The organism is Pseudomonas sp. R1-1 (genome assembly GCF_051132135.1).
Classification (GTDB): Bacteria; Pseudomonadota; Gammaproteobacteria; order Pseudomonadales; family Pseudomonadaceae; genus Aquipseudomonas.
In genome coordinates this window covers 288,358-400,084 of the sequence record NZ_CP071663.1, presented here as the reverse complement: position 1 = coordinate 400,084, position 111,727 = coordinate 288,358, and the positions used below count along the sequence as shown (strand labels likewise).

The 111,727-nt window shown below is 61.1% G+C and carries 109 protein-coding genes, 1 other RNA gene and 1 pseudogene (2 of these 111 running past the window's edge); 43 read left to right on the top strand and 68 right to left on the bottom strand.

Annotated elements, in window-relative coordinates:
• Positions 1-81 carry the final stretch of a transporter substrate-binding domain-containing protein gene (locus J3P75_RS01835; protein WP_434709129.1) on the top strand. The gene continues 504 nt to the left of window position 1, outside the view, so 81 of the gene's 585 nt are visible here — the last part of the coding sequence; the start codon falls outside the window, past its left edge; it ends in the stop codon at positions 79-81.
• Between the two features lie 116 nt (positions 82-197).
• Here J3P75_RS01835 and J3P75_RS01830 read toward each other — a convergent pair whose 3' ends face one another.
• Together J3P75_RS01830 and J3P75_RS01825 are read right to left on the bottom strand one after the other, a co-directional pair.
• Positions 198-683: a DUF523 domain-containing protein gene (locus J3P75_RS01830; protein ID WP_434709128.1), complete on the bottom strand. Its 486-nt coding sequence runs from the start codon at positions 681-683 to the stop codon at positions 198-200.
• Between the two features lies 1 nt (position 684).
• The gene (locus tag J3P75_RS01825) at positions 685-1,317 is read right to left on the bottom strand and encodes a 2OG-Fe(II) oxygenase (RefSeq protein ID WP_434709127.1); all 633 of its coding nucleotides are present in this window, start codon (positions 1,315-1,317) and stop codon (positions 685-687) included.
• 108 nt (positions 1,318-1,425) lie between these two features.
• On the opposite strand from J3P75_RS01825, the gene J3P75_RS01820 reads away from it, so the two are divergent.
• Positions 1,426-2,157: a DUF2059 domain-containing protein gene (locus J3P75_RS01820; RefSeq protein ID WP_434709126.1), complete on the top strand. Its 732-nt coding sequence runs from the start codon at positions 1,426-1,428 to the stop codon at positions 2,155-2,157.
• Positions 2,158-2,688: 531 nt separating this feature from the next.
• On the opposite strand, the gene J3P75_RS01815 is transcribed toward J3P75_RS01820, so the two are convergent.
• On the bottom strand, positions 2,689-3,636 hold the full coding sequence (locus J3P75_RS01815; RefSeq protein WP_434709125.1) for an alpha/beta hydrolase: 948 nt from the start codon (positions 3,634-3,636) through the stop codon (positions 2,689-2,691).
• A 98-nt stretch (positions 3,637-3,734) separates the two neighbouring features.
• On the opposite strand from J3P75_RS01815, the gene J3P75_RS01810 reads away from it, so the two are divergent.
• Positions 3,735-4,310 (top strand): DUF6436 domain-containing protein, encoded by a 576-nt coding sequence (locus tag J3P75_RS01810; RefSeq protein ID WP_434709124.1) that lies wholly within the window; start codon positions 3,735-3,737, stop codon positions 4,308-4,310.
• A gap of 21 nt (positions 4,311-4,331) precedes the next feature.
• Here J3P75_RS01810 and J3P75_RS01805 read toward each other — a convergent pair whose 3' ends face one another.
• From J3P75_RS01805 to J3P75_RS01795, 3 genes are all read right to left on the bottom strand, one after another.
• Complete coding sequence (locus J3P75_RS01805) at positions 4,332-4,586, bottom strand: bacteriocin immunity protein (protein WP_434709123.1); 255 nt, start codon at positions 4,584-4,586, stop codon at positions 4,332-4,334.
• 78 nt (positions 4,587-4,664) lie between these two features.
• Positions 4,665-4,922, bottom strand: coding sequence for a bacteriocin immunity protein (locus J3P75_RS01800; RefSeq protein WP_434709122.1), 258 nt, complete (start codon positions 4,920-4,922; stop codon positions 4,665-4,667).
• 1 nt (position 4,923) lies between these two features.
• The gene (locus tag J3P75_RS01795) at positions 4,924-7,095 is read right to left on the bottom strand and encodes an S-type pyocin domain-containing protein (RefSeq protein WP_434709121.1); all 2,172 of its coding nucleotides are present in this window, start codon (positions 7,093-7,095) and stop codon (positions 4,924-4,926) included.
• A gap of 470 nt (positions 7,096-7,565) precedes the next feature.
• Here J3P75_RS01795 and J3P75_RS01790 point away from each other — a divergent pair, with 470 nt between their 5' ends.
• Positions 7,566-9,974, top strand: a complete 2,409-nt coding sequence (locus tag J3P75_RS01790) for a penicillin acylase family protein (protein ID WP_434709120.1) — start codon at positions 7,566-7,568, stop codon at positions 9,972-9,974.
• Between the two features lie 201 nt (positions 9,975-10,175).
• Here J3P75_RS01790 and J3P75_RS01785 read toward each other — a convergent pair whose 3' ends face one another.
• Positions 10,176-11,141 (bottom strand): GlxA family transcriptional regulator, encoded by a 966-nt coding sequence (locus J3P75_RS01785; protein ID WP_434709118.1) that lies wholly within the window; start codon positions 11,139-11,141, stop codon positions 10,176-10,178.
• Between the two features lie 312 nt (positions 11,142-11,453).
• On the opposite strand from J3P75_RS01785, the gene J3P75_RS01780 reads away from it, so the two are divergent.
• Positions 11,454-12,095, top strand: coding sequence for an HD domain-containing protein (locus J3P75_RS01780; RefSeq protein ID WP_434709117.1), 642 nt, complete (start codon positions 11,454-11,456; stop codon positions 12,093-12,095).
• 140 nt (positions 12,096-12,235) lie between these two features.
• Here the strand turns inward: J3P75_RS01780 and J3P75_RS01775 are convergent, their stop codons facing one another.
• The 8 genes from J3P75_RS01775 to J3P75_RS01740 all read right to left on the bottom strand — a co-directional run bounded on the left by J3P75_RS01775 (position 12,236) and on the right by J3P75_RS01740 (position 21,042).
• A complete protein-coding gene (locus J3P75_RS01775; RefSeq protein WP_090287284.1) occupies positions 12,236-13,126 on the bottom strand; it encodes an ABC transporter permease subunit in 891 nt (296 codons plus the stop codon).
• The gene (locus J3P75_RS01770) at positions 13,123-14,004 is read right to left on the bottom strand and encodes an ABC transporter permease subunit (RefSeq protein ID WP_172833310.1); all 882 of its coding nucleotides are present in this window, start codon (positions 14,002-14,004) and stop codon (positions 13,123-13,125) included. The genes J3P75_RS01775 and J3P75_RS01770 overlap by 4 nt, the downstream gene beginning before the upstream one ends.
• 35 nt (positions 14,005-14,039) lie before the next feature.
• Positions 14,040-15,182 carry an ABC transporter ATP-binding protein gene (locus tag J3P75_RS01765; protein ID WP_090287288.1) on the bottom strand — a complete coding sequence of 381 codons (1,143 nt, stop codon included), beginning with the start codon at positions 15,180-15,182 and terminating at the stop codon, positions 14,040-14,042.
• Between the two features lie 63 nt (positions 15,183-15,245).
• A complete protein-coding gene (locus J3P75_RS01760; protein ID WP_434709116.1) occupies positions 15,246-16,343 on the bottom strand; it encodes a polyamine ABC transporter substrate-binding protein in 1,098 nt (365 codons plus the stop codon).
• A 185-nt stretch (positions 16,344-16,528) separates the two neighbouring features.
• Positions 16,529-17,641, bottom strand: a complete 1,113-nt coding sequence (locus J3P75_RS01755; protein ID WP_332764371.1) for a polyamine ABC transporter substrate-binding protein — start codon at positions 17,639-17,641, stop codon at positions 16,529-16,531.
• A 171-nt stretch (positions 17,642-17,812) separates the two neighbouring features.
• A complete protein-coding gene (locus tag J3P75_RS01750) occupies positions 17,813-19,177 on the bottom strand; it encodes an aspartate aminotransferase family protein (RefSeq protein ID WP_434594537.1) in 1,365 nt (454 codons plus the stop codon).
• A gap of 56 nt (positions 19,178-19,233) precedes the next feature.
• The gene (locus J3P75_RS01745; protein WP_203419909.1) at positions 19,234-20,592 is read right to left on the bottom strand and encodes a glutamine synthetase family protein; all 1,359 of its coding nucleotides are present in this window, start codon (positions 20,590-20,592) and stop codon (positions 19,234-19,236) included.
• A gap of 93 nt (positions 20,593-20,685) precedes the next feature.
• Positions 20,686-21,042, bottom strand: coding sequence for a gamma-glutamyl-gamma-aminobutyrate hydrolase family protein (locus J3P75_RS01740; protein WP_434709114.1), 357 nt, complete (start codon positions 21,040-21,042; stop codon positions 20,686-20,688).
• A 278-nt stretch (positions 21,043-21,320) separates the two neighbouring features.
• Between J3P75_RS01740 and J3P75_RS01735 the strand changes: the two genes are divergently transcribed.
• Entirely contained in the window at positions 21,321-22,697 is a 1,377-nt protein-coding gene (locus J3P75_RS01735; RefSeq protein WP_016772657.1) for a glutamine synthetase family protein, read from the top strand.
• A 227-nt stretch (positions 22,698-22,924) separates the two neighbouring features.
• Positions 22,925-23,563: a TetR/AcrR family transcriptional regulator gene (locus J3P75_RS01730; protein ID WP_434709113.1), complete on the top strand. Its 639-nt coding sequence runs from the start codon at positions 22,925-22,927 to the stop codon at positions 23,561-23,563.
• Between the two features lie 162 nt (positions 23,564-23,725).
• On the opposite strand, the gene J3P75_RS01725 is transcribed toward J3P75_RS01730, so the two are convergent.
• From J3P75_RS01725 to J3P75_RS01690, 8 genes are all read right to left on the bottom strand, one after another.
• On the bottom strand, positions 23,726-23,941 hold the full coding sequence (locus tag J3P75_RS01725) for a TOBE domain-containing protein (RefSeq protein ID WP_003229256.1): 216 nt from the start codon (positions 23,939-23,941) through the stop codon (positions 23,726-23,728).
• A 31-nt stretch (positions 23,942-23,972) separates the two neighbouring features.
• Positions 23,973-24,779, bottom strand: a complete 807-nt coding sequence (gene ssuB, locus J3P75_RS01720; protein ID WP_434709112.1) for an aliphatic sulfonates ABC transporter ATP-binding protein — start codon at positions 24,777-24,779, stop codon at positions 23,973-23,975.
• Positions 24,776-25,558, bottom strand: a complete 783-nt coding sequence (gene ssuC / locus J3P75_RS01715; RefSeq protein WP_434709111.1) for an aliphatic sulfonate ABC transporter permease SsuC — start codon at positions 25,556-25,558, stop codon at positions 24,776-24,778. Before ssuC ends, ssuB begins: the two co-directional genes overlap by 4 nt.
• Positions 25,559-25,567: 9 nt before the next feature.
• Positions 25,568-26,716, bottom strand: coding sequence for an FMNH2-dependent alkanesulfonate monooxygenase (gene ssuD, locus J3P75_RS01710; protein WP_434709109.1), 1,149 nt, complete (start codon positions 26,714-26,716; stop codon positions 25,568-25,570).
• Positions 26,717-26,741: 25 nt separating this feature from the next.
• Positions 26,742-27,716 carry a sulfonate ABC transporter substrate-binding protein gene (locus J3P75_RS01705; protein WP_434709108.1) on the bottom strand — a complete coding sequence of 325 codons (975 nt, stop codon included), beginning with the start codon at positions 27,714-27,716 and terminating at the stop codon, positions 26,742-26,744.
• Between the two features lie 88 nt (positions 27,717-27,804).
• Complete coding sequence (gene ssuE / locus J3P75_RS01700) at positions 27,805-28,398, bottom strand: NADPH-dependent FMN reductase (protein ID WP_332764355.1); 594 nt, start codon at positions 28,396-28,398, stop codon at positions 27,805-27,807.
• Positions 28,399-28,706: 308 nt separating this feature from the next.
• Positions 28,707-29,345 carry a peroxiredoxin gene (locus J3P75_RS01695; RefSeq protein ID WP_434709107.1) on the bottom strand — a complete coding sequence of 213 codons (639 nt, stop codon included), beginning with the start codon at positions 29,343-29,345 and terminating at the stop codon, positions 28,707-28,709.
• A gap of 297 nt (positions 29,346-29,642) precedes the next feature.
• On the bottom strand, positions 29,643-30,986 hold the full coding sequence (locus J3P75_RS01690) for an OprD family porin (protein ID WP_203419917.1): 1,344 nt from the start codon (positions 30,984-30,986) through the stop codon (positions 29,643-29,645).
• A gap of 364 nt (positions 30,987-31,350) precedes the next feature.
• Here J3P75_RS01690 and tauA point away from each other — a divergent pair, with 364 nt between their 5' ends.
• Complete coding sequence (gene tauA / locus J3P75_RS01685) at positions 31,351-32,340, top strand: taurine ABC transporter substrate-binding protein (protein WP_434711194.1); 990 nt, start codon at positions 31,351-31,353, stop codon at positions 32,338-32,340.
• Between the two features lie 165 nt (positions 32,341-32,505).
• Here the strand turns inward: tauA and argA are convergent, their stop codons facing one another.
• Entirely contained in the window at positions 32,506-33,807 is a 1,302-nt protein-coding gene (gene argA / locus J3P75_RS01680) for an amino-acid N-acetyltransferase (RefSeq protein ID WP_434709106.1), read from the bottom strand.
• Positions 33,808-34,072: 265 nt separating this feature from the next.
• On the bottom strand, positions 34,073-35,242 hold the full coding sequence (argE, locus tag J3P75_RS01675) for an acetylornithine deacetylase (protein WP_434709105.1): 1,170 nt from the start codon (positions 35,240-35,242) through the stop codon (positions 34,073-34,075).
• A gap of 158 nt (positions 35,243-35,400) precedes the next feature.
• Here argE and J3P75_RS01670 point away from each other — a divergent pair, with 158 nt between their 5' ends.
• The gene (locus J3P75_RS01670) at positions 35,401-36,771 is read left to right on the top strand and encodes an inorganic triphosphatase (RefSeq protein WP_434709104.1); all 1,371 of its coding nucleotides are present in this window, start codon (positions 35,401-35,403) and stop codon (positions 36,769-36,771) included.
• A 137-nt stretch (positions 36,772-36,908) separates the two neighbouring features.
• Here J3P75_RS01670 and J3P75_RS01665 read toward each other — a convergent pair whose 3' ends face one another.
• On the bottom strand, positions 36,909-37,379 hold the full coding sequence (locus tag J3P75_RS01665; RefSeq protein WP_258451226.1) for an Lrp/AsnC family transcriptional regulator: 471 nt from the start codon (positions 37,377-37,379) through the stop codon (positions 36,909-36,911).
• A 125-nt stretch (positions 37,380-37,504) separates the two neighbouring features.
• On the opposite strand from J3P75_RS01665, the gene J3P75_RS01660 reads away from it, so the two are divergent.
• The 3 genes from J3P75_RS01660 (at position 37,505) to J3P75_RS01650 (ending at position 40,108) form a co-directional block, all read left to right on the top strand.
• Positions 37,505-37,843: a hypothetical protein gene (locus J3P75_RS01660; RefSeq protein ID WP_434709103.1), complete on the top strand. Its 339-nt coding sequence runs from the start codon at positions 37,505-37,507 to the stop codon at positions 37,841-37,843.
• Between the two features lie 93 nt (positions 37,844-37,936).
• Positions 37,937-39,721, top strand: a complete 1,785-nt coding sequence (locus J3P75_RS01655) for a GspE/PulE family protein (protein ID WP_394504352.1) — start codon at positions 37,937-37,939, stop codon at positions 39,719-39,721.
• 66 nt (positions 39,722-39,787) lie between these two features.
• A complete protein-coding gene (locus tag J3P75_RS01650) occupies positions 39,788-40,108 on the top strand; it encodes a DUF2388 domain-containing protein (protein ID WP_172833309.1) in 321 nt (106 codons plus the stop codon).
• A 179-nt stretch (positions 40,109-40,287) separates the two neighbouring features.
• On the opposite strand, the gene gcvP is transcribed toward J3P75_RS01650, so the two are convergent.
• The 10 genes and pseudogenes from gcvP to J3P75_RS01600 form a co-directional block, all read right to left on the bottom strand.
• Complete coding sequence (gcvP, locus tag J3P75_RS01645) at positions 40,288-43,161, bottom strand: aminomethyl-transferring glycine dehydrogenase (RefSeq protein WP_434709102.1); 2,874 nt, start codon at positions 43,159-43,161, stop codon at positions 40,288-40,290.
• Positions 43,162-43,410: 249 nt separating this feature from the next.
• Complete coding sequence (gene gcvH / locus J3P75_RS01640; protein ID WP_186630647.1) at positions 43,411-43,794, bottom strand: glycine cleavage system protein GcvH; 384 nt, start codon at positions 43,792-43,794, stop codon at positions 43,411-43,413.
• A 48-nt stretch (positions 43,795-43,842) separates the two neighbouring features.
• Positions 43,843-44,925 carry a glycine cleavage system aminomethyltransferase GcvT gene (gene gcvT, locus J3P75_RS01635; RefSeq protein WP_434709101.1) on the bottom strand — a complete coding sequence of 361 codons (1,083 nt, stop codon included), beginning with the start codon at positions 44,923-44,925 and terminating at the stop codon, positions 43,843-43,845.
• 155 nt (positions 44,926-45,080) lie between these two features.
• The gene (locus J3P75_RS01630) at positions 45,081-46,697 is read right to left on the bottom strand and encodes an ABC transporter permease (RefSeq protein ID WP_434709100.1); all 1,617 of its coding nucleotides are present in this window, start codon (positions 46,695-46,697) and stop codon (positions 45,081-45,083) included.
• 146 nt (positions 46,698-46,843) lie between these two features.
• Positions 46,844-47,848, bottom strand: a complete 1,005-nt coding sequence (locus J3P75_RS01625) for an extracellular solute-binding protein (RefSeq protein WP_434709099.1) — start codon at positions 47,846-47,848, stop codon at positions 46,844-46,846.
• Between the two features lie 221 nt (positions 47,849-48,069).
• Positions 48,070-49,287, bottom strand: coding sequence for a 2-octaprenyl-3-methyl-6-methoxy-1,4-benzoquinol hydroxylase (locus J3P75_RS01620; RefSeq protein WP_434711192.1), 1,218 nt, complete (start codon positions 49,285-49,287; stop codon positions 48,070-48,072).
• Positions 49,288-49,296: 9 nt separating this feature from the next.
• Positions 49,297-49,470, bottom strand: a pseudogene (locus J3P75_RS01615) (tetrameric acyl-CoA thioesterase); the annotation flags it as partial.
• Between the two features lie 10 nt (positions 49,471-49,480).
• A complete protein-coding gene (gene ubiH / locus J3P75_RS01610; protein WP_434709098.1) occupies positions 49,481-50,668 on the bottom strand; it encodes a 2-octaprenyl-6-methoxyphenyl hydroxylase in 1,188 nt (395 codons plus the stop codon).
• A complete protein-coding gene (gene pepP, locus J3P75_RS01605; RefSeq protein ID WP_434594488.1) occupies positions 50,665-51,999 on the bottom strand; it encodes a Xaa-Pro aminopeptidase in 1,335 nt (444 codons plus the stop codon). The genes ubiH and pepP overlap by 4 nt, the downstream gene beginning before the upstream one ends.
• Before the next feature lie 27 nt (positions 52,000-52,026).
• The gene (locus J3P75_RS01600) at positions 52,027-52,587 is read right to left on the bottom strand and encodes a YecA family protein (RefSeq protein WP_434709097.1); all 561 of its coding nucleotides are present in this window, start codon (positions 52,585-52,587) and stop codon (positions 52,027-52,029) included.
• A 130-nt stretch (positions 52,588-52,717) separates the two neighbouring features.
• Between J3P75_RS01600 and J3P75_RS01595 the strand changes: the two genes are divergently transcribed.
• The 4 genes from J3P75_RS01595 to J3P75_RS01580 all read left to right on the top strand — a co-directional run bounded on the left by J3P75_RS01595 (position 52,718) and on the right by J3P75_RS01580 (position 54,132).
• Positions 52,718-52,927 carry a TIGR02449 family protein gene (locus J3P75_RS01595; RefSeq protein ID WP_007911197.1) on the top strand — a complete coding sequence of 70 codons (210 nt, stop codon included), beginning with the start codon at positions 52,718-52,720 and terminating at the stop codon, positions 52,925-52,927.
• Complete coding sequence (locus tag J3P75_RS01590; protein ID WP_016772632.1) at positions 52,924-53,241, top strand: cell division protein ZapA; 318 nt, start codon at positions 52,924-52,926, stop codon at positions 53,239-53,241. The genes J3P75_RS01595 and J3P75_RS01590 overlap by 4 nt, the downstream gene beginning before the upstream one ends.
• A gap of 30 nt (positions 53,242-53,271) precedes the next feature.
• A non-coding RNA gene (gene ssrS / locus J3P75_RS01585) (6S RNA) lies at positions 53,272-53,450 on the top strand.
• Between the two features lie 79 nt (positions 53,451-53,529).
• Complete coding sequence (locus J3P75_RS01580; protein WP_434709096.1) at positions 53,530-54,132, top strand: 5-formyltetrahydrofolate cyclo-ligase; 603 nt, start codon at positions 53,530-53,532, stop codon at positions 54,130-54,132.
• 39 nt (positions 54,133-54,171) lie between these two features.
• Here J3P75_RS01580 and J3P75_RS01575 read toward each other — a convergent pair whose 3' ends face one another.
• Positions 54,172-54,327 (bottom strand): hypothetical protein, encoded by a 156-nt coding sequence (locus J3P75_RS01575; protein WP_090287349.1) that lies wholly within the window; start codon positions 54,325-54,327, stop codon positions 54,172-54,174.
• A 197-nt stretch (positions 54,328-54,524) separates the two neighbouring features.
• Here J3P75_RS01575 and J3P75_RS01570 point away from each other — a divergent pair, with 197 nt between their 5' ends.
• Positions 54,525-54,977 carry an EVE domain-containing protein gene (locus tag J3P75_RS01570; RefSeq protein WP_434709095.1) on the top strand — a complete coding sequence of 151 codons (453 nt, stop codon included), beginning with the start codon at positions 54,525-54,527 and terminating at the stop codon, positions 54,975-54,977.
• A gap of 113 nt (positions 54,978-55,090) precedes the next feature.
• Here the strand turns inward: J3P75_RS01570 and J3P75_RS01565 are convergent, their stop codons facing one another.
• A complete protein-coding gene (locus tag J3P75_RS01565; protein ID WP_434709094.1) occupies positions 55,091-55,498 on the bottom strand; it encodes a flagellar basal body-associated protein FliL in 408 nt (135 codons plus the stop codon).
• A gap of 150 nt (positions 55,499-55,648) precedes the next feature.
• On the opposite strand from J3P75_RS01565, the gene J3P75_RS01560 reads away from it, so the two are divergent.
• Positions 55,649-56,626, top strand: coding sequence for an NADPH:quinone oxidoreductase family protein (locus J3P75_RS01560; protein ID WP_434709093.1), 978 nt, complete (start codon positions 55,649-55,651; stop codon positions 56,624-56,626).
• A gap of 57 nt (positions 56,627-56,683) precedes the next feature.
• Here J3P75_RS01560 and J3P75_RS01555 read toward each other — a convergent pair whose 3' ends face one another.
• Complete coding sequence (locus J3P75_RS01555; protein ID WP_434709092.1) at positions 56,684-57,292, bottom strand: energy transducer TonB; 609 nt, start codon at positions 57,290-57,292, stop codon at positions 56,684-56,686.
• Between the two features lie 320 nt (positions 57,293-57,612).
• Between J3P75_RS01555 and glpT the strand changes: the two genes are divergently transcribed.
• Positions 57,613-58,962 (top strand): glycerol-3-phosphate transporter, encoded by a 1,350-nt coding sequence (gene glpT / locus J3P75_RS01550; RefSeq protein ID WP_434709091.1) that lies wholly within the window; start codon positions 57,613-57,615, stop codon positions 58,960-58,962.
• Here the strand turns inward: glpT and J3P75_RS01545 are convergent.
• The 7 genes from J3P75_RS01545 to J3P75_RS01515 all read right to left on the bottom strand — a co-directional run bounded on the left by J3P75_RS01545 (position 58,938) and on the right by J3P75_RS01515 (position 67,082).
• Positions 58,938-59,606, bottom strand: a complete 669-nt coding sequence (locus J3P75_RS01545) for a gamma-glutamylcyclotransferase (RefSeq protein WP_434709090.1) — start codon at positions 59,604-59,606, stop codon at positions 58,938-58,940. The two genes, glpT and J3P75_RS01545, sit on opposite strands and share 25 nt — an antisense overlap.
• A gap of 194 nt (positions 59,607-59,800) precedes the next feature.
• Positions 59,801-60,769, bottom strand: a complete 969-nt coding sequence (locus J3P75_RS01540; protein WP_434709089.1) for a CDP-6-deoxy-delta-3,4-glucoseen reductase — start codon at positions 60,767-60,769, stop codon at positions 59,801-59,803.
• Positions 60,769-62,235: a 4-hydroxy-3-polyprenylbenzoate decarboxylase gene (ubiD, locus tag J3P75_RS01535; protein WP_008081413.1), complete on the bottom strand. Its 1,467-nt coding sequence runs from the start codon at positions 62,233-62,235 to the stop codon at positions 60,769-60,771. The genes J3P75_RS01540 and ubiD overlap by 1 nt, the downstream gene beginning before the upstream one ends.
• 80 nt (positions 62,236-62,315) lie before the next feature.
• Positions 62,316-64,277, bottom strand: a complete 1,962-nt coding sequence (locus J3P75_RS01530; protein ID WP_434709088.1) for an acyltransferase family protein — start codon at positions 64,275-64,277, stop codon at positions 62,316-62,318.
• A gap of 140 nt (positions 64,278-64,417) precedes the next feature.
• Complete coding sequence (gene rho / locus J3P75_RS01525) at positions 64,418-65,677, bottom strand: transcription termination factor Rho (protein WP_003229334.1); 1,260 nt, start codon at positions 65,675-65,677, stop codon at positions 64,418-64,420.
• Between the two features lie 247 nt (positions 65,678-65,924).
• Positions 65,925-66,254, bottom strand: coding sequence for a thioredoxin TrxA (gene trxA, locus J3P75_RS01520; RefSeq protein ID WP_003206727.1), 330 nt, complete (start codon positions 66,252-66,254; stop codon positions 65,925-65,927).
• Between the two features lie 120 nt (positions 66,255-66,374).
• Positions 66,375-67,082, bottom strand: coding sequence for a FadR/GntR family transcriptional regulator (locus J3P75_RS01515; RefSeq protein ID WP_434709087.1), 708 nt, complete (start codon positions 67,080-67,082; stop codon positions 66,375-66,377).
• Positions 67,083-67,339: 257 nt separating this feature from the next.
• Between J3P75_RS01515 and J3P75_RS01510 the strand changes: the two genes are divergently transcribed.
• The 5 genes from J3P75_RS01510 to ppx all read left to right on the top strand — a co-directional run bounded on the left by J3P75_RS01510 (position 67,340) and on the right by ppx (position 71,937).
• Entirely contained in the window at positions 67,340-68,125 is a 786-nt protein-coding gene (locus J3P75_RS01510) for a transporter substrate-binding domain-containing protein (protein ID WP_434709086.1), read from the top strand.
• Between the two features lie 21 nt (positions 68,126-68,146).
• Entirely contained in the window at positions 68,147-68,815 is a 669-nt protein-coding gene (locus J3P75_RS01505) for an amino acid ABC transporter permease (RefSeq protein ID WP_090287369.1), read from the top strand.
• On the top strand, positions 68,812-69,462 hold the full coding sequence (locus J3P75_RS01500; protein WP_090287373.1) for an amino acid ABC transporter permease: 651 nt from the start codon (positions 68,812-68,814) through the stop codon (positions 69,460-69,462). Before J3P75_RS01505 ends, J3P75_RS01500 begins: the two co-directional genes overlap by 4 nt.
• Positions 69,449-70,186 (top strand): amino acid ABC transporter ATP-binding protein, encoded by a 738-nt coding sequence (locus J3P75_RS01495; protein WP_434709085.1) that lies wholly within the window; start codon positions 69,449-69,451, stop codon positions 70,184-70,186. The genes J3P75_RS01500 and J3P75_RS01495 overlap by 14 nt, the downstream gene beginning before the upstream one ends.
• 248 nt (positions 70,187-70,434) lie before the next feature.
• Positions 70,435-71,937 carry an exopolyphosphatase gene (ppx, locus tag J3P75_RS01490; RefSeq protein WP_434709084.1) on the top strand — a complete coding sequence of 501 codons (1,503 nt, stop codon included), beginning with the start codon at positions 70,435-70,437 and terminating at the stop codon, positions 71,935-71,937.
• A gap of 232 nt (positions 71,938-72,169) precedes the next feature.
• On the opposite strand, the gene ppk1 is transcribed toward ppx, so the two are convergent.
• Together ppk1 and hemB are read right to left on the bottom strand one after the other, a co-directional pair.
• On the bottom strand, positions 72,170-74,395 hold the full coding sequence (gene ppk1 / locus J3P75_RS01485) for a polyphosphate kinase 1 (RefSeq protein WP_434709083.1): 2,226 nt from the start codon (positions 74,393-74,395) through the stop codon (positions 72,170-72,172).
• Between the two features lie 18 nt (positions 74,396-74,413).
• Positions 74,414-75,427, bottom strand: a complete 1,014-nt coding sequence (gene hemB / locus J3P75_RS01480) for a porphobilinogen synthase (protein WP_434709082.1) — start codon at positions 75,425-75,427, stop codon at positions 74,414-74,416.
• A 207-nt stretch (positions 75,428-75,634) separates the two neighbouring features.
• Here hemB and J3P75_RS01475 point away from each other — a divergent pair, with 207 nt between their 5' ends.
• Positions 75,635-76,294 carry a DedA family protein gene (locus tag J3P75_RS01475; RefSeq protein WP_434709081.1) on the top strand — a complete coding sequence of 220 codons (660 nt, stop codon included), beginning with the start codon at positions 75,635-75,637 and terminating at the stop codon, positions 76,292-76,294.
• Positions 76,295-76,519: 225 nt separating this feature from the next.
• Entirely contained in the window at positions 76,520-77,188 is a 669-nt protein-coding gene (gene elbB / locus J3P75_RS01470; RefSeq protein WP_090287386.1) for an isoprenoid biosynthesis glyoxalase ElbB, read from the top strand.
• Positions 77,189-77,336: 148 nt separating this feature from the next.
• On the opposite strand, the gene J3P75_RS01465 is transcribed toward elbB, so the two are convergent.
• Both J3P75_RS01465 and J3P75_RS01460 read right to left on the bottom strand, forming a co-directional pair.
• Complete coding sequence (locus J3P75_RS01465; RefSeq protein ID WP_090287388.1) at positions 77,337-77,795, bottom strand: YaiI/YqxD family protein; 459 nt, start codon at positions 77,793-77,795, stop codon at positions 77,337-77,339.
• 92 nt (positions 77,796-77,887) lie between these two features.
• A complete protein-coding gene (locus J3P75_RS01460; RefSeq protein ID WP_434709080.1) occupies positions 77,888-79,783 on the bottom strand; it encodes an FTR1 family protein in 1,896 nt (631 codons plus the stop codon).
• A 165-nt stretch (positions 79,784-79,948) separates the two neighbouring features.
• Between J3P75_RS01460 and J3P75_RS01455 the strand changes: the two genes are divergently transcribed.
• The 5 genes from J3P75_RS01455 to J3P75_RS01435 all read left to right on the top strand — a co-directional run bounded on the left by J3P75_RS01455 (position 79,949) and on the right by J3P75_RS01435 (position 84,700).
• On the top strand, positions 79,949-81,337 hold the full coding sequence (locus J3P75_RS01455; protein WP_434709079.1) for a COG3014 family protein: 1,389 nt from the start codon (positions 79,949-79,951) through the stop codon (positions 81,335-81,337).
• Between the two features lie 207 nt (positions 81,338-81,544).
• Positions 81,545-82,939 carry a COG3014 family protein gene (locus tag J3P75_RS01450; RefSeq protein WP_434709078.1) on the top strand — a complete coding sequence of 465 codons (1,395 nt, stop codon included), beginning with the start codon at positions 81,545-81,547 and terminating at the stop codon, positions 82,937-82,939.
• Between the two features lie 15 nt (positions 82,940-82,954).
• The gene (locus J3P75_RS01445) at positions 82,955-83,329 is read left to right on the top strand and encodes a YcfL family protein (protein WP_090287397.1); all 375 of its coding nucleotides are present in this window, start codon (positions 82,955-82,957) and stop codon (positions 83,327-83,329) included.
• Positions 83,330-83,365: 36 nt separating this feature from the next.
• The gene (gene lpoB, locus J3P75_RS01440; RefSeq protein WP_039757415.1) at positions 83,366-83,953 is read left to right on the top strand and encodes a penicillin-binding protein activator LpoB; all 588 of its coding nucleotides are present in this window, start codon (positions 83,366-83,368) and stop codon (positions 83,951-83,953) included.
• A 3-nt stretch (positions 83,954-83,956) separates the two neighbouring features.
• Complete coding sequence (locus tag J3P75_RS01435) at positions 83,957-84,700, top strand: penicillin-binding protein activator LpoB (RefSeq protein WP_434709077.1); 744 nt, start codon at positions 83,957-83,959, stop codon at positions 84,698-84,700.
• 119 nt (positions 84,701-84,819) lie between these two features.
• Here the strand turns inward: J3P75_RS01435 and J3P75_RS01430 are convergent, their stop codons facing one another.
• From J3P75_RS01430 to J3P75_RS01420, 3 genes are all read right to left on the bottom strand, one after another.
• Positions 84,820-85,452 (bottom strand): LysE family transporter, encoded by a 633-nt coding sequence (locus tag J3P75_RS01430; protein ID WP_434709076.1) that lies wholly within the window; start codon positions 85,450-85,452, stop codon positions 84,820-84,822.
• A gap of 207 nt (positions 85,453-85,659) precedes the next feature.
• The gene (locus tag J3P75_RS01425; RefSeq protein WP_093097147.1) at positions 85,660-86,241 is read right to left on the bottom strand and encodes a mechanosensitive ion channel family protein; all 582 of its coding nucleotides are present in this window, start codon (positions 86,239-86,241) and stop codon (positions 85,660-85,662) included.
• Positions 86,241-88,151, bottom strand: a complete 1,911-nt coding sequence (locus tag J3P75_RS01420) for an ATP-binding cassette domain-containing protein (RefSeq protein ID WP_434709075.1) — start codon at positions 88,149-88,151, stop codon at positions 86,241-86,243. The genes J3P75_RS01425 and J3P75_RS01420 overlap by 1 nt, the downstream gene beginning before the upstream one ends.
• Before the next feature lie 50 nt (positions 88,152-88,201).
• Here J3P75_RS01420 and J3P75_RS01415 point away from each other — a divergent pair, with 50 nt between their 5' ends.
• Positions 88,202-88,663 carry a TIGR02444 family protein gene (locus tag J3P75_RS01415; RefSeq protein WP_434709074.1) on the top strand — a complete coding sequence of 154 codons (462 nt, stop codon included), beginning with the start codon at positions 88,202-88,204 and terminating at the stop codon, positions 88,661-88,663.
• Here J3P75_RS01415 and J3P75_RS01410 read toward each other — a convergent pair.
• Positions 88,660-89,832, bottom strand: coding sequence for an AlgP family protein (locus J3P75_RS01410; RefSeq protein ID WP_434709073.1), 1,173 nt, complete (start codon positions 89,830-89,832; stop codon positions 88,660-88,662). The two genes, J3P75_RS01415 and J3P75_RS01410, sit on opposite strands and share 4 nt — an antisense overlap.
• 192 nt (positions 89,833-90,024) lie before the next feature.
• Here J3P75_RS01410 and J3P75_RS01405 point away from each other — a divergent pair, with 192 nt between their 5' ends.
• A complete protein-coding gene (locus J3P75_RS01405; RefSeq protein WP_434709072.1) occupies positions 90,025-90,690 on the top strand; it encodes an FKBP-type peptidyl-prolyl cis-trans isomerase in 666 nt (221 codons plus the stop codon).
• 57 nt (positions 90,691-90,747) lie between these two features.
• Here J3P75_RS01405 and rsd read toward each other — a convergent pair whose 3' ends face one another.
• The 7 genes from rsd to J3P75_RS01370 form a co-directional block, all read right to left on the bottom strand.
• Complete coding sequence (gene rsd, locus J3P75_RS01400; protein ID WP_203419956.1) at positions 90,748-91,206, bottom strand: sigma D regulator; 459 nt, start codon at positions 91,204-91,206, stop codon at positions 90,748-90,750.
• Between the two features lie 183 nt (positions 91,207-91,389).
• On the bottom strand, positions 91,390-91,941 hold the full coding sequence (locus tag J3P75_RS01395) for a disulfide bond formation protein B (protein WP_434594448.1): 552 nt from the start codon (positions 91,939-91,941) through the stop codon (positions 91,390-91,392).
• A gap of 217 nt (positions 91,942-92,158) precedes the next feature.
• Positions 92,159-93,397, bottom strand: a complete 1,239-nt coding sequence (locus J3P75_RS01390) for a heme biosynthesis protein HemY (RefSeq protein ID WP_434594447.1) — start codon at positions 93,395-93,397, stop codon at positions 92,159-92,161.
• Entirely contained in the window at positions 93,394-94,536 is a 1,143-nt protein-coding gene (locus J3P75_RS01385) for a uroporphyrinogen-III C-methyltransferase (protein ID WP_434709071.1), read from the bottom strand. The genes J3P75_RS01390 and J3P75_RS01385 overlap by 4 nt, the downstream gene beginning before the upstream one ends.
• Positions 94,537-94,552: 16 nt before the next feature.
• Positions 94,553-95,320: a uroporphyrinogen-III synthase gene (locus tag J3P75_RS01380; RefSeq protein WP_434709070.1), complete on the bottom strand. Its 768-nt coding sequence runs from the start codon at positions 95,318-95,320 to the stop codon at positions 94,553-94,555.
• Entirely contained in the window at positions 95,317-96,258 is a 942-nt protein-coding gene (gene hemC / locus J3P75_RS01375; RefSeq protein ID WP_434709069.1) for a hydroxymethylbilane synthase, read from the bottom strand. Before hemC ends, J3P75_RS01380 begins: the two co-directional genes overlap by 4 nt.
• A 138-nt stretch (positions 96,259-96,396) precedes the next feature.
• A complete protein-coding gene (locus J3P75_RS01370) occupies positions 96,397-97,143 on the bottom strand; it encodes a LytR/AlgR family response regulator transcription factor (RefSeq protein WP_090287428.1) in 747 nt (248 codons plus the stop codon).
• 470 nt (positions 97,144-97,613) lie between these two features.
• Between J3P75_RS01370 and argH the strand changes: the two genes are divergently transcribed.
• Positions 97,614-99,008, top strand: coding sequence for an argininosuccinate lyase (gene argH, locus J3P75_RS01365; RefSeq protein WP_434709068.1), 1,395 nt, complete (start codon positions 97,614-97,616; stop codon positions 99,006-99,008).
• Positions 99,009-99,103: 95 nt separating this feature from the next.
• Here the strand turns inward: argH and J3P75_RS01360 are convergent, their stop codons facing one another.
• The gene (locus J3P75_RS01360; protein ID WP_434709067.1) at positions 99,104-99,763 is read right to left on the bottom strand and encodes a glutathione S-transferase family protein; all 660 of its coding nucleotides are present in this window, start codon (positions 99,761-99,763) and stop codon (positions 99,104-99,106) included.
• Positions 99,764-99,887: 124 nt separating this feature from the next.
• Between J3P75_RS01360 and J3P75_RS01355 the strand changes: the two genes are divergently transcribed.
• The 3 genes from J3P75_RS01355 (at position 99,888) to J3P75_RS01345 (ending at position 103,702) form a co-directional block, all read left to right on the top strand.
• Positions 99,888-100,178, top strand: coding sequence for a hypothetical protein (locus tag J3P75_RS01355; protein WP_434709066.1), 291 nt, complete (start codon positions 99,888-99,890; stop codon positions 100,176-100,178).
• Between the two features lie 254 nt (positions 100,179-100,432).
• Positions 100,433-100,678 carry a TIGR02647 family protein gene (locus J3P75_RS01350; protein WP_126367578.1) on the top strand — a complete coding sequence of 82 codons (246 nt, stop codon included), beginning with the start codon at positions 100,433-100,435 and terminating at the stop codon, positions 100,676-100,678.
• A gap of 180 nt (positions 100,679-100,858) precedes the next feature.
• Complete coding sequence (locus J3P75_RS01345) at positions 100,859-103,702, top strand: class I adenylate cyclase (RefSeq protein WP_434709065.1); 2,844 nt, start codon at positions 100,859-100,861, stop codon at positions 103,700-103,702.
• Here the strand turns inward: J3P75_RS01345 and rnk are convergent.
• The 3 genes from rnk to cyaY all read right to left on the bottom strand — a co-directional run bounded on the left by rnk (position 103,699) and on the right by cyaY (position 104,818).
• Positions 103,699-104,130 (bottom strand): nucleoside diphosphate kinase regulator, encoded by a 432-nt coding sequence (rnk, locus tag J3P75_RS01340; RefSeq protein WP_434709064.1) that lies wholly within the window; start codon positions 104,128-104,130, stop codon positions 103,699-103,701. The genes J3P75_RS01345 and rnk overlap by 4 nt on opposite strands.
• Before the next feature lie 126 nt (positions 104,131-104,256).
• Positions 104,257-104,481, bottom strand: a complete 225-nt coding sequence (locus J3P75_RS01335) for a DUF1289 domain-containing protein (protein ID WP_434709062.1) — start codon at positions 104,479-104,481, stop codon at positions 104,257-104,259.
• Between the two features lie 4 nt (positions 104,482-104,485).
• The gene (gene cyaY, locus J3P75_RS01330) at positions 104,486-104,818 is read right to left on the bottom strand and encodes an iron donor protein CyaY (RefSeq protein WP_203419969.1); all 333 of its coding nucleotides are present in this window, start codon (positions 104,816-104,818) and stop codon (positions 104,486-104,488) included.
• 306 nt (positions 104,819-105,124) lie between these two features.
• Between cyaY and lptM the strand changes: the two genes are divergently transcribed.
• Genes lptM through J3P75_RS01300 form a run of 6 tightly spaced genes read left to right on the top strand, consistent with a single transcriptional unit; the run spans position 105,125 to position 109,731 of the window.
• Positions 105,125-105,295, top strand: coding sequence for an LPS translocon maturation chaperone LptM (lptM, locus tag J3P75_RS01325; RefSeq protein WP_016772589.1), 171 nt, complete (start codon positions 105,125-105,127; stop codon positions 105,293-105,295).
• A gap of 9 nt (positions 105,296-105,304) precedes the next feature.
• Positions 105,305-106,552: a diaminopimelate decarboxylase gene (gene lysA, locus J3P75_RS01320; RefSeq protein ID WP_434709061.1), complete on the top strand. Its 1,248-nt coding sequence runs from the start codon at positions 105,305-105,307 to the stop codon at positions 106,550-106,552.
• A 3-nt stretch (positions 106,553-106,555) separates the two neighbouring features.
• Positions 106,556-107,386, top strand: a complete 831-nt coding sequence (gene dapF, locus J3P75_RS01315; protein ID WP_434709060.1) for a diaminopimelate epimerase — start codon at positions 106,556-106,558, stop codon at positions 107,384-107,386.
• A 13-nt stretch (positions 107,387-107,399) separates the two neighbouring features.
• Complete coding sequence (locus tag J3P75_RS01310) at positions 107,400-108,125, top strand: DUF484 family protein (protein ID WP_434709059.1); 726 nt, start codon at positions 107,400-107,402, stop codon at positions 108,123-108,125.
• A gap of 2 nt (positions 108,126-108,127) precedes the next feature.
• Complete coding sequence (gene xerC, locus J3P75_RS01305; RefSeq protein WP_434709058.1) at positions 108,128-109,027, top strand: tyrosine recombinase XerC; 900 nt, start codon at positions 108,128-108,130, stop codon at positions 109,025-109,027.
• Complete coding sequence (locus J3P75_RS01300; protein WP_434709057.1) at positions 109,024-109,731, top strand: HAD family hydrolase; 708 nt, start codon at positions 109,024-109,026, stop codon at positions 109,729-109,731. The genes xerC and J3P75_RS01300 overlap by 4 nt, the downstream gene beginning before the upstream one ends.
• 182 nt (positions 109,732-109,913) lie before the next feature.
• Here J3P75_RS01300 and sutA read toward each other — a convergent pair whose 3' ends face one another.
• From sutA to J3P75_RS01285, 3 genes are all read right to left on the bottom strand, one after another.
• Positions 109,914-110,240, bottom strand: a complete 327-nt coding sequence (sutA, locus tag J3P75_RS01295) for a transcriptional regulator SutA (protein WP_016772583.1) — start codon at positions 110,238-110,240, stop codon at positions 109,914-109,916.
• A gap of 102 nt (positions 110,241-110,342) precedes the next feature.
• Positions 110,343-110,768 carry a secondary thiamine-phosphate synthase enzyme YjbQ gene (locus J3P75_RS01290; protein WP_434594414.1) on the bottom strand — a complete coding sequence of 142 codons (426 nt, stop codon included), beginning with the start codon at positions 110,766-110,768 and terminating at the stop codon, positions 110,343-110,345.
• A 216-nt stretch (positions 110,769-110,984) separates the two neighbouring features.
• Positions 110,985-111,727, bottom strand: partial view of an ammonium transporter gene (locus tag J3P75_RS01285; protein WP_093097049.1) — the 3' portion only. Its footprint extends 595 nt past the window's final position; the window shows 743 of its 1,338 coding nt (coding positions 596-1,338); its start codon lies off the right edge, out of view; it ends in the stop codon at positions 110,985-110,987.

Genomic DNA, 111,727 nt, shown 5'->3' with positions numbered 1-111,727 from the left:
GACCGGATCAAGGCGGATGGGCGTTTGGCGGCGCTTTCGCAGAAGTGGCTCACCGCAAAGGACACTGACAATCCGAAGTGAGCAAAACCTGTGGGAGCTAGCCTGCTAGCGATAGCGGTTGATCAGTTGAAAAAGATGGCGACTGATCCAACGCAATCGCTAGCAGGCTAGCTCCCACAATATTTTGTGGTGCCTGACTAATCGAGTAGCGCCAGGACCTGCGCGGCCTGCGGCAGCTCCAGCTCGCTGAATACCTGAACCCCATGACGCTTGAGCAACGCCGCCGTCACCCCTTCGCCACTGACCTTCACGCCACTGAACGTGCCGTCATACGTCAGCAGATTCCCGCACGACGGACTGTTGGCCTTGAGCACCGCCACCCGAATGTCATGCCTGCGTACCAGCTCCAGCGCCTGCCGCGCACCGTCGAGAAACTGCGCGCTGACATCCTCACCCTCAGTGGTGATCACCGCCGCCGTGCCATCCAGTACATCGCCACCCTGCCCGCCCGGGATCTCCGCCGCCGCCCGTGGCGTTGGCAGTCCGCCTGCGACCTCCGGACACAACGGTACCACTCGCCCCTCGGCAATCCACTGCTCGAGCAGATCAAACGGCCCGCTGGCGCCACCGTCATAACGCACGCGATGGCCCAACAGGCAGCGGCTGACCAGAATCCTGTGCATCTCAGAACGGCTCGTTGCCACGGCGGCGGAACCAACCGGTCAGCGACAGCCGCTCGCGGTTGGCCGGTAGCACTTCATGCGGCACTTCGCCGGAGAGGAACACCACCAGACAGCCGCCGGTAGGCTGCACGTCATGCACGCGGTCTTTCTTCAGATACATGCGCAGTTGACCGCCATCCTCCGGCAGCCAGCCGTCGTTGAGGTAGACCACCACCGAAACCATGCGTTTGTCATCGTCGCGAAAACGGTCGACATGCCGGCGATAAAACGCGCCGGGCGGATACAGCGCGAAGTGGCATTCGAAATCTTCGAGGCCGAGGAACAAGCCACGGTTGAGCGCTTCGCGCAGGCTCTCCATCAGGCTCAGATAGCGATCGCTGGCCTCGGCCTGGCCCGGGTCGATCCATTGGATATGATCGCCGCGAATCCCCTCGCGAATCTCTGAAAACGGTCCGCGCCCGACCGCCGCCGGCGCCAGCTCACCCTCGGCTTCACGTTTGCGGCACTCGGCCGCCAGCTCGCGGGTCAGACCGGCGGGCAGGAAAATGTTCTGCTGCGACCAGCCGTGCTCGGCGAGGTCGTCGACAATGCGTAACAGCAGTGGGTGTTCAGAGGATATTTGCATGGCGCGCATAGTATGCCTGCGGCAACAAATCCGACAGAGCCACGCAGCGGCTTGATACGAATTCTCGACAAGTACCGGCACCGCACGGAGAATAGTCCGCTGCTGACAGGAGTCCCTATGCGCCGTTTGCTTTTTTCACTGTTGATGTTCTGTGTGTTGCCCGCCTGGGCGGACGGCTACGACCAGTTGTACAAGGTCGCCGGCTGGCCAGATCAACGTGCGCATTTCAATGACGCCCTGAGTGCCGCCCAGCAGCGCTATCAGAACAGCCTGCCGCCAGCGGTGTTTCAAGCGCTGGTCAACAACAGCAACCAGCGCTTTGCCCCGCAGGCCGTGGATCAACGCGCCGAAGCGCAACTGCGGCAGAAGCTCGCCGACCCGAAACCGGCGCTGACCTTCTTCCAGTCGCCGCTGGGCAAGAAAATCGTCGCCGCCGAGCTGCTCGCGACCCGCCGCGATCAACTGGCGAAAAACGCCAAGGGCCTGCCGAAAATGCAGGTCAGCGACAACCGCCAACTGATCATCGGCCACCTCGCCCAGGCCTTGCCGGCGCGTGAAGCCGGGGCGGAAGTCAGCCTGGCGATCGCCGGTGTCGCGGCGGACAGTCTGAGCTCGATGATTCCGGGGCTGCTGGGTGGCGGTCAGGCCCAAGGCATGCTCAACGGCCAGCGCCAGCGGTTGATGGACCAGATCGGCGCAGATCTGAACAACACGCTGCTGTACGTCTATCGCGAGCTGTCGGATGAAGAGCTGGAAGAGTTTGCGACCTTTGCCGAGTCGGCAGAGGGCAAGGCCTATTACCAAGCGGCGCTGGCGGCGATTCGCGCGGGGCTTGCGGTCGGCCAATAATCTTCTTCGCCTGACAAACCGCCTTCGCGAGCAGGCTCGCTCCCACATTGGATCTTAGGTGGACACAAAATTGTGAACGACCTCAGTCCCCTGTGGGAGCTTGCCTGCAAGCGAAGGGGCCAGCCCAGCCCACACATTCATCGCCTGACCCACCGTCATCGCGAGCAGGCTGGCTCCCACATTGAAGGTTAGGTGGACACAAAGTGCGAACGACGTCAGTCCCCTGTGGGAGCTTGCCTGCAAGCGATGGGGCCAGCCCAGCCCACACATTCATCGTCTGACCCTCCGTCATCGCGAGCAGGCTCGCTCCCACATTGGATCTTAGGTGGACACAAAATTGTGAACGACCTCAGTCCACTGTGGGAGCTTGCCTGCAAGCGAAGGGGCCAGCCCAGCCCACACATTCATCGCCTGACCCACCGTCATCGCGAGCAGGCTGGCTCCCACATTGGGTCTTAGGTGGACACGAAATTGTGAACGACTCTGCTCCCTGTGGGAGCGAGCCTGCTCGCGAAGAGGCCCTCACAGTCACTAGAGATTCCGGCCCCTGATCCGCTTGCTCAAAAACTCGAAATACTCCTCGCGCATCTCCACCGTTTCATTGGCCAAGTGATGCCGCGCCTCGGCCAGTAGCAGGATCTGCGGCCGGTCGAACTTCCATTTCAACACTTGCAGGTTGTGCTGCCAGTCCACCGTCATGTCCGCCTGCCCTTGAATGATCAGCGGCCGTCGCGGGCTTTTTTTTGCGTGCTCGACGCGAATGATCCAGCGTGACAACGCGCCCACCCATTGTGTCGGCAAGCGCCGCGGCTGCAACGGATCGGCCTGCAGGAACGGCAGGAAATCCGGGTCATTGGAGTTCTCGCTGAAGCGCCGCGCAACGCCGCGAACAAAGGGCCTGAGCAGGTAATAGCTGAGCTGCGACCAGCCCCACGCCCGCGGTCGCACCAGCGGTGCCAGCAGAATCACCTGGCCCTGCGCCGGGCTGCCCTCGCCATGATTGAGCAGATGATCGACCACGATCGCCCCACCGGTGCTTTGCCCGCACAAGTGCCACGGCTGCGGCAGCGCGATCGACTGCGCTTCGGCGAACAACGCCTGGAGCATGTGCTGATATTCCGCGAAATCGCGAATGCTCGCCCGCGGCCCGCTCGACAGGCCATGCCCCGGCAAGTCACAGGCGATCACGGCAAAATCCTGATCCAGCGCCCACTCGATCACATGCCGATAGAGCCCGGTGTGATCGTAGTAACCGTGCAGCAGGAACAACGTTGCCTTGACCTTCTCCGGCCACCAGCAATGGCTGACCAGCTCGTAGCCATCGACTTCGAAACGGCCCATGCCGCGCCAGACATCGCGCTCGGGGAAATCGGTCTGGTAGAAGCGCTGATACGCCTTCGCCTCGTCCGACAACGGCTGCCACTCGGCCAGAGGCTTGAGGCTCGCGCGGATTTGATCGGGGTCGAAAGTGGCAGGCATGCGGCAATTCCAGAACGGTAATCAGACTTTATCGGCCTGCGATATTCATCTGTCGCGGCAAGCATGGCAAGCTAGCCCGCCTCTGAGGAAGCAAATCCATGCGTTCGCCCTACCGCACCGCACTGTTCGCCATCCTGCTCGCGCTGATCTGCGCCGGCGTGCTGTGGGCCGCGTATGACTGGTTTCAGGGCCGTTATCTGCGCGCATTCAGCGAGCACACGGCGGTGTTTTCCGGCGATCCGCTGCGCCTGCCGGATGACCTCGCTGGGCCGGGCAATATCCGCTTGGTGCATTTCTGGGACCCGGCCTGCCCGTGCAACGTCGGCAACCAACAGCACCTGAGCGAGATGGTCGAGCAGTTCGGCACCCGCGGCGTGGAATTTTTTGCAGTGCAGAAACCCGGCAGCCACGGCCAGTTGCCCGCCACCCTCGCCAGCCTGAAAACCATCGTCGTCCTGCCCGGTTCTGAACAGATCCCCGCCAGCCCCGCCGTGGCCATTTGGGACCGCAGCGGCAAACTGGCCTACTTCGGCCCGTACAGCGAAGGCCTGACCTGCAATTCCAGCAACAGTTTTATCGAACCGATCCTGCAAGCGTTGAGTGATGATCGCCCGGTCAATGCGACTCATACGTTGGCGGTCGGTTGCTACTGCCCGTGGTTGAGTGGGGAGTGAGAATTTCGCCACACTCCACAACTAAAGCACTTTAAAACCAAGCTTGCCGTTGGCCGCCCGCCACGCCTTCACTTCTTCAACCACTGCTGTTGGCCCACTTTTTCCTGGCTCCGGATAAAAGATCAGATCCGAGCCGGATGGATGCTCGCTCAAGGCCTTGAACTCTAAAACAGCATCAATATGCCGCTCCTCAGTATCGTAGTCAATATTATAAACCCTTGTAACAAAGCTCAAAAAATCTGACTCCAACATATCACTTACACGCTTATTCAACACGACAATACCCCCAAATCAAAATCCCAACACAAAAAGTGCCCTTACCATTACTCGAGTAGCAAGGGCACTACCAAAAAACTATCCCGGTTTAAATCCTGGCCTACCGCTGGAAGCCCGCCACTCCTTAACTTCTTTAACGACTCCCTCTGGACTATCTTCCCTACCATCGCGAGGATAGTAGATCAAATCCGAACCATCTGGATGCTGAGTTAAACGCTCAAACTCAAAAACAGCTTCTATTTGCTGCTCTTCAGTCGAATACGAAGAATTATAGATTTTTTTAACAAACAACAAAAAATCCTCCTCGGTGTAGTCCTCGAACCCTTTTGCGCCCATATCAATCCCCCTCCGAATGTATCGCGCCGTGCTGTTTAGGAGTAACTACTCGAACGTTATCTACATCCATAACCTCCCCTCCTCTAGATATATAGACGGGATGATGAAGCTCGAACTTCACTTGCCCTCCCACCCTATCAACTTTTCGAACAAACGGAGCTCGGCCATTTTTCATTTCAAAAGCACTACTATTATTAAATTGACTTACTAGCTCAGAATCATCGGCCACCGCCTTCCAAAACGCCTCCCGAAACGCCCGAAAATTCCTGAACTCCCGCCCTCGCAACTGATCGGCAATCTGCGCCGGCACCGGGGCGCCTTCGCCCTGCGATGCGCTCCCGAGCCAGTTGCCCGATACCGCCTGCCCCACACCTGACGCGACGCCCGGATCCTCCCGCCGATCCCGAAACATCGTGTAGTTCGGCGGCAGCCCGGAGTCCTGCGGGAACACCAGGACATAGTCATCGAATCCGGCTTCGAAAATGCCCGGGAACGAATCGAGGCGACCCTCAACCGGGATCACCGTCGCCCCAGTATAGGCAGGCACATCCGGCTGTCCGGCCGGTGAGGTCGTCGAGCTGTTTCCCGGATTGACGATCGGGGTCCACGTCAGTGTGCGTGGCGGAACATCGGTGGTGATCGCGGTGTAGACGTTGCGTTCGGCGTCGTAGGAGGCTGCCACCACCCTGACCGCCGACGGAATATTCCGCCCATCAGTCTTGACGACAAAAACCTCTGACTGCCCGTTCGCTCCGGTCTTTGAACTGACGCGGAAAGGCAGATCAACCGTCCCGCCAGCCGCCGCGATGGCGTGCAGACCTACTGCAAAATCTGGCGCAAGGTCCGACAGCGGCGTGCTGAACGCGTAACGGTCCGGCAACTCCCCGTTGCCCAGTTTCGACGAGTAGACCAACGCTGAAACACCGACGACAGCGCCAGCCCCGACACTCGCTGCAAGACTGCCCAAGCTCGCGATGGCGCTGCGAACGGCAGCTTGCAGACTGGCCGCAGCGGCCTCGGCAACTGCCACGACTCCAGCTGACGTCATGAACAACGGCCCTGTCGCCGAAGGGGCACCTGGCGCGCGGAAGGTATGGGCGTTGCGAATGGCCTCTGCCGCTATGCGCGCTTGTTCCTCGGCAAGGCGCCTTGCCTCTGCTTCAGCGGCAATTCGAGCCTGCTCCCGTATACGTGCCTGCTCCTCGGCAACACGCCTGGCTTCAGCCTGCGCGGCAATACGTGCCTGTTCCTGCAAATGCCGGGCTTCCTGCTCAAGGGCAATGCGTATCTGCTCCTGCAGACGCTCCGCCTCTTGGGCGCGGGCGATCAGACCGGCAAATGCGTCCGCCGCCGCTGCCATATGCCGCGCGCTTTCCGAGTGCAGGAGTGACCCGTGATAGTCCTGCCAGCGCTTGCCCAGTTCGGTCGTGGCCTGCAAATCCACCAGGTTCTTCAGCGCCTCGAGCTCAGGCTTGCTCAACGGGGCGTTGATCGCCGGATTGGCGATTGCATAAGGCCGGACAGCTGCCTGCTCGACAGCACGGATGTTGTGCGCTGCGATTTTATAATTCATGAGTGTTTGAGAGAGGCTACCTCCGGTTGAGCCCGCTGCAGCGGCGATTCTTTCAACCAGAAAACCTGGCAGGAAATGCAGGTGGATATTCGTTTCCAGATTCACCACGGATAGCCTTTCGGCAGAAAGAATCTGCTGGGCGTCCCTGGTGGTTGGAGTCGCGGCCTCAACCTGGCTTCTTCTTGCGGCCAGTTCCGGAAGTTGATTGGCGATAATAGCCATCACCCAGGAAAGGCGCCGGAGCTCCATTGCCGAACGGTATGCCCTATCAATCGCGGCGTAGGCAACGGACACATCCGGATTGGGCGATGCCAGACTGTCGCGTATCTTTTTGAAGGATAAATCCTTCATCAGGAAAAATGGATTATGTCCATACAACGAGTAAGCGGTCTCGGTATGAGCCCGATACTCCAACAACTTCTTATGTATAACCTGAATGGTTACTTCCTGATCGACCTTGACCTTTTGCGCCGGAGAAAGTCCTGCACTGGCTGTTTGTCTGGCCTGCTCCACTTCATTATTTGAAGCCGCCAGAATATTGCTGAATACTCCAGCATACTCAAGATCAGTATATGCCTGAGCATTCTGTTGCTCCTTCATCAAATCATTCCAGATAAAGGGAGTTAACGGATCAAGTTTCCCAGACCCTTGACCCGTCCCTCTATGCGGTCCTTCATTCAAACCCCAACTTCCCGAGAAAAACCCACCCTGCCCCAATCGAGACGGAGCCCTGTCCCGAACCGGTATGGGAGCCAGTTCATATCTGCCCGGCCCGGTCTGCCTGTGAGGTCCAAGATAATTTTCAATATCACTCATACGACTTCTCCATGTCAGTTATTCCATGTATTGAATTCGCTAACTTCGATTTCGCCCTCTGCTTTTTCTCGAGGTCTTTTATAGGCCCGCCCTGTTAAACGCCGCAACAACAAACTTGTAGTGCACTTCCCAAAAACCTGAAGGAAACTTCCTATTCAAGAAATACTGTGTTATGAAATCCCGGTTGCGATCTTCAACTAGATCAGCACCATCAATGCCTTCATATAAATAGAACGACAGGGAGCAGATTTTTCATGAAAAAAGGCCTGACCGTACTTGCGTTGCTGATCGTCATTCCCGCCATCGGGGTCGGCGGTTACCTCTACAGCAAGCAACCAACGCGTCAGGGCCAGGTCGAGCTGCGCGATCTGCAGGGCTCGGTGACCGTGCGCTACGACGAGCGCGGTGTGCCGCACATTCGCGCCGAGAACGAAACCGACCTCTATCGTGCCCTCGGCTATGTACATGCCCAGGATCGACTGTTCCAGATGGAAGCCATGCGTCGTCTCGCCCGCGGCGAGCTGGCCGAGGTGCTCGGGCCGAAACTGCTCGACACCGACAAACTGTTTCGCAGCCTGCGCATTCGTGAGCGCGCCGCCAGTTACGTCGCCAGCCTGGATAAACAGTCGCCGGCGTGGAAGGGCCTGCAAGCCTATCTGGATGGCATCAACCAATATCAGGACAGCCACGCTGCGCCAATCGAGTTCGACGTGCTGGGCATCCCCAAGCGGCCGTTCACTGCCGAAGACAGCATCAGCGTCGCCGGTTACATGGCTTACAGCTTCGCCGCGGCGTTTCGCACCGAGCCGCTGCTGACTTTCGTCCGTGATCAACTCGGCGCCGATTACCTCAACGTGTTCGACCTCGACTGGCAAGGCAAAGGCGTCCTTGCCAACGACCACAGCCACGCCGCGCCCGCCCTCGCCGCCGGTGACTGGAAAGACCTCAACGCCCTCGCCCGCCTCAGTGAGCAGGCGCTGATCGACAACGGCCTGCCGCAGTTCGAAGGCAGCAACGCCTGGGTGATTGCCGGCGGTCGCAGCCAGAGCGGCAAGCCGTTGCTGGCCGGCGATCCGCACATCCGCTTCTCAGTGCCGTCGGTGTGGTACGAGGCGCAGCTGTCGGCACCGGGTTTCGAGCTGTACGGTCATCATCAGGCGCTGGTGCCGTTCGCGTTCCTCGGCCACAACATGGAGTTCGGCTGGAGCCTGACCATGTTCCAGAACGACGATCTGGACCTGATCGCCGAGAAGGTCAACCCGAACAATCCCAACCAGATCTGGTATCGCGGCCAGTGGAGCGACCTGCTGGTCAGCGAGCAGCAGATCAAGGTGAAGGGCCAGGCACCGGTGACCCTGACCCTGCGCCAATCGCCCCACGGCCCGATCGTCAACGATGCACTGGGTGCGGCGGCCGGCAAAACCCCGATCGCCATGTGGTGGGCCTTTCTCGAAACGCCGAACCCGATCCTTGAAGGTTTTTATCAGCTCAACCGCGCCGACACCTTGGCCAAGGCCCGCGCCGCCGCCGCGAAAGTCCAGGCGCCGGGACTGAATCTGGTTTACGCCAATGCCAAGGGCGACATCGCCTGGTGGGCCTCGGCGTTGCTACCGAAGCGGCCCGCCGGGGTCAGGCCGGAATTCATTCTCGATGGCAGCACGAATCAGGCGGACAAGGACGGCTACTACCCGTTCAGCGCCAACCCGCAGGAAGAGAACCCGCCGCGCGGCTATATCGTCTCGGCCAACTTCCAGCCCGTGTCGCCGACCGGCATGCCGATTCCCGGTTACTACAACCTTGCCGATCGCGGCCAGCAGCTCAATCGTCAGCTCAGCGACAAGAACCTGAAGTGGAGCAATGAAGCCAATCAGAAGCTGCAACTGGGCACCGCGACCGGCTACGGCCCGCGTTTGCTCGCACCGCTGCTGCCGGTGTTGCGCCAGATGGTGAGCGATCCGGCGCAACTGAGACTGGTTGAGCAACTGGCGCAGTGGCCCGGCGACTATCCGCTGGATTCGGTCAGTGCGACGCTGTTCAATCAGTTCGTCTATGACCTGGCCGATGCGGCGATGCGCGATGAGTTGGGCAACGAGTTTTTCGACACGCTGCTGTCGACGCGGGTGATCGATGGAGCGTTGCCGAGGCTGGCGGCGAATGCCGATTCGCCGTGGTGGGACAACCGCAGCACGCCCGCGAAAGAGACTCGCGCCGATATCGTCCGCGCGGCATGGCAGGCGAGCCTGCACCATCTGAAGCTGACCCTTGGCGACGATGTGGCGGCGTGGCAATGGGGCGCGGCGCATACCCTGACCCATGGCCATCCATTGGGCCAGCGAAAACCGCTGGATCGTCTGTTCAACGTCGGGCCGTTCCCGGCGCCGGGCAGCCATGAAGTGCCGAACAACCTCTCAGCGAAAATCGGCCCGGCACCGTGGCCCGTTACGTATGGGCCATCAACGCGGCGACTGGTGGATTTCGCCGATCCGGCGCACGGGCTGACGATCAACCCGGTGGGCCAGAGCGGCGTGCCGTTCGACAGTCATTACGACGATCAGGCCGAGGCGTATGTGGAAGGGATCTATGTGCAGGCGCATTTCAGCGAGGAAGAAGTGACGGCGAATACGCGCAGTACCTTGAAGTTGTTGCCGGCGCGAGTACGTTAAAAGCCCCTCACCCTAGCCCTCTCCCAGAGGGAGAGGGGACCGACCGAAGTGTCTGGCGTTATACATCGCCCTGATAGCGCGGTGTCGATTATGGATTCAGCATGAGCCTTTCACGTCGGCGTACTTTTTCAATATCCCCCAATCGACTCCCTCTCCCCCTCGGAGAGGGCTGGGGTGAGGGCTTTCGAGCTCAAGCCCACATCAAACATCCAGCGCAAAATTCATCCGAAACTGCTGCGGCGTCACCCCCAGCCGCCGGTTGAACACGCTGCGCATATGCTGCGCATCGCGAAACCCGCACTGATAGGCCACGGTCTTCAGCGGCGCTGCGGTGCTTTCCAGCATCACCCGCGCCGCATCAACCCGCGCGCGCTCAACGAACTCTGCCGGCGTGACTTTCGCCTCCCGAGCAAACACCCGGGAGAAATTGCGCGCACTCATGTTCGCCGCATTGGCCAGATCGGCAATCGTCAGATCGCCGGTGAGATTGGCCAGCACATACAACTGCACCATCGCTACCGCTGACGTCGGCTCGGCGTGCGGAGTGAGGAACGGGCTGAACTGCGATTGCCCACCGGAACGCTGGGTGAACACCACCAGCCGCTTGGCCACGCTGAGCGCCACTTCGGCGCCGTGATCCCGCGCCAGCAGATACAACGACAGATCGATGCCCGCCGTGACCCCGGCCGAGGTGTAAAGCGCGCCATCCTCGACGTACAAGCGATCAGCCTCGACTTGCGTGGCCGGGCACAACTGCGCCAAGGCCTCGGCATCGTTCCAGTGAGTAGTCACCGTGCGCCCGTCCAGCAACCCCGCCCGCGCCAGCATGAACGCACCATTGCAGATAGAACCAAAGCGCTGCGCTCGCGCGCAGGCCTCACGCAGCCAGCCATCGAATGCGCTGCCGAAATCCATGAACGGCAACTGCGGCCCACCCGCGACCAGCAACAGATCATAGGGCCCAAGCGCTTCGCTGAAATGCCGATGGGCAGTGACGCTCAGCCCGTTGGAACAGGCCATCGCCCCGTGCTCGACGCCGATCACTTCCAGCCGATAGTGATCCTGCGGAGCGAGGAACCGGTTGGCCTCGGCAAACACGTCCATGGGACCGCTGACGTCCAGCGACTGCACGCCGGGAAACACCACAATGGCGACGGTTTTGTTCATGATTCAAACGTCCTCGATACCTGTGACAAACACACAAACCTGTGGGGGCGAGCCTGCTCGCGAAGAGGCCATCACACGCAACCTGGCTGTCGAATGACACACCGCTTTCGCGAGCAGGCTCGCTCCCGCATGGGCCGTGTCTGACTTGGTGATCGCGTCAACCCTAGCCAATCCATACCCAACAAGCGAGGTTGGCACGATTTGCAGGTTGATGGGCAAGGATCGCAGCCACGCTTCGATTGTTCGCCTTTCGCGCAAGGAACAGACTTTCCTCATCAGCGCCATCACGGCGTTTTCGACGAGGAAAGCGTTATGAGCACCACTATCGCCGGCATCAAGATCCCCGACAGCACCCTCGCCCGGGCCACCACCGAGTACATTCGCGACATCGAATCCGACCTGCTCTATCACCACTCGCGCCGGGTGTTTCTGTTCGGCGCGCTGAGCGGCGAGCGCCAGCAACTGGCCTACAACCCGGAGCTGTTGTACGTCGGCGCGATGTTCCACGACCTCGGTCTGGTCGAAGGTCATCGCAGTGATGAAGAACGTTTCGAAGTGGATGGCGCCAATGCCGCCGCAGCGTTTCTCAAGCCTTACGGACTGAGCGACGACGATATCGAACAGGTGTGGTTGTCGATTGCGCTGCACACGACACCGGGCGTGCCGAAACATCTGCGTCCGACCGTGGCGCTGGTCACTGCCGGGGTGGAAATGGATGTGCTGGGCATGGATTACGCGGCGTTCAGCAGCGTGCAGCGAGAGGCGGTGGTGCATGCGCATCCACGCGGTGAAGGCTTCAAGGAATGCATCATCTGCGCGTTTGCCGATGGCTTGCGTCACCGTCCGCAGACAACGTTCGGGAATGTGAAGACCGATGTGCTGAAGGATCAGGAGCCGGGGTTCAAACCGCTGAACTTCGTCGAGGTCATCCGCCGGTCTCCCTGGACTGCATAAATCCCCTGTAGGAGTGAGCCTGCTCGCGATAGCGGTGTGTCAGCCAAGTATTTCGTCACTGACACACCGCTATCGCGAGCAGGCTCACTCCTACAGTTTGAATTGGGTTGGCCTTTGGAAAGGCGCCAACCCGGTATTGCTTACGCCGCTTCCGGACTCGGTGCGCGGCGCGCGTCCGGTTGCTTCCAGGAATCGGCTGCGCTTTCTTCGATGGCTTGCTGGATGGCTTTCTTGCGCGCTTCTTCGGCGCGGCGGCTGAAGAACCAGACGAGGAAGGTCACCAGCGACACCGCCAGCAGAATCAGGCTGGCCACGGCATTGATTTCCGGCTTCACGCCCAGGCGCACCGCCGAGAACACTTCCATCGGCAGGGTCGTCGAACCCGGCCCGGAGACGAAGCTCGCCAGCACCAGATCATCCAGCGACAGGGCGAACGACATCATCCCACCCGCCGCCAGCGACGGCGCGATCATCGGGATGGTGATCAGGAAGAACACCTTCCATGGCCGCGCGCCGAGGTCCATTGCCGCCTCTTCGATGGACAGGTCCAGCTCACGCAAACGCGCCGACACCACCACCGCCACATACGCCGCACAGAACGTGGTGTGGGCGATCCAGATGGTGACGATACCGCGTTCCTGCGGCCAGCCGATCATCTGCGCCATGGCCACGAACAGCAGCAACAGCGACAGACCGGTGATCACTTCGGGCATGACCAGCGGCGCCGTCACCAGGCCGCCGAACAGCGTGCGGCCCTTGAAGTGGGTGATGCGGGTCAGCACGAACGCCGCCAGTGTACCCAGTGCCACCGCCGCCACCGCCGTGTAGCAGGCGATTTCCAGCGAGCGCAGCACCGAGCCCATCAGTTGCGAGTTGTCGAGCAGGCCGACGTACCACTTGACCGACCAGCCGCCCCACACCGTCACCAGTTTCGAGGCGTTGAACGAGTAGATCACCAGGATCAGCATCGGCAGATAGATGAAGATCAGACCCAATACCAGCATCAGGCTGGAGAAACGGAAGCGCTTCATTCTTTACCCTCCATTTCCTTGGCCTGACTGCGGTTGAACAGGATGATCGGCACGATCAGGATCGCCAGCATCACCACCGCCAGCGCGGACGCCACCGGCCAGTCACGGTTGTTGAAGAATTCCTGCCAGAGCACTTTACCGATCATCAGGGTTTCCGGACCGCCGAGCAGTTCCGGGATGACGAACTCACCGACCACCGGAATGAACACCAGCATGCAGCCGGCAATGATGCCGTTCTTGGACAGCGGAATGGTGATTTTCCAGAAGCTGTTGAAGGTGCTCGAACCGAGGTCCGAGGCCGCTTCGAGCAGACTGTTGTCGTGCTTCACCAGGTTGGCGTACAGCGGCAGGATCATGAACGGCAGGTACGAATAGACCACGCCGATGTACACCGCCAGGTTGGTGTTGAGGATCTGCAGCGGCTCGTCGATCAGGCCCATGCTCATCAGGAAGCCGTTGAGCAGGCCGTTGTTGCTGAGAATGCCCATCCACGCATAGACGCGGATCAGGATCGCCGTCCAGGTCGGCATCATGATCAGCAGCACCAGCACCGTTTGCAGTTCTTTGCGCGCACTGGCGATGGCGTAAGCCATCGGATAACCGATCAACAGGCACAGCAGCGTGCTGATGAAGGCCATCTTCAGCGAGCCGAGGTAGGCGGCGATGTAAAGTTCATCGTCACCCAGCAGCGCGTAGTTGCCCAGGTTCAGCAGCAATTGCAGCTTCTGCTCGGCAAACGTGTAGATCTCGGTGTACGGCGGGATCGCCACGTCGGCTTCGGCAAAACTGATCTTCAGGACGATGAAGAACGGCAGCATGAAGAACAGGAACAGCCAGATGAACGGCACGCCAATGACCAGTTGCCGGCCATTGGGGATGATCCGGTTGATGCGGCGTTTGAATTTGCGCATGTTCATGAGCGAAGTACCACGCCGCTGTCATCTTCCCACCACACGTAGACCTGATCGCCCCAGGTCGGACGTGCGCCGCGGCGTTCGGCGTTGGCCACGAACGACTGCACCAGTTTGCCGCTCGGCAACTCGACGTAGAACACCGAGTGACCGCCCAGATAAGCAATGTCGTGGACCTTGCCGCTCGACCAGTTGTACTCGCAGGTCGGCATCTCGGCGGTGACCAGCAGCTTCTCGGGACGAATCGCGTAGGTGACCGACTTGTCCTGCACCGAGGTGCTGATGCCATGGCCGACGTAGATCTGCCGGTCGAGGTCCTTGCAGGTGATGGTCGCGTGGCCCTCGGCATCGTCGATCACTTCGCCTTCGAAGATGTTGACGTTGCCGATGAATTCGCAGACCAGTCGGCTGGTCGGGGTTTCGTAGATGTCGATCGGGCTGCCGATCTGCGCGATCCAGCCCAGGTGCATGATCGCGATGCGCTCGGCCATGGTCATGGCCTCTTCCTGGTCGTGGGTCACCATCACGCAGGTCACGCCGACGCGCTCGATGATTTCCACCAGTTCCAGTTGCATCTGCGAACGCAGCTTCTTGTCCAGAGCGCCCATCGGCTCATCGAGCAGCAGCAGTTTTGGCCGCTTGGCCAGCGAACGCGCCAGTGCCACGCGCTGACGCTGGCCGCCCGACAACTGATGCGGCTTGCGCTTGGCGTACTGGCTCATCTGCACCAGCTTGAGCATCTCGGCCACACGGGCTTCGATCTCGGCCTTGGGAATCTTGTCCTGCTGCAGGCCGAAGGCGATGTTCTGCGCCACGGTCATGTGCGGGAACAAGGCGTACGACTGGAACATCATGTTGATCGGGCGTTCATACGGCGGCATGTCGGTGATGTCGACGCCGTCGAGGAAAATGCGCCCCTCCGTGGGCCGTTCAAACCCTGCGAGCATGCGCAGCAGGGTGGATTTGCCCGATCCCGAACCGCCGAGCAGGGCGAAGATCTCGCCTTTCTTGATTTCCAGGGACACGTCGTCCACGGCAATCGTCTCGTCGAACTTCTTCGTGACCCGGTCGATCTTGACCAGCACCTGTTTCGGTGTCTGGTCGCCCTCGAGGGCTTTCTTGTAGGCGCCGGAGGCAACTGCCATTTACGAAACTCCCAACAGAAGCAGCGGTTCGCCACGCAAGACGAACACTGGATAGTTTGTGCGTTATTTGCCCGACTTGACCTTGGTCCAGCTGCGGGTCATCAAACGCTGAATATTGGCTGGCAACTCGGTCGACACGTAAGTCTTGTCGAGGACTGCTTGCGGTGGGTAGACCGCTTCGTCGGTGCGGATGGATTGTTCCATCAGCTTGTCCGAACCCGGGTTGGGGTTGGCGTAACCGACGTAATCACTGACCTGGGCGATCACCTCAGGTTTCAGCAAATAGTTGATGAAGGCGTGGGCTTCCTTGACGTTGGACGAGTCCTTGGGGATCGCCAGCATGTCGAACCACAGCGCGCCGCCCTCTTTCGGGATCGAGTAGGCGATGTTCACGCCTTTCTTGGCTTCCTCGGCACGGTTCTTCGCCTGGAAGATGTCACCGGAGAAACCGATCGCCACGCAGATATCGCCGTTGGCCAGATCGCCGATGTATTTCGAGGAGTGGAAATAGGTCACGTAAGGACGCACTGCGAGCAGCTTGGCGGTGGCTTTTTCGTAGTCCTTGGTGTTGGTGCTGTTGGCGTTCAGGCCCAGGTAATTGAGCATGGTCGGCATCATTTCATCGGCCGAATCGAGGAACGCCACGCCGCAGCTGTGCAGTTTCTTGATGTTTTCCGGCTCGAACAGCACGGCCCAGGAATCGATCTTGTCGATGCCCAGCACAGCCCTGACCTTGTCGACGTTGTAACCGATGCCGTTGGTGCCCCACAGGTACGGCACGGCATACAGGTTGCCCGGATCGTTCTGCTGCAGACGCTTGAGCAGTACCGGATCCAGGTTGGAATAGTTCGGCAGCTGCGCCTTGTCGAGTTTCTGGAAGGCGCCGGCCTTGATCTGTTTGCCGAGGAAGTGGTTCGACGGCACGACCACGTCGTAACCGGTACGCCCGGCGAGGAGCTTGCCTTCCAGGGTTTCGTTGGAGTCGAAGACGTCGTAGACCGGTTTGATCCCGGTCTCTTTCTCGAAGTCGGCCAGGGTCGATTCGCCGATGTAATCGGACCAGTTATAAATATGCACCGTACCGGCGGCCTGGGCTCCGACAGCGATTGTCAGGCCGGCGGCGACCAGCAGGGCTTTGCGCAAAGAAGAAAATACAGGCAAGTGGAGGTCCTCTAAATTGATTGGGCCCAAGTTGCCCGCGCTGCATGATAGGCATGGCTGCCCGACAACAAAACCGGCGCGCAACTTACCCTCGAAAAACCGATCCAGCAAAACTTTCTGTCATTTAATTATCCGCTGGCCGCCGTCGCGGCGACGACGGCCAGTGGTTGTAGCGACAAACCGGCTTATTTGCCCGATTTGATCTTGGTCCAGCTGCGGGTGATCAGGCGCAGAGTCGCCGCGTCCAGGTCACTGATCGCGTAGAGCTGTTTCTTCACTTCAGCCGACGGGTAGATGCTCGGATCGCTGGTGATGTCCTTGTCCACCAGTGGTGTGGCCGCCTTGTTGCCGTTCGGGAAACGCACGGCGTTGGTGATGCCGGCCATCACTTGCGGCTCGAGCAGGTAGTTCATGAACTTGTAGGCGGCTTCGACGTTTTCGGCATCCTTGGGAATGGCGACCATGTCGTAGAACGTACCGGCGCCTTCTTTTGGAATGGTGTAGGCCAGTTTGACCTTGTCACCGGCTTCCTGGGCGCGGGTCTTGGACTGCTCCAGGTCACCCGAGTAACCGACGGCGACGCAGATGTTGCCGTTGGCCAGGTCCGAGATGTACTTGGAGGAGTGGAAGTAGGCAACCGACGGACGAATCTTCAGGAACAGGTCTTCGGCGGCTTTCAGGTCAGCCTTGTCCTTGCTGTTGGTCGGCTTGCCCAGATAGTGCAACGCCGCCGGAATCATCTCGGTCGGGGCGTCGAGGAAGCTCACGCCGCAGCTTTTGAGTTTCTCGATGTTTTCCGGCTTGAACACCACGTCCCACGAATCGATCTTGTCGATACCCAGCGCAGCCTTGACCTTGGCCGGGTTGTAACCGATGCCGATCGAGCCCCACATGTACGGGAAAGCGTGTTTGTTGCCCTGGTCGCTGGCGTCGCCAACGGCCTTGAGCAGGTCTTCGTCGAGGTTTTTCCAGTTTGGCAGCCTGGACTTGTCCAGCTCCTGGTAAACCCCGGCCTTGATCTGCTTGGCGAGGAAGTTGTTGGAAGGCACCACGATGTCATAACCGGACTTGCCGGCCAGCAGCTTGGCTTCCAGGGTTTCGTTACTGTCGAAGACGTCGTAGACGACTTTGATCCCGGTGGCTTTTTCGAAGTTGGCCACGGTGTCCGGCGCGATGTAATCGGACCAGTTGTAAACGTGCAGTACCTTGTCGTCCGCGTGAACCGCACCCGCCATCATGCCCGCCACGGACAGCGCGAGAAGTGTCTTGCCAGCAAGCTTTTTACCTAATGCCTTCATGCGTCATGCTCCAAATTTTTCTTTTTTGAACCACATTGTTCAGCGGCCGAACCCGGACAACTGGAACCGCGGCTAGTCTGGCAAGATCCGAGGCGGTCTTTCAACAGAAGACCGGCCTTTCTGACAGCTTTGATCGAGCAAGCCGCAACCTGCTCGCTCAAAGCCTAGCACTTAGCCCTGCAGCGCACCGAGGGTCAGGTCCAGACACTTGCGTGCCTTTGTAACCAGCTCGTCGATCTCGGCTTTGCTGATCACCAGCGGCGGCGCGATGATCATCGTGTCTCCCACCGCGCGCATGATCAGGCCATTGTCGAAGCAGAACTGCCGGCAGATCATGCCCACGCCCTTACCTTCGTAACGCTTGCGCGTGGCCTTGTCCTGCACCAGCTCGATCGCCCCCAGCAGACCGACGCCGCGAACTTCACCCACCAACGGATGATCGTTCAGCTCGCGCAGACGTTTCTGCAAATACGGTGCCGTTTCGTTGTGGGCGTTCTCGATAATTTTTTCATCGCGCAGGATGCGGATGTTTTCCAGGCCCACCGCCGCTGCCACCGGATGCCCGGAATAGGTAAAGCCGTGGTTGAAATCGCCGCCTTCGTTGAGCACCGCCACCACACTGTCACGAACGATCAGGCCCCCCATCGGGATGTAGCCGGAGGTCAGGCCTTTGGCGATGGTCATCATGTCGGGTTTGAGGTCGTAGAAATCGCTACCGAACCACTCACCGGTGCGACCGAAGCCGCAGATCACTTCGTCCGCCACAAACAGGATGTCGTATTTGGCGAGGATTTCCTTGATGCGTGGCCAGTAGGTGTCGGGCGGAATGATCACGCCACCGGCGCCCTGGATCGGCTCGGCAATAAAGGCACCGACGTTGTCGACGCCGACTTCGAGAATCTTCTCTTCCAGCTGATTGGCCGCCCAGACGCCGAACTCTTCCGGCGTCATGTCGCCGCCTTCGGCAAACCAGTACGGCTGCGCGATGTGCTCGATGCCCGGGATCGGCAAGTCGCCCTGTTCGTGCATGTAGGTCATGCCGCCGAGGCTCGCGCCGGCCACAGTCGAACCGTGGTAACCGTTCTTGCGGCTGATGATGACTTTCTTGTTCGGCTGACCCTTGATCGCCCAGTAATGGCGAACCATGCGCAGCATGGTGTCGTTGCCTTCGGAGCCGGAACCGGTGAAGAACACATGGTTCATGCCTTCCGGTGCAACGTCGGCAATCGCCTTGGCCAGTTGCAATGCCGGCGGGTGCGCAGTCTGGAAGAACAGGTTGTAGTACGGCAGTTCGCGCATCTGTTTGGCGGCAGCATCGGCCAGTTCATCGCGACCGTAACCGATCGCCACGCACCAGAGCCCGGCCATGCCGTCGAGGATCTTGTTGCCTTCGCTGTCCCACAGGTAAACGCCCTTGGCATTGGTGATGATCCTCGGGCCCTTCTCTTTCAGTTGCTTGAAGTCGCTGAACGGGGCCAGGTGGTGATCACTGCTGAGTGCTTGCCACTCGCGGGTTTGCGGGTTGTTGCTGGTCATGCCAATTCTCCTTGTTATCGGTGAAGGCGCGCCGCCTGAGCGACGCGCCCGGCGTATCAGACGGCGAAGAGCAGGTACTCACGCTCCCAGGAACTGATCACGCGCTTGAAATTTTCATGCTCGGCCCGCTTGACCGCCACGTAGCCTGTGATGAAAGTCTTGCCGAGGTATTTCTCGACGGTCTTGCTGTTTTCCATGCGCTCCAGCGCGTCTTCGATGGTCAGCGGCAGGCGCAGGTTGCGGCGCTCGTAGCCGCGGCCCACCACAGGCGCGCTTGGGTTGAGCCCTTCGACCATGCCGATGTAACCGCAGAGCAGGCTCGCGGCGATCGCCAGATACGGGTTGGCGTCGGCCCCCGGCAGACGGTTTTCCACGCGGCGGTTCTGCGGGCCGGCATCCGGTACGCGCAGGCCGACGGTGCGGTTTTCTTCGCCCCACTCCACGTTCACCGGCGCCGAAGTGTCCGGCAGGAAGCGGCGGAACGAGTTGACGTTGGGGGCGAACAGCGGCAGCAATTCCGGGATCAGTTTCTGCAGGCCACCGATGTGGTGCAGAAACAACTGGCTCATGGTCCCGTCTTCATTGGAGAAGACGTTCTTGCCGGTGTGGATGTCGATGATGCTCTGGTGCAAGTGCATGGCACTGCCCGGCTCGCCGGTCATCGGTTTGGCCATGAACGTCGCAGCCACGTCGTGCTTGAGCGCGGCTTCGCGCATGGTGCGCTTGAACACCAGGATCTGGTCGGCCAGCGACAGTGCGTCACCGTGACGGAAGTTGATTTCCATCTGCGCCGTGCCGTCTTCGTGGATCAGCGTGTCGAGGTCCAGCTCCTGCAATTCGCACCAGTCGTAGACGTCTTCGAACAGCGGATCGAATTCGTTGGCTGCTTCGATGGAGAACGATTGACGACCGATTTCCGGGCGACCGGAACGACCAATCGGCGGCTGCAACGGATAGTCAGGGTCGTCACTGCGCTTGGTCAGGTAGAACTCCATTTCCGGCGCGACGATCGGCTGCCAGCCCTTGTCGGCATACAGCTTGAGGACTTTCTTGAGGACGTTGCGCGGCGACAGCTCGATCGGGTTGCCTTGCTTGTCATAGGTGTCGTGGATCACCTGCGCGGTCGGCTCGATGGCCCACGGCACCAGGTAGACGGCGTTCTGGTCGGGGCGGCAGATCATGTCGATGTCGGCCGGGTCGAGCAGTTCGTAATAGATGTCGTCTTCGACGTAGTCGCCGGTCACGGTCTGCAACAAAACGCTTTCCGGCAGACGCATGCCTTTTTCGGCGATGAACTTGTTGGTCGGGGAGATCTTGCCGCGGGTGATGCCGGTCAAGTCGCCGATCATGCATTCGACTTCTGTGATCTTGCGGTCTTTCAACCAATCGGTGAGCTGGTCGAGGTTGGTACTCATAAATGCCTCTGGGCTGAGTCTCCTGACGCGATGTCAGGCAAGTTTGACGCTTGGGGCGTCGCGTTAAAGGGGGCTTGCTCGCGCAGTGCCGGCTTACGCCTGGCACCGCGCATAGACAATGAACGAGGAGCTTACCTGCCCTTGACGCTGGCGTTGCATTTCCTGTGCACACTCAGGGCGTGCAGAATCGTGAGCACGGCTGGGGAAGCGGCGCAGGTTGTGACGATGAAAGCGATCTATATTGAAAGGAGACGCCATAAACAGGATGCTGTTGTCTGCGTCCAGAATATCGGACGCTGCCGTTTGGGTGGTTGCTGCGCCGAGCAGCGACGGCAAGCTGCGAGCCTCATTGGCCGCGCTACGGACGGATGGATCGCCACTGATGTGATAAGCATGCAGACCGGACTGTTGCGAGCAGTCGGTGACGCCGATTAACGGCAGGCGAGACATGAAGCACCCCGGTATTATTGCTGTTATGGGTTTGACCGGAGCTTAGCCTTGTTCATTTTTTTACACAACACTCCCGTAAAAAATACAACACGGCCTGCTCAAGCCTGCGGGTGCCCGACACATGCAGGACGCAAAAACGCCCCGAAATGCCCCATAAATGCCCCAACGGCGCTTTTTTAGGGCAAAAAAGGCCTCGCTTGACTTCGGCAGGCTGTTCGGGTTGACTGAAACCAGAAAAGATCAATGATTGATATTTTTAACAACAAAGGTGTTGCATCATGTCGGTACCCCCGCGTGCCGTTCAGCTTAACGAAGCGAACGCGTTCCTTAAGGAACATCCTGAGGTTCTGTACGTTGACCTTCTGATTGCGGATATGAATGGTGTGGTGCGCGGCAAGCGCATCGAACGCACCAGCCTCCACAAGGTTTACGAGAAAGGCATCAACCTGCCGGCCTCTCTATTTGCTCTGGATATCAATGGTTCGACGGTGGAAAGCACCGGCCTGGGCCTGGACATCGGCGACGCCGATCGTATCTGCTATCCGATCCCCGATACCCTGTGCAACGAGCCATGGCAGAAGCGCCCGACCGCGCAACTGCTGATGACCATGCACGAACTCGAAGGCGACCCCTTCTTCGCCGACCCGCGTGAAGTGCTGCGCCAGGTGGTGACCAAGTTCGACGAACTGGGCCTGACCATCTGCGCCGCCTTCGAACTCGAGTTCTACCTGATCGACCAGGAAAACGTGAACGGCCGTCCACAGCCGCCACGCTCGCCGATCTCCGGCAAACGTCCGCACTCGACGCAGGTCTACCTGATCGACGACCTCGACGAATACGTCGACTGCCTCCAGGACATTCTGGAAGGTGCCAAAGAGCAAGGCATCCCGGCCGATGCGATCGTCAAGGAAAGTGCCCCGGCGCAGTTCGAAGTGAACCTGCACCACGTCGCCGACCCGATCAAGGCGTGCGACTACGCGGTACTGCTCAAGCGGCTGATCAAGAACATCGCCTACGACCATGAAATGGACACCACTTTCATGGCCAAGCCGTACCCAGGCCAGGCAGGCAATGGTCTGCACGTGCACATTTCGATTCTGGACAAGGCCGGCAAGAATATTTTTGCCAGCGAGGATCCCGAGCAGAACGCCGCGCTGCGTCACGCGATCGGCGGTGTGCTCGAGACCCTGCCCGCGCAGATGGCGTTCCTCTGCCCGAACGTCAACTCGTACCGTCGTTTCGGCGCGCAGTTCTACGTACCGAACTCGCCGTGCTGGGGTCTGGACAACCGCACCGTGGCGATTCGCGTACCGACCGGCTCTGCCGACGCCGTACGTATCGAACACCGCGTCGCCGGTGCCGACGCCAACCCGTACCTGCTGATGGCTTCGGTGCTGGCCGGTGTGCATCACGGTCTGGTCAACAAGATCGAGCCGGGCGCGCCTGTCGAAGGCAACAGCTACGAGCAGAACGAGCAAAGCCTGCCGAACAACTTGCGCGATGCCCTGCGCGAGCTGGACGACAGCGAGGTGATGGCCAAGTACATCGATCCGAAATACATCGATATCTTCGTCGCCTGCAAGGAAAGCGAGCTGGAGGAGTTCGAACACTCCATCTCCGACCTTGAGTACAACTGGTATCTGCATACCGTTTAAGCGGTTGTAGTGTGCAAAAGGACGCCGTTGGCTATCGCAGCCCGCGGCGTTTTTTTATGGCCGCCTGCGGCGGTTCGCGAGCAGGCTCGCTCCCACAGGGTTCTGTTGCGTACTCAGAATTAATGTTCAACACAGTACCTGTGGGAGCTGGCTTGCCAGCGATGGCGGCCGACAAGACAACATCGAACCCGGCTCGTACAATGCCCGCTGCCCCGCAGGAGACTTTCATGACGCGTCCCGCCCCCGTCCGCAAACCCCGCGCCCGCAGTCAGGCGCGGATCGATTCGATTCTCGATGCCGCGCGTACGCTGCTGGCCGCCGAGGGCGTGGCGAGCCTGTCGATCTACAGCGTGGCTGAGCGGGCGCAGATTCCGCCCTCCTCCGTTTATCACTTCTTCGCCAGCGTACCGGCCTTGCTCGAAGCGTTGACCGCGGATGTGCACGCTGCCTTTCGCGCCTGCCTGCAAGCGCCGATTGATCATGAGGCCTTGCGCGACTGGCGCGATCTGTCACGACTGGTCGAACAGCGCATGCTCGAGATCTACGGCGAAGACGCTGCGGCACGCCAGTTGATTCTCGCCCAGCACGGGCTGACCGAAGTGACCCAGGCTGACCGCCAGCACGACCTGGAGCTGGGCGAGCTGATGAACAAACTGTTCGACCAGCATTTCGAGCTGCCGAGACTGCCGGACGATGTAGATGTGTTTGCCCTGGCGATGGAGCTGGGCGACCGGGTGTACGCGCGCTCGGTGCAACAGCACGGGCAGATCACCCCGCGCATGGCCGAGGAAGGGATGCGGGTGTTTGATGCCTATATCGGGTTGTACTTGCCGCCTTATCTGCCCAAAAGATCTCTAGTGCTCTGACTGGCCTCATCGCTGGCAAGCCAGCTCCCACAAGGGATTTATGACCGACAAATAACTCTGTGGGAGCTGGCTTGCCAGCGATGGCCGCGCCGCTGATTTCAAGGCAGGCACAAAAAACCCCGAAGGGCTCACACCCTTCGGGGTTGTTGTTTATTCACTGGCTTACAACTTGGCGATCGACACCTCAGTGGATTTCACAAAGGCAATCACTTCACTGCCCACCACCAGTTCCAGCTCTTTCACCGAGCGAGTGGTGATCACCGAAGTGACGATGCCCGAAGCGGTCTGCACGTCGATTTCCGACAGCACGTCGCCGAGGACGATTTCCTTGATCGAGCCTTTGAACTGGTTGCGCACGTTGATGGCTTTGATAGTCATGGCATTGATTCCTGTCGTTGATGAAACTGAGTTATTGCGCCCAACGCAATTGCGTAGGCAAGGGTGAAACAGGTTCCGGCGCCGGCGGTTCGCCGGGCAGAGACAGAACACGGTTGAGCACTTCGGTTTCCAGTGCGGCCAGGCGATGCGAGCCACGCGCGCGTGGGCGCGGCAGTTCGACGTGCAGGTCGAGGCCAACTTCGCCGTCTTCGATCAGAATCACCCGGTCGGCAATCGCCACCGCTTCGCTGACATCGTGGGTCACCAGCAGCACGGTGAAGCCGTGTTGCTGCCACAGGCGTTCGATCAGTTGCTGCATCTCGATGCGGGTCAGGGCGTCCAGCGCGCCGAGTGGTTCGTCGAGCAACAGCAGGCGCGGTTTATGAATCAGCGCCCGGGCCAGGGCGACACGCTGTTTCTGTCCGCCCGACAATGCGGCTGGCCACTCATTGGCGCGATCGGCCAGCCCCACGGCTTCGAGTGCTTCCAGCGCTTGCGCCCGCCAGTCGCCCTTGAGGCCAAGGCCGACGTTGTCGATGATCTTTTTCCACGGCAGCAGGCGCGCTTCCTGAAACATCAAGCGGGTGTCATCGCGCGCTTCGTTGAGCGGCGCGGAACCGGCGCGCAGGTCGCCGCCAGTCGGTTGATCGAGCCCGGCGAGCAAGCGCAGCAAGGTGCTTTTACCGCAACCGCTGCGCCCGACCACGGCAACGAATTGCCCCGCCGGAATGTGCAGATCGATATCGCGCAATACCTGCCGCGAGCCAAAGGTTTTCTGCAGGTTGCGCAGCGCCAGCGGAATCCCGCGCAGCAAGCGTGGCGGCTGTTGAGCAGTCATGCCGCACCTCCCTTGGCCGCTTGATAAGCCGGGTGCCAGCGCAACCACACGCGCTCAAGCCCACGGGCAGCGAGGTCAGCCAGTTTGCCCAGCACCGCGTAAAGCAGGATCGCCAGCACCACCACGTCGGTCTGCAAGAACTCGCGGGCGTTCATCGCCAGATAGCCAATGCCAGAGCTGGCCGAAATGGTTTCGGCGACGATCAGCGTCAGCCACATGAAGCCCAGGGCAAAGCGCACGCCAACCAGAATCGACGGCAACGCGCCTGGCAGAATCACCTGACGGAACAGGCCGAAACCGCTCAGGCCATAACTGCGCGCCATCTCCACCAGCGCCGGGTCGACGTTGCGGATGCCGTGATAGGTGTTGAGATAAATCGGGAACAACGTGCCCAGCGCCACGAGAAAAATTTTCGCCGACTCGTCGATGCCGAACCACAGGATTACCAGCGGAATCAGCGCCAGATGCGGCACGTTGCGGATCATTTGCACCGAGCTGTCGAGCAAGCGTTCGCCCCATTTCGACAGGCCAGTGATAAAGCCCAGCAACAGGCCGATGCTGCCGCCGATGGTGAAGCCGAGTGCCGCGCGCCAGCCGCTGATGGCCAGGTGCGTCCAGATTTCGCCGCTGCGCACCAGACTGACGCCGGCTTCGAGCACCGCCACCGGTGCCGGCAGAATCCGCGTCGACAACCAACCGGCCGACACCGACAACTGCCACACCGCCAGGAGCGACACCGGCAACGCCCAAGGCGCGAGGCTGTGGATAAATTTCTTCATGGCCGCGCCTCAGCTCTGCGATGCGGCTTTGGGCAGGATGTCGTTGGCAACCATCTCGCCGAACGGGCTGACGTAACCGGCGCTTTTCGGCAGTTCCGGGCGCTCGACGTCGAGGTGCGGAAACAGCAGCTCGGCGACGCGATAGGATTCTTCAAGGTGTGGATAACCGGAGAAGATGAACGTATCGATGCCCAGATCGGCGTATTCCTTGACCCGCGCCGCCACGGTGGGGCCATCGCCGACCAGCGCCGTGCCGGCACCGCCACGCACCAGACCGACGCCAGCCCACAGGTTCGGGCTGACTTCGAGGTTGTCGCGGCTACCGCCGTGCAGCGCGGCCATGCGTTGCTGGCCGACCGAATCGAAGCGTGCCAGCGAAGCCTGCGCACGTTGGATGGCGTCGTCGTCCAGATGCGAAATCAGCCGATCCGCTGCTTGCCAGGCTTCGGCATTGGTTTCACGGACGATCACATGCAGGCGAATGCCGAAGCGTACGGTGCGTCCGAGCTTGGCGGCTTTGGCCCGGACTTGTGCAATCTTCTCGGCCACCGCCGCTGGCGGCTCGCCCCAGGTCAGGACCATTTCTACTTGCTCGGCGGCCAGATCCTGCGCCGCTTCCGATGAGCCGCCGAAATACAGCGGCGGACGCGGTTGCTGGATCGGCGGATAGAGCAGCTTGGCGCCTTTCACACTGATGTGCTCGCCGTCGTAATCAACGGTTTCGCCTTCCAGCACGCGGCGCCAGATACGGGTGAATTCCACCGAGGCCTGATAGCGTTCTTCGTGGTTGAGGAACAGACCGTCACCGGCCAATTCTTCAGGGTCGCCGCCAGTCACCAGGTTGAACAGCGCACGGCCGCCGGACAAGCGATCCAGTGTTGCAGCCTGACGCGCCGCCACCGTCGGGGAAATGATCCCGGGGCGCAGGGCGACCAGAAACTTCAGGCGCTGGGTCACCGGAATCAGCGACGCCGCCACCAGCCACGAGTCTTCGCAGGAGCGCCCGGTAGGAATCAGCACACCGCCGAAACCGAGGCGATCCGCCGCTTGCGCGACTTGCTGCAAATAACCGTGGTCGACCGCGCGGGCGCCTTCGGCGGTGCCAAGGTAATGGCCGTCGCCGTGGGTAGGCAGGAACCAGAAAATATTGAGGCTCATGGAGTGGTCTCCTTGTGGATTCGAATTACTGCGCCTGAGAGCTTTGGGCCACAGCGGCCGGAGGCGTCCAGATCACGTCCTTGATGCTCAGCGGCTTGGGAATCAGCTTGAGCTGGAAGAACGTGTCGGCAATTTTCTGTTGCGCGGCGACCACTTTCGGGGTCAGGAACAGCGCGCCGTAGCCTTGGCGTTTCACCGAGGTCAGGGTGATGTCTGCCGGCAGACCGAGCAACGGCGCCACCTGTTGAGTGACGTCTTGCGGATTGGCTTTGGACCATTCGCCGACCACGCGCACTTCTTCGACGAGGGTCTTGATCACCTCGGGATGTTTCTGCGCGTAAGGTTCAGTGGCGAGATAGAACTGGTGGTTATCGACGATGCCTTTACCGTCACGCAGGGTATGCGCCTGCAGCTGTTGTTCGGCGGCAGCCTGATACGGATCCCAGATCACCCAGGCGTCGACACTGCCGCGCTCGAACGCCGCGCGGGCATCGGCCGGTGGCAGGAACACGGTTTGAATGTCGCTGTACTGGAGGCCGGCGTCTTCCAGCGCACGCACCAACAGGTAGTGGACGTTGGAGCCTTTGTTCAGCGCGATTTTCTTGCCTTTGAGATCGGCCACCGACTTGATCGGCGAGTCTTTCGGCACAAGGATCGCTTCACTGTTCGGCGCTGGCGGTTCGTAAGCCACGTAGAGCAGATCGGCGCCAGCGGCCTGGGCGAACACGGGTGGGGTTTCGCCGGTCACGCCAAAGTCGATCGAGCCAACGTTAAGGCCTTCGAGCAGTTGCGGGCCGCCGGGAAATTCAGTCCATTGCACGTCGACGCCTTGGGCGGCGAGACGTTTTTCCAGCGTGCCTTTGGCCTTGAGCAGCACCAGCGTGCCGTACTTCTGATAACCGATCCGCAAGGTCTCGGCTTGAGCTTGAGTCATGGCGCCGATGGACACAGCCGCAGCAAACAGAGCGACCAGACCACGACGCAAAAATACAGGGCGCATGGCGCTCTCCTTTTTGCTGTTGGGTTGTGGCTGCACCTGCTTGCCCGTTGGCGGGCGAGTAAGGCCAGTACTTCAATTTCGATGAGGCTTAAATGCTCCAGCGAGCACTCAACAAACGTTCGTTCAACAGGCCCGGCTCCAGCGGTTTCGGCCGCCGCGCCATGGCCCCGACAAACTGCTCCAGCGCTTCATGCAGGCGCAATTCCAGGGTCGGCGCCAGTTGCGCATCGGCACTGCCTTCGCCGTAAGCGATCTGGCTGTCCTCGGCAAAAATCCCCTGGAGCATTTCCTGGGCTTTCAACGCCGAGAGCACTGGCTTGAGGGCGTAATCGACGACCAGCATGTGGGCGATGCTGCCGCCGGTGGCCATCGGCAAGACGACCTTGTGGCTCAGCGCACGTTCCGGCAGCAGATCGAGCAGGGTTTTCAGTGCGCCGGAAAACGAAGCCTTGTATACCGGCGTAGCGATCAGCAGGCCGTCGGCGTTTTCGATCTGTTGCAACAGGTCGAGGACTTTCGGGCTGTCGAAGCGCGCGTGGAGCAAATCCTCGGCCGGGAAGTCCCGCACCCGATAACTCACCACTTCCACTCCGTGCTGTTGCAACCAGCGTTGCGAGCGCTCCAGCAGCACCCCGGAGCGGGAGCGCAGGCTGGGGCTGCCACCCAGTGAGACGACCAGCATTGCGACGATTCCTTAAACGTTAGCGGCGATTCGCAGGTTGCGATCTCGCTTCAATGGAATGACCTTACCAGTAGATTTATATATCCATAAATCATATTTATTCATTTGGTTATGCGTTTTAGAGATATATCAAAAACCTTTATTCGGGCGAAAAAAAAGGCCGTCGAAACGGCCTGAATTCCCCTGCTCTGTGGTTCCGTGGTGACTGGACTATCGCCATCGCGAGCAGGCTCACTCCTACAGGGGATCGCATTCCAAACGTAGGAGTGAGCCTGCTCGCGATGGCACCAGCGGCTACACCGCGGAAATCATTTGTTCGGCTGTGGCGTCAGGCGCAGGTACGGCTTCACTGCGCGATAGCCTTTGGGGAAGCGCTGCTTGATCTCGTCCTCATCCTTGAGCGAAGGCACGATCACCACTTCTTCACCGTCCTGCCAGTTGGCCGGGGTGGCCACCTTGTAGTTGTCGGTGAGCTGCAGCGAGTCGATCACCCGCAGGATCTCGTGGAAGTTACGCCCGGTGCTCGCTGGATAAGTAATGGTCAGGCGAATCTTCTTGTTCGGATCGATGACGAACAGCGAGCGCACGGTCAGGGTGTCACTGGCGTTCGGATGGATCAGGTCGTAGAGGTCGGAAACCTTGCGATCGGCATCGGCCAGGATCGGAAAATTGACCACGGTGTTTTGGGTTTCGTTGATGTCTTCGATCCACTTGTGGTGCGAATCCACCGGGTCGACCGACAGCGCAATGGCTTTGACGCCGCGCTGGCTGAATTCATCCTGGAGCTTGGCGGTGAAGCCCAGTTCGGTGGTGCACACCGGGGTGAAGTCCGCTGGATGAGAGAACAGCACGCCCCAGCTATCGCCCAGCCATTCGTGGAAACGAATCTTGCCGGCGCTGGAATCCTGTTCGAAATCGGGGGCGATGTCGCCAAGTCTGAGGCTCATGATGCGGCTCCTGTTGGAGTTGTTGGAGACCTCAACTGTAGCTCGGGATTTGCCATGATGAAAAAGAATAAATAACGAGATATTTATATCTTTAGTGAATATTAAACTTCTGTTCACTGGACGCTCGGCGCCATCGCGACGAACATCGGTTCCAAGGTTCGAGAAGGCCTTGAGTTGCAGTAAAGAGGGAAATTCGGGACAGGCTTACGGGGGTGGGCCTGACTCGAAAACGCAAAAGCCCCGTCCGGCGCGATGCCGGACGGGGCTTTTTTTACGTCTGCGAATCGAACCGCGCTATTACAAGAGCGGGATCGAGTAGCTGACGATCAGGCGGTTTTCGTCCTGCGAACGGGTGTTCGGCAGGTCGGTGCGCCATACAGCGTTTTTCCACATCAGGCCGACGTTCTTGAACGGGCCTTCCGGCACGACGTAACCGATGGTGAAGTCGCGTTCCCACTCGGAACGGTTCGAAGCGCTTTCGCGACCGTTGCTGCCAACGGTGTCGATGCTGTCGCCCTTCAGGTAAACCACACCGGCGGTCAGGCCAGGTACGCCAACCTTGGCGAAATCGTAGGAGTAGCGAGCTTGCCAGGTTTTCTCACCGGCACGGCCGAACTTCTGGATCTGCATGTCGGTGATGGTGTAGTTCGACGAACCGTCGCCCTGGTTCAGCCAAGGGAAGTCGCTGCTACCGTTGGAAACCTGATAGCCGCCGCCGAAGGTGTGGCCGGCAACGGTATACAGGAACAGGCCGCTGTACAGGTTGTTGTCGACTTCGCCACGACCGTTACGGAAACCGGTGTAGTTACCCGAGCTGTAGTAAGCCGAATCGGTGCCGTTCTTGCCGTCGTCGGAGCTGTTGAAGTAACGCAGGTCAGACTTCAACACGCCCGGGCCGATCGACCAGTTGTGTACCAGACCCAGGAAGTGCTGCTTGTAGAAGTCTTCCAGGTTGCCGTAGTAGTACTGGGCAGTCAGGTCTTTGGTGATCTTGTAGTCACCACCGGCGTAGATGAACTTGTTGCTGTCACGGAACGCCGTGCCACGGGAGTTGGCGCCGCCGATCGAGAGGTTTTCGTTGTTGCTGGAGTTACGACCTTTTACCGCTTCGATCTGACCGCCGACCAGGGTCAGGTCCTTGATCTCGCCGGAAGTGATCTGGCCGCCCTGCCAGGTTTGCGGCAGCAGACGACCGTCGTTGGTCACGATGACCGGCAGTTTTGGCTGCAGGGTGCCCAGCTTCAGTTCAGTCTGGGAAATCTTGGCTTTGGCAGTCAGGCCCAGGCTGGAGAAGTTGTCCACGGCTTTGCCGTTGGACTCGCTCGGGAACACGGTGCCGCCGTAAGCGGTGCCGCTGTTGCCGTTGGTGCCGCCGCCCGAATCCAGACGGATGCCCAGCAGGCCAATGGCGTCAAGGCCGAAACCGACGGTGCCCTGGGTGTAACCGGAGATGAAACGCAGATCGAAGCCTTGGCCCCACTCTTCGTTCTTGTTGGCGCCAGCGCCATCACGGTTGTCAGTGTTGATGTAGAAGTTACGCAGCCCCAGAGTTGCCTTGCTGTCTTCGATAAAACCGGCGGCGCCTGCCTGCTGCGCCATAACCCCAACGGCCACAGCCAGGGCCAAGGTGGACTTGTTCATGTATCGCTCCTCTCGTTCTAATTCTTGTGTTCCTGGTTCGGGGTCGATTTGCCCTGAATCCTAAGATGCGCGATTAGCGCCAGACCGTGACTGCCAAGTCAATCGTAACCTTGTGTGTCTACGACCATCGTCTAATCGCTGTGATTGGGTCCGTGCACAGTAAAGACTTCCTGATAAAGCCAAAAAGAATTTATTCATTCTTTTTAATACCATTCGGGTATATGGCCGATTAATGGCCATCCGCGCCGGGAAACAGCGTATCGGCGCCTAAGCTCATTCCTAAATGGTATTTGTTGACCTTTTTTTAGATCGATTAGCTTTGCCGTACTCCCACCTACGTCAAACCCTATCGAAAAGGCGACGCATCATGGCGAAACGCGCACTATCAAGTCAATTTGTTACAGTTTGTGTGTCGGCACTGTTTTCTTTTTCCACACATGCCGCTGGTCTGACCGTGGGTTATCAGACGGGCATCGACCCGAGCAAAGTGCCCCAGGCGGACGGCGTCTATGAAGAGGTCATCGGCGAAAAGATCGACTGGCGGCGCTTCAATAGCGGCCCGGAAGTTGTGACAGCCATTGCTTCAGGTGATGTGCAGATCGGCAATCTCGGTTCGAGCCCGCTGGCAGCAGCGGCGTCGCGCAATCTGCCGATCGTGGCGTTTATCGTGTCGGCGCAGATCAATGCCGCCGAAGCCTTGGTGGTGCGCAATGGTAGTGGCATTGATAAGCCGCAGGATCTGATCGGCAAGACCATCGCCACACCGTTCGTGTCCACTTCTCACTACAGCTTGCTCGGGGCACTGAAGCACTGGGGCCTGACGACCTCGCAAGTCAAAGTGGTCAATCTGCAACCGGCGGAGATTGCCGCCGCGTGGAAGCGTGGCGACATCGACGGGGCGTTTGTCTGGTCGCCGGCGCTGGGTGAAATCCGCAAGACCGGCAAGACGTTGACCGATGCCGCGCAGGTCGGCCAGTGGGGCGCGCCGACCTTTGAAGTGTGGGTGGCGCGCAAGGATTTTGCCGAGAAGCACCCGGACGTCGTGGCGAAATTCGCCAAGGTCACGCTGGACTCGTTCGCCGATTACGCCGCGCACAAAGACAGTTGGACGGCCGACTCGGTGCCGGTACAGAAAATCGCCAAACTGACCGGTGCCAATGCCGCCGATGTACCGGAACTGCTCGCTGGCTCGACATTCCCGGATGCCCAAGCGCAGCAGACCCCTGCGCTGCTGGACGGCGGCACGGCGAAGGCGATCGGCGAGACAGCGAAGTTCCTCAAGGAACAGGGCAAGGTCGAAACGGTGCTGACGGATTATTCGCCGTATGTCAGTGCGAAGTTCATCGCGCACTAAAAAGCTTCGCGAGCAGGCTCGCTCCCACATCGGTTCCGCGAATTGATCGTTCCCACGCTCTGCGTGGGGATGCAGCCCGGGACGCTCCGCGTCCCATCAAAAGCCGAACGCGGAGCGTCCGTTGAGGCATTCCCACGCAGAGCGTGGGAACGATCGATGGGGAAGTTACAGGGTCTTTTCGAAGATCTTCGAATTGCGCTGGTAGTTGTACAGCGAAGCCCGCGCCGCTGGCAGGCGCTCGATGCTGCTCGGTTCGAAACCGCGCTCGCGGAACCAGTGCGCAGTCCGCGTGGTGAGCACGAACAAGGTTTTCAAACCCTGCGCCCGCGCGCGGGTTTCGATGCGCTCAAGCAATTCATCACCGCGGCCGCCATGGCGATACTCCGGATTTACTGCCAGGCAAGCCAGCTCGCCGGCGTCGGAATCGGCAATCTGATACAGCGCCGCGCAGGCGATGATCATGCCTTCACGTTCGACCACGCTGAACTGCTCGATCTCGCGCTCCAGCACTTCGCGTGAACGGCGCACCAGAATGCCCTGCTCTTCCAGCGGGCTGATCAAGTCGAGCAAGCCGCCGACATCTTCAATCGCCGCCTCGCGCACCAGTTCGAATTGCTCCTGCGCGACCAGCGTACCGCCGCCGTCACGGGTGAACAGTTCGGTCAGCAGCGCGCCGTCTTCGGCGTAGCTGACGATATGGCTGCGCGCCACGCCGCCACGGCAGGCTTCAGCGGCGGCATCGAGCAGTTCCGCCTGATAGTTGCTGCTGCCCAGACGCTGCAAGTGCGCCGGGACTTGTTGCGGACGCAGCTCTCGCACCAGTTTGCCGTTCTCGTCGATCAGACCGAGGTCGGCGCCAAACAGCAGCAGTTTGTCCGCGCCCAGATCGATGGCGGCGCGGGTGGCGACGTCTTCGCAGGCGAGGTTGAAGATTTCACCGGTCGGCGAATAGCCCAGCGGCGACAGCAGCACGATCGAGCGCTCGTCGAGCAGGCGGTTGATGCCCTTGCGATCGACCCGGCGCACTTCGCCGGTGTGGTGATAATCAACGCCTTCGAGCACGCCGATCGGCCGCGCGGTAACGAGGTTGCCGCTGGCCACGCGCAGGCGTGAGCCCTGCATGGGCGAGGAAGCCATGTCCATCGACAGCCGCGCTTCGATGGCGATGCGCAACTGGCCGACCGCATCGATTACACACTCCAGCGTCGCCGCGTCGGTGATGCGCATGCCGTGATGGTAATGCGGGGTCAGGCCGCGCGCGGCGAGGCGGGTTTCGATCTGTGGGCGCGAGCCATGCACCAGCACCAGGCGCACGCCGAGGCTGTGCAACAGGACCAGGTCATGGACGATGTTGCCGAAATTCGGATGCTCCACGCCGTCGCCGGGCAGCATGACGACGAAGGTGCAATCGCGGTGAGCATTGATGTAAGGGGACGCGTGACGAAGCCAATTAACGTATTCGGGCATGAACCTGGGCCTGTAATAAAGAGCAGCCGAAAAAAGGGGCGAAACGAAAAAACGCACAGCGGGCTGATGGTTATCGTCGGAACAGGCTTGGCGACACGCGCGCTCTCCTCATGAATACGGGTTGGGGTGTTGGCAATTTACAGTCTTTGTGCGGATAAAACACAGTCCCCTTGTGGGAGCGAGCCTGCTCGCGATAGCGGAGTGTCAGTCAATATCTCCGGGAATGTCTCACCGCTATCGCGAGCAGGCTCACTCCTACAAAGGGTCACTTGAAATCCTGTGACGTTGGGGCACTTGTCAGGCAGTAATGTTCAATCAACTGCCGCAATAGCTGCACGGTAGGCTGCAAACGTGACATTTCAAGGTATTCGCCGGGCTGGTGGGCACAGGCGATGTCGCCGGGGCCGAGCACGACGGTTTCGCAGCCGAGGCGCTGAAGATAAGGCGCTTCGGTGCCGAACGCCACTGCTCCGGCGCGATGGCCGGTGAGCTTTTCGGCAATGCGCACCAATTCTGCATCTTCGCTCTGCTCGAACGGTGGCACTTCCGGGAACAGCGGTTTGTAGTCGATCCTCACCTGATGCCGCTCGGCCACCGGGTTGAGCTTGCGCAGGATTTCCGCGCGCAGGACCTTCGGGTCCATGCCCGGCAGCGGGCGCAGGTCGAATTCCAGCGAACACTGGCCGCAAATACGATTGGGATTATCGCCGCCGTGGATGCAGCCGAAATTCAGGGTCGGCTGCGGCACGCTGAATTGCGGGTTGTTGAATTCGCGCTGCCACAACAGGCGCAGGCCGCGCAGCTCACCGATTGCATCGTGCATGGCTTCGAGGGCGCTGTGACCCAGGCGCGGGTCCGACGAGTGCCCGCTCTGCCCGAGAATGTCGATGCGCTCCATCATGATGCCTTTGTGCATGCGGATCGGCTTGAGCCCGGTCGGCTCGCCGATCACCGCCGCCCGGCCCAGCGGTTGCCCGGCCTCGGCCAACGCGCGGGCGCCGGACATCGAGCTTTCTTCATCGCAGGTGGCGAGGATCAGCAGCGGTTGCCTGAACGGCTGATCGAGCAGTGGCTGCACCGCCTCGATGATCAGCGCGAAGAAGCCTTTCATGTCGCAGCTGCCGAGACCGACCCAGCGGCCATCGACTTCGGTGAGTTTCAGCGGATCGGTCTGCCACAACGCGTCGTCATACGGCACCGTGTCGCTATGCCCGGCCAGCACCAGCCCGCCGGGGCCGCTGCCGATGCTGGCGAGCAGATTGAATTTGCCCGGGCTGATTTGCTGGATATCGCAGCTGAAGCCTAGGTCACCCAGCCAACCCGCCAGCAGATCGATAACGGCGCGGTTGGATTGATCGAGGCTGGGTTGGGTACAGCTGACCGATGGCGCGGCAATCAGCGCAGCGAACTGGTCTTGCATGGATGGCAAAGGCATCGCTGACTCCAACTCCCGGATTGAGGTCCATCATAGAACCATCCGGCGCTCGGAATAAACCGCCGCAGGGCGTAGGAAGTTTGACTCCTGTACACTGCACGGCCTTGGCAGCCACACATTCCCCCGGCTGCGCTCCCGATACTCTGGATTTTCCGGCCATGCAGAAAGAAACCGAAATCAAACTCCGCGTCAGCCGCGAAACCCTCGCCGCGCTGCGCGAGCACCCGCTCCTGAAGAAACGCAACAAAAGTGGCTGGGAACGCCGTGAGTTGATGAACCAGTACTTCGACACCCCGGAGCGCGATCTGGCCCAGGCCAAGGTCGCCCTGCGGCTGCGCAAGGATGGCGACGAGGTCATCCAGACCCTGAAGACACGCGGCCAGAGCGTCGCCGGTCTGTCCGAACGTAACGAGTACGACTGGAAACTGCCGAAAGCCAAGCTCGATGTGAAGAAACTCGACGGCGAATGCTGGCCCGAGTCGCTGGCCGAGCTGGACAAGAAAACCCTCAAGCCGATCTTCACCACCGACTTCGTCCGCGAGCGCGCCGAAATCGCCTGGGGCCGTGGCAAGACCAAAGTGGTCATCGAAGCCGCACTGGACCTCGGTCACGTCGTGGTCGGCAAGCAGAAAGAAGAAATCTGCGAGCTGGAACTGGAACTGCGCGAAGGCGAGCCTGCCGCGCTGCTGGAACTCGCAGCTGAGCTGGCCGAAACCCTGGCGTTGATGCCGTGCGACATCAGCAAGGCCGAGCGCGGTTACCGTCTGTACGACGCCAACAGCTATTCCCTGAGCCTGCCGGCGCCGCAACTGACCCCGGAAACCCAACTCGACGACGCCTTCGCCGCGCTGAGCTGGCACTTGCTCGGCAGCAGCCAGCGTCTGGCCGAGCAGTATCGTTTCAACGGCCACTGGCGCCTGCTGCAGGACTGGGTCGAGAACCTCGCAGAAATGCGCGCCCTGCTCAGCAGCCTCGGCCAGGCCGCGCCGCGTCAGTCGACCCACGACCTGCGTGTGGCACTGGATGCATTGCTCGAAGACTGGCGCCCGCTGGTGCAGGTCGGCATCGAAGACGAAGATGTGCGCAAAGCCGCGCCGGAGCAGTTCCTCGAAGAACTCGAAGATCCGCGCTGGGGCCTGTTCTCGCTGAGCACTTCGCGCTGGTTGCTGGCCCGCACCTGGACCGCCGACCGCAACGTGCGTGGCAACCGTCAGGGCGGCGCGCAGCTGCACAGCTGGTTGCCGCGCCTGCTCGGCGAAGAAGCCACGGCCCTGCAACTGCAGCGCTATCAGCAGCAGCCGGAAGACCTTGCTGAACAACTGCCGCGCATCGAGCGCATTCAGGTCTGGCTGCACCACGCGCGCAACGTGCTGGAGATCTCGGAAATGGATCGCCTCTACGGCGAGCTGAACAAGTTGGCGCAACTGGCCAACGAGCCGACCATCACCGACGAACTTCTCGACGCGCGCAAGCAACAGGCGATTGCGGTTTACCAGAATCGCGCGTGGAAAATGCTCCTGCGCATGTAATACCGCCATCGCCAGCAGGCTGGTAGTGGATTGATCGTTCCCACGCTCCGCGTGGGAATGCAGCCCGGGACGCTCCGCGTCCCAAAGCGGACGCAGAGCGTCCGTTGAGGCATTCCCACGCGGGAGCGTGGGAACGATCAGGGTAGAACCGGCAGGCTGGTAGTGGATTTGATTTCCGACAACGCCACTATCGAATTCACTTCCTGAATCCCCGGCACCAGCGACAGCTTTTCAAAGAAAAACCGCTCATACGCCTCAATGTCCGCGGCGACAATGCGCAACAGAAAATCCACCGCGCCCATCAGCACATAACATTCCAGCACTTCCGGGAAGCCGCGAATCGCCTCGGTGAATTCGGTGAAGTTCGAACGCCCGTGGGCGTTGAGTTTGATCTCGGCAAAAATCTGCGTGTTCAGGCCGATCTTCTTGCGGTCGAGCAAGGTCACCTGCCCCCGAATGATGCCCTCCTCCTTCATCCGCTGAATCCGCCGCCAGCACGGCGATTGCGACAGCCCGACCTGCTCGGCGATCTGTGCGCTGGACAGTGACGCATCCTCTTGCAGCAGGGCGAGTATCTTGCGGTCGTAGGCGTCCAGCTCGCTGTGCATAGAAAAACCTCAGAAGCTAAATAATACGAATTGATTGCGTCGATCAATCGCCAATATCACCGATCTTAGCCAAGAAATACCCGGCAGCGAATGTAAAACTTTCTTCAGTGATCTGGAGACTTGCCATGCCGCACCTTGAAGCCGTAAACAACGCCCCGACCCGCGCCGACGTCTGGAACGTCAGCAATGCCCATTGCCTGGCGCAGTATCAGATTCTTGCCGAGGCCGAGCCGGATCTGCTGGTGCGGGTGCTGAACCTGTTCGCCTTGCAGTTTCTTACGCCCGAGCAGGTCAACGTGCAGCGCATGGATGATCTGCTGTCGATCGATCTGGTCATGGGCGGCCTGAGCTGGCACCGCGCACAAGTGATCGCGGAAAAACTTCGTAACCTGATCAGCGTCTGCTCGGTCAACCTGCAGACCGCCGACAGCGCTTGGGATGCTCCGGCACAGGCAGCCGGCTGACAAATCCGGCAACGGCTTCGTCGGGTAGTGGCCCAACGGTCAGCAGGGCCACGGCTATTCTTTTGCGCAATGTCGCTTGAAAAGGAAGCCCGCATGTCCGTTCAACTCGCTCTTCAGGACCGCTGGCTGGACCTCAATGAAGTCCTGCGCGAGCTGGTCGCGCAAGGCTTCATCTGCCAGGACGCCGCCGAGCAGGCGTTGAATGCGCGTCGCCGTCACGCGGCGCACGCGCAGAAGCATCCGCTGGAATTCATTGCCAGCCAGCAACTCGACGACCTCAGCCGCCCGGGTAAGCACCTGGATCTGGAAAGCCTGACCCTGTGGCTGGCGCAACAGGCTGGCCAGCCCTACCTGCGCATCGATCCGCTGAAAATCAACGTCGCCGCGATCACGCCGTTGATGTCCTACGCCTTCGCCCAGCGGCACAAGATTCTCGCCGTGGCCGTGGACCGCGACTCGGTGACGGTCGCCAGCGCTCAGCCGTACGTCACCGGTTGGGAGGCCGACCTGACCCATGTGCTGAAGTTGCCGATCAAGCGGGTGGTAGCCAACCCGGCGGACATCCAGCGTTTCAGCGTCGAGTTCTTTCGGCTGGCGAAATCGGTCAGCGGCGCCAGCAATGCCGATGCACAGGGCGGCAACCTCGGCAACTTCGAACAACTGCTCAACCTCGGCGCCAGCGATCAGGAACCGGACGCCAACGATGCGCACATCGTCAACATCGTCGACTGGCTGTTCCAGTACGCCTTTCAGCAGCGCGCCAGCGATATCCACATCGAACCGCGCCGCGAGCAAGGCACCGTGCGTTTTCGCATCGACGGCGTGTTGCACAACGTCTATCAATTCCCGCCGCAGGTGACCATGGCGATTGTCAGTCGCCTGAAAAGCCTCGGCCGCATGAACGTTGCGGAAAAGCGCAAGCCCCAGGACGGCCGGGTCAAGACCAAGACCCCGGACGGCGGCGAGGTGGAGCTGCGCCTGTCGACGCTGCCCACGGCGTTCGGCGAGAAAATGGTCATGCGCATCTTCGACCCGGAAGTGCTGCTCAAGGATTTCGATCAACTGGGCTTCAGCGCCGACGACCTGCGCCGCTGGCAGGATATGACCCGCCAGCCCAACGGCATCATTCTGGTCACCGGGCCGACCGGTTCGGGCAAGACCACCACGCTGTACACCACGTTGAAAAAACTGGCGACCCCGGAGGTCAACCTCTGCACCATCGAAGACCCGATCGAGATGGTCGAGCCGGCCTTCAACCAGATGCAGGTACAGCACAACATCGAGCTGAGTTTTGCCGCCGGCGTGCGCGCATTGATGCGACAAGACCCGGACATCATCATGATCGGCGAGATCCGCGACCTCGAAACCGCGGAAATGGCGATTCAGGCTGCGCTCACCGGGCACTTGGTGCTGTCGACCCTGCACACCAACGACGCGCCGAGCGCGATCAGCCGTCTGCTCGAACTCGGCGTGCCGCATTACCTGATCAAGGCCACGGTGCTCGGGGTCATGGCCCAGCGTCTGGTGCGCACCCTGTGCCCGCACTGCAAGGCGCCGCAGACACTGGACGAGGACGACTGGCAGACACTGACCCGCCCCTGGCAGGCGCCGTTGCCGGGTCATGCGCAACGGGCGATCGGCTGCGTCGAATGCCGCGATACCGGCTATCGCGGCCGCGCCGGGGTTTACGAAATCATGCAATTGAGCGACAGCCTCAAGGCGTTCATTACCCCGGACACCGACCTCACGGCGATCCGCCGTCAGGCCTTCAAGGAAGGCATGCGCAGCCTGCGCCTGTCCGGCGCGCAGAAAGTCGCGGCGGGGCTGACCACGGTTGAGGAAGTGTTGCGGGTGACACCGCAAAGCGAGCAGAGATAATCCGCCACGGAACCGGATCCGGGAACGACGATCCAACGCCGTAGTTAATCCCCCAGGAGTCACCTCATCATGCGTCTCAAACTTGCTGTCGCCACCATGGCCCTGTTGTCCCTTCCCGTCGGTTCGGCCATGGCGGACAGCTTTTGGCGTAACGTCATCTCGTCCGGCGCCACCACCGGCTCCACTTATCTGACCTTCAAGGATCACAAGCTGATCGTTGCCGCCCAGGACGACGCCGGCAGCTTCGTTGCCAGCGACGGCGGTATTCGTGGCCCGTACCTGGAAGCAGCAATGCAGAAAGTCCGCGCCGACAATCCGGGCCTGCAAGCGTCGGACATGGACTTGGCGAACGCGATCCTCGCGAAGAATGCCGTGGCTTCTGAGTAAGCCTTTCGCGTATGAAAATGCCGCTCGATTGAGCGGCATTTTTTTGCTCGAATTTCCCAACCGCCACCGCCTCCTGTAGGCCTTCGCCTGCTCGCGATAGCGGTCTGCCAGTCAGCCTTTTCAGAGACTGATACACCGCTATCGCGAGCAGGCTCACCCCTACAAGGGACCGGTGTGAATCAGCGGTAATCATCCACCGGGACACAGGCGCAATACAGATTGCGATCGCCGTAAACGTTATCCACCCGATTCACCGCCGGCCAATATTTGTGCAACCGGGTGTGGGCATCCGGGGTAATCGCCCGATCGATGCTGTAGGGCCGTTCCCAGGCGCCGGTGACATCGGCCAGGGTATGCGGCGCGCGTTTGAGCGGGTTGTCTTCCGCCGGCCAGTTACCGTTCTGTACTTCGTTGATCTCGGCGCGGATGCTCAGCATGGCGCCAATAAAGCGGTCCAGTTCGGCCTTGGATTCGCTCTCGGTCGGCTCGACCATCAACGTGCCCGGCACCGGAAAGGACATGGTCGGGGCGTGGAAACCGTAATCCATCAGGCGCTTGGCCACGTCTTCTTCGCTGATGCCGGTCTGCGCTTTCAGCGGGCGTAGATCAAGAATGCACTCATGCGCCACCCGCCCGTTACGCCCGGTGTACAGCACCGGGAACGCGCCGGATAAATGCTGCGCCAGATAGTTCGCCGCCAGAATTGCCACTTCACTGGCATCGGCCAGTTGCGGGCCCATCATGGCGATGTACATCCAGCTGATCGGCAAAATGCTCGCACTGCCCCAAGGCGCGGCGCTGACGGCGCCGTTCTGCGCCAGCGGCCCGTCGATCGGCACCACCGGATGGTTGGCCACGAACGGCGCCAGGTGCGCGCGAATACCAATCGGCCCCATGCCCGGCCCGCCACCACCGTGCGGGATGCAGAAGGTCTTGTGCAGATTCATGTGCGAGACATCGGCACCGATGTCCGCCGGCCGCGCCAGGCCGACCTGCGCATTGAGGTTGGCACCGTCCATGTACACCTGGCCGCCATGCTGATGGATTACTTGGCAGATCTCGCTGATGCCCTCTTCGTACACCCCGTGGGTCGACGGATAGGTCGCCATCAGACACGACAGTTTGTTTCCCGCTTCAGCGGCTTTGGCTTTCAGATCATCGAGGTCGACGTTGCCGGCCTCGTCGCATTCGACGATGACCACGCGCATGCCGGCCATCTGCGCCGACGCCGGATTGGTGCCATGGGCTGACGCCGGAATCAGGCAGATGTCGCGCGCGCCCTGCTGGCGACTCTCGTGATATTTGCGGATCGCCAGCAACCCGGCGTATTCACCCTGCGCGCCGGAATTGGGCTGCATGCAGATCGCATCGAAGCCGGTGATCGCGCACAGCCAACGCTCCAGCTCTTCGATCATCAACGTATAACCCAGCGCCTGCTCGCGCGGTACGAATGGGTGCAGGTTGGCGAACTGCGGCCAGGTGATCGGGATCATTTCGCTGGTGGCGTTGAGTTTCATCGTGCAGGAGCCCAGCGGGATCATCGACTGGTTGAGTGCCAGATCCTTGTTTTCCAGTTGCTTGAGATAGCGCAGCATCTCGGTTTCGCTGTGATGGGCGTTGAACACCGGATGACGCAGGTACGGCGTGGTGCGTTGCAGGTCGTCGGGAATTCCCGAGGCGATGGCTTCGCCATCCAGCGCGTCGACGTCCAAGCCATGATCGGCGCCGAGCAGCACATCGAACAGCCGCGCCACGGTGCTTTCATCGCAGGTTTCGTCGAGACTCAGGCCGAGGTGGCCACGGCCCAGAATGCGCAGATTGATCTGCGCGGCCCTGGCGCTTTCGATGATCGCGGTCTGTGCCCCGCCGACGTCGAGCGTCAGCGTGTCGAAGAACTGCGCGTTGACCCGCTTGATCCCATGGCGCTCAAGCCCTGCGGCGAGAAGGCAGGTCAGCCGATGCACACGCTGGGCGATTCGCCGCAGACCTTCCGGGCCGTGATACACCGCATAGAAACTGGCGATGTTGGCCAGCAGCACCTGCGCGGTGCAGATGTTCGAATTGGCTTTTTCGCGGCGGATATGTTGTTCGCGGGTTTGCAGGGCCATGCGCAACGCGACGTTGCCCCGGGCATCTTTCGACACGCCGATGATCCGCCCCGGGATCGCTCGTTTGTATTCTTCGCGACTGGCGAAAAACGCCGCGTGCGGGCCGCCATAACCCATCGGCACGCCAAATCGCTGGGACGAACCGAACACCACGTCCGCGCCCAGTTCGCCCGGCGGCGTCAGCAGCAACAGGCTCAACAGATCGGTGGCGACGCAGGCCAGCGCTTGCTGCGCATGCAAGTGGTCGATCAATGGCCGCAGATCGCGAATCTCGCCATGGCTGTCGGGGTACTGCAGCAGCGCGCCGAACGCTTCGTGTTGTTTCAAGTTATCCACAGCGTCGACGATCAGTTCGAAGCCGAAACCTTCCGCGCGGGTCTGCACCACGGAAAGGGTTTGCGGATGGCAGTTTTCATCGACGAAAAACACGTTGCTCTTCGATTTCGCGACGCGCTTGGCCAGCGCCATGGCCTCAGCCGCCGCCGTGGCTTCATCGAGCAGCGAGGCGTTGGCCAGTTCGAGGCCGGTGAGGTCAATGGTCAGTTGTTGGAAATTCAACAGCGCTTCGAGCCGGCCCTGCGCGATCTCCGGTTGGTACGGCGTGTACGCAGTGTACCAGCCGGGATTTTCCAGCACGTTACGCAGGATCACCGTCGGCGTCAGGGTGCCGTGATAGCCCATACCGATGAGGCTGGTCCAGAGCTGATTCTGCTCAGCATAACCGCGCAGTTTCGCCAACGCCGCCGGTTCATCGAGGGCCGCTGGCAACTCCAGCGCACGGTTGAAGCGAATGGCCGGCGGCACGGTCTGCTCGATCAGTTCGACCCGACTGCCGAGGCCGAGGCTGTCGAGCATCGCCTGCTGCTCAGCGGCATCCGGGCCAAGGTGACGGCGGGCAAAGGCATCGGGATCGCATAACTGGCGCAGGGACGGCAACTGGGACATGACGGGCTCTCCTGGCGGGTGCTGGGCGTCAAGGCGACACGGTCAAACCAGCATAGCAGTCTGTGTGACAAGCTATTTTCAAGTGCTCCGCATAACCCCTGTAGGAGTGAGCCTGCTCGCGATAGCGGTGTGTCAGTCAGTATAAGGCGTCTGAAAGAACGCTATCGCGAGCAGGCTCACTCCTACAGGGGATTTGTCGCGGGCATAAAAAAGCCCCGACGAATCGGGGCTTTGGGTATGGCTGACGACTTACTCGCCGATGGCAGCCTTGTACGCGCCAGCATCCAGCAGCTTGTCCAGCTCGGCCTTGTCGCTTGGCTTGAGCTTGAAGATCCACGCGCCATATGGGTCGGAGTTGAGCAGCTCGGGCGAGCCGCCCAGCTCTTCGTTGATCGCGATGACTTCACCGCTGACCGGGGCGTAGATGTCGGAAGCGGCTTTCACCGACTCGACCACGCCGGACTGATCGCCCGCAGCGAACACCTTGCCCACTTCGGTCAGTTCAACGAACACCACATCACCCAGCGCTTCCTGCGCGTGATCGCTGATGCCTACGGTGACGGTGCCGTCGGCTTCCAGACGCGCCCATTCGTGACTTTCGGCAAAACGCAGTTCGGCAGGGATATCGCTCATCTTCAGTGTCCTCAGAAATTGGTCAGCGGTCGGTCCGCCGGAAAAAGGTTAGATCAAAGTCTTGCCATGGCGCACGAAGGTCGGTCTCACCACTCGCACCGGGTACCACTTGCCACGGATTTCCACTTCGGCGCGGTCGGCAGTTGCCATCGGTACACGCGCCAGGGCAATCGATTTGCTTAACGTAGGAGAGAAACTACCACTGGTGATCTCTCCTTCGCCAACATCAGCGATACGAACCACCTGATGAGCACGCAAAACACCGCGTTCTTCCAGTACCAGGCCGACCAGTTTGTGCGCCACCCCGGCGGTTTTTTCCGCGTCCAGCGCCGCACGACCGATGAACTGGCGCGAGGCCGGTTCCCAGGCGATGCTCCACGCCATGTTCGAGGCCAGTGGCGAAACGTCCTGATGAATGTCTTGCCCGTAGAGGTTCATTCCGGCCTCGACCCGCAAGGTGTCGCGGGCGCCGAGGCCGATCGGGGAAATTCCGGCGCCGACCAGATCGTTGAAGAAGCCCGGCGCCTGATCGGCCGGCAGGCAGATTTCCAGGCCATCCTCGCCGGTATAACCGGTGCGAGCGATAAACCAGTCGCCGTCGCAATAGCCTTCGAAGGGTTTGAGCTGCTGGATCAGGGTTGCGCGGGACTGCGTCACCAGCTCGGCAATCTTGTGCCGGGCCTGCGGGCCCTGGATGGCGAGCATCGCCAGCTCGCTGCGTTCGTGCAGCTGCACGTCGTAACCTCCCAGTTGCGCGTTCATCCACGCCAGATCCTGATCGCGGGTGGAGGCGTTGAACACCAGCCGGTACGCGTCGTCGAGGCGGTAAACGATCATGTCATCGACGATGCCGCCACGCTCATTGAGCATGGTGCTGTACAACGCCCGGCCGGGGCGGTGCAGGCGGTCGACGTCGTTGGCCAGCAAATGCTGGAGCCAGGCCCTGGCCTGGGCGCCGCTGACATCGATCACGGTCATGTGGGAAACATCGAACACCCCGCAATCGCGGCGCACTTCGTGGTGCTCCTCGACCTGCGAGCCGTAATGCAGTGGCATGTCCCAACCGCCAAAATCGACCATCTTCGCGCCGAGGGCGAGGTGCAGGTCATACAGAGGCGTACGCTGTCCCATGGGTTTCTCCTTCCGGGCGTGGCGAGGGTGCGGACCGCCGCTAAGCGGAAGAGAGCCCTGATGAACAGGGCTTTCAGCCGATTCCAGCGTACGGGTCTGTCAGACGGACCGCACCGAATGCCGCGCATTGTAGCCGCATGATGTAGGACTCACTACTAAGTGTTTCGGTGCGCGGAACGACGGATCAGGCCGATGACCGGCAACAATCCGACCAGAACCAGGGTCAGCGCCGGCAACGACGCCCGCGCCCACTCGCCTTCGCTGGTCATTTCAAAGATGCGCACCGCCAGCGTGTCCCAGCCAAACGGCCGCATCAGCAGGGTCGCGGGCATTTCCTTGAGCACGTCGACGAATACCAGCAGTGCCGCGCTCAGCGTGCCGGGCAGCAGCAACGGCAGATACACTTTGAAAAACAGTCGCGGCCCACTGACACCCAGGCTACGTGCCGCTTCGGGCAAAGACGGCCGTATACGCGCCAGACTGCTTTCCAGGGGCCCGTACGCCACGGCAACAAACCGCACCAGATAGGCCATCAGCAACGCTGCCAGGCTGCCGAGCAGCAAGGGTTTGCCCGCGCCACCGAGCCAGGCGGAGAGCGGAATCACCAGCTCGCGATCCAGATAACTGAAGGCAAGCATGATCGACACGGCCAGCACCGACCCCGGCAGCGCGTAACCAAGGTTGGCCAGGCCGACGCCGCTGTTGATTGCCGGCGTCGGCGCCAGCCGCCGGGCGAAAGCCAGCAGCAAGGCGACACTGACAGTGATCAACGCGGCCATACCGCCCAGGTACAAGGTATGCAAAATCAGCCCGGCGTAACGCTCATCCAGATCGAAACGCCCGCGCTGCCAGAACCATAAGGCCAGCTGGAATACCGGAATCACAAAGGCACAGGCGAACACCAGCCCGCACCAGCTCATCGCCGCGAAGGCCTTGAGCCCGCGCAAGTGATACAGCGCCTTGACCCGCGGCCGCTCGTTGCCCGCCCGATTCGCCCCGCGCGCGCGACGCTCGCCGTACAGCACCAACATCACCACCAGCAGTAGCAAGCTGGCCAGTTGCGCGGCGCTCGAAAGGCTGAAGAAGCCGTACCAGGTCTTGTAGATCGCCGTGGTGAAGGTGTCGAAATTGAACACCGACACCGCACCGAAATCCGCCAGGGTTTCCATCAATGCCAGCGCCACCCCCGCGCCGATCGCCGGCCGCGCCATCGGCAGTGCGACGCGCCAGAATGCCTGCCACGGCGACTGGCCCAGTACTCGCGCGGCTTCCATCAGGCCCTTGCCCTGTGCCAAAAATGCAGTGCGCGCCAACAGGTAAACGTAGGGATAGAAGACCAGCACCAGCACGATGATCACCCCGCCGGTGGAGCGCACCCTCGGCAGACGCAGGCCGCTGCCGAACCATTCACGCAGCAGGGTCTGCACCGGGCCGGCGAAGTCGAGCAGGCCGACGAACACGAACGCCAGCACATAAGCGGGAATAGCAAAAGGCAACATCAACGCCCAGTCGAGCCAGCGCCGACCGGGGAATTCACAGAGGCTGGTGAGCCACGCGAGGCTGACACCGAGCAGCGTCACGCCAACCCCGACGCCGAGCACCAGCGTCAGCGTGTTGCCGAGCAGGCGCGGCATCTGGGTTTGCCACAGGTGCGACCAGATCTGCTGATCGATGGTTTGCCACGAGAGCAACAGAACGCTCAGGGGCAACAGCACCAGCGCGGCGATGGTGAAGACGATGGGGTACCAGCGGCGTTGGGCGGGGTGGGCCAAGAAGACAATCTCGTTTAAATGATTGTGCCCACGCTCTGCGTGGGCACACATCCTGTGACGCTCTGCGTCACGCTTTCAGCGGCACGACGCAGAGCGTCGAGGGCTGCATTCCCACGCGGAGCGTGGGAACGATCAAGACACCAGAATCAGTTCCAACCCGCCCGATCCATCATCCGGATCGCCTCGGCCTGGCGCTTGCCCGCCACTTCCACCGGCAGGGTATCGGCAACAAACTTGCCCCACGCCGCCACTTCCTCGGAGGGCGCCACCGCCGGGTTGGCCGGGAATTCCTGGTTAACGTCAGCAAAAATCTTCTGCGCCTCTGGCGTGGTCATCCATTCAACCAGAGCCTTGGCCGCTTCCGGGTGTGGTGCATGCTTGGTCAGGCCGATGCCCGACAGATTCACGTGCACGCCACGATCGGCCTGATTCGGCCAGAACAGTTTCACCGGCAACTCCGGCTTCTGCTTGTGCAGGCGCCCGTAGTAGTAGGTGTTGACGATGCCGACATCGCATTGCCCGGCGTTGATCGCTTCGAGCACGGCAACGTCATCGGAGAACACGTCGGTGGACAGGTTGTTGACCCAGCCCTTGAGGATCTTCTCGGTCTTCTCGGCGCCATGCACTTCGATCATGGTGGCGGTCAGCGACTGGTTGTAGACCTTCTTCGCCGTGCGCAGGCACAGGCGACCTTCCCAGTTCTTGTCGGCCAAGGCTTCGTAGGTGGTCAGTTCGCCCGGTTTCACCCGCTCGGTGGAGTAGGCGATGGTCCGTGCGCGCAGGCTCAGGCCGGTCCAGGCGTGCGTGGACGAGCGGTATTGCAACGGGATATAAGCGTCGATGGTTTTCGAGGTGAACGGCTGCAGGATGCCCATTTGCTCGGCTTGCCAGAGGTTACCGGCGTCGACGGTGAGCAGCAGGTCGGCGGTGGCGTTCTCGCCTTCGGCCTTGATGCGCTGCATCAGCGGCGCTTCCTTGTCAGTGATGAACTTGATCTTCACCCCGGTCTTGGCGGTGTAGGCATCGAACACCGGTTTGATCAGCTCATCGATGCGCGACGAGTAAACCACCACTTCGTCGGCGGCCTGGGCAGTGGTGCTGCCGATCAGGGTCAGGGCCAGTGCGGTCAGAAGACGCTTGGGTGCCAACATGGGAGTGGTCTCTCGGTCGGGAAATGTGGGCCAAATGATAAGGACTCACATTTACCATCACAATCGAACACTTGGGGAAGGCGTTACCAGATGTTGCACAGCCGGAATGCGGTGGTGAATCGACTGGCGCCATCGCGAGCAGGCTCACTCCTACAATTGGAACGCGTTCCCCTGTAGGAGTGAGCCCGCTCGCGAAGAGGCCATCAGATTCAATGAAGATGTCAGGGCTTGGCGAGCGCCGGCAGATCACCAGTCAACCCGAGGGCTTCACGCACAAACACAGCCTTGGCCTCCGGCATCCGCTCCACCAGTTTCAACCCGGCATTGCGCAACCAGCGCACTGGCAGCGGATCGGCCTGGAACAACCGCTCGAAGCCTTCCATCGCCACCATCAGCGCGAGGTTGTGTGGCATGCGCCGACGCTCGTAGCGGCTCAGCACTTTCACATCCGCCAGGCGCTCGCCGCGTTGGTGGGCTTGCAACAACACTTCTGCCAGCACCGCCGCATCGAGGAAGCCCAGATTCACCCCCTGCCCCGCCAGCGGATGAATGGTGTGCGCCGCGTCGCCAATCAGCGCCAGACCTTCGGCCACGTAGCGCTTGGCATGACGCTGACGCAGCGGCACGCAGACGCGCGGGTCGGCACTGACGACGTCGCCAAGACGCCCTTCGAAAGCCCGCTCCAGCTCAGCACAGAACGCCACTTCATCCAGCGCCATCAAGCGCTCGGCTTCGCTCGGTGTGGTCGACCAGACGATCGAGCACCAGTCCTGCTGGCCGTCACGCTCCAGCGGCAGAAACGCCAGCGGCCCGTGATCGGTGAAGCGCTGCCACGCGGTCAACTGATGCGGCTGGCTGCTGCGCACGCTGGTGACGATGGCGTGATGCAGGTAATCCCACTCGCGGGTCGCGACGCCAGTGAGGCGGCGTACCGCCGAGTTGGCGCCGTCCGCGGCGATCACCAGCGGCGCGCGCAACTTGCGCCCATCTGCCAGGGTCAGCAACCAGTCGTCGCCGGAGCGGCGCATCTGCTCCAGCCGTGCATTGGCCAGCAGGCCCATATCACAGTCATGCAGGCGCTCGAGCAAGGCATCCTGAACCACACGGTTTTCGACGATGTGGCCGAGCACATCGGCATGCACACTGCTCGCCGAAAAGTGAATCTGCCCGGTGCCGCTGCCGTCCCACACGTGCATGTCGGTGTACGGGCTGGTGCGCCGTCCGACAATGCCGTCCCACACGCCAAGGCGTTCGAGAATGCGTTGACTGGCCGCCGACAGCGCGCTCACCCGCGGCTCGAACGGCGCCTCGGCCGCGAACGGTTTGACGCTCAACGGGCTGCCGTCGAGCAGCAGCACTTCCAGGCCGCTGTCCTGCAACGCCAGCGCCAGGGCGCTGCCGACCATTCCGGCTCCGACAATCAGCAGATCTGCGCGCATTTCCATGCTTTAGGCCTGTCTCGCTGGCGGCTTGAGCCGCACGTAAAGGGTTCTACCGACCCGCGCCACCAGATGGCCGGCGCCGTCATGAATATCGACCTGCAACTGCGGCAGGTATTTTTCGCCATCGGCGGTCTGCCGGCGGATGTCGGCGAGCAACGTCTCGTCGAGGGTGAACCTGGCGATCAACCGCTTAAGCATCCGGACGCGTTCCCAGGCCCATGGCCTGACGGGCGAACCAGCGCTTGGCCGGCGGCAGCAGCTCGAGGCCGAGCAGGCCGATGTTGCGCCCCAGCGAGACCAGCGGCTGGGTGCTGCCGAACAGGCGCGTGACCTGATCGGAAAAACCGACGGTGAGGTCCTGATCCAGCCGTTGACGCTCGCGATAGGCCTGCAACGTGGCGAAGTCGCCGAGTGGTTTATCGCTGCCCAGCAACGCGGCGGCCAGGGCATCGGCGTCGCGCAGCGACAGGTTGAAACCCTGGCCGGCGATCGGATGCAGACTGTGCGCGGCGTTGCCGAGCACGGCCAGATGCGAACGCACCTGCTCTTCGGCTTCAACCAGCGAAAGCGGATACAGGTGCCGCGCGCCGACCTGTTTCAGCGTGCCGAGGCGGTAACCAAACACACCCTGCAATTCACTGAGGAAATCCCGTACGCTCAACTCGGCCAGACGCTGCGCGTCCATGCCCAGCCGCGTCCAGACCAGTGCGCAACGGTTGTCCGGCAACGGTAGCAAAGCCATCGGCCCTTCGTCGGTGAAGCGCTCGAACGCCATGCCGTTGTGCGCTTCGCTCGGGGTGATATTAGCGATCAGCGCGCTCTGGTTGTATGGACGCGTGCGCACGTTGATGCCCAACTGCTCGCGCAGCCCGGAGCGCCCGCCATCGGCGAGCACCGCGAGGTCGCATTCAAGAGTGGTTTCATCATTGAGCATCAGGCGATAGCCGTCGGGCAACGGCTCCATGCGCGAGACTTCGGCCGGGCAGCGCCAGGTGATCACATCTTTGTCGAGGTGCTGCCACAGGCACTGGCCGAGCCATGCGTTTTCAACGACGTAGCCGAGCGCCGGCACGCCCTCTTCCATCGCCGACAAGCGTGCGGTGGAGAAGCGGCCACGATCGGAGACATGAATCTGCTTGATCGGCTCGGCGCGGCGGGAGATTTCTTGCCACACGCCCAACCGTTGATAAATCTGCCGCGAGCCGAAGGACAGCGCCGATGAACGTGCGTCGTAGCTCGGCTGCCAGCTGTCGCCCGGGGCAAACGGTTCGATCAGGACGATTTTCCAGCCACGGGCCTTGGCCCCGGCCTGCAGGGCCAACGCCAGACTGGCGCCGACCAGACCGCCACCGATGATTGCCAGATTGACTCGACTCATGCCGCGTGTGTCCTTGCCTGTGCCATCAACGCTTCGATGTCGGCGACGGTCTTGGGCACGCCGCCGGTGAGGATTTCACAACCGTTTCGGGTCACCACCACGTCATCCTCAATGCGCACGCCTATGCCGCGCCATTTCTTCGCGACGTTCTGATTGTCCGGGGCGATGTAGATGCCCGGTTCCACGGTCAGCGCCATGCCGACCTCCAGCACCCGCCATTCGCCGCCGACCTTGTATTCGCCAACGTCGTGCACATCCATGCCCAGCCAGTGGCCGGCGCGGTGCATGTAAAACGCTTTATAGGCTTCGCTGGCGATCAGTTCGTCAACGTTGCCCTGCAGCAAACCGAGCTTTACCAGCCCCGTGGTGATCACTCGAACCGTGGCTTCGTGCGCCTGGTTCCAGTGTTTGTTCGGGGCGATTTCGGCAAACGCCGCTTCCTGCGAAGCAAGCACCAATTCGTAAATCGCCTTCTGCTCCGGCGAAAACCTGCCGTTGACCGGCCAGGTGCGGGTGATATCGCTGGCGTAGCAGTCGATCTCGCACCCGGCGTCGATCAACACCAGATCACCGTCCTTGAGCAGCGCATCGTTCTGCTGGTAATGCAGGATGCAGCTATTGCGCCCGGCGGCGACAATCGAGCCGTAAGCCGGCATCTTCGCCCCGCCCTTGCGGAATTCGTAATCCAGTTCGGCTTCGAGGCTGTATTCGTAAAGCCCCGGACGACTGGCCTGCATCGCGCGGATATGCGCTTGCGCCGAGATCCGCGCGGCTTCGCGCATCACCTTCACTTCTGCCGCCGATTTATACAGGCGCATGTCGTGCAGCAGGTGATCCAGGGCAACGAATTCGTTCGGCGGCTGGGCGCCGAGGTGGGCCTTGGAACGGATCACGTTGATCCAGTCCATCAGGTGCCGGTCGAATTCAGGATTGCTGCCCATCGCCGAATACACCCGGTCGCGGCCTTCGATCAGGCCCGGCAGGATGTCGTCGATGTCAGTAATCGGGAATGCATCGTCAGCGCCGTAATCACGGATTGCGCCTTCCTGCCCTGCGCGCAGGCCGTCCCACAATTCGCGTTCGGCGTTGCGCTCGCGGCAGAACAGAATGTATTCGCCGTGCTCACGGCCGGGCATCAGCACGATCACCGCTTGTGGCTCGGGAAACCCGCTGAGGTATTGAAAGTCGCTGTCCTGGCGATAGACGTGCTCGACATCGCGGTTGCGGATGGCTACCGCGGCGGCGGGCAGGATCGCGATGCTGTTGGGTTCCATCTGCGCCATCAGCGCCTTGCGGCGCCGGCTGTATTCCGCTTTGGGGATATGGGTCATGGGCAGATGGCTTTCCCTGGCACGCGATTAATGCAGCGACGGCTTGGCGGCAGGCGCCGCATCGGCTTTTTTGGTTTCCGAGAACAGCAGCAGCGGCGCGACGCGCAGGTACTCCATGACTTCCATGTAGTCGGATTCGCCGTCTTCGGATTCTTCCAGAGCGTCCTGCACCTGGGCAATGGCGGCCAGATCCTGCAGCACTTCGGTGGCTTCGGTGCTGAGCATGCTGCTGTCGCGGCAGTTCAGGCCGAAACCACTGAGGAAGCCCTGGCACCACTGGCCCAGCGCAGCGGCGCGGTCGGACAGCGGCGCGTCATCGGTCGGCAGCAGTAGAACGACGGTGACGTCCTCGCCGGTCAGTTCGCCTTTGACCATTTCCTGCAGGCCGATCAGGGCATTGCGGACGCTGTCCTGGATGTCGCCTTCGAGCAGTTCGGCGGCGTCGATCAGCCAGCCTTCGTGGTCGAAGCCGGCACCGGCGCAACTGCGTCCGAGCAGCAGGCCATGCAGTTCGGCAGGCGAGACGTTGTGGCCGCTGGCAGTCAGCAGGGTGGCAAAGGCTTGGTACGGGGAATTCGCAATGGTCATGGGCAGCTAGGCGCCAGACGGCGCTATGTCTAGAATGAAGGCCTTGTATCCTACATCGACAGACTCGCCAAGACTATTAAAGGCTGTCCGCCAGCTATCCCATCAGACAGACTCCAACCCAGTGGACACAATGGAAGACACCGACCTGCAAGCGCTGATGGCCAGACTCGAACTGCTGATTGGCCGAGTCGAGCAACTAAAGAGTCAAAACGCACTCTTACTAGCTCAGGAAAAGACCTGGCGCGAGGAACGCGCTCACCTCATTGAAAAAAACGAAATCGCCCGGCGTAAGGTCGAATCGATGATTTCGCGCCTCAAGGCCCTGGAGCAAGACTCATGAGTTCAAGCAATAGCGTCACCGTGCAGATCCTCGACAAAGAGTATTCGATCATCTGCCCGCCGGAAGAACGCAGCAATCTGGTCAGTGCCGCCCGTTACCTGGACGGCAAGATGCGCGAGATCCGCAGCAGCGGCAAAGTCATCGGCGCCGATCGCATTGCGGTGATGGCCGCGCTGAACATCACCCATGACCTGTTGCACAAAGAAGAGCGCCCGGACATCCAGGCCAGCGGCTCGACCCGCGAACAGGTGCGCGACTTGCTCGATCGTGTCGATCTGGTCCTGGCCGACGATCAGAACACCGCCAAGGGCTGATTCGACTGGCAGCTTGAGGTATACTCACGGCACTCCCTGGGGTGCTTGCCAGTTGACGATGTCCCGGAGCCGATTCGCACTACCCTGGAAGTTGCACGTTGGGCTGGTGTGCATGTCCGCTAGACGGAAAGCCTTAAAGTCTACTGCTTCTTCCACCTTGAACTTTCGGGTTCAAGGGCTGAGTTGACAGCGGTACATCCGGGGAGCCTGATTCGAATCCGATGTCGGTTTATGCCGACATCGGATTTTTTATGCGTACGTTTTCGTCCACCCTGCCGAAGCCGAACCATGACTGAACCCGCGCTGCTGCCCCGCCCGCAACTCCGCCGCCTGCTGCGCAAGGCGCGCCGCTCGCTGAGCAAAGCCGAGCAACATCAGGCTGCCAAAGGCCTGTTCCGGCAACTGGCGCAAGACCCGCATTTTCGTCGGGCGAAACACATCTCCCTGTATCTGCCCACCGATGGCGAAATCGATCCGCGGTTGCTCCTGCGCGAAGCCCAGCGCCGGGGCAAGGCGACTTATCTGCCGGTACTCAGCGCCTGGCCGCGGACCAAGATGGTTTTTCAGCGGGTTCGTCCCGGCGAAAAGCTCAAACTCAATCGCTTCCGCATCCTCGAACCGCAGGCCAGTCTGGCTCGGCAACGCAAGGTCTGGGCACTGGACCTGGTGCTGTTGCCGCTGGTGGGGTTCGACGATGTCGGCGGTCGGCTGGGCATGGGCGGCGGTTTCTACGATCGCAGCCTCGCCTATCTGGCCCGGCGCAAAAACTGGCGCAAGCCGACGCTGCTGGGCCTGGCCCATGAATGTCAGAAGGTCGAACGTTTGGCGCAGGCGAGCTGGGATGTACCGTTACAGGGCACGGTCACCGACAAGGCGTGGTATTTCGCGTGACAGGACGCCGCCAGAACAGCGGCGTCGGAGAAGACAGTTTCAGCGTTTGAAGGCCGTCGACTGTTGCACCTGTTGTGCAATCTCAATCGGTGCATCAGCCTTGTTCGCCCACAGGCTCTGCGCGTAACCGGTGGTCACAACGCCCAGGCCGAACAAAATTACCAAAGTCCATAGTAGATCCGGTTTGCGTTTCATCGATTGCCCCCCTCAAGGCACATCATCACGATGACAGCAGCGGTTTCCGTGTGTAGGCCGTGCAGCAGCGTCAAGCTTTAAAGGCCGGCATTTTGCGGCAACGTGAACCGGTGCGCAAACGCTGACGTCAACCGACTGTCGGTTTGTCATAAAATTGCCCGACAACCTGCCCAACGACCGTTTCAGGAGCACCCAACATGGCCTATTGGCTGATGAAATCCGAGCCCGACGAGCTCTCGATCAAAGGCCTGGAGAAGCTCGGCAAGGCGCGCTGGGACGGGGTTCGCAATTATCAGGCGCGCAACTTCCTGCGAGCGATGGCGGTAGGCGATGAATTCTTTTTCTACCACTCCAGCTGCCCGGAGCCGGGGATTACCGGGATTGGCAGGATCATCGAGGCGGCGTACCCGGACCCCACCGCACTGGAGCCGGAAAGTCATTACTTCGATCCGAAGGCTACGGCGGAGAAAAATGCCTGGAGCGCAATTGATGTCGAGCACGTCGAGACGTTTGCTCGAGTATTGAAACTGGATTATCTGAAGCAGCAGACCGCGCTGGCCGAGATGCCACTGGTGCAGAAGGGATCGCGGTTGTCGGTGATGCCGGTGACAGCGCAGCAGTGGGCGGCGGTGATTGCGCTCAAACCCTGATTCATTTGGCCCCTGAAAAAAGCTATCGCGAGCAGGCTCACTCCTACAGGGAACGCATTCCAATTGTAGGAGTGAGCCTGCTCGCGATGGGACCCGCCCGGACAGCAGAAGCCTTACTGAATGATCAAGTTGTTGAACAACAGGTCTTCAACCACCGGTTTGCCGGTCTCATCATTCATCACTTGCTGCGTCTGCTTCAGCGCTTCCTGACGCAGTTTTTCCTTGCCTTCGATACTGCCCATCGCTTCGGTGCTCTGCTGCGTGAACAGCGCCACCAGCTGATTGCGGATCAGCGGCTCGTTGGCCTTGACCAGTTTGGTCGCCTCCTCACCGGTCACGCGCAGGGCCACATCGGCCTTGTAGACCTTGAGCTTGGTCGTGCCGTCCAGGCCGTAATTGCCGACGAACGGCGGGCTGAGGGTAATGTAATTGACCTTCGGCGCTTCGCCTTCTTTGGCTTCTTCGGCCAGCGCTGCCACAGGCAGAGACAGGGCCAGCAACAACATGATCCACGCTTTCACAATTCGCTCCTTATCCGGTTTGCGGCCTAGCATAACGACCCGCCGCACAAGCACAAGCTTATGCCTGACTATCAGGGCCGGGCATGCTCGTTGACCCGTTGATTCATACACCTACACTTATCGGCCATCACTCCCAAAGGAATAGCCCTGATGAAAGCCGTGCTGTGCAAAGCCTTCGGCCCTGCCGAATCGCTGGTGCTGGAAGACGTCGCCAGTCCTGTCGCCAAGAAGAATGAAATCCTGCTGGAGGTGCACGCCGCCGGGGTCAACTTCCCGGACACGCTGATCATCGAGGGCAAGTACCAGTTCAAGCCGCCCTTCCCGTTCTCGCCGGGTGGTGAAGCGGCTGGCGTGGTTCGCGAAGTCGGGGAAAAGGTCAGCCATTTGAAAGTCGGCGATCGGGTCATGGCCCTGACTGGCTGGGGCAGCTTTGCCGAGCAGGTCGCGGTGCCTGGCTACAACGTGCTGCCGATTCCGCCGTCGATGGATTTCAATACGGCCGCCGCGTTCAGCATGACTTATGGCACCTCGATGCACGCGCTCAAGCAACGCGCCAACCTGCAGCCGGGTGAAACCTTACTGGTGCTCGGCGCCTCCGGAGGTGTCGGTCTGGCGGCAGTGGAAATCGGCAAGGCCATGGGCGCGCGGGTGATTGCCGCTGCCAGCAGCGCGGAAAAGCTCGAAGTGGCGAAAGCCGCTGGCGCCGATGAGCTGATCAATTACAGCGAAGCCAATCTCAAGGACGAAATCAAACGCCTCACCGACGGCCAGGGCGCCGACGTGATCTACGACCCGGTCGGCGGCGACCTGTTCGATCAGGCCATCCGCGCCATCGCCTGGAATGGCAGGCTGCTGGTGGTCGGCTTCGCCAGCGGGCGCATACCGGAGTTGCCGGTAAACCTCGCCCTGCTCAAGGGCGCGGCGGTGCTCGGCGTGTTCTGGGGCTCGTTCGCCCAGCGCCAGCCGCAGGACAACGCGGCAAACTTCCAGCAGTTGTTCGGCTGGTTTGCCGAGGGCAAGTTGAAACCGCTGGTGTCGCAGGTTTATCCGCTGAGTAATGCGGCGCAGGCGATCAATGATCTCGGGCAGCGCAAGGCTGTTGGTAAAGTCGTGGTGCAGGTGCGCTGATACCACACAGCGGTCCGGGTCACTGACCCGGATCGTTGCCGCGCCTGGAGTCATCGCTCATAAAAGCTGGCGAATGTCCTCAGGTAGAAAAGTCATGAACTTGCTCGCTGGCCGTTCCCGACAACGTACAACGACGTCCGACACCCTCCGGTTGAGCCTGGCGATCAACGCCAGACGCTGTTCGTTCGATAACTGATGCTGAAAGAAAGTATTTGAAAGATAGCTGCGCGTGTAATGGAACGGCAGGGAATCGACCCACGAGTATTCCGCCACATTCGCCAGGTGGGCATTTACCTCTCGACACGGCAACGCCTTGATCCATTGATTGATGCCTGGAGGCGCCTGCATGCGAAACGCCAAGGGTGCATGAACCTCCTGCTCGGCCGGTTTATCGCCCTCCACCGTCCACGGTTTGAATCGCCAGCGCTTGACCGCCGCCAGGGCAGACTCCGCCAGCGCCGGATGATCACTTTGCAGGACACTGACTTTGTTCACCGAACCATCGGCATGCACGGTGAATGAGACCCGCACGTCCCCGGTAATCCCGGCGCGCTGCAATACTCGCGGATAGTCTGGACCGGGATTGGACTCGGGGATCAGAAACACTTCCCCTGCCTGACTCGCAGTGGCTAACACCAACAGCAACAGCATGCCTATCCAGTTCATATCGCTCCCTTGCGCTCGGTTCGAGCTTGGAAAAGCAATCAGGTTAGGGCGTCGTCGCAGGCTTGAGCAGTTGCTGACGTCCTGTTCACGCGCAGGACATTTCCGAAAGACATGACCTTAATTGTCCCGAAATACCGCAGAAACCGGCCGCGGTAACTATTCCCACAACGCCCTGTTCTTACGTCTGAGCGACATGTTCATAAAGGAACGCTCGACTGCCCACATTTCCGCTTTTTAGCCGACATGAAGCGGTGCTATTTTCGGTAACGAAACTGTAACATTCGCATCCGCAGTCAAAACAAGAAAACTGGAGCTCTTGAATGTTTGCTTTCTTACGTCCTGCCGCACATCAGGCTCCTTTGCCTGAAGAAAAAATTGACAGCACTTACCGACGCCTGCGCTGGCAGATCTTCGCCGGTATCTTCATCGGCTATGCCGGTTACTACCTGCTGCGCAAAAACTTCTCGCTGGCCATGCCCTACCTGATCGACGAAGGCTACAGCCGCGGCGACCTCGGTCTGGCGATGTCGGCGATCGCCATCGCCTACGGTCTGTCGAAATTCCTCATGGGCCTGGTATCCGACCGTTCCAACCCGCGCTTCTTCCTGCCGTTCGGCCTGCTGGTGTCGGCCGGGGTGATGTTCATTTTCGGTTTCGCGCCGTGGGCCACGTCCAGCGTGACCATGATGTTCATCCTGTTGTTCATCAACGGCTGGGCGCAGGGCATGGGCTGGCCGCCGAGCGGACGGACCATGGTGCACTGGTGGTCGCAGAAGGAACGCGGCGGTGTGGTCTCAGTGTGGAACGTGGCGCACAACGTCGGTGGCGGCCTGATCGGCCCGCTGTTCCTGATCGGCATGGGCCTGTTCAACGACTGGCACGCGGCGTTCTACGTGCCGGCGGCGGTGGCGCTGGGCGTGGCGGTATTTGCTTTCATCACCATGCGCGACACCCCGCAATCGGTCGGCCTGCCGCCGATCGAGCAGTACAAGAACGATTACCCGGAAGGCTACGATGCCAGCCACGAAGACGAATTCAGTGCCAAGGAAATCTTCGTCAAATACGTGCTGCGCAACAAAATGCTCTGGTACATCGCCCTCGCCAACGTCTTTGTCTACCTGCTGCGCTACGGCGTGCTGGACTGGGCGCCGACCTACCTGAAGGAAGCCAAGGGCTTCACCGTGGATAAAACCTCGTGGGCGTATTTCTTCTATGAGTGGGCGGGCATCCCGGGCACGCTGCTGTGCGGCTGGATGTCGGACAAGATTTTCCGCGGCAACCGTGGCCTGACCGGCATGGTGTTCATGGCGCTGGTAACGGTCGCGACCCTGGTCTACTGGCTGAATCCGGCCGGCAACCCGATGGTCGACATGATCGCCCTGCTGTCGATCGGCTTCCTTATCTACGGCCCGGTGATGCTGATCGGTTTGCAGGCACTGGAACTGGCACCGAAGAAAGCCGCCGGTACCGCCGCAGGTTTTACCGGTTTGTTCGGTTATCTGGGCGGTTCGGTCGCGGCCAGTGCGGCGATGGGCTACACCGTCGACCATTTCGGCTGGGACGGCGGCTTCGTGTTGCTGGTCGGCGCTTGCCTGTTGGCAATGGCCTTCCTCGCCCCGACGCTATGGCACAAGCAAGTCGCTAGTCAGAGCCGTGAAGCGGTCGCCTGATCGCTGGTTGACTGACAGCGCTTGAGCCGCGCCTCCAGATTACGGTCTGGCATGGCGTGGCTGCGCAGGGCGTGTGCGGTCTGCTCGACATAATCGCGAGTGGTGCCGTAGCGCCCGCTGGCGCTGGCGAACACCTGGCTCAGCACATGGTCCGGCAGGTTGCCGGCATAGCTGGGCAGGTGCCGCTCCAGTACGAAGCCCAAGGCCTGCACCTGAGTGCCATCTTCGAGCCGGCAGTTGAGCCAGTGCGGCCGATACGACGGCACCGGCATCTCGCGTTTCCACAAGGCGTACAGCGCGGTATCGAGATTGTCTTCGGGCAGCCGATAAGCGAAGCCGCTGCATGAACCGCCCCGATCCAGACCGAACACCAGCCCGGGCAATTCCGGCGTTCCGCGGTGTTCATGCGACCATAAATACAGGCCACGATGATAACCATGTACGCGACCGCGCATTCTCTCGACCGCGGTGCATTCCGGGCGCCAGATCAACGAACCGTATGCGAACAGCCACACCGGCCCGCCCTTGTGGCGCGCCATGGTCGATTGCACGGAGGCGAGCAATTGCTCGTGGGTCAGCTGCGGCCCGAGTTCGAGCCGCGGAGGGTAAGCCAGGTTCAGAAAAGCGTTTTCAATGGCGCTCATGGCGAATAGCGTTCAGCTCCCCGCGGGTGAAGAATTACTTAATAGAACGCACCGCTGTAACAATAAGGCACATATGTTTTCAGGCAAATTAAGTGCCATGGCACAAAGATTATTTGACGGCCTGATGGATATAACCTACCGATATTCATTCAATTACATAAATACCGATCGGCTATATACGAAGTTATATGAATTCAGGAACGCGGTGCATAAGCGAATACGTCAGCGCGCATTTGATGGGCATCCATCCCCGCCTCGACCAGCGCGTCCAAGGTGCCGTAAACCATGGCCGGTGAACCGCTGGCGTAGACGTGCAAAGGCTTGAGATCCACAAAGTCTTCGCAAACCGCTTCGTGCAGCATCCCGCAGCGCCCCTCCCAGCCGCACTGATCGCTGACGACCTTGTGCAGGAACAGGTTGGGCAGTTTCAACCATTCGTCCCAATGTTCGATCTGGTAGAAATCTTCCGGTCGACGCACGCCCCAATACAGATGCACCGGGTGCTTGAAGCCATTGGCGCGGCAGTGCTCGATCAGGCTATGAATCTGGCCCATGCCGGTGCCGGCGGCGACCAGTACCAACGGGCCGTCAGGCAGTTCAGCCAGATGGGTGTCGCCGAACGGCAACTCGACGCGCACCATCGGGTTGCGTTGCAGCTGCTCGATCAGGCTCAGTGCACTGGCTTCGCGCGCCAGCACATGGATTTCCAGATCACGCCCGCCGTGCGGCGCAGAGGCCATGGAGAACGCCGATTTCTCGCCGTTCTCGCGCTCGATCATCAAATACTGCCCGGCGTGATAGCGTGGCGGCTTGCCGGCCGGCGCACGCAGACGCACACGCCAGGTGTCGCCGCCGACTTCGCGGCATTCGATGACCTGGCACGACAGGCTGCGCACCGGCAACTCGCCCAGCGCAAGGACGCCATCCCAGAGCAGCACGCAATCTTCCAGCGGCTCGGCGATGCAGGTGTAGAACTCGCCATGATCATGGACCTGGCCGTTCTGCTCGACGCGACCTTCGACCAGCAGCGCCGCACACACGTGGCAGTTACCGTTGCGGCAGCTTTGCGGGCAATCAAAGCCCAGGCGTCGCGCGCCGTCGAGAATCCGCTCACCGGGCTGTATCTCGAGCACTGCTCCGGAAGGCTGCAGGGTTACACGCATCAATCTATTCCTAACTGATTCCAGATGGCATCGATCCGTTGAGTCACGGCGTCGTCCTTGACGATCACGCGGCCCCACTCGCGGGTGGTTTCGCCCGGCCACTTGTGAGTGGCATCCAGGCCCATCTTCGAGCCCAGGCCGGAAATCGGCGAGGCGAAATCCAGATAGTCGATCGGGGTGTTATCGATCATCACCGTGTCGCGCTTGGGGTCCATGCGCGTGGTGATGGCCCAGATCACATCGTTCCAGTCACGGGCGTTGATATCGTCGTCGGTGACGATAACGAACTTGGTGTACATGAACTGTCGCAAAAACGACCAGACACCGAGCATCACGCGCTTGGCATGCCCCGGATACGACTTTTTCATGGTTACGATGGCCATGCGGTACGAGCAGCCTTCGGGCGGCAGGTAGAAGTCGGTGATCTCCGGGAACTGCTTCTGCAGGATCGGCACGAACACTTCGTTCAGCGCCACGCCAAGGATCGCCGGCTCATCCGGCGGACGGCCGGTGTAGGTGCTGTGGTAGATCGGCTTGATCCGGTGGGTAATGCGTTCGACCGTGAACACCGGAAAGCTGTCGACTTCGTTGTAGTAACCGGTGTGATCGCCATATGGACCTTCATCGGCCATTTCGCCCGGATGGATTACGCCTTCAAGGATGATCTCGGCGGTGGCCGGCACTTGCAGGTCGTTGCCACGGCATTTGACCAGTTCGGTGCGGTTACCGCGCAACAGTCCGGCGAAAGCGTATTCGGAAAGGCTGTCCGGCACCGGCGTCACTGCGCCGAGAATGGTTGCCGGGTCGGCGCCAAGGGCCACGGACACCGGGAACGGCTGGCCCGGATGCTTCTCGCACCATTCGCGGAAATCGAGAGCGCCGCCACGGTGGCTGAGCCAGCGCATGATCACCTTGTTGCGGCCGATCACTTGCTGACGATAAATACCGAGGTTCTGGCGTTCCTTGTTCGGGCCTTTGGTAACGGTCAGGCCCCAGGTGATCAGCGGGCCGACGTCGCCGGGCCAGCAGGTCTGCACCGGCAGCATCGCCAGATCGACATCATCGCCTTCGATGACCACTTCCTGGCACACCGCGTCTTTGACGACTTTCGGCGCCATCGAGATGATCTTGCGGAAAATCGGCAGTTTCGACCACGCGTCCTTCAAGCCCTTCGGCGGCTCCGGCTCCTTGAGGAAGGCCAGCAGCTTGCCGATCTCGCGCAGCTCGCTGACCGACTCGGCGCCCATGCCCATGGCTACCCGCTCAGGGGTGCCGAACAGGTTGCCGAGCACCGGAATGTCGTAGCCGGTAGGCTTTTCGAACAGCAGCGCCGGGCCCTTGGCCCGCAGCGTGCGGTCGCACACCTCAGTCATCTCCAGCACCGGCGAGACGGGAATCTGGATGCGTTTCAACTCTCCGCGCTGCTCAAGCTGCTGCACGAAATCCCGAAGATCCTTGAATTTCATTGACGATGGCACCCTCAAAATAGGCGTACATCCTACCTGCTCTGACGGGCAAACAGCAGCCCGTCAGTGCCCGGCATCGCTCAATGGCGCCTGGTGCCCAGCAACATCGGCGCAAACAAAGGGCTCAAACGCGCGCTGCCAGCGTCGGAAAGATGATCGGCATCCTTGTACTGCGAATGGCCGTCGACATCGATCATGCACAGACCGCCCTTGCACATCAGCGGCGTCGGGTCGATGACATGCACGCCGGAATCGGCAGCGCTCATCGAGCCGAACAAACCGGTGAAAAACTGCTGCCGCGCCAGATGCTCGCTTAGCGGGCGACCGAGCCCTTCGGCCGAGCGGCCGATGCGCGCCAGGCTGGTCAGGCGGCTGATGTAACTCTTGTGCTGCAAGGGCACTTCCTTGAACAGCCAGACCTGCACTCCCGCCTCACGCAGTTCGCTGACTTGCGCCTTGATCGCCGCCGCCATGCGTTGCTCCGATTGCGCCACATTGCGCGAAGGATCGAGCAGGAACTGCTTGTCGCCGTCGCCGTCCTCACGCCCGTAGACGTACAGACTCCAGTTCGCCGCCAGTACCACATCCTTGATGCCCAGATCGCGGACCCGTTGCATGTTGCGCTGGTTGAACTGCTTGCACTGTGCACGCAAGGCGTCGTCAATGATCGGTGGGCACCCGGTCAGGCTGTACAGCCAAACGGGCTGACCGTCACGCTGGCTGTTGCCTTCAATGGCCGGCAGCAGCGCGGCGGTGTGACTGTCGCCCCAGAACATCTTGGTCGGCGCGATCTGCTGGTCACCGCCCACGCGACAAGCCTTGTCCAGAGTCTTGTCCTTGCTCATGTGCATGCACTTCATTTGACCGGCGTTCCATTCCTGGGACTGCGCATACTCAAGTGCCTTGCCGCTCAGACGCTGCGGCACGCCGTCCGCCGAACGAATGGCCGAGCCAACTACCGCCAGGGCGGCGATGGAAACCAGGCCACCGACCAGCACCGAGTTACGGCTGGCGAACACACGCTTCTCGCGAAACGGCAATTCGACATAGCGCAGGCTCAGCCACGCCAGTGCCACGGCGAGGGCGATCCAGCCAAGTGCTTCGAGCGGCTGGATGCCATCGATTGAGATCGCGTTGGCATATACGTAAATCGGCCAGTGCCACAAATACAACGAGTACGACAGCAGACCGATCCACACCATCGGCCGCAGGCTCAGCAACTGGCCGGCCAGTGTCGGACCGCGCGCGCCCGACCAGATCAATGCCGTCGTACCAAGCACCGGCAGCAAGGCGGCCCAGCCCGGGAACAGCGTGGACTTGTCAAAGGTGAAGACCGCCAGCAGCACCGCCGCCAGTCCCGCCAGGCCGACCGTCTGCCGGACCCAGAGCCGCGGCGCATGTTTTGCTGCCGGCAGCACCGCGAGCATGGCGCCGCAGAGCAATTCCCAGGCGCGGGTCGGCAGGGAGAAAAAGGCGAATTCCGGGCGCCGCTCGATGTAGACGATGTTCAGCCCGAACGACACCAGCAGCACGGCGAACAGCATCCAGCGCCAATGCCGGACATAGCGCATCAACAGCACCATCATCAGCGGAAAGAAGATGTAGTACTGCTCTTCAACGGCCAGCGACCAGGTATGCAATAAGGGTTTGAGATCGGAGGCCGGTTCGAAGTAGCCGTCCTCGCGCATGAACAGGATGTTGGAAATGAACAGCGACTGGTAACGAATTGTCCGCCCCAGATCGGACAAGTCCTTGGCCGTCAGCAACAACCAGCCCAGCGCCAGCGTCACCACCACGACCACAGTCAATGCCGGCAGGATACGTCGGGCGCGACGGCCCCAGAAATCGAGGAAGCTGAAGCGCTGGGCGCTGATCTCGCGAAACAGGATCGAGGTGATCAGAAAACCGGAGATGACGAAAAAAACGTCGACGCCGACAAAGCCGCCGCTGAATGTACTGAATCCGAAATGAAACAGCACAACGGGAAGAACCGCGAGTGCGCGTAAACCGTCGATATCACGGCGATTGCCAAACGTGTGCATGAAAAACCTTACCTGTTCTGGATACAAAGTCCCTTGAAGGCGCGAACTTATCAGTCGGGCAAATTTCAATCCAGATACAAATAAACCACAGGCAAAAAAAAAGCGCCCCTTGCGGAGCGCTCTTTTCAACGGCTTGCGTGTTACTTGCGCTTCATCGACAAGAAGAACTCGTCGTTGGTCTTGGTCGTTTTCAGCTTGTCGACCAGGAATTCGATGGCAGCGACTTCGTCCATCGGGTGCAGCAGCTTGCGCAGGATCCACATGCGCTGCAGTTCGTCGTCGGCGGTCAGCAACTCTTCGCGGCGGGTGCCGGAGCGGTTGATGTTGATTGCCGGGAATACACGCTTTTCGGCGATCTTGCGATCCAGCGGCAGTTCCATGTTGCCGGTACCCTTGAACTCTTCGTAGATCACTTCGTCCATCTTCGAGCCGGTTTCAACCAGCGCGGTGGCGATAATGGTCAGCGAGCCGCCTTCTTCGATGTTACGCGCAGCACCAAAGAAACGCTTCGGCTTCTCCAGGGCGTGGGCATCGACACCACCGGTCAGGACCTTGCCGGAGCTCGGGATCACGGTGTTGTAGGCGCGGGCCAGACGGGTGATGGAGTCGAGCAGGATCACCACGTCTTTCTTGTGTTCGACCAGGCGCTTGGCCTTCTCGATCACCATTTCGGCAACCTGGACGTGACGGGTCGGCGGCTCGTCGAACGTCGAGGCAACCACTTCGCCGCGCACGGTGCGCTGCATTTCGGTCACTTCTTCCGGACGTTCGTCGATCAGCAGCACGATCAGGTGCACTTCAGGGTTGTTACGCGCGATGTTCGCCGCGATGTTCTGCAGCATGATCGTCTTGCCGGCTTTCGGCGGTGCAACGATCAGACCACGCTGGCCTTTGCCGATCGGCGCACACAGGTCGATCACCCGACCGGTCAGGTCTTCGGTGGAACCGTTACCGGCTTCCATCTTCATGCGCACGGTCGGGAACAGCGGGGTCAGGTTCTCGAAGAGAATCTTGTTTTTCGCGTTCTCCGGACGATCGAAGTTGATCGTGTCGACCTTGAGCAGTGCGAAATACCGCTCGCCTTCCTTCGGAGGGCGGATCTTGCCAACGATGGTGTCACCGGTGCGCAAGTTGAAGCGGCGGATCTGGCTCGGCGAGACGTAGATATCGTCCGGGCCGGCCAGGTAGGAAGCGTCTGCGGAGCGCAGGAAGCCGAAGCCGTCCTGGAGAATCTCCAGCACGCCATCACCGGAGATTTCCTCGCCGCTTTTCGCGTGTTTTTTCAGCAGGGAGAAAATCACGTCCTGCTTGCGCGAACGGGCCATATTTTCTATGCCCATCTGTTCGGCTAATTCGAGCAGTTCGGTAATCGGCTTTTGCTTGAGTTCAGTCAGATTCATATAGGAATGACGTAATCATTTATGGAGGGGGGAAATTAAGCTTTTGGCTTAATGAGGCCGCGCCGCGGAGAAGGCGACAGGATCGCGAACTAATTCGAAAAGGAGTGCGTCGGCGACGGCTAGCAGGGGGCAGTGGAGAAACCAGTGCGGGGCCGAATGTACCACCTGAGTTTCGGAGCGTCTAGCCCTGAATATGCAAAAAGCCCCGCGATTTGCGGGGCTTTTTTTCAACGTTTTACCGCGACGCTTAGATGTTGGCGTCGAGGAAAGCCGCCAACTGCGACTTCGACAGGGCGCCGACCTTGGTCGCTTCAACGTTGCCGTTCTTGAACAGCATCAGCGTCGGGATACCACGCACGCCGTGCTTGGCCGGGGTTTCCTGGTTTTCGTCGATGTTCAGTTTGGCGACGGTCAGCTTGCCCTTGTAGGTCTCGGCAATCTCGTCCAGAACCGGTGCGATCATTTTGCAAGGGCCGCACCATTCAGCCCAGTAGTCGACCAGGACAGCGCCTTCGGCCTTGAGTACGTCGGCTTCGAAGCTAGCGTCGCTAACGTGTTTGATCAGATCGCTGCTCATGGAATTCTCCAGGTTGTAAGCAAAAAAACGTGGCCCATCATAGCCGCCCTTCCCGTGTTCAGGAAGCTGCAGTTGATTGAGTCTTGCTATGGTGACTGATGAGTTTGGGTATGGTTCAAGTCAGCCGGCGGCGGGGGCGATGAACGCGATTCCAGTGCGCAGGGCCGCGTTGCGCACATGTTCCTGCATGGCTTTTTGCGCCGCGGCTGATGCGCGGCGGGCCAGGGCGCGGAGGATCTTGCGGTGTTCCTGCCAGGTTTCCATGGCCCGTTCGGCGCGGATGAACGGTAATTTCTGGCTCTCGAGAAAGATCTCGGCGCTGGCGGTGAGAATGCTCAGCATCGCCTGATTGCCGCTGGCCAGCAGGATGCTCCGGTGAAATTCGAAGTCGAGTTTTGCGGCTGCCTCGAAATCCCCGGCGCGCAATTGCTCCCGCATCGCCGCAACGTTGTCCTCGAGCGCATCCAGATCGAACGTGCTCAGCGTCACCGCCGCCAACCCCGCGGCAAACCCTTCCAGCGCATAGCGCAACTGAAAGATATCCAGCGGCGAGGCCTGCGCCGCAAAGGCCCAGCCCGGTGCGCTGTCGCCATTGGCCAGTTCCACCGGCGCCTGCACGAACACCCCTTTGCCCGGCTGAATACTGACCACGCCCAGCGCACTCAGCGAGGACAGCGCTTCACGCAATGACGCGCGGCTGACGCCCAGTTGCAGGGCCAGATCCCGTTGCGACGGCAAGGCATCGCCGGCGCCGAAGCCCTGTTCGGTGATCAGTTTGCGGATCGCTTGCAGCGCCACTTCAGGTACCGCACGGGAAATCGAGTTCATGGTTTTTCGGACGCGCCAGGGTCAATGTGCGGCTAGTTGTAAAGCTATTCGGCGGGCCCGGCAAGTCGTGCCCCAGTGGGGTTCGGTGCGCATCGCTGATGCGCCATCGGGGTGCGAAAAGCCTCCTGACTGTTCAGACCAGTAAGACCGAACGAAGCCGCTGAAACCGTGGCCTGGCGCAACGAATGCGCAGTCTTGGCACGGCCCATGCTCTGTCAGATCGCAGAAATCACTTCCCGCCGATCCGGAGATTGTCCATGACCCAGCGTTACAGCGCCCTCCTCGCTTCCCTGTTTGCCGGCCTGCTGCTGTGCCAGACACCCGCTCACGCCGACGGTCTGGACGACGTGGTCAAACGCGGCACGCTGAAAGTTGCCGTGCCCCAGGACTTCCCGCCCTTCGGCTCAGTCGGACCGGACATGAAACCCCGCGGCCTGGACATCGACACCGCGAAACTGCTGGCCGACCAGCTCAAGGTCAAGCTCGAGCTGACCCCGGTCAACAGCACCAACCGCATTCCGTTCCTGACCACCGGCAAGGTCGACCTGGTGATCTCCAGCCTCGGCAAGAACCCCGAGCGCGAGAAAGTCATCGACTTCTCCCGCGCCTACGCCCCCTTCTACCTCGCCGTGTTCGGTCCGCCAGATGCCGCGATCAGCAGCCTCGATGACCTCAAAGGCAAAACCATCAGCGTCACCCGTGGCGCCATCGAAGACATCGAACTGAGCAAGGTCGCCCCCGAAGGCGTGACCATCAAGCGCTTCGAGGACAACAACTCAACCATCGCCGCCTACCTCGCAGGGCAAGTCGATCTGATCGCCAGCGGCAACGTGGTGATGGTCGCCATCAGCGAGAAGAACCCGAAACGCGTACCCGCGCTGAAAGTGAAGCTCAAGGATTCGCCAGTGTATGTCGGCGTGAACAAGAACGAAGCCGCGCTGCTGGCCAAGGTCAACGACATCCTCACCACCGCCAAGGCTGACGGCGCGCTGGAAAAGAATGCGCAGACCTGGTTGAAAGAACCGCTGCCGGCCGATCTCTGATCGACCGCGCGGGAGACTTTCATGGCTTATCAGTTCGATTTCTTGCCGGTGGTGGAAAACACCGATCTGCTGCTGCGCGGCGCGCTATTTACCCTTGAGCTGACCGCCATTGGCGCGGTGCTCGGGGTCGGCGTCGGAATTGTCGGCGCGCTGGTGCGGGCGTGGAATATCCGCCCGTTCGCGGCAATCTTCGGCGTCTATGTCGAGTTGATCCGCAACACGCCGTTTCTGGTGCAGTTGTTTTTCATCTTCTTCGGTTTGCCGTCGCTCGGCGTGCAGATTTCCGAGTGGCAGGCTGCCGTGCTGGCGATGGTGATCAACCTTGGCGCTTACTCGACCGAAATCATCCGCGCCGGCATTCAGGCGATTCCGCGCGGCCAACTGGAAGCGGCTGCGGCGCTGGCGATGAGTCGCTTCGAAGCGTTTCGGCATGTGGTGCTGCTGCCGGCGCTGGGCAAGGTCTGGCCGGCGCTGAGCAGCCAGATCATCATCGTCATGCTCGGTTCGGCGGTGTGTTCGCAGATCGCCACCGAAGAGCTGAGCTTCGCCGCCAACTTCATTCAGTCGCGCAACTTTCGCGCCTTTGAAACCTACGCGCTGACCACGCTGATCTACCTGTGCATGGCGCTGTTGATCCGCCAACTGCTCAACTGGATCGGCCGGCGCTATATCAGCAGGAGCCGCGCATGAGCGACTTCACCTTCTGGGACATCCTGCGCAATCTGCTCACCGGCCTGCAATGGACGCTGGCGCTGTCGCTGGTGGCGTTCATTGGCGGCGGCATCGTCGGGCTGCTGATCCTGATCATGCGCATCTCGAAAAACTCGTTGCCAAGCAGTATCGCCCGCACCTGGATCGAGCTGTTTCAGGGCACGCCACTGTTGATGCAGCTGTTTCTGGTGTTTTTCGGCGTGGCGCTGGCCGGGGTCGAAATCTCGCCGTGGATGGCCGCCGCGATTGCCCTGACCTTGTTCACCAGTGCCTATCTGGCGGAGATCTGGCGCGGTTGCGTCGAGTCGATCCCCAACGGCCAATGGGAGGCCTCGGCGAGCCTGGCCCTCAATCCGCTGGAGCAATTGCGTTACGTGATCCTGCCGCAGGCGCTGCGCATCGCCGTGGCACCGACCGTGGGTTTTTCGGTGCAGGTGGTCAAAGGCACCGCGGTGACCTCGATCATCGGCTTCACCGAGCTGACCAAGACCGGCGGCATGCTCGCCAATGCCACATTCGAACCGTTCATGGTCTACGGCCTCGTCGCTCTCGGCTATTTCCTCCTCTGCTACCCCTTGTCGCTCAGTGCGCGCTATCTGGAAAGGAGACTGCATGCCTCTGCTTAGAATTTCCGCCCTGCATAAGTATTACGGCGACCATCATGTGCTCAAAGGCATCGACCTCAGCGTCGAGGAGGGCCAGGTGGTGGCGATCATCGGCCGCAGCGGCTCGGGCAAATCGACCCTGTTGCGCACGCTCAATGGGCTGGAGTCGATCAACGACGGGGTGATCGAAGTCGATGGCGAATACCTCGACGCCGCCCGCGCCGACCTGCGCAGCCTGCGGCAGAAAGTCGGCATGGTGTTTCAGCAGTTCAACCTGTTCCCGCACCTGACCGTGGGCGAAAACGTCATGCTCGCCCCGCAAGTGGTGCAGAAAGTGCCGAAGGCCAAAGCGGCCGAACTGGCGCGCGGGATGCTCGAGCGGGTCGGTCTGGGCGAGAAATTCGATGCCTTCCCGGATCGGCTGTCCGGCGGCCAGCAGCAGCGGGTGGCGATCGCCCGGGCCTTGGCGATGTCGCCAAAGGTGTTGCTGTGCGACGAGATCACCTCGGCGCTCGACCCGGAACTGGTCAACGAAGTGCTCGCCGTGGTCCGGCAACTCGCTAAAGAAGGCATGACCCTGATCATGGTCACCCACGAAATGCGCTTCGCCCGCGAAGTGGGCGACAAACTGGTGTTCATGCACCACGGCAAAGTGCATGAAGTGGGCGATCCGAAGGTGTTGTTTGCCAACCCGCAGACGGCGGAGCTGGCGAATTTCATCGGCACTGTCGAAGCTACAGCCTGAAGCCCCTCGAGCGCCTTCAAGGCCCTCATCGCCAGCAGGCTGGCTCCCACAGGGGAATGCATTCCAATCGGGGATCAAAGAAAACCCCAAGCGGTACGCATTTACCTGTGGGAGCTAGCCCTGCTAGCGATTGACCGCGCAGCGGTCACCGGTCTTTCTGCGCAGGATCAACGGTTTGAACCGTGCGCGTTGGCGTCAGCGTGTGATCGTGGCACGATGGCGGGGTTATCGACCGAGACTCCCTGATCATGCCGCAATCCCAAGCCAAGAATCTGTCCCTGATCGCCGCAATCGACCTGGGCTCCAACAGCTTTCACATGGTCGTGGCCAAGGCCCAGAACGGCGAGATCCGCATTCTCGAGCGTCTCGGCGAAAAGGTGCAACTGGCCGCCGGCATCGACGATGCGCGCCAGCTCAACGAAGAATCGATGCAGCGCGGTCTCGACTGCCTCAAGCGCTTCGCCCAACTGATCAACGGCATGCCGCTGGGCGCCGTGCGCATCGTCGGCACCAACGCCCTGCGCGAAGCACGCAACCGGATCGATTTCATCCACCGCGCCGAAGAAATCCTCGGCCATCCGGTGGAAGTCATCTCCGGTCGTGAAGAAGCGCGCCTGATCTACCTGGGCGTGTCACACACCCTCGCCGATACGCCGGGCAAACGTCTGGTCGCCGACATCGGCGGCGGCAGTACCGAATTCATCATTGGCCAGCGCTTCGAACCGCTGCTGCGCGAAAGCCTGCAGATGGGCTGCGTGAGCTTCACCCAGCGCTATTTCAAGGACGGCAAGATCACCCCGGCCCGCTACGCCCAGGCGTACACCGCGGCGCGGCTGGAGATCATGAGCATCGAGCACGCCCTGCACCGCCTGACCTGGGATGAAGCAATCGGCTCCTCGGGCACCATCCGCGCCATCGGCCTGGCGCTGAAGGCCGGCGGCCACGGCACCGGCGAAGTCAACGCCGAAGGCCTGGCCTGGCTCAAGCGCCGGCTGTTCAAGCTTGGCGATGTCGACAAGATCGATTTCGAAGGCATCAAACCCGACCGCCGCGCGATTTTCCCGGCGGGTCTGGCGATTCTCGAAGCGATCTTCGATGCCCTCGAACTGCAACGCATGGATCACTGCGAAGGCGCACTGCGCGAAGGCGTGCTCTATGACCTGCTCGGCCGCCATCACCACGAAGACGTGCGCGAGCGCACCCTGACCTCGCTGATGGAACGCTACCATGTCGACCTCGAACAAGCGGCGCGGGTCGAGCGCAAAGCCTTGCACGCGTTCGATCAGGTCGCGGCAGACTGGGAGCTGGACGACGGCATCTGGCGCGAACTGCTCGGCTGGGCGGCGAAAGTCCACGAAGTCGGCCTCGATATCGCGCACTATCACTATCACAAGCATGGCGCCTACCTGATCGAGCACTCGGACCTCGCCGGGTTCTCCCGCGAAGACCAGCAAATGCTCGCGCTGCTGGTGCGCGGCCATCGGCGCAATATTCCCAAGGACAAGTTCGCCGAATTCGGCGATGACGGCATCAAGCTGATTCGCCTGTGCGTGCTGCTGCGCTTTGCCATTCTGTTCCACCATATTCGCGGCACACAGGCGATGCCGCAGGTGGTGCTGCATGCCAATGGCGACAGCCTCGAGGTGGAATTCCCGGAGAACTGGCTGGATGAAAATCAGCTGACCCAGGCGGATTTCGGGCTTGAGGCGGAGTGGCTGACGCGGGTGGGGATTGTGCTGACGGTTCACTGATTAGCGGGCAGATGCAAAAAAGGCGATCCGTTGGGATCGCCTTTTTTATTGGGCTCGGCTTGAGAGCTGAGGTGAACCTTCCCCTCACCCCAGCCCTCTCCCAGAGGGAGAGGGAGCCGATCTCCACCGGCTTCAAATTTCAGGTTCGACTTGAAATCCCAGGTCAGCGTATAACGCAAGACACCTCGGTCAGTCCCCTCTCCCTCTGGGAGAGGGCTAGGGTGAGGGGCTTTTAGCTGCTTACCGGAAGGATGGGGCTACCCAGTCGTTCCAGCAGCGTCGCCTGCGCACTGCGCGGGTTCTGGTTGCCGGTCGGCGTGTTGCGGATGTAGCGGCCGTCCGACTGCAAGCTCCAGCTGTGGGTATTGTCGGTCAAATACAGCTCCAGCTCTTTCTTCACGCGGGTCAGCAGCTTTTTGCCTTCCACCGGGAAGCAAGTCTCGACGCGCTTGTCGAGGTTGCGCTCCATCCAGTCGGCGCTAGAGAGGAACATCTGTTCATCGCCGCCATTAAGGAAGTAGAACACCCGCGTGTGCTCGAGGAAGCGGCCGATGATCGAGCGCACATGGATGTTGTGCGAAACCCCGGCGATGCCTGGCCGCAGGCAGCACATGCCGCGCACCACCAGATCGATGCGCACGCCCGACTGGCTGGCCTTGTACAGCGCGCGGATGATCTTCGGATCGGTCAGCGAGTTGAACTTGGCGATGATGTGCGCGGGTTTGCCGTCGAGGGCAAATTGCGTCTCGCGGGCGATCATGTCGAGCATGCCTTTCTTCAGGGTGAACGGCGCATGCAGAAGCTTTTTCATGCGCAGGGTCTTACCCATGCCGATCAACTGACTGAACAGTTTTCCGACGTCTTCGCACAAGGCGTCGTCGGAGGTCAGCAGGCTGTAGTCGGTGTACAGACGAGCGTTGCCGGCGTGGTAGTTACCGGTGCCGAGGTGCGCGTAACGCACAATCTCGCCGGCCTCACGACGCAGGATCAGCATCATCTTGGCGTGGGTCTTGAAGCCGACCACACCGTAGATCACCACCGCACCGGCCGCTTGCAGACGGCTGGCCAGTTGCAGGTTGGACTCTTCGTCAAACCGCGCACGCAGTTCGATCACCGCGGTGACTTCCTTGCCGTTACGCGCGGCGTCGACCAGCGCATCGACGATCTCTGAGTTAGCCCCGGAGCGGTACAGCGTCTGGCGTACGGCGAGCACATGCGGGTCTTTCGCCGCCTGACGCAGCAAATCGACCACCGGCGTGAACGACTCGAACGGGTGCAGCAGGAGGATGTCCTGCTTGCTGACCACGCTGAAAATGTTTTCGCTGTTCTGCAGCAGTTTCGGAATCTGCGGGGTGAACGGCGTGTATTGCAGTTCCGGGTGGCTGTCGAGACCGGTGATGCTGAACAGCCGCGTCAGGTTGACCGGGCCGTTGACCTGATACAACTCGGTCTCGCTCAGGTTGAACTGCTTGAGCAGGTAGTCAGAAAGGTGTTTCGGGCAAGTGTCGGCAACTTCCAGACGCACCGCGTCGCCGTAACGCCGCGAGAACAGCTCGCCGCGCAGCGCGCGGGCCAGGTCTTCGACGTCTTCGGAATCGAGCGCCAGGTCGGCGTTTCGGGTCAGGCGGAACTGGTAGCAGCCTTTTACCTTCATGCCCTGGAACAGGTCATCGGCGTGGGCGTGGATCATCGATGACAGGAACACGTAGTTGTCGCCAGCGCCGCCGACTTCTTCCGGCACCTTGATGATCCGTGGCAGCAGGCGCGGCGCCGGGATGATCGCCAGGCCGGAGTCGCGACCGAAGGCGTCGATACCTTCGAGCTCGACGATGAAGTTCAGGCTCTTGTTCACCAGCAACGGGAACGGGTGCGTCGGATCGAGGCCGATCGGGGTGATGATCGGCGCGATCTCGTCGCGGAAGTAACGGCGCACCCAGGTTTTGAGCTTGGTGGTCCAGTTACGCCGACGGATGAAGCGCACCTGATGCTTTTCCAGCTCCGGCAGCAGGATGTCGTTGAGGATCGCGTACTGGCGGTCCACATGACCGTGGACCAGCTCGCTGATCCGCGCCAGCGCCTGATGTGGCTGCAGGCCATCGGCGCCGGCCTGTTCACGGGCGAAGGTGATCTGCTTTTTCAGCCCGGCGACGCGGATTTCGAAGAATTCGTCGAGGTTGCTGGAGAAGATCAATAGAAACTTCAGCCGCTCCAGCAACGGGTAGGACTCGTCCAGCGCCTGTTCCAGCACGCGGATGTTGAATTGCAGTTGCGAGAGCTCGCGGTGGATGTACAGGCTGCTGTCATCCAGACCGGGAATGGCGATCGCCGGCACCGCCGCGGCGGGTTCGGCGACCGGCGCAGGTGGCGCTGGCTCGAGTTCCGGCGGGGTCTCGGCGATCTGCTCGACCACCGGCTGAGCTTCTTTTACGGCAACTTCAGTGAGTCCTTCGGTATTCATCGCATGTTCCTGGGAGGGCTATTTCTGCTCTCGTAACAATTGAGCGGCACGAATGGCAAAGTAAGTCAGGATGCCATCTGCACCGGCACGTTTAAAGGCGGTCAGTGATTCGACAATCACCGCTTCGCTCAACCAGCCATTCTGAATTGCGGCCATGTGCATGGCGTACTCGCCACTGACCTGATAGACGAAGGTCGGCACCTTGAAGGCATCTTTTACCCGCAAAAGAATGTCCAGGTACGGCATGCCCGGCTTGACCATGACCATGTCCGCGCCTTCGGCCAGGTCCGCACCGACTTCGTGCAGCGCTTCGTCGCTGTTGGCCGGGTCCATCTGGTAGGACGCCTTGTTGGCTTTGCCCAGGTTGCTGGCCGACCCGACCGCATCGCGGAACGGGCCGTAATAGGCGCTGGCGTACTTGGCCGAGTAGGCCATGATCCGCACGTTGACGTGACCGGCGATTTCCAGCGCTTCACGAATGGCCTGGATGCGACCGTCCATCATGTCCGACGGCGCGACAACTTGCGCACCCGCTTCCGCGTGGGACAACGCCTGGCGGACCAATGCATCAACGGTGATGTCGTTCTGCACGTAGCCGTCTTCGTCGAGGATGCCGTCCTGGCCGTGCGTGGTGAACGGATCCAGCGCCACGTCGGTGATGATGCCCAGCTCCGGAAAACGCTGACGCAGCGCGCGGGTCGCGCGTTGGGTGATTCCTTGCGGGTTCCAGGCTTCGGCAGCGTCGAGGGATTTCAGTTCCGGTGGGGTGACCGGGAACAGCGCCAGCGCCGGAATCCCCAGTTCGACCCACTTGGCCGCTTCTTCGAGCAGCAAGTCGATCGTCAGCCGTTCAACACCCGGCATCGACGCCACCGCTTCGCGGCGGTTTTCGCCGTCGAGCACGAACACCGGCAGGATCAGGTCGTCGACCGTCAGCACATTTTCCCGCACCAGCCGACGCGAAAAATCATCACGGCGGTTGCGACGCAGACGGGTGGCAGGGAACAGGCGATTGGCGGGGGTAAAGCTCACGGCGGACTCCTGAGCCCGGGCAAACGGGCGAGCGTGACAGTTATAGACGGCCATTATGACCAACAGATGACAGTTATGTGTGCCCCGTGTCACGTAGCCGCATTCCATTGTCAGCGTAGGAAATGTTCACGTCGAGACACATTTGGACACTTTCATGAATGTGTCCGAAGGGTTAGGCTGCGCGTTCATTTCGCCAGCACCCAGACAATGCTCCAACAATTTCTGCACGACTTTGGCTACTTTGCCTTGTTTCTCGGCACGTTCTTCGAAGGCGAAACCATTCTGGTGCTCGCAGGCTTCCTCGCGTTCCGCGGATACATGGACATCAACCTGGTGGTGGTCGTGGCCTTCTGCGGCAGTTATGCCGGCGATCAACTGTGGTACTTCCTCGGCCGCAAGCACGGGCGCAAATTGCTCGCGCGCAAGCCGCGCTGGCAGCTGATGGGCGACCGTGCGCTGGAGCATATCCGCAAGCATCCGGACATCTGGGTCCTGAGTTTTCGCTTTGTCTATGGTCTGCGCACCGTGATGCCGGTGGCGATCGGCCTGTCGGGTTATCCGCCGGGACGTTACCTGCTGCTCAACGGCATTGGCGCGGCGATCTGGGCCACGGCACTGGCAGCGGCCGCGTATCATTTCGGTGCGGTGCTTGAAGGCATGCTCGGCAGCATCAAGAAATACGAGCTTTGGGTGCTCGGCGCCTTGCTGATCCTCGGCCTCGGGCTGTGGCTGCGCCGGCGCTTCAAGAACGCGCGCCTGGCCAGGCAGATTTATCAGGACGAGCAACTGGCCAAAGCCGCTGAGGACGAACAGTTGCGCAACGCCGAAGCCTCCGGCCCCGCCGAACCCAAGACCCCGACCGAATAAAGCGCCGCACGCTCTCATGCCTGCGGCCATGCCCGGTGCGCCGGGTCTTCACGCCCTACTGTTTCCCCTCCCGGCACGCTTGCGTCGCCCGCAAAAAATGAACACCCCGCCGCCGTTGCGATCCATGAAGAGAGGGTTCTGTGCCCGATACCGCCGCCCGTTGCGCCTCTGGCAACGCGCGACGATTTAGTGGACATTGAGCGCCATGAATCTGGAGAGAAACCCATGAGCAAAAAAGTTGCAGTGATCCTGTCCGGCAGTGGCGTGTATGACGGCGCCGAGATCCAGGAAAGCGTGATTACCCTGCTGCGCCTCGATCAGCGCGGCGCGCAGGTGCAGTGCTTCGCGCCGAACATCGCGCAATTGCATGTGATCAATCACCTGACCGGCGAGGAAATGCCCGAATCGCGCAATGTGCTGGTGGAGTCGGCGCGCATTGCCCGTGGCAACGTCAAGGACATCCGCGACGCCGACGTCGAGGAGTTCGACGCGCTGATCGTGCCGGGCGGTTTCGGTGCGGCGAAAAACCTCTCGAACTTCGCCATCGAAGGCGCTGGCTGCAGCGTTCAGCCTGAAGTACTGGCGCTGGCCGAGGCGTTTGCCGAAGCGGGCAAACCGGTCGGCCTGATCTGCATTTCCCCGGCGCTGGCAGCGAAAATCTACGGCCCCGGCGTGACCTGCACCATCGGCAACGATGCCGACACCGCCGCGGCCATGAGCAAAATGGGCGCGACCCACGAAGAGTGCGCAGTGACCGAGATCGTCGAAGACAAGGCGCGCAAACTCGTCACCACCCCGGCCTACATGCTGGCGCAGACCATCAGTGAAGCGGCGTCGGGCATCAACAAACTGGTCGACCGCGTGCTCGAACTGACCCACGAAAACGACGCCTGATCCGCTCTTTCACCTGATCGTTCCCACGCTCCGCGTGGGAATGCATTCAGGGACGCTCCGCGTTCCGGCCTCACCCCAGATGTAGACCAATAACAGCGGACGCAGAGCGTCCAAGGCTGCATTCCCACGCAGAGCGTGGGAACGATCATCAACCGGCGGCGCGTGTCAGTCGGGTGAGAATCCGGTCCAGCGCATTGGCAAACGCTTGCTTCTCGCGCTCGCCGAACGGCGCCGGGCCGCCACTGACCTGCCCCTGTTCACGCAAATCGGTGAACAGGTTGCGCACCGCCAGACGCTCGCCCATGTTCTGCGCATCGAACTCCTTGCCGCGCGGATCCAGCGCTGCCACGCCTTTCTTCACCAAGCGGTCGGCCAGCGGGATATCGCTGCAGATCACCAGCTCACCGGGCACCGCGTGCTCGACCAGATAATCATCCGCCGCATCCGGCCCGCTCGGCACCACGATCAGTTTGACGATCGCCAGCCCTGGCTTTGTCTGCGGTTGCCCAGCTACCAGCACCACCTCGAACTGGCGCTTGAGGGCGAACTTCACCACCAGATCCTTCGCCGCCCGCGGGCAGGCGTCGGCATCAATCCAGACACGCATTTTCTACCTCCAAAACAAAGGCTCGCCCCACAGGATACACACCGACCCTGTGGGAGCGAGCCTGCTCGCGAATATGAGCGCAGCGAATGCCTTTAAGCCGTTACCCGGCGCTTCTCCGCCACCCAACTACGCCCATACAACACAACAATCGCCAGAATCGCCACCGCCTGCGCCGCCAACGAATAGGCATCGGCATGGATACCCAGCCAGTCGAATTCAAAGAACGCCACTGGCCGCGTGCCGAAGATCCCGGCCTCTTGCAGCGCTTTCACGCCATGCCCGGCAAACACCACCGACAACGCGCACAACAGTGCCGCATTGATGCTGAAGAACAACGTCAGCGGCAATTTCGCCGAGCCGCGCAGGATCACCCACGCCAGACCGACCAGCAGCACCAGCGCCGTCGCCCCGCCTGCCAGCACCGCGTTGTGCCCGGCAGGTCCGGCCTGGAGCCACAGGGTTTCATAGAACAGGATCACTTCGAACAGCTCGCGATACACCGAGAAGAACGCGAGGATTGCGAAGCCGAAACGCCCGCCACCGCCAACCAGACTGCTCTTGATGTAGTCCTGCCAGGCGGCCGCATGCCGGCGATCGTGCATCCACACGCCCAGCCACAACACCATGACACTGGCGAACAGGGCCGTCGCGCCTTCGAGCAATTCACGCTGCGAACCGCTGACATCGATCACATACGCCGCCAGCGCCCAGGTGCCCAGGCCGGCCAGCAATGCCAGCCCCCAGCCGACGTTGACGCTGCGCACTGCCGATTGCTGCCCGGTGTTACGCAGGAACGCGAGGATGGCCGCCAGCACCAGAATCGCTTCCAGGCCTTCGCGCAGCAGAATCAGCAGCCCGGAGATGTAGCTGAGCGACCAGCTCAGGCCATCGCTGCCCAACAGACCGGCCGACTCCTTGAGTTTGCCCTTGGCCGCGTCCAGACGTTGCTCGGCCTGCTCGACCGGCAGGCCGTCCTGCAAGGATTGCCGATACGCCATCAGCGATTTTTCGGTGTCCTTGCGCACGTTGGCGTCGACGTTATCCAGCGAACTTTCGACCAGCTCGAAGCCTTCCAGATACGCCGCGACCGACAGGTCGTAAGCCTGATCGTGCTCACCGGCGCGGTAGGCCGCCAGACTCTTGTCCAGCGTCGCCGCGGTGTAGTTGAGCAACTGCGCCGGGCCACGCTTGACCTGCGGCGGCTGCGCCCGTTGCGCACGGAACGTCGCCGCAGCTTGCGGGCCTTCGTCGGCCTGCACTTCGGCCGGGGTCTGGCGGGCCAGATCAGCAATGTTGTAGGTCTTGTCGGCTTTTGCCGCCGTGGCGTCGGCACTGAAACCGGCGATGTAGGTCGCCAGATCCCAGCGCTGCCGATCGTCGAGCTGATCGGCAAACGCCGGCATATCGGTACCTTCGACGCCTTGGCCGAGGGTGTTGTAGATCGCGTACAGGCTCAGGTGATCGATCCGCGCCGCGTCGCGCAGATTCGCCGGCGCTGGGGACATGCCGAGCCCGGCCGGGCCGTCACCGGCACCGCTGTCGCCGTGGCACACCGAGCAATTCTGCGCATACAACGGTGCGCCACGGGTTGGGTCGGGGGTGATGATCGGGGCCTGACTGACTTCGTACGCCACCGCCAGTTGCGCGCCCAATTGCCGCGCCTGCCGCGCAACCTCGGCACCGTTCTGCCTGGCGCTGATCGCAGTGTGCAAGGCGCTGACGCCTTGCTCCAGTGCGGCTTTTTCCGGTTTGGCCGGCATGCCGGCAATCAACCCTTGCAGCGCCTGGGTGAATTCCAGTTGCTCGCGGTATTCAGCGTCGTCGACGACCTTTCCCGCCTCGACCGTTGGCGGGTAATCCGCGCTGAGGTAATCGAGCAGGTGCAACGCCTGCGGCGCGCCTTCCACGGTATCGGCCAGCAGCGGCAGGCTGCTCAGGGCAAACAACGGGAACAGCAGCCAGGCCAGCAATCGGGACGAGGCAGTCATGAACGAGTCTCAAATGGAAATGCGAAGTTACATATTGTTCACTTCGTAGACGTTTCACTCAAGCTTTGTCGATATCGGCAGGAATGTTTGCAACCACCAAGCACTATGCCACCATCGGCACCCGCAACGGGCAGCCGCCCGCTACCCTCAAGGACGACCTGTTCCATGCGCCACTGCCTGCTGTTTTCGCTGCTACTGACCGCCGCTGTGCAACTGGTCGGCTGCGGGGCTTATCGCAACTACGATCTGGAGCTGGAGCAGACTACCGAGCAATTGAAGCAGGGCAACGTTGACGGCTCCCTCGCCCTGATCGAGGCGCACAACCCCGACGAGCAAAAAGACCTGCTCTATTACTTCGAGAAGGGCGCGGTGTTGAGTGCGGGCGGGGCACTGCCACAGAGTCAGGCCGCCTGGCGCAGTGCCGAGCAAATGGTCATCGAGCGTCAGGACACCATTGAAACCACCGGCGACAAGCTGTTGGCAGCGATGGGTAAGGAATGGGGCGGCATCATCAATGACAAGCTGCGTCGCTATGACGGTTACGACTATGAAAAGGTCATGCTGACCACACAGATGGCCCTGAACCAGTTGGCCGTGAATGACTTCGACGGTGCCCGCGCCGACATCAAGAAAACCCACGAACGCGAAGCGTTGATCGCCCGACAGCGCGAGCTGGAATACGAACGCGTCGAAGAGGTAGCGAAAAAACAGGGCGCTCGCGTGCACTACAAAGATCTGCAGGGGTATCCGGTGGTGATGCTCGACGCGCCGGCGGTGATCGCCCTGAAGAACGGTTACCAGAGCGCCTTCAGTCATTACCTTGCTGGCTTTACCTATGAAGCGCTGGGAGAAAAGGATCTCGCTGCACCCGGCTATCGTCAGGCCATCGAATTGCGCCCGGATCTGCCATTTTTTCAACAGGCGCTGCGCGACCTCGACAGCCCCGGCCTCAAGGCCGGCGAGAGCGATGTGCTGATCATCGTGCAAAGCGGCCTCGCACCCGCGCGCAGTTCGCTGCGTGTGCCTTATCCAGTCAAACTGGAAGATGGACAGGTCATTGTCGCCAACATCTCGTTTCCGGTCATGGTGCCCGACACCTCAACGCCGTCGCTGGCCGAGATCAGCATCGATGGCCGGCAAAGGAAGCTGACCATGGTCAACAGCATCACTGACATGTCTCGGCGCACCTTGCGCGACGACATGCCCGGCATCATCCAGCGCACCACCTACCGAGCCTTCCTCGCTGCTGACGTGCAAGGCCGGGATAACCGCCGCGACCCGAGCAAAGCGTCGTATGTGACCCATTGGGACGGGTTCGAACACGCCGACACGCGCACCTGGCGGACACTGCCCAATCTGACCCAGGTAGTGCGCCTGCGCCTGAAACAAGGTGAGCACTCGATCACCTTGCCTGATGCCATCGGCAGCGCGCCGCTGAAAATCCGTATCGATCAGAATCGTCAGGTCGTCACCGTGCGCGCGCTCGGCGCCAGAGTGTTTGCCAACGGCAGCGCCTTCCAGCCCTCCCGCGCAGTGGCGGACTCGACGCGATAGTGGCATCGAAGCATAAAGCGGTATCAAAAAGGCATTACATAGCCATCACGCCACGCTTATAATGCCGCGCCCTCGCCTCCGGCGAGCCGGCATCAAAGCTCCTCTCGCAAGAGGAATTGGCAGGAGGCCAGGGCCCCTGTCGATCGGTCACATCAGCCCGACCAGCACCCGCGGCTGCAGTTATCGCTACTCAGGGAAGAAGTACCCATGGCATTCCGCGCTCCCACTCTGCTCGCGCTCAGCGCCGTCACGCTGCTGTCCGGCTGCTCGGCCTTTCGCAATTACGACTCCGAACTGGCCCAGACCAACCAGCAACTGGCCTCCGGCAACGTTGACGCCGCACTGACCCTGCTGGAAAAGAACAACAGCGGCCCGGACAAAGACCTGCTCTATTACTTCGAGAAAGGTGAACTGCTGCGCGCCAAGGGTGACCTGTCCGGCAGCCAGAATGCCTGGACCAGCGCTGATCAAGTGGTCGGTCAGTGGGAAGACGCAGTCAAGCTCGACAGCGCAAAGTACCTCGCCCAGTTCGGCAGTTTCCTGGTCAACGACAAAGTCCGTCGCTACGAAGGCTACGACTACGAGAAGGTCATGTTGACCACGCAAATGGCCCTGAACCTGCTTGCGGTCAACGATTTCGACGGCGCGCGCACCGCGATCAAGCGCACTCACGAGCGTGAGGCAGTCATCGCCGATCTGCGCGACAAGGAATACCTCAAGAGCGAAGAAGAGGCCGAGAAAGAAGGGATCAAGACCCAGTACAAGGATTTGCAGGGTTACCCGGTCGCCAGTCTCGACGCCCCGGAAGTGGTGGGCCTGAAAAACAGCTATCAGAGTGCGTTCAGCCACTACCTCGCCGGCTTCGTTTACGAAGCGTTGGGCGAGAAGGATCTGGCTGCACCGGGTTATCGCAAAGCCGCCGAGTTGCGCCCGAACACACCGTTGCTGGAGCAGGCCCTGGTCAATCTCGACAAGCCGAGCAAATCCGACGACAGCGACATCCTGATTGTGGTGCAAAGCGGTCTCGCCCCAGCCCGCGATTCGATCCGCGTGCCGCTGCCATTGCCGATCTCCAACAACGTGGTGATCACCCCGCTGTCGTTCCCGATCATCAAGCCGGACACCTCCACCGCGCCGTTTGCGCAGATTGGCGTCGACGGCCAGCAAGTCGACCTGACCGCGCTCAACAGCACCACCGCCATGTCGCGCCGTGCCCTGCGTGACGATATGCCAGGGATCATCGTGCGCACCACCGTGCGGGCGATCACCAAAGGCGTGGCACAAAAACAGATCAACGAAACCAACCCGCTGGCTGGCCTCGCCGTGGGTATTTCTTCAGCGGTGCTCGAAGGTGCCGATACCCGTACATGGCGCACGCTGCCAGACAACACTCAGGTGGTGCGTCTGCGCTTGAAGAAGGGCGAACATCAGGTCACGCTGCCGAGCGCCGTGGGCGGCTCGGTGGTCAAGGTCAGCGTCGACCAGCGTTACCAGGTGATCAGCCTGCGCGCCGTGGGCAATCACGTGTTCGCTGGGGGCCTCGCTGCCCACGTCATCCCGAATGCCGCCGCGACCAGCGTCGCCAGCCTCAAACAACCTTAAGAACGGAGTCTTTGCATGCGCTTCAAACTCATCGCCGTCGCCGCCCTCGCCTTGCTGGCGAGCGGCTGCGCCACCCCGCCACCGCCAGAGCCGGGCAGCGCCGCGAGCAAAGTCGTGGCCATGGGCCCGCAGAAACACATCGTCGTCGGCGCCATGCGCGTCGCTCGCGAGAACGGCTTCATGACGGTCAACGTGCAGTTGAGCAACACCCTCAACAGCAACAAGATTTTCTACTACCGCTTCGCCTGGCTTGGCGCAGAAGGTTTCCCGGTGGCCGAAGAAGAAGTCTGGAAAAGCCAGATGATGTACGGCGCCCAGACCAGCTTCATTCAGGCCATCGCCCCGACCCCGAAAGCGATGGATTTCCGTCTGGAAATCAAAACGCCCTAAGCCCGTCATCCTATTCCTGATTCAGAGATCACTCCCATGTTTGCACGCTTTTCCTGCATCGCTGTCATCGCCCTGCTGGCCTCCGGTTGCGCCAACACCTCGCCGACGCTGGGCAGCAAGAACATCAGCTACGGCGACACCAAAGCGGTAGAAACCGTGACCAACGAATTCGGTTCGACCGACCTGCAAATGATCGCCGAGTCGATGACCCGCTCGCTGGCTCAGTCCGGCATTCTGCAGGGCCGTCCCGTGGTTCAGGTCTACGATGTGAAGAACAAGACCAGCGAGTACATCGATACCCGCGAAATCACCACCAGCATCAAGACCCAGTTGATGAAGACCGGCGTTGCGCGTTTCGCCAGCGACAACAATGCGATGCAGAGCCAGGTTGACCAGCTCAAGCTGCAGAACCAGAGCGGTCTGTACAAAAAGAGCACCGTGGCCAAGACGGGCAACATGATCGCCGCCAAGTACCGCATCGAAGGTTCGATCAGCTCGATCGTCAAGCGCAGCAGCGACTACAAGGACGTCTTCTACAAATTCAGCCTGCAACTGATCGACGTCGAAAGCGGTCTGGCCGAGTGGATGGACGAAAAAGAGATCCGCAAAACCACGGAGCGTTAAGCAATGCGCACATGGATTGGCATGATGGCCCTGGCTTGCGCGTTCAGCGTGCAAGCGGCCCCGAAAGTCGCGGTGACGGATCTGGCGTACCAGGAACGCGTGGAGCAATACATCCACATCGTTTCGGCGCAGAGCAATCACCGCGAGGGTTACTACAGCTCCAGCGGTTCTTCGAGCTACAACGAGATCGAAGCGACCACCAGCTACATCGAGCAGGGCGAGCTGCGTAAATTCACCGGCGACATCAAGGGTGAGATCCTGCGTACCGGCATGTTCCAGCTGGTGCAGGGCACGCCGTACACCGCCTCGTCCAAGGGCGATGTGTACGACGTGATCAAACGCATCAAGGCCGGCAACTTCAAGGGCGCCGACTACGTGCTTTTCGGCACCGTGTCGGATATCGACTTCACCCAGGACATCAATGAGCTGGCGCACACCGACAGCTATTCGGCGGTACTGGGCCTGACGCTGGTGGCGGATTTCAGCCTGATCAACACCAGGACCTTCGAGATCACTTCGGCCTTCACGGCGATGGGCGAAGCGCAGGACACCAAACTGGTGAACCAGCGCGACATCAAGATCTCGCTGAACCGCCCACGGGTGGTGCGTGACGTGTCGAAGGCGCTGGGTGAAGACGTGGCCGGACAGCTGAGCATGCAGCTCGGTGGCGACGGCTACGAGCAGCCGCGCGAGGCACCACAGCGCAACAATCTGCCGCGCGACACTGCGCCGGTGATTCTGCGCTGACTGATTTCCCACGCTCAGCGTGGGAATGCATCCCGGGACGCTCTGCGTCCCACTCTGTCAGTCAACAGAAAACAAAAAAGGCGACCCGCCCGGGTCGCCTTTTTTTGTGCCTGCGCGGTTTACACCGCCGCTTTGCGCAATGTCGCCATAAACGCTGCCGCACCGATGAACAGCCCGGCAAACGTCCGGTTCATGCGGCGTTGCTGCTTCGGCGTGCGCAGCAACCGCAGCACCTTCGAAGCCAGCCCGGTGTAGCCCGCCATGACGATCAGATCGACGAAGATCATCGTCACCCCGATCACCAGATACTGAATCAGCAATGGCGCATGCGGGTTGATGAACTGCGGCAGTACCGCGAGCATGAACACCAGCGCCTTGGGATTGCTGATGTTCACCAGAAACCCACGAAATACCAGCGCCAGCGGCTTGCCGATCGGCCGCACCGCGGCGTCATCGCTCATGTCCATGGGCAGTGCGCGCCATTGCTTGATCGCCAGATAAACCAGATAGGCTACGCCGAACCATTTGATCGCATGGAACGCCGTGGCGGAAGCCGTGAGGATCGCGCCGACTCCGGCGCCGACAATCGCAATCTGCACCGCCAGGCCGAGCTGCAGGCCGAGGGCGTTCCAGTAACCGCGCCAGAAACCGTATTGCAGACCGCTGGACATCGACGCGATGGCGCCGGCACCCGGCGACAGACTGATCACCCAGCAGGCGGCGAAAAACGCCAGCCATGTTTGAAACTCCATCGCACACCTCGGCTCGTGCTTGTGACAAAGGCATAAGCTAATGCGGGTTCGTGTGGATGACTACCGATTTCTTGCTGAATGCTGCAGGTGCGGCTGACGGCCCCTTCGCGAGCAGGCTCGCTCCCACAGGGGAATGCATTCCAATGTGGGAGCGAGCCTGCTCCGGGCGGCGTTCCGACGAAGGCGTCGGAACAGACGACGTAGAAATTACTTCTCAAACCCGCTGGAAGGAAACACATCCGTCCCGCGCCAGCGCCGTACCGAACGCTGGAAGAACAGGCTGTTGGGCACCTGGACCATGGCGCTGCCGGTGCCGAGTTCTTCGGCCTCGATCAACGTGGTGTAGAGCAGGTTGATCGCCACCACGCGCCCTTTGACCCCCGGTTTGTCAGTCGTATCGACCAGCTCGACGACATCGCCCAGGCGGAACGGCCCGACGGTAAAGATCAGAATGGCGCAGAGCAGGTTCGACAACACGCTCCACATGGCAAAGAACGCCACCGCCGCCACCGCGACAAAACCGGAGAGCGCGGTCCACAGCACCGTCGCTGAGACCCCGAGCCGTTCCAGCACGAAGATCACCGCACTGCCCATGATCAGCCAGCGCAATACACCACGCAGCGGCATCAGCAATTGTGGCGGGAACGGATAGCGCTCACCCAGACGGGTCAGGCCCCTGGCGACCACGCGCTGGGTCAGGTAGCCGGCGAGCAGGATCAACAGAATCTGCACGCCGAGCCAGATCGGCTCGATCCACATTGCCGGCAGCGGCAGCTTGAACGCCTCCATCAGGACAACGCCTCCAACTCCGCCTGCATGCTTTCCAGAGTCTCCAGCGCTTCCATCCAGGCTTCTTCAAGCTCGGCTTCGCGAACCTTCAATTTGGCCTGCTCGGCGAGCAGATCGCGCAGTTCGTTCTTGCGCGCCGGCTCGTAGATGTCGCTGTCGCCGAGGCTGGCATCGATCTTGGCAAGTTTTTCGTGCAGCTTGCCCAGCTCGGCTTCGAGCTTGTCGGCCTCACGCTTGTGCGGCGCCAGTTGCTGACGCAGCGCTGCAGCCGCCTGACGCTGGGCTTTCTTGTCGGTTTTGTCCGGGTTGACCGGGGTGTTGTTCACCGGCGCGTTGCGCTGACGGTACTCGACCAGCCAGCGCGCATAGTCTTCGAGATCGCCATCGAATTCTTCGACCTTGCCATCAGCGACCAGGTAGAAATTGTCGGTGGTGCTCTTGAGCAAATGCCGATCGTGAGACACCACCAGTACCGCGCCGCTGAATTCCTGCAGGGCCATGGTCAGCGCCAGGCGCATTTCCAGATCGAGGTGGTTGGTCGGTTCGTCGAGCAGCAGCAGGTTCGGCCGTTCCCAGGCAATCAGCGCCAACGCCAGACGGGCCTTTTCACCACCGGAGAAATTCAGCACCGGCTCATCGATGCGCGCGCCGCGGAAGTCGAAACCGCCGAGAAAATCGCGCAAGGTCTGCTCGCGCTCGGTCGGTGCCAGACGCTGCAAGTGCAGCAACGGGCTGGCCTTGGCATCGAGCGAGTCGAGCTGATGCTGAGCGAAGTAGCCGACTACGGTGTTTTCGCCGCGGGTGAGGCGCCCGGCCAGCGGCTCAAGTTCGCCGGCGAGGTTCTTGATCAGGGTCGATTTACCCGCGCCGTTCGGCCCCAGCAGACCAATCCGTGCGCCCGGGGTCAGTTGCAGCTTGACCTTCTCCAGGATGGTTTTGTCGCCGTAGCCCAGACGCGCATCGGAAAGATCGATCAGCGGGCTGGAGATCTTGCTCGATTCGCGGAAAACGAAATCGAACGGCGAATCGACGTGCGCCGCCGACAGTTCTTCCATTCGCTCAAGGGCCTTGATCCGGCTCTGCGCCTGACGAGCCTTGGTCGCTTGTGCCTTGAAGCGGGCGATGTAGCTTTCCATGTGTGCACGCTGCGCCTGCTGCTTCTCGTAGGCCTGTTGCTGCTGGGCCAGACGCTCGGCACGGGCACGCTCGAACGCGGTGTAGCCGCCACGATAGAGCGTCAGCTTGCGCTGGTCGACGTGGGCCACGTGATCGACCACTTCATCGAGGAAGTCGCGGTCGTGGGAAATCAGCAGCATGGTGCCCGGATAGCTTTTCAGCCAGTCCTCGAGCCAGATGATCGCGTCGAGGTCCAGGTGGTTGGTCGGTTCGTCGAGCAGCAACAGGTCCGATGGGCACATCAAGGCCTGCGCCAGGTTCAGACGCATCCGCCAGCCACCGGAGAAATCGCCGACCTGACGATCCATCTGCTCGTTGCTGAAACCGAGACCGGCGAGCAGTTTGCGCGCCCGCGCATCGGCGGTGTAGCCGTCGGCGCTGTCGAGCTCGGCGTGCAGGCGCGCCAGCGCGGTGCCGTCGTGGGCCTCCTCGGCGGCGGCGAGCTCGCGCTGCACTTCGCGCAGGCGCAGGTCACCGTCGAGCACATAGTCGACCGCCAGGCGCTCGAGGGTGTCGACCTCCTGGCGCATGTGCGCGATGCGCCAGTCGGCCGGCAGCAGGCAATCGCCCGAATCCGGGTGCAACTCGCCGCGCAGCAAGGCAAAAAGGCTGGATTTGCCGGCGCCGTTGGCACCGATGAGGCCGGCTTTGTGGCCGGCGTGCAGAGTCAGCTCGGCGTCTTCTAGCAGACGTTGCGGGCCACGCTGTAAAGTCAGGTTCTGAAGTCGGATCATAATGGCGGCGGAGTCTACCAGCTTCGCTCACAACTGGCGCGAGTAGCACGATGTCCTCTGACCTGTGGAGCTTTGCCCTGAATGTCTACGCCCGACCGGGCGTAGAAGATGCCTGCCTGCAATTGCAAACAGCGGGTGCAAATGTGTGCCTGTTGCTGTGCGGTTTGTGGCTGGAACAACGCGCGGTAGCGTGTGATGAGCAGCGCGTGAGCCTGCTGCGCACGCTGACCGATCCTTGGGATGCCGAGATGGTGCAGCCGCTGCGAACACTGCGCATGCAATGGAAAGCCCGGGCGGTCGACGATGCCGTATTGAAAGGTATGCGCGAGCAGATCAAGTCACTCGAGCTTGAGGCTGAGCGAGCATTGCTGTCACGGCTTGAAGGTGTAGCGCAGGCGTGGGCGCGAAACGCTGCCGGCTCGACCACCTGGCTTGAAGAACTGGCCGGCACGGCGGTCAGCCCGAACCGCGACGCGCTGCAAGTGCTGCGCGTCGCGGCAACCGGCACTTAGGAAGCGCTGGTCGGGTTGTTGCTGACGCTCGATGCAGCGGCTGGCGATGGCGCAGTCGTAGGGATCGAGGTAGTAGCGGCAGGTGCAGCGGCGGCTGGCGTGGCCGCAGTGGCTGGCGCGGCAGGCTTGGCAGCTGGAGCGGTGGCCGGTTTCGCGGCGGCTGGTTTGGCAGCGGCGGGCCTTTTCACGGCAGGTTTTGCAACTGGTTTGGCGGCTGGCTTGGCAGCGGCGGTCGCTGGTTTTGCAGCAGCAGGCTTGGCAGCGGCGGTGGCTGGTTTGGCTGCCGGTTTGGCGGCGGCTTTAGCTGCTGGCTTTGCTGCTGGCTTTGCTGCTGTTTTTGCAGCTGGCTTGGCGGCAGTTTTTGCAGCTGGTTTCGCGGCAGGCTTGGCAGCAGCGGTTTTAGCAGCAGGTTTTGCAGCGGGTTTCACCGCAGGTTTAGCGGCCGGTTTGGCAACTGCGGTTTTCGCCGGAGCGGCTTTGGTCGCAGCGGGTTTGGCGGCGGCAGTTTTAGCGGCAGGCTTGGCGGCAGCTGGTTTGGCAGCGGTGGTTTTCGCCGCCGGTTTTGCAGCGCTCGCCGCAGCCGGTTTTTTCACTGCAGGTTTCGCAGCGGCTTTCACTGCCGGCTTGGCCGCGGCTTTCACCGGTGCCTTGGCAGCAGGTTTGGCTGCCGTTTTAGCCGCAGGTTTAGCCGCTGCGGTTTTCGCTGGAGTCTTGCTGGCGGCCGGTTTGGCGGCGACTTTTTTCGCCGGTACTGCGGCTGGTTTGGCAGCGCGGGTGGACAGGACTTTGCCCACGGCTTCTTGCACGCGACCGACGCCCTGCGCCAGTTTCAGGCTTTCCTGGGCATCGCGCTTGAGCTGCAGAATGTAGCTGCGCGTCTCGGACTGACGATCCTTCAGCGCATCGAGCAGGTCTTCCAGTTCTTTCACCGCGCCCTTGGCTTTGGTCTGTGCCTTGGCTTTGCCGGCGGCTGCTGCGTCCTGCAATTTGGTGCGCGATTTGTGCAGTTTTTCCTGCGCCTTGCCGCGTTGCTTTTCCAGCTTGGCGAGCAGTTTTTCAGCATCAGCCAAGGCTTGCGAGCAAGCGTTTTCCAAATGCTCGAGCAGGCTGCCCGAGAGCTGTTGGAGTAAGTGCAACGGAGTATTTACAGGCTTCTTGGTGGCCGACATGGTTTACCTCCTGGCTGACGTGAGTGCGGCTCATACTAGACCTCTGCTGATACCGCCGCTAGGGCATCTTGACAGTATCGAAACCGTTGCGTTGCACCGAAGCGAAAATGTCCTGCAGGAAAACCAAAGCAGTTCACCGTTGCAGCGCTTTGCGCTGGCATAATCCAGCGCATCTCAGGTCGGAGAGTGCCCATGTCGCGCTACGTTTTTTTATCCCTTTGCGTGTTTTTTTCAGTCGCCCATGCCGACGAAAAAAACGCTGCGAACGATGCTCATGATCTGGCTTACAGCCTTGGGGCGAGCCTCGGCGAGCGTCTGCGTCAGGAGGTTCCGCAGTTGCAGATCCAAGCGCTGATCGAGGGCTTGCAACAGGCTTATCAAGGCAAGCCATTGGCGTTGAGTGAAGCGCGTATCGAGCAGATTCTGGCTGACCATGAGTCGAAGAATGCTGAGCAGGCATCGCTGCATTCGAGCGACGCTGCGATGGAAAACGAACAGCGTTTTCTGACGGCTGAAAAAGCCAAACCCGGCGTGAAGGAGTTGGCCGATGGCATCCTGCTGACTGAACTCGTTCCGGGTAACGGTGCGAAGGCCGGACCCGATGGAAAAGTGCAGGTGCTGTATGTCGGTAAGCTACCGGACGGCACCGTGTTCGATCAGAACAGCCAACCGCAGTGGTTCAATCTCGACAGCGTGATTGCAGGTTGGCGCAGCGCGTTGCAAAACATGCCGGTGGGGGCGAAATGGCGATTGGTGATTCCATCGGATCAGGCTTATGGCGCTGATGGCGCCGGCGACTTGATCGCGCCCTTCACGCCGCTGGTGTTCGAAGTGGAATTGCGTGGCGCGACGAGCTGATCAGGCATAAAAAAAGGTGCGCTTTGGGCGCACCTTTTTTTGCTCAGGCTTCAACAATCAGGCCTGCACAGGTTCCTCAGCCTTGTGCGCTGTATGCAGCACTTCGATCAGACAGTCTTCGAGTTCAAAGCGCTCGTGCAGCAGACCGCCGAGCTCCTTGAATTTCTCGGCGACGCATTTGCCTTCATCGCACAGGTCGTTGAACGCGAGGAGCTTCTCGGTGATGACGTCGATGCGCGGGTAGATCGTCTCGGCGAGTTCCAGACCGCGTTTGTCGTTGAACGCCTTGGCTTCGCCAGTCAGCTGTTCGTAGATTTCGAAGTGGCCGGCCGACACGTAATCAACCAACACACCGCAGAATTCCTGCAAAGGCTTGCGGCTCTGCGACAAGGCTTCAGGCTGCGCACCGAGCTTGTCGTAGGCGCCGATCAGTTCTTCACGCTCCTGCAACCAGCGGTCGATCAGCAGATGAACTCCACCCCAGCGTTCCTGAGCATTCTGACAACTTTCGAGCATGGCGATCTCTCTTCCCTTGTGGGTCATGCTGCTCTACACCCGCGCCCCTGTTCTGATCTGGCTTGGGGGGACGGTCGGGCAGAGCGTCATCGAGCAACACGATTCCAATGACACGTGCGGGCCAGATTATGCCCGCGCGCTTATGGCTTCAAGGTACGCAGGAGATAAAGTTCATACAAGTGTTTAATCGCGCAGCAGCAGTGCGTGCGACGCTTCGCCGCTGAGCGGGCGTTGCAGAGCGCTCCAGACCAGCCGCAACAATTGATACACCGCCAGAATCGATACCGCGACAAAGAACAGCAGACTCCATTCCGGGATGCTCAGGTCGAACAGTGTCCAGGATATTTCTGCGCATTCGGCGCCGCCGGTAAACATCCGTTGCAGCGCGCAGATCCACGGCAGCCCCCCCATAAACGACTCGGGAGCCGCTATGCAATGGTGCAGTTGCAGCACCGGATCACTCTGAATCAGCACCTGCCGCCAGGCCGCCGTGGTGCCACCCAGAGTCGCCCCCAAGGTCAGCAGCCAGTACAACCACAGACCCACGCGCCTGGGACCGTGCACCGCCGCCACACCACTGCAAACGCACAGCAGCGTGAGAAACAGCCGCTGTACCAGGCACAGGCTGCAAGGCGTCAGGCCAACCGCGTATTCGAGATAATAGGAAGCTCCCAGAGCAAAGGCCCCCGCAATGAAAGCCATGAAGAACAAGGAGCGTGAGCAGGCCAACGACATGGCTTTTCCGTAACAGTAGAGACAGGCGGTTACGGTAGAGGAAAGCGTGTCAGCCTTTCAAGGCGAGGCCCTGCGGACAGTTCACCAGAGGTGTAGGGAAAACCCGACAGGTTCGAGAGGAATTGATGTAGCACGCTGTAGGACTTTGCCCCGCAGCCCCGCTGAAGATCGAATTTCAGCGGTAAGCGGTAGCGAGGGTGGCAACTCCCTCGCCATTTCAGACTGCCGTCGGCACCGGTAACGGTGCCGCCAGCAAGCGCTCATCCAGCAGGCCAAGGCCCTCCTGGAACAACTGATTGCTGCGCTCGGTATCGCCCAATTGCGCCAGCAGGCGCGCCAACTCGGCACAGGTCTCCGGATTACGCTGCACGCGCAGGCTGCTTTCCAGGTAATCGCGCGCCTTGCCCCACAGACTGGTTTGCAGACACAGCCGACCCAAAGTCAGCAGCAGGCTCGGATCGTTCGGGTGATCCTTCAACCAGCCTTCGGCGGTCTGCAACTGACGCGCCGGATCGCTGCCGCGCACCAAACCGTAGAGGCGGGCAAGATGGCTGTCGTATTTGCGCTTGAGCGCGGTGCGCAGCACCTCTTCCGCCTCGACCTGAGCGCCCAGCTGGCGCAGCTGTTCGGCATACGCCAGCACCAGCGATGGCTCTTGCCGTTGCGCCGAGGTCAGTTGCTGCCAGGCACGCGTCAGCGATTGCAGGCCCACGCTGCCGTCTTCTTCGCGCTGCGCGGCCAGCGACAGGTTTTCACCCCAGGCACGGCGCTCTAGCTCGGCCAACTCGGCCGGTGGCAGAACCTTGTCCTTGCGCAGTTCCGGCAGCAGACGGATCACCGCCGACCATTCGCCGCGCTGCTGATACAAACGCTGCAACTGGCGCAGCGTCTGCGCATTGTGCGGATGGCGCTCGTGCATCGCTTGCAGAGTCACCAGGGCGCCGTCGGTATCGCCACGGTCGGTCTGCAATTGCGCATGACTCAAGGCGATCGCCAGTTCCGCCTGCGGCTGACGCTCGAGTGCGCGCTCAAGCAGACGATCACATTCCTCGTAGTGCCCTTGTTCATTGGCTGCGCGTGCCGCGCCGAGGTAGTACAGCAGCGGCTGACGCTCGGCTTCGGCGGCTCGCGACAGATGCCGCTGCGCGCTGGCCCAGCGGCCTTCGGCCAGATCCAGCTGACCATGCTCGATCGCCACCTGCACGCGCCGACTGCGGTTGCGCCGTGACCACGGGTTGACCACACCGCTGGAGGTCATGATCAATTCGATCAACGCCTTGATGCCCCAGACGATCAGCCACAACACGGCGATGACTGCCAGGGTTGCCCACAGGCTCGATTCATAGCGGAAGCTCTTGTAGGCCACCAGCACGTAACCGGAATGTTCGGCAATCGCCAGCCCCAGCGCCGCCGTCGCCGCGATCACCAGAAACACGATCACATACAGGCGTTTCATGGCGTGGCCTCCTGCGCGGTGTTGGCAGCAGGCTTGGCAAACGGTTTCACCGATTCTTCAGCGTTGACGTTGCGTCGCTCAAGATAGGCCTGCACCGCGCTGAGGGTCCCGGCCAGATCCGGTGTGACGACCGTCACCGGTTCCTTGCTCAGCTCGCCGACCTGCTCGAGCATCACCTTGCTTTGCGGATTGTCCGGGTTGAAATTGCCCTTGAGCACATCACGCGCCTCGGCCAGCGCCTGGGTATACACCGACGCCTGCCCGTTGAGGGCTGCCCACTGCGCCTGCTCCAGCGCCAGGCTCAGGGCCAGACGCACCTGACTCAGGCTTTGCCCGGCGAGCAATGGCTTCACATTCTTGTCGGCGTTGAAATCGATGCGGATGTAGCGCGAGACCTTGTCCCACCACTGTGCCCAGCGACTGGCGCCGTCACCGTCGGCGGTCAGGCCCAGCAGCGATTCGCCGCGATCCTTGTACTCCGGCGCCAGCTCGGTGAGATTGATCACCTGATCGCGCAGCGCGCCCAGACGCAGGAACAACCCGGTGCGATCCGGCTGCGCGGTGCTGCGCAGCGCCACCAGGGTTTTCGCCACTTGCTCGCGCGCGGCGAACGAACCCGGATCGTTTTGCTCGCGGAGAATCTCGTCAGCGCCCTGCACCAGCGCCTGAGCGCTGCTGATGTCTTGCAGGGCTGACAGGCGCAGGCTGGCCAGACGCAGCAAATGTTCGGCTTCGGCCAGACGCCAATCCTTGCGACTAGCGCCCAGCACGGTTTCCAGACGCTGATTGAGGCGCTGCTGATCGCCCTGTAACTGCGTCACCAGACGCTGGCGTTCGGCAAGCTCATCAGCCCCTGGCAATTGCGCGAGGCGCTCGGTCAGGCGTTGCTCGTTGAGCTTCAGGCTCTGCGCCTGATCGTTCAACGCCTGCACCTGACCGGATTGTTGCTGGGTGTTGGTCTGCAGGTGGCGGACCTGCCAGACACCCCAGCCTCCGATCGCGACACCGGCGGCGCCAAGCAACAGGGCGACGATGGCCAGTCCATTGCCTCGGCGCGGCTCTGTGGCCGGCGGTGGAGTTTCAACCTGGGAATCGGTCACAGGTTGCACATCATCTTTAGGCAAGGCTGTTTCGCTCACGTATCCATCCTTTGCATCAGAGAACGGCCACGGGATGTTCCCGTAACGCCGTCAGCAAAGCCGCGGCACTCGCGCCGCGGCAATCCACAACTGTTTGAGCCCCGGCGGCACGTGCCAGCTCGGCGACTCTCGGGCTTGGTACAAACAACGGCAACTGCGCGATGCCTGCCCAGGCTTCACCGGCCATTTGGCGCAGGTGCTCGAAACCCTGTCCACTGCTGACCACCAGGCCGTTCAAGCGTTCCGCTTCGATCCGCCGTGGCAGTTCCTGCGGCGCATAGCTCGGCAACTCGCGTCGATACAACTGCAGATACTCGACACTAGCACCAGACTCGCGCAGACGCTCGGCGAGCAGCTCGCGCCCGCCCTCGCCGCGAAAGATCATCACCCGCGTGCCAGGCTGGCTGAGCACCTCACGCAGACGCGGCAATTGCAGCAAGGCTTCACTGTCATCGCCGGCGTCCGGAAAATGCACGTCCAAGCCATGCTCGCGGAGTATCTCGCCGGTCGCCGCGCCGACGCTGAACCACGGCATCGTCAGTGGCTGCGGCTCGTACGTATCAAGCAGATCCAGGGCAATGCGCGCCGCCGGTTTGCTGACCACGATCACCGCGCTGCAATCAGGCAGTCGCGCCAGCGCGCGACGGATTGTGGCAGACACCGGCAGCGGAGCAATGTCCAAAAGCGGCAGGCAACTGCTGAAGATCCCCTGCGCGGCCAAGGTTTCGGCCAGCGCCGCGCAGTCGTCTGCGGGGCGCGTCAGCAGCAGGCGCCAGCCCGTCACTCGTGACCTGCCTCGCCGTACACCGCTTTGAGGATGTCGTCGGCGCCCTGGCGCAGCAAGTCTTCGGCGACCTGCACGCCCAACGCTTCAGCGTCGGCTCGCGGCGCACGAGCTTCAGCACTGAGCAGCTTGCCGCCACTGGGCTCGCCGACCAGACCGCGCAGCCACAATTGCTCGCCTTCGAGCACGGCATAGCAGGCGATCGGCACTTGGCAGCCGCCATTCAAATGCTTGTTGAGCGCACGTTCGGCGCTGACGCGCGACGAGGTGTCGGCATGATGCAAAGGCGCGAGCAGCGCGTGGATGTGCGTATCGGCGCTGCGGCATTCGATGCCCACCGCGCCTTGGCCGCCGGCCGGCAGGCTGTCATCGACGCTGATCGCCGAGGTGATCCGGTCTTCAAAACCGAGGCGGATCAGACCGGCCGCAGCAAGAATGATCGCGTCGTACTCACCGGCATCGAGCTTGGCCAGGCGCGTATTGACGTTGCCCCGCAGGAAGCGGATCTGCAGGTCCGGGCGGCGCGTCAGCAATTGCGCCTGACGACGCAGGCTGGATGTACCGACAATGCTCCCGGCAGGCAATGCTTCGAGGCTGGCATGGGTATTGGAAACGAAGGCGTCGCGCGGGTCTTCGCGCTCGCAGATGCAGAACAGACCGAGGCCTTCGGGGAAGTCCATCGGCACGTCTTTCATCGAATGCACGGCGATGTCGGCTTCGTTTTCCAGCAGCGCGGTTTCCAGTTCCTTGACGAACAGGCCCTTGCCGCCGATTTTCGACAGTGGCGAGTCGAGCAGCTTGTCGCCGCGACTGACCATGGGCACTAGCGTTACCTGCAAGCCGGGATGGGCCGCTTCCAGCCGGGCTTTGACGTATTCGGCCTGCCAGAGGGCCAGTGCACTTTTACGGGTGGCGATGCGGATTTCGCGAGAGGACATGGATCAATCCGTACTGAATAGATACGGCGGATAATAACAGCTCAGCCAAATCCACTTTGACTTGAATCAGAAACGACGTGGCCTCCCTGGCCTGTGATGCCCGGTATCAAGGAAACGGAGCCACCCGGAGTGACCGGGTCAGAGCCCCTGCATCATTTTGCGTACGCCGGCGACATGACGGCGACTGACGATCAGCGCATCGCCATTGAGGCCTTTGAGGAACAGCTGGAAATGCCCCAGCGGCGTGCGTTGCAGACGCTCGATGCGGTCGCGGGCGACCAGCGCGTTGCGGTGGATGCGCACGAAGCGTTCGCCGAACTCGTCTTCCAGCGCCTTGAGTGGCTCGTCCAGCAGCACTTCGCCGGCCTCGTGGCGCAAGGTCACGTATTTGTGGTCGGCAATGAAATAGACCACCTGATCCAGCGGGATCAGCTCGATGCCTTTGCGGGTGCGGGCACTGATATGGCTGCGTGGACCGTTGCCGCTTTCGGCAGCGGGACGGGTCAGCGACGAGAGTTGTGCCCGGTTGGGACGGTCAGCCCGCTTCAGGGCGTCCTGCAAATGTTCGGTTCGCACGGGTTTCACCACATAGCCCACGGCGCTGGCCTGCAGGGCTTCCACGGCAAATTCATCGGGGCTGGTGCAAAACACCACGGCCGGCGGCGTTTCGCGTTCGCACAGACGGGCAGCGACCTGCAGGCCATCGAGGCCTGGCATGCGGATATCGAGCAAGACGATATCCGGTTTGTGGCTGTCGATCAGTGCCAACGCCTCCTCGCCATTGGTGGCGCTGGGCTCCAGAACTGTATAACCCTCAAGCTCGCTCACCATTCGGCTGAGGCGCTCGCGAGCCAGTGGTTCGTCATCAACGATCAGGACATTCATATTGCGCTGGATTCCTGCGTGAGTCTCGCACAAGGATAGCTAGACAGGTGAAGTGACGTCCGTCACCGCGATCCACGCTAAGACTAGCCCGAGCGCCAAAAAGTGCCGTACGTCGGCCAGCAATATTTGCCAGTGTCCGGGTCGTACTGCTCGAAGCCCGCTGTTTCTTGCGTTTTTCACGGGGTTTGCCGAAGGACAATCCACCCACCCCCTCTTCTTATAGTCGGCGCCGTGCCCTTTGCGCGAGACAAAGCCACGCCGACCCTTACGTCCAACTGTAGACGTTCGTCGGAGCGATATTGCTCAATCGAAAAATATCCTTGCGCAAATTCAAGGCGGGCAGCGCCGGCCAAGGCCGACATGTGCAGATAAAAACGTATCGACCGGTGTCAGCGACAGGATTGGCAACCCTGTTATTATCCGCGCCAGCGTTTCACGCCTTCTTTCTTCAAGCCGATACGAGCGAATTCATGAACACTGACAAGACCAATCAGTCCTGGGGCGGCCGCTTCAGTGAACCCGTCGACGCCTTCGTCGCCCGCTTCACCGCCTCCGTCACTTTCGACCAGCGCCTGTATCGCCACGACATCATGGGCTCGATCGCCCACGCCACCATGCTGGCCAAGGTCGGCGTGCTGACCGATGCCGAGCGCGACAGCATCATCGATGGCCTGAACACCATTCAGGGCGAAATCGAGGCCGGCCAGTTCGACTGGCGCGTCGACCTCGAAGACGTGCACATGAACATCGAAGCGCGCCTGACCGATCGCATCGGCGTGACCGGCAAGAAACTCCATACCGGGCGCAGCCGCAACGACCAGGTCGCCACCGACATCCGCCTGTGGCTGCGTGACGAAATCGACCTGATCCTGGCCGAGATCACGCGCCTGCAAAAAGGCCTGCTGGAGCAGGCCGAGCGCGAAGCCGAGAGCATCATGCCGGGCTTCACTCACCTGCAGACCGCGCAACCGGTAACGTTTGGTCACCACATGCTCGCCTGGTTCGAAATGCTCAGCCGCGATTACGAGCGTCTGGTCGACTGCCGCAAGCGCACCAACCGCATGCCGCTGGGCAGCGCCGCGCTGGCCGGCACCACCTACCCGATCGACCGCGAATACACCGCGCAACTGCTGGGCTTTGACGCCGTTGGCGGCAACTCGCTGGACAACGTTTCCGATCGCGATTTCGCCATCGAATTCTGCTCGGCCGCGAGCATCGCGATGATGCACCTGTCGCGCTTCTCCGAAGAGCTGGTCTTGTGGACCAGCGCGCAGTTCCAGTTCATCGATCTGCCCGACCGTTTCTGCACCGGCAGCTCGATCATGCCGCAAAAGAAAAACCCCGACGTGCCGGAACTGGTGCGCGGCAAGACCGGCCGTGTGTTCGGCGCGCTGATGGGCCTGTTGACCCTGATGAAAGGCCAGCCGCTGGCCTACAACAAGGACAACCAGGAAGACAAGGAGCCGCTGTTCGACGCCGCCGACACCCTGCGCGATTCGCTGCGTGCGTTTGCCGACATGATCCCGGCAATCAAGCCCAGGCACGCGATCATGCGTGAAGCGGCACTGCGTGGTTTCTCCACCGCGACCGATCTGGCCGACTATCTGGTACGCCGTGGCCTGCCGTTCCGCGATTGCCACGAAATCGTTGGCCACGCGGTGAAATATGGCGTGGACACCGGCAAGGATCTGGCCGAGATGAGCCTGGAAGAACTGCGCCAGTTCAGCGACCAGATCGAGCAGGACGTGTTTGCCGTGCTGACCCTGGAAGGCTCGGTGAATGCCCGCGACCATATCGGCGGCACGGCGCCGGCGCAGGTCAAGGCAGCGGTGGCGCGCGGTCAGGCCCTGCTGGCCAGCCGCTAAAAAGCATCGCGAGCAGGCTCACTCCTACACAGGAACGCATTCCAATTGTAGGAGTGAGCCTGCTCGCGATAGCTTTTTTCAGTCCCCCACAAATCTCACTTCTTGGCAGCAATCATCGCCAAAAACCCCGGCATCGCCGCATCCTTGTCCGCCGCAATCTTCTGCACATGCGGATTGCGCTCAAGCCGCTCCAGCAGCGCCTTCGCCTGTGGCATCTCTGCCAGCCAATCGATTCCGAACAGCTTCTGCCCGACCGCACACGCCAGCGGCACGCTGTAGAGGAAATACAGATCCGCGATGCTCAAACTGTCGCCCGCCACATACGGGGCGAACTTGCCGTGTCGGCCCAGCGCGGCAAAACCGAGCTGCAGCTCAGTGCGGGTCTTGTCCTTGATCGCGTCCGGCAGGGTCATGCCGAAAAAGGCTTCGCCGTAACAGGCGCGGCCCGGCAGCTCGATGTACAGCTCGATTTCCTTGGCGATCGCCAATACCTGCGCGCGCTCGAACGGGTCGCTCGGCAGCAGCGGCGTGCCTTTTTGGGTTTGTTCGAGGTATTCGAGGATGATCGCGGTTTCGTTGATGTAACCGGCGTCCACGCCGAGCACCGGAACCTTGCCGCGCGGGCTGATCGCCAGCGATTCTGCGGTTTGTGTCGGATAGAAAGTCACTTCTTCGAAAGGCAGGCCTTTTTCCAGCAGCGCCAGTTTGACCATGTTGTAGTAATTGCTGACAGAGAAACCGTAGAGCTTGAACATCACAGAGCCTCCAGGCCGTGCGGGGTGGGCAGTGCCTGTTTATAGATCGCCACGACGATTCCCGCCAGCAGCATCACGCCGCTGAATGCGGGTAAACTGGGCGCCTTTCCTTGAGGAGCCTGCCATGAGCGAGCCGACAGATATCGTCAACGATGACGACGAAGAAGCATTCACCGAGGCAACGCTGATCGAAGCCATCGAAAACCAGATCGAGAGCGGCAATCCGCCGGCGGCTAAAGCGACGTTCAACAAGCTGACGTTGGTGGGTGTCGAGCGCGAAGAGATCCTCGAACTGATGGCGCATGTGCTGGCTCACGAGATAGACGCGATGCTGGATGAAGACCGCCCGTTCGATACCCAATGGTACGAAGCGGCGTTGCGTGCATTGCCTGAGTTGCCACCAGAAACGCAGTGAACCCCACCCTGTAGGAGTGAGCCTGCTCGCGATAGCGTTCTGTCAGTGAAGAATATGCTGACAGGCACTCCGCTATCGCGAACATGCGCACTCCTACAATGTTTGTAACGTATCCATCCAGCCAACTCCCCGGCCCTGACTACACTGGAATCCGTCTCAAGACAAAATCCCTTGATCTGAGCACTGGACAGGCCGCACCCGCAGGTTCACCTTAGGGGCGCTGTCGTCCAATTCCTAGAAAGTCTGGAGTCCTTATGTCGCTTACCCCTGAGTTGGTTGCCGAACTGGAAGTCCTCGCACTCTTTCCCCTGGACAGTTCCCAGGAAGGTCTGAAAATTCATCAGACCGCTGCCCCGAAACACATCGCCGCTGCCCAGCGCCTGTTTGACAAAGACCTCACCGACCAGCCCGATGGCGGCTATCTGACCAGCCTCGGTCGCGATGCCGCGCAAAACGTGCAAACCGTGCTGACCATTCTGAGAGAGCAGGAAACCGCCTGATCCCCTGACTTTGCCCACGGAAACTCCTGCCAAGGGATTTCCGCGGGCCTGCCGTGCCGCGTCACGGTAGAAATCTGACGTCAAAAAACAAATTCAGCTAAAAGTCCCGCTGCGCTACGGCTAAACTGCCTCCCATTCCGAGACCTCTACATCCGAGCCCGCGAGCCGGTTTGAGCTGACATGACGCGCACCCACGAAATCCGCCCCGACCTGGACGAGGGCATTGACCGCAAGACGCTCAGCCAACTGCGCGCGCGTTTTCTAAAGCTTAATGAAGGCCGCCTCGGTCGCGCGCTCGAAGGCTTGTCGACCCGACAACAGAGCGTGCTGACGCTGCTGCCGCTGTTCTTCCACGTCAATCACCCGCTGCTGCCCGGCTATGTCTCAGGCAGCACGCCGGCCGGCCTGTCGAATTACGAGCCGGACGCCGACAGCCTCGCCGAAGCCCAGCGCCTGACCCGCTCGTTCTCGTACAAGCCGCGCCATGGCAGCAACCCGCCGCGACCGATTCAGGGCCTGTTCCTGATGGGCAGCCTCGGCACGCTGGCTCAGGCCGATCAGAGCGACATGGACGTGTGGGTATGCCACGCGCCGGATCTGAGCGAAAGCGAACTCGCCGAACTGCAGAGAAAATGCCAGTTGCTCGAAGCCTGGGCCGCAAGTCAGGGCGCCGAGGCGCACTTCTTTCTGATCGATCCGGTGCGCTTCGTCAAAGGCGAACGCGACTCGCAGCTCAGTTCGGAAAACTGCGGCAGCACGCAGCACTTTCTGTTGCTGGACGAGTTCTACCGCACCGCCATCTGGCTGGCCGGGCGCACGCCGATCTGGTGGCTGGTGCCGGTGTATGAAGAAAGCACCTACGACGCCTACACCCACACGCTGCTGTCCAAACGCTTCATTCGCGCTGACGAAACCCTTGATCTCGGGCCCATGGCGAGCATTCCGCCGGGCGAGTTCATCGGTGCCGGGTTGTGGCAACTGTTCAAGGGCATCGAGTCGCCGTACAAATCGGTGCTCAAGCTGTTGCTGACCGAGGTCTATGCCAGCGAACACCCGCACGTGCAGTGCCTGAGTCTGCGTTTCAAGAAAGCCGTGTTCGCCAATCAGCTGGACCTCGATGAGCTGGACCCGTACATGGTCGTGTACCGGCGCATCGAGGAATACCTGATTGCCCGCAATGAGCCGGAACGCCTCGAGCTGGTGCGTCGCGCGCTGTACCTCAAGGTCAACCGCAAGCTCACCGGCAACAGTCGCACCCAGAGCTGGCAACGCTCGCTGCTCGAGAGACTGGCCAACGAGTGGCATTGGGATCAGCGGCAACTGACCCTGCTCGACAGCCGCAGCCAGTGGAAAGTCCGCCAGGTCAGCGCCGAACGCCGCGCGCTGGTCAATGAACTGAATTACAGCTATCGCTTCCTCACCCAGTTCGCCCGCACCGAGCAGACCGTCAGCCTGATCAACAAGCGTGATTTGAACGTCCTCGGTCGTCGCCTGTACGCAGCGTTCGAGCGCAAGGCCGACAAGGTCGAGTTCATCAACCCCGGCATCGCCCCGGATCTGGCCGAAGACACCCTGACGCTGGTGCAATCGCGCAACAAAAAGGAGCCGGGGCAAACCCAGTGGGGCCTGTACAACGGCAGCCTGACCGCGCTGGAGTGGGAACACTTCGCGCCGATCAAGCGCAGCCGCGAACTGCTCGAACTGCTGACCTGGTGCCACCGCAACGGCGTGATCGACAGCAGCACGCGACTGGCCCTGCATCCGGGCAACAGCGACCTGAGCGAATTCGAACTGTTCAACCTGCTCGGCAGCCTGCAACAGTGCATCGCCCTGCCCTTGCCCACCGTGGCCGAGGAAGCGCTGCTGCGCGCCGCCGTGCCGAGCGAGGTGCTGATGCTGGTCAACGTCGGGATTGATCCGCTCAAGCATCATCGCGACCTGAACATCCTGATGACCACCGAGCGCACTGACTCGCTGAGCTACGCCGGCGTGCGCGAAAATCTGGTGCTGACGCTGGATCAGGTCACGCTCAACAGCTGGAACGAAGTGCTGGTCAACCGCTTCGACGGGCCGCACGCCTTGCTCGACTGCCTGCGCGATTACCTCAACAATCTGCCGCGCGGGCCGTTACAGCCGTCGTTGAAAGTGCGCTGCTTCTGCCACAACCGCGCGCAGTTCATTGCCCGTCGCGTCGAAGAAATCGTCGACACCGCACAGACCTTGCTGCTCAGCGAACTGAACCATCGCTACCTGATTCAGGTGCAGCAGCATTATCACGTGCTGGAGCTGGTGCCGGGCCAGGTCAACCACGTGGCGCTCGCCACCCTGCCGGCGCTGCTCGATTACCTCGGCGAAGAACAGCCGCGCTACAGCCCGCTGCACCTGGACCCGATGGCACTTGAGGAACATGACCTCGCGCTGATCCTGCCGATGGGTCAGCCGGAATGCATTCAGGTGTTCTACCGCATCAGCGAGCAACACGCCGAGCTGTACGTGCTGGATGAGTACAACGCACTGTGGCAGCAACATTTGCCCTATCACGACGAGCAAAGTCTGCTCGTGCCGTTGCAGCGTTTCCTGCAATCGATCCTGTTCCGCCGCGAAGCCGTGCTGCCGATGGAGGCCGGCTCCGACAGTCGCCTGGAAATTCTGTATTACCAGGTATTGCCTTCAGGTCCGGGACGCGCGCGCCGGGTCGAAGCGCGGCCCGCGCCGCAGACGCCGGTCAACGAGCCGTTCTACGACGTGCAGGCGATCGTCGGCAAAGCCGCACCGGGCGAAGTGCAAGTCACCTTGTATTGCAATCAGCGGGAATTCAGCGAGCTGGAGCATGGCGACCAGTTGTTCAGCGTGGTCGCCCGCGAAATTGTCGGGCAGCGCCGAGAAGCCGAGCGCTACCGCTGTTACATCACCGACCTCGACCTGTCGGGCCTGCTCGGTGACGGGCAGAGTTCAAGCAATCTGTATCTGCGCTACAAGGCAGACCTGGAGCGCGCGCTGAACGAGGCGCTCGAACAGGTTTAACGCGGGACCAATTCCGGAAAAGCGCCGCCGTTGGCCGGCTGCGACTCGACTTCCAGCAGGGTCAGCTTGAGGGTCTTGCCACCCGGGGCTGGCCAGTCGATGTGCTGACCAACCTTCAGGCCCAGCAGCGCACTGCCGACCGGGGCGAGAATGGAGACCTTGCCTTCATCGGTTTTAAAGTCCCAGGGATAGACCAGCGTCAGGTGGTAATCCTTGCCGCTGCCTTCTTCGCGGCAATGCACGCGGGAATTCATGGTCACGACGTCAGCCGGCACTTCATCGTGGCCGACCACGGTGTCGGCGCGATCCAGTTCGGTTTGCAGCGCAATCACGCCCGGCGCAGCCTGGTCTTTCTCGCTCAGGCTGTCGATCAGGCGCTCCAGACGTTGCACGTCCAGACGGGTAAGGGTGATGGAAGGTGCGGTCATGATCCGGGCAGACTCCTTTCTTCTGCACAAAAAAAGCAAAACCCCGCCAAAAAAGACGGGGTTTTTACCGAGCCTCGATGGGTTGAGGCGTGTCCGGACACTATCACAGCTCAAAAAATATACAAGTCACGCCCCATTGGACAGCTTGCGCTGTGACGCCTGGGCGACGATGACCCGGCGCCGCTGATCATCCGCCGAACGCCATTCGCGAATGTCTTCGACATGGCGAAAGCAGCCGAGACAGACTTTCTGTTCGTCCAGCCGGCACACGCCACTGCACGGCGAAGGCACGGCTGGGCTGATGTTGCTGTAGAGCGGTTTCGGCGGGCGAACCGGGGCAGTATCGGTCACGGAATCACAGGCCTTCGAAATCGAATTCAGCGCCAGCCTGCTGCTTGACGATGCGCTCGAGCATCTCGCCCAATTGCTCTTCGCTCTTGTCGCACATCCAGCGCTCGCTTTCTTCGTCGTAGTCGAAGTGGAAACCGCCGGATACTGCCGCCAGCCACAGCTGACGCAGCGGTTCCTGGCGGCTGAAGATCAGTTGACTGCCGTTTTCGAACTTGACCGTCAGCACACCGGCCGAGACTTCCAGGTCGATGTCCAGGTCGCTTTCATCAAAGATGTCTTCCAGTTTTTCCTGGGTTTCATCGACCAGATCGTGGAAACGGGCTTCGGACAAACTCATTGCGGCAACCTCAAAAATTGTCTGATCAGGCTCAAGCGCCGAAAGATACGGACGCTGCCAGCCGATTGCAAAGGATAACGACCAAGCGCCTTTCCCAGCCCAAACACTAATCCTTGCAGGAGTGAGCCTGCTCGCGAATGGCCGGTACATTCAACATCACTGCTGGCTGACATACCGCTATCGCGAGCAGGCTCACTCCTACAGAGCTTTGCGCGAGGCCCGCCGGACGGGAAGGCCATTACATAGGCAAGCTGCCGGGTGGCCGGTATACTCCGGCGCAATTAACGCATTTTCAAGGATTTCGCCATGAAGCGCCTGATCTCTTCCCTTGCTGCGCTCGTCGCGGTTGCCTGCCTCGTTTCGGCCTGCGGTCAAAAAGGCCCGCTGTACCTGCCCGATGACGATCAGGACCCGGCCGAACAAGCCCAATCGTCGCAAAAGCAGCCGTCCAAAGCACACAAGCACGACGTTTACTAAGGGATCGCCATGGACGCTTTTAACTACCGCGGCGGTGAGCTGTTCGCGGAAGGTGTGGCGCTGTCGGCCATCGCCGACCGCTTCGGCACGCCGACCTATGTTTACTCGCGCGCACACATCGAAGCCCAGTATCTGGCCTATGCCGATGCGCTGACCGGCATGCCGCATCTGGTCTGCTTTGCGGTCAAGGCCAACTCCAACCTCGGCGTATTGAATGTCCTGGCGCGTCTGGGCGCCGGTTTCGACATCGTTTCGCGCGGTGAACTGGAGCGTGTGCTGGCCGCTGGCGGCAGCGCCGACAAGATCGTTTTCTCCGGCGTCGGCAAGAGCCGTGACGACATGCGTCGCGCCCTCGAAGTCGGCGTGCACTGCTTCAACGTCGAATCCACCGACGAGCTTGAGCGTCTGCAAATGGTCGCCGCCGAGCTGGGCGTACGCGCGCCGGTTTCACTGCGCGTCAACCCGGACGTCGATGCTGGCACCCACCCGTACATTTCTACCGGTCTGAAAGAGAACAAGTTCGGCATCGCCATCGCCGACGCCGAAGACGTGTACGTGCGCGCCGCGCATCTGCCGAACCTGGAAGTGGTCGGCGTCGACTGCCACATCGGTTCGCAACTGACCACGCTGCCGCCATTCCTCGATGCCCTCGACCGTTTGCTGGATCTGGTCGACCGCCTCGGCGATTGCGGCATTCACCTGCGCCACATCGATCTCGGTGGTGGTTTGGGTGTGCGTTACCGCGATGAAGAGCCACCGTTGGCCGCCGACTACGTCAAAGCTGTCCGCGAACGCCTCGAAGGCCGTGATCTGGCGCTGGTGTTCGAGCCGGGCCGTTTCATCGTCGCCAACGCCGGCGTGCTCCTGACGCAGGTCGAATACCTCAAGCACACCGAGCACAAGGATTTCGCCATCGTCGATGCGGCGATGAACGACCTGATCCGCCCGGCGCTGTATCAGGCGTGGATGGACGTCACCGCAGTCAAGCCGCGTGATACCGCTTCCCGCACTTATGACATCGTTGGCCCGATCTGCGAAACCGGCGACTTCCTCGCCAAGGACCGTGAGCTGGCACTGGCCGAAGGCGACTTGCTGGCGGTGCATTCGGCCGGTGCCTACGGTTTCGTCATGAGCTCCAACTACAACACCCGCGGCCGTGCCGCCGAGGTGCTGGTAGACGGTGATCAGGTTTTTGAAGTGCGCCGCCGCGAAACCGTGGCTGAGCTGTTTGCCGGCGAAAGCCTGCTGCCGGAGTAACCCATGCTGCTGCGTTTTACCAAAATGCACGGCCTGGGCAATGACTTCATGGTTCTCGACCTGGTCAGCCAGCACGCGCACATTCAGCCCAAACACGCCAAGCAATGGGGCGACCGCCATACCGGCATCGGTTTCGACCAGTTGCTGATCGTCGAAGCACCGAGCAACCCGGACGTGGATTTCCGTTACCGGATCTTCAACTCCGACGGTTCCGAGGTCGAGCAGTGCGGCAACGGTGCGCGCTGCTTCGCCCGCTTCGTGCTCGACAAGCGCCTGACTGCGAAACGGCAGATCCGCGTCGAGACCAAGGGCGGCATCATCGAACTGGACGTGCGTAACGACGGCCAGATCGGCGTCAACATGGGCGCGCCGCGCCTGGTGCCGGCAGACATTCCGTTCGACGCGCCAGCGCAGGCCAGCAGCTATCAGCTGGAAGTCGATGACACCACGGTCGAACTGGCCGCCGTGTCGATGGGCAACCCGCACGCGGTGCTTCGCGTGCAGGACATCAACAATGCACCGGTGCATGAGCTGGGACCGAAGATCGAACACCATCCGCGCTTTCCGGCGCGGGTCAATGTCGGTTTTCTTCAGGTCATCGACCGCCACCGTGCGCAATTGCGCGTATGGGAACGCGGCGCCGGGGAAACCCAGGCCTGCGGCACCGGCGCCTGCGCGGCGGCCGTCGCGGCCATCAGCCAGGGGTGGATGGATTCGCCGCTGTTGATCGACCTGCCCGGTGGGCGTCTGTCCATCGAGTGGGCCGGTCCCGGCCAACCGGTGCTGATGACCGGTCCGGCAGTGCGTGTATATGAAGGACAAGTGCGTCTTTGAGTGAGCAGAAACCATGACCGATAAGCCTCAGGTACCCGCCCGACAGTCCGACGAATCCGCGTCCGCGAATCTGCAGGCGGCAGCAGTCGCCGCCTACCTGGAGGCTCATCCGGACTTCTTCGTCGAGCACGAAGAACTGCTGCCGGCCATGCGCATCCCGCACCGTCGCGGTGACACCGTGTCGCTGGTCGAGCGACAGATGACCATCCTGCGTGATCGCAACATCGAGATGCGTCACCGCCTCTCGCAACTGATGGACGTTGCTCGCGATAACGACCGTCTGTTCGACAAGACTCGCCGCCTGATCCTCGCCCTGATGGACGCTTCCAGCCTGGAAGACGTAGTGATCAGTGTCGAAGACAGCCTGCGCCAGGATTTCCAGGTGCCGTTTGTCAGCCTGATCCTGCTCGGCGACAACCCGGCCCCGGTCGGTCGCTGGGTCAGTCACGCCGACGCCCAGGTGGCCATCGGCGGCCTGCTCACCGAGGGCAAAAGTGTCAGCGGCAGCCTGCGTGAGCACGAACTGGATTTTCTTTTCGGCGAAGAGCAGCGCAAGCAGATCGGCTCGACCGCCGTGGTCGCGGTCAGCCATCAAGGCATCCACGGCATTCTGGCGATCGCCAGCCGTGATCCGCAGCACTACAAAAGCTCGGTCGGCACGCTGTTTCTCAGCTACATCGCCGAAGTCATGGGCCGCGTGCTGCCACGGGTCAACAGCTCGCTGCGCTCGGTACGCTGAACATGGAACGGCAACTGGACGCTTACTGCGAACACCTGCGCAGTGAGCGCCAGGTGTCGCCGCACACGCTGTCGGCCTACCGCCGCGACCTCGATAAAGTCCTCGGCTGGTGCATCAAGCAGAACATCGGCAGCTGGGCCGCGCTGGATATCCAGCGCCTGCGCAGTCTGATCGCGCGCCTGCATTCGCAAGGCCAGTCCTCGCGCAGCCTCGCCCGCCTGCTTTCGGCCGTACGCGGGCTCTATCACTACCTCAATCGTGAAGGCCTGTGTGATCACGACCCGGCCACGGGGCTGGCGCCACCGAAAGGCGAACGTCGGTTGCCAAAAACCCTGGATACCGACCGCGCGCTGCAACTGCTCGAAGGTGCCGTTGAGGATGATTTTCTGGCACGCCGTGATCAGGCGATTCTCGAACTGTTTTATTCCTCGGGCCTGCGCCTTTCCGAACTGACCGGGCTCAATCTCGATCAACTCGATCTGGCCGACGGCATGGTTCAGGTGCTCGGCAAGGGCAGTAAAACCCGCCTGTTGCCGGTGGGTAAAAAGGCCCGCGAAGCCATCGAACAGTGGCTGCCGCTGCGAGCGATGACCAACCCGGCGGACGATGCCGTGTTCGTCAGCCAGCAAGGCCGGCGCCTCGGCCCGCGAGCGATTCAGGTACGCGTCAAACTGGCTGGCGAGCGCGAACTGGGGCAGAACCTGCACCCGCACATGTTGCGACATTCTTTCGCCAGCCACTTGCTGGAATCCTCGCAGGACCTGCGCGCCGTGCAGGAATTGCTCGGCCATTCCGACATCAAGACCACGCAGATCTATACCCACCTGGACTTCCAGCACCTGGCCGCGGTCTACGACAGTGCCCACCCCCGGGCCAAACGCATGAAAGGCGATGATTCATGAGCATTCAGTTGATCACCTTCGACCTCGACGACACCTTGTGGGATACCGCGCCGGTGATCGCCAGCGCCGAAACCGTCCTGCGTGAGTGGCTTGCCGAGCACGCAGCGAATCTGGGCGCGGTGCCGGTCGAGCATCTGTGGTCGATTCGCGAACGCGTCCTGAGCAGCGAGCCCGGGCTGAAACATCGCATCAGCGCCTTGCGCCGGCGCGTGCTGTTCCATGCGCTGGAGGAGTCCGGTTACGCCCACGGCGAGGCCTCGGAGCTGGCCGACAAGGCGTTTGAAGTGTTCCTGCATGCGCGGCACCAGATCGAGGTGTTCCCCGAAGTCCAACCAGTGCTGGAGATCCTCGCCAATCACTATGCGCTGGGCGTGGTCACTAACGGCAACGCTGACGTGCGCCGACTGGGGCTGGCGGACTTCTTCAAGTTTGCCCTGTGCGCCGAAGACATCGGCATCGCCAAACCGGATGCGCGGCTGTTTCATGAGGCGCTGCAGCGCGGTGGTGCCACTGCCGAAACCGCCGTGCATATCGGCGATCATCCGGGCGACGACATTGCCGGGGCACAGCAGGCCGGGTTGCGGGCGATCTGGTTTAACCCGGCGGGCAAGGCCTGGGAAGCTGATCGCTTGCCGGATGCCGAGATTTGCAGCCTGACGGAATTGCCAGCCGTGCTCGCACGCTGGAATGCTCCTTCGAACTGACACAGTTCCCCTGTAGGAGTGAGCCTGCTCGCGATAGCGGTGTATCAGATACATCTAATTGAATGACACACCGCTATCGCGAGCAGGCTCACTCCTACAGGGGATTTCGGTAGCCGCTCCATTTATTCCAGACATGAAAAAGCCCGCAGCGACGGCGGGCTTTTTCAAGCGAGCGACACGCCTCAGATAGGGCGGCTGCCGTACTTGTTGTCCGGCTTCTTGGGCGGATCGGCGACCACGTTGGCCTCCACTTCCTGCACCTTGCCACCGCGCGCAAGGAACTCTTCCATGGCCTTGGCCAGGGCGTCGCGCTCCTTGTTCTTGGCTTCAATGCTCGGCAACTCATCCACCGACACCGCAGCCTTGGCTTTGCCTTTGGCAGCCGGGGCCGGCGTATCGTCACCGCCATCGTCTTCAGCAACATCTTCCGCTGCTGCTTCCAGACCTTCCTCGGCCTCGTCTTCGTCGCCTACTTCGAGGTCGTCGTTTTCCAGATCATCGTCGCTCATGTTCTACCTCATGACTTGCGAAAAGCAGATTAGTTATAGACCAGCTTTGGCGACTGTCGAAAGTCGCCGGAAAAAAATCGGTAACCATTGATGACCAACGGTTCATGCCCCTTCACCGTGCAAGGTGGCGAGGACTTTACGGGCACCGCCATGATCACGGTGCTCGCCCAGATAAACGCCTTGCCAGGTTCCCAGTGCCAAGCGACCTGCCGCAATCGGCAGACTGATCTGGCAGCCAAGCACGCTGGCCTTGAAGTGCGCCGGGAGGTCGTCCAGGCCTTCGTCGTTATGCTCATAGCCGTCTGTTCCTTGTGGGATCAGACGATTGAAAAATCGTTCGAAGTCGCGACGTACCGCCGGATCGGCGTTCTCGTTGATGGTCAACGACGCCGAGGTGTGCTGCAGCCACAAATGCAACAGACCGATCCGACACTGCCTGAGTTCAGGCAGGTTTTCGATCAGCTCATCCGTCACCAGATGAAAGCCCCGGGGCCGTGCCCGCAGGGTTATCAGAGTCTGTTGCCACATACAGTTCTCCGCACGTTCGGGGCGCATTCTAGCGCGCTCTGGGAAAAAACAAAGAGCCTAATATTCCCACTGTGATGTAAGCCATTCGCCGAGTGAAAACGCCACGGGTAAACACGACCAAAGCCGTACGAAAAATCCTTTCAGCTGCTCTCACAGTGACAAATCACGGACAAAAAAATGCCCGGCGAGCCGGGCAATTTTTTTTGCTGCGCGTACTTACAGGTTGTAGCCGCGTTCGTTGTGTTGTGCCAGATCGAGGCCGACCGATTCTTCTTCCTCGGTCACGCGCAGACCCATCACCGCGTCCAGGACCTTGAGGATGATGAAGGTGACGATCGCGGTGTAGATCACCGTGAAGCCGACGCCTTTGATCTGAATCCAGACCTGTGCGCCAATATCGGTCACAGTGCCGAAGCCGCCCAGTGCAGGCGCTGCAAACACACCGGTGAGGATCGCGCCGAGGATACCGCCGATACCGTGCACGCCGAACGCGTCCAGGGAATCGTCATAACCGAGTTTGCGCTTCAGGGTGGTGGCGCAGAAGAAGCACACCACGCCTGCCGCCAGACCGATCACCAGTGCGCCCATCGGGCCCACGGTGCCAGCGGCCGGCGTGATTGCCACCAAGCCGGCAACCACACCCGAGGCGATGCCCAGTGCGCTTGGCTTGCCGTGGGTGACCCACTCGGCGAACATCCAGCCCAGTGCCGCAGCGGCGGTGGCGATCTGAGTGACCAGCATCGCCATGCCGGCAGTGCCGTTGGCGGCCGCGGCGGAACCGGCGTTGAAGCCGAACCAGCCGACCCACAGCATGGCCGCGCCCATCAATGTGTAACCGAGGTTGTGCGGCGCCATCGGGGTGGTCGGGAAGCCTTTGCGCTTGCCCAGTACCAGGCACGCCACCAGACCGGCGATACCGGCGTTGATGTGCACCACGGTGCCGCCGGCGAAGTCGAGTA

Excerpts from the sequence above, each read along its gene's own strand:
- J3P75_RS01830 (WP_434709128.1), bottom strand. The coding sequence starts at position 683 with ATGCACAGGATTCTGGTCAGCCGCTGCCTGTTGGGCCATCGCGTGCGT.
- J3P75_RS01825 (WP_434709127.1), bottom strand. The coding sequence starts at position 1,317 with ATGCGCGCCATGCAAATATCCTCTGAACACCCACTGCTGTTACGCATT.
- J3P75_RS01820 (WP_434709126.1), top strand. The coding sequence starts at position 1,426 with ATGCGCCGTTTGCTTTTTTCACTGTTGATGTTCTGTGTGTTGCCCGCC.
- J3P75_RS01815 (WP_434709125.1), bottom strand. The coding sequence starts at position 3,636 with ATGCCTGCCACTTTCGACCCCGATCAAATCCGCGCGAGCCTCAAGCCT.
- J3P75_RS01810 (WP_434709124.1), top strand. The coding sequence starts at position 3,735 with ATGCGTTCGCCCTACCGCACCGCACTGTTCGCCATCCTGCTCGCGCTG.
- J3P75_RS01800 (WP_434709122.1), bottom strand. The coding sequence starts at position 4,922 with ATGGGCGCAAAAGGGTTCGAGGACTACACCGAGGAGGATTTTTTGTTG.
- J3P75_RS01795 (WP_434709121.1), bottom strand. The coding sequence starts at position 7,095 with ATGAAGGAGCAACAGAATGCTCAGGCATATACTGATCTTGAGTATGCT.
- J3P75_RS01790 (WP_434709120.1), top strand. The coding sequence starts at position 7,566 with ATGAAAAAAGGCCTGACCGTACTTGCGTTGCTGATCGTCATTCCCGCC.
- J3P75_RS01785 (WP_434709118.1), bottom strand. The coding sequence starts at position 11,141 with ATGAACAAAACCGTCGCCATTGTGGTGTTTCCCGGCGTGCAGTCGCTG.
- J3P75_RS01780 (WP_434709117.1), top strand. The coding sequence starts at position 11,454 with ATGAGCACCACTATCGCCGGCATCAAGATCCCCGACAGCACCCTCGCC.
- J3P75_RS01775 (WP_090287284.1), bottom strand. The coding sequence starts at position 13,126 with ATGAAGCGCTTCCGTTTCTCCAGCCTGATGCTGGTATTGGGTCTGATC.
- J3P75_RS01765 (WP_090287288.1), bottom strand. The coding sequence starts at position 15,182 with ATGGCAGTTGCCTCCGGCGCCTACAAGAAAGCCCTCGAGGGCGACCAG.
- J3P75_RS01755 (WP_332764371.1), bottom strand. The coding sequence starts at position 17,641 with ATGAAGGCATTAGGTAAAAAGCTTGCTGGCAAGACACTTCTCGCGCTG.
- J3P75_RS01750 (WP_434594537.1), bottom strand. The coding sequence starts at position 19,177 with ATGACCAGCAACAACCCGCAAACCCGCGAGTGGCAAGCACTCAGCAGT.
- J3P75_RS01745 (WP_203419909.1), bottom strand. The coding sequence starts at position 20,592 with ATGAGTACCAACCTCGACCAGCTCACCGATTGGTTGAAAGACCGCAAG.
- J3P75_RS01740 (WP_434709114.1), bottom strand. The coding sequence starts at position 21,042 with ATGTCTCGCCTGCCGTTAATCGGCGTCACCGACTGCTCGCAACAGTCC.
- J3P75_RS01735 (WP_016772657.1), top strand. The coding sequence starts at position 21,321 with ATGTCGGTACCCCCGCGTGCCGTTCAGCTTAACGAAGCGAACGCGTTC.
- J3P75_RS01730 (WP_434709113.1), top strand. The coding sequence starts at position 22,925 with ATGACGCGTCCCGCCCCCGTCCGCAAACCCCGCGCCCGCAGTCAGGCG.
- J3P75_RS01725 (WP_003229256.1), bottom strand. The coding sequence starts at position 23,941 with ATGACTATCAAAGCCATCAACGTGCGCAACCAGTTCAAAGGCTCGATC.
- ssuB (WP_434709112.1), bottom strand. The coding sequence starts at position 24,779 with ATGACTGCTCAACAGCCGCCACGCTTGCTGCGCGGGATTCCGCTGGCG.
- ssuC (WP_434709111.1), bottom strand. The coding sequence starts at position 25,558 with ATGAAGAAATTTATCCACAGCCTCGCGCCTTGGGCGTTGCCGGTGTCG.
- ssuD (WP_434709109.1), bottom strand. The coding sequence starts at position 26,716 with ATGAGCCTCAATATTTTCTGGTTCCTGCCTACCCACGGCGACGGCCAT.
- J3P75_RS01705 (WP_434709108.1), bottom strand. The coding sequence starts at position 27,716 with ATGCGCCCTGTATTTTTGCGTCGTGGTCTGGTCGCTCTGTTTGCTGCG.
- ssuE (WP_332764355.1), bottom strand. The coding sequence starts at position 28,398 with ATGCTGGTCGTCTCACTGGGTGGCAGCCCCAGCCTGCGCTCCCGCTCC.
- J3P75_RS01695 (WP_434709107.1), bottom strand. The coding sequence starts at position 29,345 with ATGAGCCTCAGACTTGGCGACATCGCCCCCGATTTCGAACAGGATTCC.
- J3P75_RS01690 (WP_203419917.1), bottom strand. The coding sequence starts at position 30,986 with ATGAACAAGTCCACCTTGGCCCTGGCTGTGGCCGTTGGGGTTATGGCG.
- argA (WP_434709106.1), bottom strand. The coding sequence starts at position 33,807 with ATGCCCGAATACGTTAATTGGCTTCGTCACGCGTCCCCTTACATCAAT.
- argE (WP_434709105.1), bottom strand. The coding sequence starts at position 35,242 with ATGCCTTTGCCATCCATGCAAGACCAGTTCGCTGCGCTGATTGCCGCG.
- J3P75_RS01670 (WP_434709104.1), top strand. The coding sequence starts at position 35,401 with ATGCAGAAAGAAACCGAAATCAAACTCCGCGTCAGCCGCGAAACCCTC.
- J3P75_RS01665 (WP_258451226.1), bottom strand. The coding sequence starts at position 37,379 with ATGCACAGCGAGCTGGACGCCTACGACCGCAAGATACTCGCCCTGCTG.
- J3P75_RS01660 (WP_434709103.1), top strand. The coding sequence starts at position 37,505 with ATGCCGCACCTTGAAGCCGTAAACAACGCCCCGACCCGCGCCGACGTC.
- J3P75_RS01655 (WP_394504352.1), top strand. The coding sequence starts at position 37,937 with ATGTCCGTTCAACTCGCTCTTCAGGACCGCTGGCTGGACCTCAATGAA.
- gcvP (WP_434709102.1), bottom strand. The coding sequence starts at position 43,161 with ATGTCCCAGTTGCCGTCCCTGCGCCAGTTATGCGATCCCGATGCCTTT.
- gcvH (WP_186630647.1), bottom strand. The coding sequence starts at position 43,794 with ATGAGCGATATCCCTGCCGAACTGCGTTTTGCCGAAAGTCACGAATGG.
- gcvT (WP_434709101.1), bottom strand. The coding sequence starts at position 44,925 with ATGGGACAGCGTACGCCTCTGTATGACCTGCACCTCGCCCTCGGCGCG.
- J3P75_RS01625 (WP_434709099.1), bottom strand. The coding sequence starts at position 47,848 with ATGTTGGCACCCAAGCGTCTTCTGACCGCACTGGCCCTGACCCTGATC.
- J3P75_RS01620 (WP_434711192.1), bottom strand. The coding sequence starts at position 49,287 with ATGCGCGCAGATCTGCTGATTGTCGGAGCCGGAATGGTCGGCAGCGCC.
- ubiH (WP_434709098.1), bottom strand. The coding sequence starts at position 50,668 with ATGAGTCGAGTCAATCTGGCAATCATCGGTGGCGGTCTGGTCGGCGCC.
- pepP (WP_434594488.1), bottom strand. The coding sequence starts at position 51,999 with ATGACCCATATCCCCAAAGCGGAATACAGCCGGCGCCGCAAGGCGCTG.
- J3P75_RS01600 (WP_434709097.1), bottom strand. The coding sequence starts at position 52,587 with ATGACCATTGCGAATTCCCCGTACCAAGCCTTTGCCACCCTGCTGACT.
- J3P75_RS01595 (WP_007911197.1), top strand. The coding sequence starts at position 52,718 with ATGGAAGACACCGACCTGCAAGCGCTGATGGCCAGACTCGAACTGCTG.
- J3P75_RS01590 (WP_016772632.1), top strand. The coding sequence starts at position 52,924 with ATGAGTTCAAGCAATAGCGTCACCGTGCAGATCCTCGACAAAGAGTAT.
- J3P75_RS01580 (WP_434709096.1), top strand. The coding sequence starts at position 53,530 with ATGACTGAACCCGCGCTGCTGCCCCGCCCGCAACTCCGCCGCCTGCTG.
- J3P75_RS01575 (WP_090287349.1), bottom strand. The coding sequence starts at position 54,327 with ATGAAACGCAAACCGGATCTACTATGGACTTTGGTAATTTTGTTCGGC.
- J3P75_RS01570 (WP_434709095.1), top strand. The coding sequence starts at position 54,525 with ATGGCCTATTGGCTGATGAAATCCGAGCCCGACGAGCTCTCGATCAAA.
- J3P75_RS01560 (WP_434709093.1), top strand. The coding sequence starts at position 55,649 with ATGAAAGCCGTGCTGTGCAAAGCCTTCGGCCCTGCCGAATCGCTGGTG.
- J3P75_RS01555 (WP_434709092.1), bottom strand. The coding sequence starts at position 57,292 with ATGAACTGGATAGGCATGCTGTTGCTGTTGGTGTTAGCCACTGCGAGT.
- glpT (WP_434709091.1), top strand. The coding sequence starts at position 57,613 with ATGTTTGCTTTCTTACGTCCTGCCGCACATCAGGCTCCTTTGCCTGAA.
- J3P75_RS01545 (WP_434709090.1), bottom strand. The coding sequence starts at position 59,606 with ATGAGCGCCATTGAAAACGCTTTTCTGAACCTGGCTTACCCTCCGCGG.
- J3P75_RS01540 (WP_434709089.1), bottom strand. The coding sequence starts at position 60,769 with ATGCGTGTAACCCTGCAGCCTTCCGGAGCAGTGCTCGAGATACAGCCC.
- ubiD (WP_008081413.1), bottom strand. The coding sequence starts at position 62,235 with ATGAAATTCAAGGATCTTCGGGATTTCGTGCAGCAGCTTGAGCAGCGC.
- J3P75_RS01530 (WP_434709088.1), bottom strand. The coding sequence starts at position 64,277 with ATGCACACGTTTGGCAATCGCCGTGATATCGACGGTTTACGCGCACTC.
- rho (WP_003229334.1), bottom strand. The coding sequence starts at position 65,677 with ATGAATCTGACTGAACTCAAGCAAAAGCCGATTACCGAACTGCTCGAA.
- trxA (WP_003206727.1), bottom strand. The coding sequence starts at position 66,254 with ATGAGCAGCGATCTGATCAAACACGTTAGCGACGCTAGCTTCGAAGCC.
- J3P75_RS01515 (WP_434709087.1), bottom strand. The coding sequence starts at position 67,082 with ATGAACTCGATTTCCCGTGCGGTACCTGAAGTGGCGCTGCAAGCGATC.
- J3P75_RS01510 (WP_434709086.1), top strand. The coding sequence starts at position 67,340 with ATGACCCAGCGTTACAGCGCCCTCCTCGCTTCCCTGTTTGCCGGCCTG.
- J3P75_RS01505 (WP_090287369.1), top strand. The coding sequence starts at position 68,147 with ATGGCTTATCAGTTCGATTTCTTGCCGGTGGTGGAAAACACCGATCTG.
- J3P75_RS01500 (WP_090287373.1), top strand. The coding sequence starts at position 68,812 with ATGAGCGACTTCACCTTCTGGGACATCCTGCGCAATCTGCTCACCGGC.
- J3P75_RS01495 (WP_434709085.1), top strand. The coding sequence starts at position 69,449 with ATGCCTCTGCTTAGAATTTCCGCCCTGCATAAGTATTACGGCGACCAT.
- ppx (WP_434709084.1), top strand. The coding sequence starts at position 70,435 with ATGCCGCAATCCCAAGCCAAGAATCTGTCCCTGATCGCCGCAATCGAC.
- ppk1 (WP_434709083.1), bottom strand. The coding sequence starts at position 74,395 with ATGAATACCGAAGGACTCACTGAAGTTGCCGTAAAAGAAGCTCAGCCG.
- J3P75_RS01475 (WP_434709081.1), top strand. The coding sequence starts at position 75,635 with ATGCTCCAACAATTTCTGCACGACTTTGGCTACTTTGCCTTGTTTCTC.
- elbB (WP_090287386.1), top strand. The coding sequence starts at position 76,520 with ATGAGCAAAAAAGTTGCAGTGATCCTGTCCGGCAGTGGCGTGTATGAC.
- J3P75_RS01465 (WP_090287388.1), bottom strand. The coding sequence starts at position 77,795 with ATGCGTGTCTGGATTGATGCCGACGCCTGCCCGCGGGCGGCGAAGGAT.
- J3P75_RS01460 (WP_434709080.1), bottom strand. The coding sequence starts at position 79,783 with ATGACTGCCTCGTCCCGATTGCTGGCCTGGCTGCTGTTCCCGTTGTTT.
- J3P75_RS01455 (WP_434709079.1), top strand. The coding sequence starts at position 79,949 with ATGCGCCACTGCCTGCTGTTTTCGCTGCTACTGACCGCCGCTGTGCAA.
- J3P75_RS01450 (WP_434709078.1), top strand. The coding sequence starts at position 81,545 with ATGGCATTCCGCGCTCCCACTCTGCTCGCGCTCAGCGCCGTCACGCTG.
- J3P75_RS01445 (WP_090287397.1), top strand. The coding sequence starts at position 82,955 with ATGCGCTTCAAACTCATCGCCGTCGCCGCCCTCGCCTTGCTGGCGAGC.
- lpoB (WP_039757415.1), top strand. The coding sequence starts at position 83,366 with ATGTTTGCACGCTTTTCCTGCATCGCTGTCATCGCCCTGCTGGCCTCC.
- J3P75_RS01435 (WP_434709077.1), top strand. The coding sequence starts at position 83,957 with ATGCGCACATGGATTGGCATGATGGCCCTGGCTTGCGCGTTCAGCGTG.
- J3P75_RS01430 (WP_434709076.1), bottom strand. The coding sequence starts at position 85,452 with ATGGAGTTTCAAACATGGCTGGCGTTTTTCGCCGCCTGCTGGGTGATC.
- J3P75_RS01425 (WP_093097147.1), bottom strand. The coding sequence starts at position 86,241 with ATGGAGGCGTTCAAGCTGCCGCTGCCGGCAATGTGGATCGAGCCGATC.
- J3P75_RS01420 (WP_434709075.1), bottom strand. The coding sequence starts at position 88,151 with ATGATCCGACTTCAGAACCTGACTTTACAGCGTGGCCCGCAACGTCTG.
- J3P75_RS01415 (WP_434709074.1), top strand. The coding sequence starts at position 88,202 with ATGTCCTCTGACCTGTGGAGCTTTGCCCTGAATGTCTACGCCCGACCG.
- J3P75_RS01410 (WP_434709073.1), bottom strand. The coding sequence starts at position 89,832 with ATGTCGGCCACCAAGAAGCCTGTAAATACTCCGTTGCACTTACTCCAA.
- J3P75_RS01405 (WP_434709072.1), top strand. The coding sequence starts at position 90,025 with ATGTCGCGCTACGTTTTTTTATCCCTTTGCGTGTTTTTTTCAGTCGCC.
- rsd (WP_203419956.1), bottom strand. The coding sequence starts at position 91,206 with ATGCTCGAAAGTTGTCAGAATGCTCAGGAACGCTGGGGTGGAGTTCAT.
- J3P75_RS01395 (WP_434594448.1), bottom strand. The coding sequence starts at position 91,941 with ATGTCGTTGGCCTGCTCACGCTCCTTGTTCTTCATGGCTTTCATTGCG.
- J3P75_RS01390 (WP_434594447.1), bottom strand. The coding sequence starts at position 93,397 with ATGAAACGCCTGTATGTGATCGTGTTTCTGGTGATCGCGGCGACGGCG.
- hemC (WP_434709069.1), bottom strand. The coding sequence starts at position 96,258 with ATGTCCTCTCGCGAAATCCGCATCGCCACCCGTAAAAGTGCACTGGCC.
- J3P75_RS01370 (WP_090287428.1), bottom strand. The coding sequence starts at position 97,143 with ATGAATGTCCTGATCGTTGATGACGAACCACTGGCTCGCGAGCGCCTC.
- argH (WP_434709068.1), top strand. The coding sequence starts at position 97,614 with ATGAACACTGACAAGACCAATCAGTCCTGGGGCGGCCGCTTCAGTGAA.
- J3P75_RS01360 (WP_434709067.1), bottom strand. The coding sequence starts at position 99,763 with ATGTTCAAGCTCTACGGTTTCTCTGTCAGCAATTACTACAACATGGTC.
- J3P75_RS01355 (WP_434709066.1), top strand. The coding sequence starts at position 99,888 with ATGAGCGAGCCGACAGATATCGTCAACGATGACGACGAAGAAGCATTC.
- J3P75_RS01350 (WP_126367578.1), top strand. The coding sequence starts at position 100,433 with ATGTCGCTTACCCCTGAGTTGGTTGCCGAACTGGAAGTCCTCGCACTC.
- J3P75_RS01345 (WP_434709065.1), top strand. The coding sequence starts at position 100,859 with ATGACGCGCACCCACGAAATCCGCCCCGACCTGGACGAGGGCATTGAC.
- rnk (WP_434709064.1), bottom strand. The coding sequence starts at position 104,130 with ATGACCGCACCTTCCATCACCCTTACCCGTCTGGACGTGCAACGTCTG.
- cyaY (WP_203419969.1), bottom strand. The coding sequence starts at position 104,818 with ATGAGTTTGTCCGAAGCCCGTTTCCACGATCTGGTCGATGAAACCCAG.
- lptM (WP_016772589.1), top strand. The coding sequence starts at position 105,125 with ATGAAGCGCCTGATCTCTTCCCTTGCTGCGCTCGTCGCGGTTGCCTGC.
- lysA (WP_434709061.1), top strand. The coding sequence starts at position 105,305 with ATGGACGCTTTTAACTACCGCGGCGGTGAGCTGTTCGCGGAAGGTGTG.
- dapF (WP_434709060.1), top strand. The coding sequence starts at position 106,556 with ATGCTGCTGCGTTTTACCAAAATGCACGGCCTGGGCAATGACTTCATG.
- J3P75_RS01310 (WP_434709059.1), top strand. The coding sequence starts at position 107,400 with ATGACCGATAAGCCTCAGGTACCCGCCCGACAGTCCGACGAATCCGCG.
- xerC (WP_434709058.1), top strand. The coding sequence starts at position 108,128 with ATGGAACGGCAACTGGACGCTTACTGCGAACACCTGCGCAGTGAGCGC.
- J3P75_RS01300 (WP_434709057.1), top strand. The coding sequence starts at position 109,024 with ATGAGCATTCAGTTGATCACCTTCGACCTCGACGACACCTTGTGGGAT.
- sutA (WP_016772583.1), bottom strand. The coding sequence starts at position 110,240 with ATGAGCGACGATGATCTGGAAAACGACGACCTCGAAGTAGGCGACGAA.
- J3P75_RS01290 (WP_434594414.1), bottom strand. The coding sequence starts at position 110,768 with ATGTGGCAACAGACTCTGATAACCCTGCGGGCACGGCCCCGGGGCTTT.